Origin of the sequence: Microbacterium sp. NPDC076768, from assembly GCF_040687205.1 — a bacterium.
Taxonomy (GTDB): domain Bacteria; phylum Actinomycetota; class Actinomycetes; order Actinomycetales; family Microbacteriaceae; genus Microbacterium.
Genome location: NZ_JBFBMU010000001.1, coordinates 973,852 through 1,085,689, shown reverse-complemented (window position 1 = coordinate 1,085,689; position 111,838 = coordinate 973,852). Strand labels below are relative to the sequence as shown.

112 protein-coding genes, 6 tRNA genes and 4 pseudogenes (1 of these 122 cut by a window edge) are annotated in these 111,838 nt (G+C 62.8%); 50 read left to right on the top strand and 72 right to left on the bottom strand.

Features of this window, described 5'->3' with window-relative positions:
* On the bottom strand, positions 1–660 hold the 5' portion of the coding sequence (gene trxB / locus AB0O87_RS05395; RefSeq protein WP_363512408.1) for a thioredoxin-disulfide reductase. It extends 315 nt beyond the left edge of the window; only the first 660 of its 975 coding nucleotides appear in the window; the start codon lies at positions 658–660; the stop codon falls past the left edge of the window.
* A 125-nt stretch (positions 661–785) separates the two neighbouring features.
* Between trxB and AB0O87_RS05390 the strand changes: the two genes are divergently transcribed.
* Positions 786–1,907 (top strand): AI-2E family transporter, encoded by a 1,122-nt coding sequence (locus AB0O87_RS05390; RefSeq protein WP_363512407.1) that lies wholly within the window; start codon positions 786–788, stop codon positions 1,905–1,907.
* Here the strand turns inward: AB0O87_RS05390 and AB0O87_RS05385 are convergent.
* Positions 1,904–2,380: a hypothetical protein gene (locus tag AB0O87_RS05385; protein WP_363512405.1), complete on the bottom strand. Its 477-nt coding sequence runs from the start codon at positions 2,378–2,380 to the stop codon at positions 1,904–1,906. The two genes, AB0O87_RS05390 and AB0O87_RS05385, sit on opposite strands and share 4 nt — an antisense overlap.
* A 113-nt stretch (positions 2,381–2,493) precedes the next feature.
* Between AB0O87_RS05385 and AB0O87_RS05380 the strand changes: the two genes are divergently transcribed.
* Together AB0O87_RS05380 and AB0O87_RS05375 are read left to right on the top strand one after the other, a co-directional pair.
* Entirely contained in the window at positions 2,494–2,838 is a 345-nt protein-coding gene (locus tag AB0O87_RS05380; RefSeq protein ID WP_363512403.1) for a thioredoxin family protein, read from the top strand.
* The gene (locus tag AB0O87_RS05375) at positions 2,835–4,187 is read left to right on the top strand and encodes an NAD(P)/FAD-dependent oxidoreductase (RefSeq protein WP_363512401.1); all 1,353 of its coding nucleotides are present in this window, start codon (positions 2,835–2,837) and stop codon (positions 4,185–4,187) included. Before AB0O87_RS05380 ends, AB0O87_RS05375 begins: the two co-directional genes overlap by 4 nt.
* A 118-nt stretch (positions 4,188–4,305) precedes the next feature.
* Here the strand turns inward: AB0O87_RS05375 and AB0O87_RS05370 are convergent, their stop codons facing one another.
* Positions 4,306–4,890 (bottom strand): YdeI/OmpD-associated family protein, encoded by a 585-nt coding sequence (locus AB0O87_RS05370; RefSeq protein ID WP_363512399.1) that lies wholly within the window; start codon positions 4,888–4,890, stop codon positions 4,306–4,308.
* A gap of 433 nt (positions 4,891–5,323) precedes the next feature.
* Between AB0O87_RS05370 and AB0O87_RS05365 the strand changes: the two genes are divergently transcribed.
* Positions 5,324–5,635, top strand: a complete 312-nt coding sequence (locus AB0O87_RS05365) for a thioredoxin family protein (RefSeq protein WP_081860107.1) — start codon at positions 5,324–5,326, stop codon at positions 5,633–5,635.
* A 175-nt stretch (positions 5,636–5,810) separates the two neighbouring features.
* Here the strand turns inward: AB0O87_RS05365 and AB0O87_RS05360 are convergent.
* The 5 genes and pseudogenes from AB0O87_RS05360 to AB0O87_RS05340 all read right to left on the bottom strand — a co-directional run.
* Positions 5,811–6,020: pseudogene (locus AB0O87_RS05360) on the bottom strand (CoA-disulfide reductase); the annotation flags it as partial.
* A gap of 54 nt (positions 6,021–6,074) precedes the next feature.
* The gene (locus tag AB0O87_RS05355) at positions 6,075–6,608 is read right to left on the bottom strand and encodes a signal peptidase II (protein ID WP_231494440.1); all 534 of its coding nucleotides are present in this window, start codon (positions 6,606–6,608) and stop codon (positions 6,075–6,077) included.
* A complete protein-coding gene (locus AB0O87_RS05350) occupies positions 6,605–7,213 on the bottom strand; it encodes a cadmium resistance transporter (protein ID WP_029259147.1) in 609 nt (202 codons plus the stop codon). The genes AB0O87_RS05355 and AB0O87_RS05350 overlap by 4 nt, the downstream gene beginning before the upstream one ends.
* Positions 7,213–9,129: a cation-translocating P-type ATPase gene (locus AB0O87_RS05345; protein ID WP_363512396.1), complete on the bottom strand. Its 1,917-nt coding sequence runs from the start codon at positions 9,127–9,129 to the stop codon at positions 7,213–7,215. Before AB0O87_RS05345 ends, AB0O87_RS05350 begins: the two co-directional genes overlap by 1 nt.
* Positions 9,126–9,485, bottom strand: a complete 360-nt coding sequence (locus AB0O87_RS05340) for a metalloregulator ArsR/SmtB family transcription factor (protein ID WP_029259145.1) — start codon at positions 9,483–9,485, stop codon at positions 9,126–9,128. Before AB0O87_RS05340 ends, AB0O87_RS05345 begins: the two co-directional genes overlap by 4 nt.
* A 234-nt stretch (positions 9,486–9,719) precedes the next feature.
* On the opposite strand from AB0O87_RS05340, the gene AB0O87_RS05335 reads away from it, so the two are divergent.
* The 6 genes from AB0O87_RS05335 (at position 9,720) to AB0O87_RS05310 (ending at position 14,649) form a co-directional block, all read left to right on the top strand.
* The gene (locus AB0O87_RS05335; protein ID WP_029259144.1) at positions 9,720–10,001 is read left to right on the top strand and encodes a metal-sensitive transcriptional regulator; all 282 of its coding nucleotides are present in this window, start codon (positions 9,720–9,722) and stop codon (positions 9,999–10,001) included.
* Between the two features lie 31 nt (positions 10,002–10,032).
* Positions 10,033–10,356: a cation transporter gene (locus tag AB0O87_RS05330; protein WP_055876979.1), complete on the top strand. Its 324-nt coding sequence runs from the start codon at positions 10,033–10,035 to the stop codon at positions 10,354–10,356.
* Between the two features lie 56 nt (positions 10,357–10,412).
* A complete protein-coding gene (locus AB0O87_RS05325) occupies positions 10,413–12,524 on the top strand; it encodes a heavy metal translocating P-type ATPase (RefSeq protein WP_200935185.1) in 2,112 nt (703 codons plus the stop codon).
* A 45-nt stretch (positions 12,525–12,569) separates the two neighbouring features.
* Positions 12,570–13,037, top strand: a complete 468-nt coding sequence (locus AB0O87_RS05320) for a hypothetical protein (RefSeq protein WP_363512393.1) — start codon at positions 12,570–12,572, stop codon at positions 13,035–13,037.
* A gap of 85 nt (positions 13,038–13,122) precedes the next feature.
* Positions 13,123–13,722 (top strand): DUF305 domain-containing protein, encoded by a 600-nt coding sequence (locus AB0O87_RS05315; RefSeq protein WP_029259139.1) that lies wholly within the window; start codon positions 13,123–13,125, stop codon positions 13,720–13,722.
* Between the two features lie 60 nt (positions 13,723–13,782).
* Positions 13,783–14,649: a F510_1955 family glycosylhydrolase gene (locus AB0O87_RS05310; RefSeq protein WP_045278977.1), complete on the top strand. Its 867-nt coding sequence runs from the start codon at positions 13,783–13,785 to the stop codon at positions 14,647–14,649.
* A gap of 81 nt (positions 14,650–14,730) precedes the next feature.
* Here AB0O87_RS05310 and AB0O87_RS05305 read toward each other — a convergent pair.
* Positions 14,731–14,946 (bottom strand): annotated as a pseudogene (locus tag AB0O87_RS05305) (CoA-disulfide reductase); the annotation flags it as partial.
* 315 nt (positions 14,947–15,261) lie between these two features.
* Between AB0O87_RS05305 and AB0O87_RS05300 the strand changes: the two are divergent.
* The 13 genes from AB0O87_RS05300 (at position 15,262) to AB0O87_RS05240 (ending at position 27,092) form a co-directional block, all read left to right on the top strand.
* Positions 15,262–15,735: a hypothetical protein gene (locus tag AB0O87_RS05300; protein WP_363512390.1), complete on the top strand. Its 474-nt coding sequence runs from the start codon at positions 15,262–15,264 to the stop codon at positions 15,733–15,735.
* 71 nt (positions 15,736–15,806) lie between these two features.
* Complete coding sequence (locus AB0O87_RS05295; RefSeq protein WP_134352971.1) at positions 15,807–16,472, top strand: thioredoxin domain-containing protein; 666 nt, start codon at positions 15,807–15,809, stop codon at positions 16,470–16,472.
* Positions 16,472–17,458 carry an NAD(P)-binding domain-containing protein gene (locus tag AB0O87_RS05290; RefSeq protein ID WP_363512387.1) on the top strand — a complete coding sequence of 329 codons (987 nt, stop codon included), beginning with the start codon at positions 16,472–16,474 and terminating at the stop codon, positions 17,456–17,458. The genes AB0O87_RS05295 and AB0O87_RS05290 overlap by 1 nt, the downstream gene beginning before the upstream one ends.
* A gap of 9 nt (positions 17,459–17,467) precedes the next feature.
* Positions 17,468–18,382 carry a cation diffusion facilitator family transporter gene (locus tag AB0O87_RS05285; protein WP_029259133.1) on the top strand — a complete coding sequence of 305 codons (915 nt, stop codon included), beginning with the start codon at positions 17,468–17,470 and terminating at the stop codon, positions 18,380–18,382.
* Positions 18,375–19,043, top strand: coding sequence for a copper resistance CopC family protein (locus AB0O87_RS05280; RefSeq protein WP_051671011.1), 669 nt, complete (start codon positions 18,375–18,377; stop codon positions 19,041–19,043). The genes AB0O87_RS05285 and AB0O87_RS05280 overlap by 8 nt, the downstream gene beginning before the upstream one ends.
* Positions 19,036–19,569, top strand: coding sequence for a signal peptidase II (lspA, locus tag AB0O87_RS05275; protein ID WP_029259131.1), 534 nt, complete (start codon positions 19,036–19,038; stop codon positions 19,567–19,569). Before AB0O87_RS05280 ends, lspA begins: the two co-directional genes overlap by 8 nt.
* Entirely contained in the window at positions 19,566–19,901 is a 336-nt protein-coding gene (locus AB0O87_RS05270; RefSeq protein ID WP_029259130.1) for a DUF6804 family protein, read from the top strand. The genes lspA and AB0O87_RS05270 overlap by 4 nt, the downstream gene beginning before the upstream one ends.
* A 25-nt stretch (positions 19,902–19,926) precedes the next feature.
* The gene (locus AB0O87_RS05265) at positions 19,927–20,877 is read left to right on the top strand and encodes a cytochrome c oxidase assembly protein (protein WP_029259129.1); all 951 of its coding nucleotides are present in this window, start codon (positions 19,927–19,929) and stop codon (positions 20,875–20,877) included.
* Positions 20,861–22,465 carry an apolipoprotein N-acyltransferase gene (gene lnt, locus AB0O87_RS05260; RefSeq protein WP_363512383.1) on the top strand — a complete coding sequence of 535 codons (1,605 nt, stop codon included), beginning with the start codon at positions 20,861–20,863 and terminating at the stop codon, positions 22,463–22,465. The genes AB0O87_RS05265 and lnt overlap by 17 nt, the downstream gene beginning before the upstream one ends.
* Positions 22,450–22,965 (top strand): DUF3515 family protein, encoded by a 516-nt coding sequence (locus AB0O87_RS05255; RefSeq protein ID WP_055876958.1) that lies wholly within the window; start codon positions 22,450–22,452, stop codon positions 22,963–22,965. Before lnt ends, AB0O87_RS05255 begins: the two co-directional genes overlap by 16 nt.
* Entirely contained in the window at positions 22,962–24,860 is a 1,899-nt protein-coding gene (locus AB0O87_RS05250) for a cytochrome c oxidase assembly protein (protein WP_363512381.1), read from the top strand. The genes AB0O87_RS05255 and AB0O87_RS05250 overlap by 4 nt, the downstream gene beginning before the upstream one ends.
* Complete coding sequence (locus AB0O87_RS05245) at positions 24,857–25,540, top strand: copper resistance CopC family protein (protein ID WP_363512379.1); 684 nt, start codon at positions 24,857–24,859, stop codon at positions 25,538–25,540. The genes AB0O87_RS05250 and AB0O87_RS05245 overlap by 4 nt, the downstream gene beginning before the upstream one ends.
* 193 nt (positions 25,541–25,733) lie before the next feature.
* Positions 25,734–27,092, top strand: coding sequence for a M23 family metallopeptidase (locus tag AB0O87_RS05240; RefSeq protein ID WP_363512377.1), 1,359 nt, complete (start codon positions 25,734–25,736; stop codon positions 27,090–27,092).
* 97 nt (positions 27,093–27,189) lie between these two features.
* On the opposite strand, the gene AB0O87_RS05235 is transcribed toward AB0O87_RS05240, so the two are convergent.
* From AB0O87_RS05235 to AB0O87_RS05200, 8 genes are all read right to left on the bottom strand, one after another.
* The gene (locus AB0O87_RS05235; RefSeq protein ID WP_045278969.1) at positions 27,190–27,951 is read right to left on the bottom strand and encodes a cytochrome c biogenesis CcdA family protein; all 762 of its coding nucleotides are present in this window, start codon (positions 27,949–27,951) and stop codon (positions 27,190–27,192) included.
* A complete protein-coding gene (locus tag AB0O87_RS05230) occupies positions 27,948–28,517 on the bottom strand; it encodes a TlpA disulfide reductase family protein (protein WP_058631462.1) in 570 nt (189 codons plus the stop codon). Before AB0O87_RS05230 ends, AB0O87_RS05235 begins: the two co-directional genes overlap by 4 nt.
* 359 nt (positions 28,518–28,876) lie before the next feature.
* The gene (locus AB0O87_RS05225) at positions 28,877–30,214 is read right to left on the bottom strand and encodes an SAVED domain-containing protein (protein WP_127481842.1); all 1,338 of its coding nucleotides are present in this window, start codon (positions 30,212–30,214) and stop codon (positions 28,877–28,879) included.
* 10 nt (positions 30,215–30,224) lie between these two features.
* Entirely contained in the window at positions 30,225–30,710 is a 486-nt protein-coding gene (locus AB0O87_RS05220; RefSeq protein WP_082682572.1) for a Mov34/MPN/PAD-1 family protein, read from the bottom strand.
* Positions 30,707–32,149 (bottom strand): ThiF family adenylyltransferase, encoded by a 1,443-nt coding sequence (locus tag AB0O87_RS05215; protein WP_058631464.1) that lies wholly within the window; start codon positions 32,147–32,149, stop codon positions 30,707–30,709. The genes AB0O87_RS05220 and AB0O87_RS05215 overlap by 4 nt, the downstream gene beginning before the upstream one ends.
* Before the next feature lie 101 nt (positions 32,150–32,250).
* Complete coding sequence (locus tag AB0O87_RS05210) at positions 32,251–33,297, bottom strand: nucleotidyltransferase (RefSeq protein ID WP_058631465.1); 1,047 nt, start codon at positions 33,295–33,297, stop codon at positions 32,251–32,253.
* A gap of 361 nt (positions 33,298–33,658) precedes the next feature.
* Entirely contained in the window at positions 33,659–34,117 is a 459-nt protein-coding gene (locus AB0O87_RS05205; RefSeq protein WP_363512374.1) for a hypothetical protein, read from the bottom strand.
* Between the two features lie 117 nt (positions 34,118–34,234).
* Positions 34,235–34,537 (bottom strand): RelA/SpoT domain-containing protein, encoded by a 303-nt coding sequence (locus tag AB0O87_RS05200; RefSeq protein ID WP_363512372.1) that lies wholly within the window; start codon positions 34,535–34,537, stop codon positions 34,235–34,237.
* A gap of 514 nt (positions 34,538–35,051) precedes the next feature.
* On the opposite strand from AB0O87_RS05200, the gene AB0O87_RS05195 reads away from it, so the two are divergent.
* The gene (locus tag AB0O87_RS05195) at positions 35,052–35,564 is read left to right on the top strand and encodes an HAD domain-containing protein (RefSeq protein ID WP_127481839.1); all 513 of its coding nucleotides are present in this window, start codon (positions 35,052–35,054) and stop codon (positions 35,562–35,564) included.
* 23 nt (positions 35,565–35,587) lie between these two features.
* Here the strand turns inward: AB0O87_RS05195 and AB0O87_RS05190 are convergent, their stop codons facing one another.
* On the bottom strand, positions 35,588–35,965 hold the full coding sequence (locus tag AB0O87_RS05190; RefSeq protein WP_058631468.1) for a hypothetical protein: 378 nt from the start codon (positions 35,963–35,965) through the stop codon (positions 35,588–35,590).
* Positions 35,966–36,051: 86 nt separating this feature from the next.
* The gene (locus tag AB0O87_RS05185; protein WP_363512369.1) at positions 36,052–36,540 is read right to left on the bottom strand and encodes a hypothetical protein; all 489 of its coding nucleotides are present in this window, start codon (positions 36,538–36,540) and stop codon (positions 36,052–36,054) included.
* Positions 36,541–36,736: 196 nt separating this feature from the next.
* On the opposite strand from AB0O87_RS05185, the gene AB0O87_RS05180 reads away from it, so the two are divergent.
* Positions 36,737–37,021: a helix-turn-helix transcriptional regulator gene (locus AB0O87_RS05180; RefSeq protein ID WP_205802387.1), complete on the top strand. Its 285-nt coding sequence runs from the start codon at positions 36,737–36,739 to the stop codon at positions 37,019–37,021.
* Here the strand turns inward: AB0O87_RS05180 and AB0O87_RS05175 are convergent.
* From AB0O87_RS05175 to AB0O87_RS05155, 5 genes are all read right to left on the bottom strand, one after another.
* On the bottom strand, positions 36,902–37,564 hold the full coding sequence (locus tag AB0O87_RS05175) for a hypothetical protein (RefSeq protein ID WP_164743609.1): 663 nt from the start codon (positions 37,562–37,564) through the stop codon (positions 36,902–36,904). The genes AB0O87_RS05180 and AB0O87_RS05175 overlap by 120 nt on opposite strands.
* Positions 37,565–38,046: 482 nt before the next feature.
* The gene (locus tag AB0O87_RS05170) at positions 38,047–38,949 is read right to left on the bottom strand and encodes a TniQ family protein (RefSeq protein WP_363512367.1); all 903 of its coding nucleotides are present in this window, start codon (positions 38,947–38,949) and stop codon (positions 38,047–38,049) included.
* Positions 38,946–39,974 carry an ATP-binding protein gene (locus tag AB0O87_RS05165; protein ID WP_363512365.1) on the bottom strand — a complete coding sequence of 343 codons (1,029 nt, stop codon included), beginning with the start codon at positions 39,972–39,974 and terminating at the stop codon, positions 38,946–38,948. The genes AB0O87_RS05170 and AB0O87_RS05165 overlap by 4 nt, the downstream gene beginning before the upstream one ends.
* Positions 39,971–41,974 carry a Mu transposase C-terminal domain-containing protein gene (locus AB0O87_RS05160; protein WP_082682575.1) on the bottom strand — a complete coding sequence of 668 codons (2,004 nt, stop codon included), beginning with the start codon at positions 41,972–41,974 and terminating at the stop codon, positions 39,971–39,973. Before AB0O87_RS05160 ends, AB0O87_RS05165 begins: the two co-directional genes overlap by 4 nt.
* Positions 41,974–42,711: a TnsA-like heteromeric transposase endonuclease subunit gene (locus AB0O87_RS05155; RefSeq protein WP_058631474.1), complete on the bottom strand. Its 738-nt coding sequence runs from the start codon at positions 42,709–42,711 to the stop codon at positions 41,974–41,976. Before AB0O87_RS05155 ends, AB0O87_RS05160 begins: the two co-directional genes overlap by 1 nt.
* A 452-nt stretch (positions 42,712–43,163) precedes the next feature.
* Between AB0O87_RS05155 and AB0O87_RS05150 the strand changes: the two genes are divergently transcribed.
* Together AB0O87_RS05150 and AB0O87_RS05145 are read left to right on the top strand one after the other, a co-directional pair.
* Positions 43,164–43,592, top strand: coding sequence for a MarR family transcriptional regulator (locus tag AB0O87_RS05150; RefSeq protein WP_363512362.1), 429 nt, complete (start codon positions 43,164–43,166; stop codon positions 43,590–43,592).
* Positions 43,593–43,779: 187 nt separating this feature from the next.
* Positions 43,780–45,381 (top strand): SPFH domain-containing protein, encoded by a 1,602-nt coding sequence (locus tag AB0O87_RS05145; RefSeq protein ID WP_363512360.1) that lies wholly within the window; start codon positions 43,780–43,782, stop codon positions 45,379–45,381.
* Between the two features lie 63 nt (positions 45,382–45,444).
* Here the strand turns inward: AB0O87_RS05145 and AB0O87_RS05140 are convergent, their stop codons facing one another.
* Positions 45,445–46,191 (bottom strand): AAA family ATPase, encoded by a 747-nt coding sequence (locus AB0O87_RS05140; protein WP_363512358.1) that lies wholly within the window; start codon positions 46,189–46,191, stop codon positions 45,445–45,447.
* Between the two features lie 20 nt (positions 46,192–46,211).
* Positions 46,212–47,708, bottom strand: coding sequence for an L-serine ammonia-lyase, iron-sulfur-dependent, subunit alpha (locus AB0O87_RS05135; protein WP_363512356.1), 1,497 nt, complete (start codon positions 47,706–47,708; stop codon positions 46,212–46,214).
* A 124-nt stretch (positions 47,709–47,832) separates the two neighbouring features.
* Here AB0O87_RS05135 and AB0O87_RS05130 point away from each other — a divergent pair, with 124 nt between their 5' ends.
* Positions 47,833–48,129, top strand: a complete 297-nt coding sequence (locus tag AB0O87_RS05130) for a hypothetical protein (protein WP_363512354.1) — start codon at positions 47,833–47,835, stop codon at positions 48,127–48,129.
* Between the two features lie 185 nt (positions 48,130–48,314).
* Here the strand turns inward: AB0O87_RS05130 and AB0O87_RS05125 are convergent, their stop codons facing one another.
* Positions 48,315–50,045 carry an FAD-binding protein gene (locus AB0O87_RS05125; RefSeq protein WP_363512352.1) on the bottom strand — a complete coding sequence of 577 codons (1,731 nt, stop codon included), beginning with the start codon at positions 50,043–50,045 and terminating at the stop codon, positions 48,315–48,317.
* Positions 50,046–50,121: 76 nt separating this feature from the next.
* On the opposite strand from AB0O87_RS05125, the gene AB0O87_RS05120 reads away from it, so the two are divergent.
* The 3 genes and pseudogenes from AB0O87_RS05120 to AB0O87_RS05110 form a co-directional block, all read left to right on the top strand.
* Complete coding sequence (locus AB0O87_RS05120; protein ID WP_363512350.1) at positions 50,122–51,051, top strand: LysR family transcriptional regulator; 930 nt, start codon at positions 50,122–50,124, stop codon at positions 51,049–51,051.
* 346 nt (positions 51,052–51,397) lie between these two features.
* Positions 51,398–51,778: a hypothetical protein gene (locus AB0O87_RS05115; protein ID WP_363512348.1), complete on the top strand. Its 381-nt coding sequence runs from the start codon at positions 51,398–51,400 to the stop codon at positions 51,776–51,778.
* Positions 51,779–52,027: 249 nt separating this feature from the next.
* Positions 52,028–52,306, top strand: a pseudogene (locus tag AB0O87_RS05110) (recombinase family protein); the annotation flags it as partial.
* 73 nt (positions 52,307–52,379) lie between these two features.
* Here the strand turns inward: AB0O87_RS05110 and AB0O87_RS05105 are convergent.
* Positions 52,380–52,452: transfer RNA gene (locus AB0O87_RS05105), tRNA-Arg, on the bottom strand.
* A 64-nt stretch (positions 52,453–52,516) separates the two neighbouring features.
* A complete protein-coding gene (locus AB0O87_RS05100; protein ID WP_363512346.1) occupies positions 52,517–53,101 on the bottom strand; it encodes an asparagine synthase in 585 nt (194 codons plus the stop codon).
* 130 nt (positions 53,102–53,231) lie between these two features.
* Between AB0O87_RS05100 and AB0O87_RS05095 the strand changes: the two genes are divergently transcribed.
* Positions 53,232–54,071: an SDR family NAD(P)-dependent oxidoreductase gene (locus AB0O87_RS05095; RefSeq protein WP_363512344.1), complete on the top strand. Its 840-nt coding sequence runs from the start codon at positions 53,232–53,234 to the stop codon at positions 54,069–54,071.
* A 19-nt stretch (positions 54,072–54,090) separates the two neighbouring features.
* Here AB0O87_RS05095 and AB0O87_RS05090 read toward each other — a convergent pair whose 3' ends face one another.
* From AB0O87_RS05090 to AB0O87_RS05070, 5 genes are all read right to left on the bottom strand, one after another.
* Positions 54,091–54,954, bottom strand: coding sequence for a hypothetical protein (locus tag AB0O87_RS05090; RefSeq protein WP_363512342.1), 864 nt, complete (start codon positions 54,952–54,954; stop codon positions 54,091–54,093).
* Positions 54,951–55,196, bottom strand: coding sequence for a hypothetical protein (locus tag AB0O87_RS05085; RefSeq protein ID WP_363512340.1), 246 nt, complete (start codon positions 55,194–55,196; stop codon positions 54,951–54,953). Before AB0O87_RS05085 ends, AB0O87_RS05090 begins: the two co-directional genes overlap by 4 nt.
* Positions 55,197–55,313: 117 nt before the next feature.
* Positions 55,314–55,970 (bottom strand): GntR family transcriptional regulator, encoded by a 657-nt coding sequence (locus AB0O87_RS05080; RefSeq protein WP_363512338.1) that lies wholly within the window; start codon positions 55,968–55,970, stop codon positions 55,314–55,316.
* A 79-nt stretch (positions 55,971–56,049) separates the two neighbouring features.
* Positions 56,050–56,484: a Fe-S cluster assembly sulfur transfer protein SufU gene (sufU, locus tag AB0O87_RS05075; protein ID WP_363512336.1), complete on the bottom strand. Its 435-nt coding sequence runs from the start codon at positions 56,482–56,484 to the stop codon at positions 56,050–56,052.
* Positions 56,481–57,788 carry a SufS family cysteine desulfurase gene (locus tag AB0O87_RS05070; protein WP_363512334.1) on the bottom strand — a complete coding sequence of 436 codons (1,308 nt, stop codon included), beginning with the start codon at positions 57,786–57,788 and terminating at the stop codon, positions 56,481–56,483. Before AB0O87_RS05070 ends, sufU begins: the two co-directional genes overlap by 4 nt.
* An 80-nt stretch (positions 57,789–57,868) precedes the next feature.
* On the opposite strand from AB0O87_RS05070, the gene AB0O87_RS05065 reads away from it, so the two are divergent.
* Positions 57,869–58,516, top strand: coding sequence for a LysE family translocator (locus AB0O87_RS05065; RefSeq protein WP_363512332.1), 648 nt, complete (start codon positions 57,869–57,871; stop codon positions 58,514–58,516).
* Between the two features lie 27 nt (positions 58,517–58,543).
* On the opposite strand, the gene AB0O87_RS05060 is transcribed toward AB0O87_RS05065, so the two are convergent.
* The 10 genes from AB0O87_RS05060 to AB0O87_RS05015 all read right to left on the bottom strand — a co-directional run bounded on the left by AB0O87_RS05060 (position 58,544) and on the right by AB0O87_RS05015 (position 68,410).
* Positions 58,544–59,347: a DUF1206 domain-containing protein gene (locus tag AB0O87_RS05060; protein ID WP_363512330.1), complete on the bottom strand. Its 804-nt coding sequence runs from the start codon at positions 59,345–59,347 to the stop codon at positions 58,544–58,546.
* 74 nt (positions 59,348–59,421) lie between these two features.
* Positions 59,422–60,057 (bottom strand): GyrI-like domain-containing protein, encoded by a 636-nt coding sequence (locus AB0O87_RS05055; protein WP_363512329.1) that lies wholly within the window; start codon positions 60,055–60,057, stop codon positions 59,422–59,424.
* 4 nt (positions 60,058–60,061) lie between these two features.
* On the bottom strand, positions 60,062–60,196 hold the full coding sequence (locus AB0O87_RS05050) for a methionine/alanine import family NSS transporter small subunit (protein ID WP_363512327.1): 135 nt from the start codon (positions 60,194–60,196) through the stop codon (positions 60,062–60,064).
* Positions 60,193–61,815 (bottom strand): sodium-dependent transporter, encoded by a 1,623-nt coding sequence (locus AB0O87_RS05045; RefSeq protein ID WP_363512325.1) that lies wholly within the window; start codon positions 61,813–61,815, stop codon positions 60,193–60,195. Before AB0O87_RS05045 ends, AB0O87_RS05050 begins: the two co-directional genes overlap by 4 nt.
* Positions 61,816–61,908: 93 nt before the next feature.
* Complete coding sequence (locus AB0O87_RS05040) at positions 61,909–63,342, bottom strand: sulfatase (protein WP_363512324.1); 1,434 nt, start codon at positions 63,340–63,342, stop codon at positions 61,909–61,911.
* Between the two features lie 2 nt (positions 63,343–63,344).
* Positions 63,345–64,433 carry a Gfo/Idh/MocA family oxidoreductase gene (locus tag AB0O87_RS05035; protein WP_363512322.1) on the bottom strand — a complete coding sequence of 363 codons (1,089 nt, stop codon included), beginning with the start codon at positions 64,431–64,433 and terminating at the stop codon, positions 63,345–63,347.
* Positions 64,430–65,473 carry an ABC transporter substrate-binding protein gene (locus tag AB0O87_RS05030; protein WP_363512320.1) on the bottom strand — a complete coding sequence of 348 codons (1,044 nt, stop codon included), beginning with the start codon at positions 65,471–65,473 and terminating at the stop codon, positions 64,430–64,432. Before AB0O87_RS05030 ends, AB0O87_RS05035 begins: the two co-directional genes overlap by 4 nt.
* A gap of 35 nt (positions 65,474–65,508) precedes the next feature.
* Complete coding sequence (locus AB0O87_RS05025; RefSeq protein ID WP_363512318.1) at positions 65,509–66,282, bottom strand: ABC transporter ATP-binding protein; 774 nt, start codon at positions 66,280–66,282, stop codon at positions 65,509–65,511.
* Positions 66,279–67,130, bottom strand: coding sequence for an ABC transporter permease (locus AB0O87_RS05020; RefSeq protein WP_363512316.1), 852 nt, complete (start codon positions 67,128–67,130; stop codon positions 66,279–66,281). Before AB0O87_RS05020 ends, AB0O87_RS05025 begins: the two co-directional genes overlap by 4 nt.
* A 38-nt stretch (positions 67,131–67,168) precedes the next feature.
* A complete protein-coding gene (locus tag AB0O87_RS05015) occupies positions 67,169–68,410 on the bottom strand; it encodes an ROK family transcriptional regulator (protein ID WP_363512314.1) in 1,242 nt (413 codons plus the stop codon).
* Between the two features lie 92 nt (positions 68,411–68,502).
* Between AB0O87_RS05015 and AB0O87_RS05010 the strand changes: the two genes are divergently transcribed.
* Positions 68,503–69,423 carry an aldose 1-epimerase family protein gene (locus tag AB0O87_RS05010; RefSeq protein ID WP_363512312.1) on the top strand — a complete coding sequence of 307 codons (921 nt, stop codon included), beginning with the start codon at positions 68,503–68,505 and terminating at the stop codon, positions 69,421–69,423.
* Positions 69,424–69,453: 30 nt separating this feature from the next.
* Here AB0O87_RS05010 and AB0O87_RS05005 read toward each other — a convergent pair whose 3' ends face one another.
* Complete coding sequence (locus AB0O87_RS05005; RefSeq protein WP_363512310.1) at positions 69,454–70,455, bottom strand: LacI family DNA-binding transcriptional regulator; 1,002 nt, start codon at positions 70,453–70,455, stop codon at positions 69,454–69,456.
* Positions 70,456–70,676: 221 nt separating this feature from the next.
* Here AB0O87_RS05005 and AB0O87_RS05000 point away from each other — a divergent pair, with 221 nt between their 5' ends.
* From AB0O87_RS05000 to AB0O87_RS04985, 4 genes are all read left to right on the top strand, one after another.
* Positions 70,677–71,942, top strand: coding sequence for an extracellular solute-binding protein (locus tag AB0O87_RS05000; protein ID WP_363512308.1), 1,266 nt, complete (start codon positions 70,677–70,679; stop codon positions 71,940–71,942).
* A 71-nt stretch (positions 71,943–72,013) separates the two neighbouring features.
* On the top strand, positions 72,014–72,976 hold the full coding sequence (locus AB0O87_RS04995; protein WP_363512306.1) for a sugar ABC transporter permease: 963 nt from the start codon (positions 72,014–72,016) through the stop codon (positions 72,974–72,976).
* Between the two features lie 10 nt (positions 72,977–72,986).
* Complete coding sequence (locus AB0O87_RS04990) at positions 72,987–73,877, top strand: carbohydrate ABC transporter permease (protein ID WP_363512304.1); 891 nt, start codon at positions 72,987–72,989, stop codon at positions 73,875–73,877.
* Between the two features lie 62 nt (positions 73,878–73,939).
* Positions 73,940–76,252, top strand: coding sequence for a glycoside hydrolase family 3 N-terminal domain-containing protein (locus tag AB0O87_RS04985; RefSeq protein WP_363512302.1), 2,313 nt, complete (start codon positions 73,940–73,942; stop codon positions 76,250–76,252).
* A gap of 81 nt (positions 76,253–76,333) precedes the next feature.
* Here the strand turns inward: AB0O87_RS04985 and AB0O87_RS04980 are convergent, their stop codons facing one another.
* The gene (locus AB0O87_RS04980) at positions 76,334–77,254 is read right to left on the bottom strand and encodes a DMT family transporter (protein ID WP_363512300.1); all 921 of its coding nucleotides are present in this window, start codon (positions 77,252–77,254) and stop codon (positions 76,334–76,336) included.
* A 71-nt stretch (positions 77,255–77,325) separates the two neighbouring features.
* Between AB0O87_RS04980 and AB0O87_RS04975 the strand changes: the two genes are divergently transcribed.
* Entirely contained in the window at positions 77,326–78,234 is a 909-nt protein-coding gene (locus AB0O87_RS04975; RefSeq protein WP_363512298.1) for a LysR family transcriptional regulator, read from the top strand.
* Between the two features lie 199 nt (positions 78,235–78,433).
* Here AB0O87_RS04975 and AB0O87_RS04970 read toward each other — a convergent pair whose 3' ends face one another.
* The 3 genes from AB0O87_RS04970 to AB0O87_RS04960 form a co-directional block, all read right to left on the bottom strand.
* Positions 78,434–79,336 carry an Abi family protein gene (locus AB0O87_RS04970; RefSeq protein WP_363512938.1) on the bottom strand — a complete coding sequence of 301 codons (903 nt, stop codon included), beginning with the start codon at positions 79,334–79,336 and terminating at the stop codon, positions 78,434–78,436.
* Between the two features lie 193 nt (positions 79,337–79,529).
* Positions 79,530–80,543: a DUF6226 family protein gene (locus AB0O87_RS04965; protein ID WP_363512296.1), complete on the bottom strand. Its 1,014-nt coding sequence runs from the start codon at positions 80,541–80,543 to the stop codon at positions 79,530–79,532.
* A 153-nt stretch (positions 80,544–80,696) separates the two neighbouring features.
* Positions 80,697–80,785, bottom strand: a tRNA-Ser gene (locus tag AB0O87_RS04960).
* Positions 80,786–80,976: 191 nt separating this feature from the next.
* Between AB0O87_RS04960 and AB0O87_RS04955 the strand changes: the two genes are divergently transcribed.
* Positions 80,977–81,690 (top strand): potassium channel family protein, encoded by a 714-nt coding sequence (locus tag AB0O87_RS04955; RefSeq protein WP_363512294.1) that lies wholly within the window; start codon positions 80,977–80,979, stop codon positions 81,688–81,690.
* A gap of 101 nt (positions 81,691–81,791) precedes the next feature.
* Positions 81,792–83,603: a DUF5979 domain-containing protein gene (locus AB0O87_RS04950; RefSeq protein ID WP_363512292.1), complete on the top strand. Its 1,812-nt coding sequence runs from the start codon at positions 81,792–81,794 to the stop codon at positions 83,601–83,603.
* On the opposite strand, the gene AB0O87_RS04945 is transcribed toward AB0O87_RS04950, so the two are convergent.
* The 4 genes from AB0O87_RS04945 to serS form a co-directional block, all read right to left on the bottom strand.
* Entirely contained in the window at positions 83,604–84,860 is a 1,257-nt protein-coding gene (locus AB0O87_RS04945; RefSeq protein ID WP_363512290.1) for an LCP family protein, read from the bottom strand.
* Between the two features lie 50 nt (positions 84,861–84,910).
* Positions 84,911–84,995 (bottom strand) — tRNA-Ser (locus AB0O87_RS04940).
* Positions 84,996–85,038: 43 nt separating this feature from the next.
* Positions 85,039–85,860: an HAD hydrolase family protein gene (locus tag AB0O87_RS04935; protein WP_363512288.1), complete on the bottom strand. Its 822-nt coding sequence runs from the start codon at positions 85,858–85,860 to the stop codon at positions 85,039–85,041.
* The gene (serS, locus tag AB0O87_RS04930) at positions 85,857–87,170 is read right to left on the bottom strand and encodes a serine--tRNA ligase (RefSeq protein ID WP_363512286.1); all 1,314 of its coding nucleotides are present in this window, start codon (positions 87,168–87,170) and stop codon (positions 85,857–85,859) included. The genes AB0O87_RS04935 and serS overlap by 4 nt, the downstream gene beginning before the upstream one ends.
* 88 nt (positions 87,171–87,258) lie before the next feature.
* Between serS and AB0O87_RS04925 the strand changes: the two genes are divergently transcribed.
* A complete protein-coding gene (locus tag AB0O87_RS04925) occupies positions 87,259–88,257 on the top strand; it encodes a diacylglycerol kinase family protein (RefSeq protein ID WP_363512284.1) in 999 nt (332 codons plus the stop codon).
* Positions 88,258–88,264: 7 nt separating this feature from the next.
* Here AB0O87_RS04925 and AB0O87_RS04920 read toward each other — a convergent pair whose 3' ends face one another.
* The 3 genes from AB0O87_RS04920 to AB0O87_RS04910 all read right to left on the bottom strand — a co-directional run bounded on the left by AB0O87_RS04920 (position 88,265) and on the right by AB0O87_RS04910 (position 90,786).
* Positions 88,265–89,026: a hypothetical protein gene (locus AB0O87_RS04920; RefSeq protein WP_363512282.1), complete on the bottom strand. Its 762-nt coding sequence runs from the start codon at positions 89,024–89,026 to the stop codon at positions 88,265–88,267.
* Positions 89,027–89,065: 39 nt separating this feature from the next.
* Complete coding sequence (gene cls, locus AB0O87_RS04915; protein WP_363512280.1) at positions 89,066–90,526, bottom strand: cardiolipin synthase; 1,461 nt, start codon at positions 90,524–90,526, stop codon at positions 89,066–89,068.
* An 86-nt stretch (positions 90,527–90,612) separates the two neighbouring features.
* Positions 90,613–90,786, bottom strand: coding sequence for a hypothetical protein (locus tag AB0O87_RS04910; RefSeq protein ID WP_363512278.1), 174 nt, complete (start codon positions 90,784–90,786; stop codon positions 90,613–90,615).
* A 112-nt stretch (positions 90,787–90,898) separates the two neighbouring features.
* Between AB0O87_RS04910 and AB0O87_RS04905 the strand changes: the two genes are divergently transcribed.
* Complete coding sequence (locus AB0O87_RS04905) at positions 90,899–92,017, top strand: DUF4192 family protein (RefSeq protein ID WP_363512276.1); 1,119 nt, start codon at positions 90,899–90,901, stop codon at positions 92,015–92,017.
* Positions 92,018–92,034: 17 nt separating this feature from the next.
* Here AB0O87_RS04905 and lysS read toward each other — a convergent pair whose 3' ends face one another.
* Positions 92,035–93,567, bottom strand: coding sequence for a lysine--tRNA ligase (gene lysS / locus AB0O87_RS04900; protein WP_363512274.1), 1,533 nt, complete (start codon positions 93,565–93,567; stop codon positions 92,035–92,037).
* Positions 93,568–93,647: 80 nt separating this feature from the next.
* Here lysS and AB0O87_RS04895 point away from each other — a divergent pair, with 80 nt between their 5' ends.
* Complete coding sequence (locus tag AB0O87_RS04895) at positions 93,648–95,489, top strand: DUF2207 domain-containing protein (RefSeq protein ID WP_363512272.1); 1,842 nt, start codon at positions 93,648–93,650, stop codon at positions 95,487–95,489.
* Between the two features lie 27 nt (positions 95,490–95,516).
* Here the strand turns inward: AB0O87_RS04895 and AB0O87_RS04890 are convergent, their stop codons facing one another.
* From AB0O87_RS04890 to tilS, 11 genes and pseudogenes are all read right to left on the bottom strand, one after another.
* Entirely contained in the window at positions 95,517–96,209 is a 693-nt protein-coding gene (locus tag AB0O87_RS04890) for a DUF2520 domain-containing protein (RefSeq protein WP_363512935.1), read from the bottom strand.
* A gap of 2 nt (positions 96,210–96,211) precedes the next feature.
* Positions 96,212–98,023: a PH domain-containing protein gene (locus AB0O87_RS04885; RefSeq protein ID WP_363512270.1), complete on the bottom strand. Its 1,812-nt coding sequence runs from the start codon at positions 98,021–98,023 to the stop codon at positions 96,212–96,214.
* Positions 98,020–98,601: a PH domain-containing protein gene (locus AB0O87_RS04880; protein WP_363512268.1), complete on the bottom strand. Its 582-nt coding sequence runs from the start codon at positions 98,599–98,601 to the stop codon at positions 98,020–98,022. Before AB0O87_RS04880 ends, AB0O87_RS04885 begins: the two co-directional genes overlap by 4 nt.
* Positions 98,552–99,034, bottom strand: a complete 483-nt coding sequence (locus AB0O87_RS04875; RefSeq protein ID WP_363512266.1) for a DUF3180 domain-containing protein — start codon at positions 99,032–99,034, stop codon at positions 98,552–98,554. The genes AB0O87_RS04880 and AB0O87_RS04875 overlap by 50 nt, the downstream gene beginning before the upstream one ends.
* The gene (gene folK / locus AB0O87_RS04870) at positions 99,031–99,570 is read right to left on the bottom strand and encodes a 2-amino-4-hydroxy-6-hydroxymethyldihydropteridine diphosphokinase (RefSeq protein WP_363512264.1); all 540 of its coding nucleotides are present in this window, start codon (positions 99,568–99,570) and stop codon (positions 99,031–99,033) included. The genes AB0O87_RS04875 and folK overlap by 4 nt, the downstream gene beginning before the upstream one ends.
* Positions 99,567–99,962 (bottom strand): dihydroneopterin aldolase, encoded by a 396-nt coding sequence (gene folB, locus AB0O87_RS04865; protein ID WP_363512262.1) that lies wholly within the window; start codon positions 99,960–99,962, stop codon positions 99,567–99,569. Before folB ends, folK begins: the two co-directional genes overlap by 4 nt.
* A 44-nt stretch (positions 99,963–100,006) precedes the next feature.
* Positions 100,007–100,816: a dihydropteroate synthase gene (folP, locus tag AB0O87_RS04860; protein WP_363512260.1), complete on the bottom strand. Its 810-nt coding sequence runs from the start codon at positions 100,814–100,816 to the stop codon at positions 100,007–100,009.
* A 200-nt stretch (positions 100,817–101,016) separates the two neighbouring features.
* Positions 101,017–101,592: pseudogene (gene folE, locus AB0O87_RS04855) on the bottom strand (GTP cyclohydrolase I); the annotation flags it as partial.
* A gap of 1 nt (position 101,593) precedes the next feature.
* Positions 101,594–103,588, bottom strand: a complete 1,995-nt coding sequence (ftsH, locus tag AB0O87_RS04850; RefSeq protein ID WP_363512258.1) for an ATP-dependent zinc metalloprotease FtsH — start codon at positions 103,586–103,588, stop codon at positions 101,594–101,596.
* A gap of 165 nt (positions 103,589–103,753) precedes the next feature.
* On the bottom strand, positions 103,754–104,305 hold the full coding sequence (hpt, locus tag AB0O87_RS04845) for a hypoxanthine phosphoribosyltransferase (RefSeq protein WP_363512256.1): 552 nt from the start codon (positions 104,303–104,305) through the stop codon (positions 103,754–103,756).
* A 21-nt stretch (positions 104,306–104,326) separates the two neighbouring features.
* Positions 104,327–105,319, bottom strand: a complete 993-nt coding sequence (gene tilS / locus AB0O87_RS04840; RefSeq protein WP_363512254.1) for a tRNA lysidine(34) synthetase TilS — start codon at positions 105,317–105,319, stop codon at positions 104,327–104,329.
* Positions 105,320–105,412: 93 nt separating this feature from the next.
* Here tilS and AB0O87_RS04835 point away from each other — a divergent pair, with 93 nt between their 5' ends.
* Complete coding sequence (locus tag AB0O87_RS04835) at positions 105,413–105,904, top strand: inorganic diphosphatase (RefSeq protein ID WP_363512252.1); 492 nt, start codon at positions 105,413–105,415, stop codon at positions 105,902–105,904.
* Positions 105,905–105,996: 92 nt separating this feature from the next.
* Here AB0O87_RS04835 and AB0O87_RS04830 read toward each other — a convergent pair whose 3' ends face one another.
* On the bottom strand, positions 105,997–107,391 hold the full coding sequence (locus tag AB0O87_RS04830; protein ID WP_363512250.1) for a M23 family metallopeptidase: 1,395 nt from the start codon (positions 107,389–107,391) through the stop codon (positions 105,997–105,999).
* Between the two features lie 208 nt (positions 107,392–107,599).
* On the opposite strand from AB0O87_RS04830, the gene AB0O87_RS04825 reads away from it, so the two are divergent.
* The 4 genes from AB0O87_RS04825 (at position 107,600) to AB0O87_RS04810 (ending at position 108,684) form a co-directional block, all read left to right on the top strand.
* Positions 107,600–107,672, top strand: a tRNA-Glu gene (locus AB0O87_RS04825).
* Positions 107,673–107,702: 30 nt separating this feature from the next.
* Positions 107,703–107,776 (top strand) — tRNA-Asp (locus AB0O87_RS04820).
* Between the two features lie 69 nt (positions 107,777–107,845).
* A tRNA-Phe gene (locus AB0O87_RS04815) sits at positions 107,846–107,918 on the top strand.
* A 130-nt stretch (positions 107,919–108,048) separates the two neighbouring features.
* Entirely contained in the window at positions 108,049–108,684 is a 636-nt protein-coding gene (locus AB0O87_RS04810; protein ID WP_363512248.1) for a LysE family translocator, read from the top strand.
* Here AB0O87_RS04810 and AB0O87_RS04805 read toward each other — a convergent pair.
* From AB0O87_RS04805 to AB0O87_RS04795, 3 genes are all read right to left on the bottom strand, one after another.
* Positions 108,679–109,533 carry a transposase gene (locus AB0O87_RS04805; RefSeq protein WP_363512246.1) on the bottom strand — a complete coding sequence of 285 codons (855 nt, stop codon included), beginning with the start codon at positions 109,531–109,533 and terminating at the stop codon, positions 108,679–108,681. The two genes, AB0O87_RS04810 and AB0O87_RS04805, sit on opposite strands and share 6 nt — an antisense overlap.
* A 27-nt stretch (positions 109,534–109,560) precedes the next feature.
* Positions 109,561–110,886, bottom strand: a complete 1,326-nt coding sequence (locus AB0O87_RS04800; RefSeq protein ID WP_363512244.1) for a VCBS repeat domain-containing M23 family metallopeptidase — start codon at positions 110,884–110,886, stop codon at positions 109,561–109,563.
* A 78-nt stretch (positions 110,887–110,964) separates the two neighbouring features.
* Positions 110,965–111,228, bottom strand: a complete 264-nt coding sequence (locus AB0O87_RS04795) for a hypothetical protein (RefSeq protein ID WP_363512242.1) — start codon at positions 111,226–111,228, stop codon at positions 110,965–110,967.
* 141 nt (positions 111,229–111,369) lie between these two features.
* Here AB0O87_RS04795 and AB0O87_RS04790 point away from each other — a divergent pair, with 141 nt between their 5' ends.
* On the top strand, positions 111,370–111,675 hold the full coding sequence (locus AB0O87_RS04790) for a hypothetical protein (protein WP_363512240.1): 306 nt from the start codon (positions 111,370–111,372) through the stop codon (positions 111,673–111,675).
* Positions 111,676–111,838 lie beyond the last annotated feature (163 nt).

The window sequence follows — 111,838 nt, the reverse complement described above, 5'->3', positions numbered from 1 at the left end:
GAGCGTTACGGCTTCGAGCTTCTCTGCGCCGACCAGCGCCGCTACCTCGCTGTTCCAGGCAACTTCGATTTTGGGGTGGTCGAGCACGCGCTGCGCCATGATCTTCGAGGCACGGAACTCTTCGCGGCGGTGCACGATGGTGACCTTCGAGGCGAAGCGGGTGAGGAAGAGGGCTTCTTCCATGGCGGAGTCCCCTCCGCCGACCACCACGATTTCTTGCTCTCGGAAGAAGAAGCCATCGCAGGTTGCGCACCACGACACACCGCGACCCGTGAGCCGCTCCTCGTCGGGGAGTCCGAGTTTGCGGTAGGCGGAGCCCATGGTCAGGATGACGGCGCGGGCGAGGAAGGTCTCCCCTGCACCCGTTTTTACAGTTTTGATCGGACCGTCGAGCTCGACCGTGATCGCGTCATCGAGCAAGATCTGAGCACCGAACCGCTCCGCCTGGGCGCGCATCGACTTCATCAGCTCTGGGCCCTGGACCCCATCAACGAAGCCGGGAAAGTTCTCTACCTCAGTGGTGGTCATTAACGCGCCGCCCGCAGTGACGGAGCCAGCCAGAACGATGGGAGCGAGCCCTGCGCGCGCCGCGTAGACAGCGGCGGTGTACCCCGCAGGACCGGAACCGATGATGACCAGCTCAGCTTCTTGGATCGACATGTCTCTATATTGACAGAGATCAATATCGTAGGCAAGCTCGTGTCTCCCTCTCCACCGCTGGCTGACCAACGAACCGATTGTCAACCCAGTAGTGACTTGGACGAGCAATTCGTACAGTCGCCCCTATGAGGAAGAAGTTGCTGGTCAAGCCCGAGGTAAATGAGGAACTGTTGCGACCTGGGGTCTGGTCGGACTCGATGGGGAGAGCGGGAGCGCGTAGTGCTCAGATCGCTCTCATCTTGCTCGTCGCCACCGCCGCCGTGTTCGCGATGGTGCAGTTGAAGCTCGTCGTCATTCCGGTGCTCATCGCCCTCATCGTCGCCGCCGCGATCAGCCCGCTTCTCACCTTCCTGCAGCGCCACCACGTGCCCCGAATGGTGGGAACGTGGCTTGCCCTCATCGGCTCATTGCTCGTCCTCGGCGGCATCACGACGGGAATCGTGTTCGCAGTTCGCTCGCAATGGAGCGAACTGGCAGAAAGTGCGAGTCAGGGTCTCGAGGATCTGCAAGCGTGGTTCACGAGCCTCAACCTCCCCATCGACGAAGACCAGCTCACCGAAGCACGAGAAGGAATCATCGGATTCTTCACCACAAGTGAGTTCGGGTCCGGCGCACTTGCTGGCGTGACCGCGGTCGGCGAAGTTCTCGCCGGAACGGTGTTGATCGTGGTGATCCTGTTCTTCTTCCTCAAAGACGGCGATCGCATTTGGGCATTCTTGACCGCGCGACTCGAAGGCTCGACTCGCGAAAAGACAATGAAGGCCGGACCCCGCATCATCGAAGTACTCGGAAGCTACGTGCGCGGCACCGCAATCGTCGCCGCCGTCGATGCCGTCGTTATCGGCATCGCCCTCGTGATCCTGCAAGTTCCGCTCGCGCTGCCCCTCGCGGTACTCGTCTTTCTTGGCGCATTTATCCCGATCGTTGGCGCCACTGTCGCGGGCATTCTCGCCGCGCTCGTCGCCCTCGTCGCCAACGGCCCTGTCGTTGCCCTCATCGTCATCATCGTCGTCATCGCCGTCAATCAACTCGAGGGCGACCTGCTACAGCCAGTCGTTATGGGCAAGTCGCTGAGGCTGCACGCGCTCGTCATCCTCTTGGCTTTGACGATCGGTACGATTCTGGGCGGCATCATTGGTGCCATCATCGCCGTCCCGCTCACCGCATCCGCATGGGCCGCCATCAAGATTTGGTTCGGAGACAACGAGAAACCGTCGATGCGGATCGCTCAGACGAGGACGGATTAAGACCCCTGCAGCCGATCCACCAGCTCTTGCGGGGCATCCTCCGAACCCAGCGCAATGACCACCTGGTTGCCCTGTAAAGCGTCCATCACTCGGACGGCGGAGAGGATGTCGTCGTCAACTTTGAAGAGAAGACGAGTGTCGTCTCCTGCCTGAGCCGCCTGTCCTGAGAGGTCATTGAGCACCGCCGCGCCTTCGGACGTGAGAGTCACCTCGACCGCGTTCTGCTGCGCATCTTCGATCGCCGCAGCACTCTCGACGCCAGCGCTCTCAAAGTCCGAGGGAACAACGACATACTCTTCGCCTACAAGGACGCACTGCGGGTCGGAACCTGCTTCGCACACCTCCGCGACAGCAAGCTCGATAACCCCGCCAGCGGATGCGGAAGTGCCATCAGCGCCACCCGCGGTCGAGCACCCCGAAAGCACCAACGACGCAAGGGCCATCAGCCCCAACCAGCGCATGCGAACAGTCATCGGCTCCCCCTTAATGCGCCGCGAGCTTCCGTTGGTCGCGGCTCTCCCTCCAGGCTACTCACGGGCCGGTGCAAGTTCCGGATCAACCCGGGTCAGGGTTTAAGGTCACGACTATGGATGTAACTCTGCTCTACTTCGACGGATGCCCAAACTGGAAAGTCGCGGACGAACGCCTACAGTTGCTCGCGACCGAACGCCCCGACATCACTATCCACCACCAGTTGGTGGAGTCCGCCGAGGAGGCCGTGCAGCTGAGATTCTTCGGTTCACCGAGCATCCGCATGGACGGCGTCGACTTGTTCGTCGAGCCAGACGCATCGGTCGGCCTGACATGTCGTCGCTATCCCACACCGACCGGGTATGCCGGAGCGCCAACGCTCGAGCAACTCCGCACGGTCGTGGAACTGCGTGAGCGGGACACTGCAGCTGAACCAGTCTGCGAGGAAGACAACTCATGACGGAGACATACGATCTGCTGGTCATAGGTGCCGGAATGGCCGGGATCGCCGCCGCGAAAAAGTGCGCCTCGCAGGGGTGGCGCGTAGGCATCGTTGATGCGCGCCCCTATGGCGGGACGTGTGCACTGAGGGGTTGCGACCCGAAGAAAATACTGCGCCGAGGGGCCGAAATCATCGAAAGTGCTCGCCTTCTGCGCGGCAAGGGTATCGATGACCACGCAATGGCTATCAACTGGCCAGACCTGATGGAATATAAGCGTGGTTTTACCGGGCCTATCCCCGCGCGAATGGAAGCCGATCTTGCCCACGCTGGAGTCGAGACACTCCACGGACATGCGCGCTTCACCGGCACCCGCCAGGTCGAAATCGACGGCGCCCCCTACGAAGCCCATCGATTTCTGATCGCCACTGGTGCACGACCGCGGACACTGAGCTTCCCTGGCCACGAGCATCTCATCGACAGCACCGAATTCTTAGACCTTGAGACTCTCCCTGCGCGGGTGCTTTTTGTCGGCGGCGGCTTCATATCTTTCGAGTTCGCGCACCTCGTCGCCCGCGCAGGAAGCACAGCGACAATCATTGACCGCGGTCCTCGTCCATTGAAAGAGTTCGACCCCGACCTGGTTGAGCGCCTCATCGACCGCAGTAGCGATGTGGGCATCACGCTGATGCGAGACAGCCACGTGACATCCGTCGAAAAGCGTGGGCAGAGCTATCAGGTGACTGTTGAACACAACGGCGTCACCGAAACCGTTGACGCCGACCTTGTTGTGCACGGGGCAGGACGAGTCGCTGACATCGCCGCCCTCAACTTGGAAGCCGCAGAAGTGCAGTGGGATGCACAGGGAGTGCACGTCCATGGCCATCTGCAGAGCACAACAAATCCGGCGGTCTGGGCAGCCGGCGATGCCGCAGGCACTGTTGGTGCGCCGCTGACTCCCGTCGCCGTTTCTGAAGCGAAGGTCGCCGCATCCAACATGATCAAGGGCACCACCAAGGTTCCGGACTACGTCGGAATCCCCACCGCCGTTTTCACAATCCCCGAACTCGTGCGCGTCGGCCTGCTCGAGGATGAGGCTCGGAAGCAGGGCATCGACCTCGACATTCGATACACCGACACAGGCGACTGGTACTCGAACTATCGCGTCGGCGAAAGCACCGCCGCCGCCAAGATTCTTATCGACCGCTCGAGAGACCTCATCGTCGGCGCGCACCTGCTCGGTCCCGACTACGGCGAACTGATCAACACCTTCGCGCTTGCCATCAAACTGGGACTCACGACGCGCCAACTCAAATCTGTGACAACCGCCTATCCCACCACCGGATCGGATCTTGCCTCTCTGCTCTAGGTGTCCGGGTTTGCCGATCGGGCGCGCGGGCAAGTGGTGTCGGACAGCCTGCCTCCGATCACACCCCGCAGCTTCCGTCCACTATCGGGCTGGCTAGGCGATGTCGAAGCGCAGGCCGTCAGGCCTCCGGAGCCACCTTCGCTCTGAAGACAGGAACTCGCTGTCCCTGTAACGACGAGGAAATCAGAATGTCCAGTCTTCTCAACCTTGTTTCTTCCTTCTTCGCGCTCATCACCCACCAGACAGAGTCACGCCTGTACGACGGCGCAAAGGTCAAAAACGTGTCCCAAGCGGTCTGGTGCTCCATGAATCTCCGTTCGTAGACGGGGTTGAGATCCACGTTGCGTGTTTTCGATGAGTATCCCTGAGCGTCCTGTCGGCTGTTGAACAAATCCAGCCCTTCCGGCCTCATTCTTCCCAGCCGAGTCAACGCCTCAACCTTGTTTACGTTGACGGCGCTCCACACGCTATTTCGTTTGCGGGGTGTAAAGCGCACCCTGTAGCTGTCACTATCGACACTTTTTCTGAGTCCATCGATCCATCCAAAGCACAGCGCCACATCGACAGCTTCAGACCATGTTGGACTGACCTTGCCGGAGCCCCTCTTGTGAAACAAGACCCACACCTCAGGCGTGTGGTTGTGGTGCGTTTCTAACCACACGCTGAAAGCGTCCGCATCACTGAAAAATAACGTGTCGACCACTTCTGACTCCTAGCTGGCTGGGTTACGTGCCAACCACTCAAGGATCGCACTCACCCGCGACGAGCGATCTCCAACGAATGCCCGACCGCGTAGACGACTGAGTCGATGACACCGGACATGTCCGATCTCACGAAACTTGTCGGTTGGTGAGACGGAGCACCCCCGGAAAGACGGGTGAGTGGTGCGCTGCGGAAACTGCCGGTTGTCTCACGAAACTTGTCGGAAATCGCGGCCGCTTTCACATTGCCTAAAGGGTCGGGCGGGCCGTTTCGGCGCAACAGGTTCGGGCAGGGGTTTTCGGCAGGTGCGCGACCGGCGTGTCGCACAATCGGCCGGCGACCTCGGTACGTCGGCCGGAAACGATCGTTTTCGGTGATAGCCCTCCACCACAAATGGGTCACGACATCAGCAGAGAATCGAGGATGATTGAGTCGTGGAGATTGAGCTGCTGCATATCGCTGATTGCCCTAGCTGGGTTGAGGCCAGTCGTCGTGTTGCCGAGGCGCTTAGCGAAACAGGCCACGACGGATTGAGCCTGCGTTATCGACTCATCCGAACAGAGGAAGACGCCGCCGGGGTTCAATTTGCGGGCTCCCCGACGATCACGGTGGACGGAAACGATCTCTTCCCGGGGTCGGATCGTAGTAGTGAGTTGGCTTGCCGCATCTACAGCACACCTGCTGGGTTGGCCGGGATGCCAACGGTTGAACAGATCCGAGAGGCAATGAGGGCCTATGGAGACTGAGCTCGATGTCGCCTGCACGTGCTGCGGCCGGCATCTACCACGAAGGAAGCTGCACGCCCTCGGAGACGACGGTGCGTTCATCTGTCGACGATGCGGTTTGTGGGTCGCGCTTCGCTTACGACGTGACCGCCCGCCTACGTAGTCCCCACACTCAGAAGCCGCACGCACGGGCGAGCTACACCACGGCGATTGTCCGGACTTCGCGCTCCCATGCCTGTGTTGCGACCTGCACGGCATCCCAGGGGGAGCCGAGCGGGGGCGTGTAGGAGAGGTCGAGGTCGCTCATTGCGGCGATCGTCATGCTGTGGTGCAGCGCTGCCGCGTAGGTGTCGATGCGCTTGGAAATTTCCGCACCGCGGGTGCCGACGAGCTGCGCGCCGAGCAATAGCGCCGATGTAGAGGGCGAGTTGATGGGTTGTCCCCGCTTCTCAAAGCGGTTTCACTTTGTGGCCTCATCGCCGGCGCGGATCATGAGGAGCGCTCCGGTGACCGCTGCGGCGAAGATCACGATGTCGGCGATGTTCCCGATGAACCAATTTCCGTAGGCGAGAAAGTCCACGACGTGTCCGCGGGCGAATCCCGGATCGCGGAAAAGGCGGTCGCCTGCGTGTGAGGCGGCAGCTCCTCCGAGCGCGCCGATGACGATTGCCCATCCCAGGCGTTGTACTCGGAACGCGAACACGATTGCTGTGACGGTGGCGGCGACGGCTAGCAGCGCGAACACCCAGGTGAAGCCTTCCCCGAAGGAGAATGCCGCTCCGGGGTTGTAGGCGAGCTGCAAACCCAACAGGTCACCGATTAGGGGGACGCGCTCACGCTCAGTGAGGGCCGCTTCAGCCCACACCTTCGTTCCCTGATCAATCAACACGACAATCACGGCGATCAGGAGCGCTCCACCAGTGAGCTGCCACCGCCGCGCCGACGACCGCTCGCGCACAGCGGGCGGGTGAGCTTCTGTTTCGGAAGGGATCATGCGAGGACCTCGATCAGACGGACGATGACCCCGGATTCGATCAGGATGAACAGGCCCAGACCGATGAAAACTGCCGGTACAAGCCAGTGCTCGACGCGCTCCAACCCCTCGGTGACTGCCTTGTTAGTGCCGATGAGCCGGCCCGCCGCGCACCAGACGGCAACGAGGATGAGGAACACGACGATCATGATCGCGACGTCGCCGGGCGTGCTGGTGCGGAAGATCGGCGTGTAGAGGGAGATGTTGTCCGCCCCGTTGGCGATCGTGATACCAGCGACGCCCCACAGTCCGACCGCGGTGATCTTGGAGTCGTCGTCATCGTCATCGCCGTTGCGGCGCAGGCCGCGAATGAGCGTCCAGATGCCGATGCCGAGCGGGATCAGGCCAAGGAAGCCGACCCATTCGTCCGGGACGATGGTGAGGCCGAGCGCGGCGATCACGCTGATGACGACGAGGGTGATGAACCCGAGGTACTGGCCTGCGACGATCTGCCACGGCCGGGGTTTCCCTCGGCTGGAGGCGAGGAAAAGCACGGTGAGCACGACGATGTCGTCGATGTTGGTTGCCGCGAACAGGCCGATCGCTGATCCAATGGTGGCGAGCATCAGCGTCCCAGTCGTGGCGTGCGGGTGCGGGCGGCCCGCAGGCCGTTGAGGATCACGATGACCTCGGCGACCTCGTGGACCAGGACGACGGCCGCGAGCCCCAGGACGCCGAAGAGCGCGAGCGGGAGCAGGGCGGTGATGATCAGCAGCGACAGGATGATGTTCTGGTTGATGATCCGTCGACCGCGCCGGGCGTGATCGAACGCCCGCGGGATGAGGCGTAGATCATGGCCGGTGAAGGCCACGTCCGCGGATTCGATCGCTGCGTCGGAGCCGGTCGCGCCCATCGCGATGCCGACGTCTGCGCCCGCGAGGGCGGGGGCATCGTTGATGCCATCGCCGATCATCGCGACCGGTCCCGCCTTCGACAGTTCCCCGATCGCGGTCGCCTTGTCTTCGGGGCGCAGCTCCGCGCGCACATCGCTGATCCCGGCCTGCGCAGCCAGGGCACGAGCGGTCCGGGCGTTGTCGCCGGTGAGCATCGTCACCCCGACGCCCTGGCCGGTGAGTGTCCGGACTACCTGGGGGACTTCAGGGCGCAGCTCGTCGCGGACGCCGATCGCGGCGACCGGTGACCCGTCTCGGTGCACGATGACGACGGTCATGCCCTGCTCTTCCAGCGTTGCGACCCGCTCAACGAGGTCGCCGGCGTCCAGCCAGCGGGGGCTGCCGACGGTGATTCTCGATCCGTCGACGGTGCCGTCGATGCCGTGGCCGGCCTGCTCGGTCACATCTGCAGCTGCCGGTGTCCCCGGAGCTGCGGCGGTGATCGCTGCGGCGAGAGGATGTGTGCTGTGCTGCTCCAGCGCAGCCGCCCACGCCAACGCCTGGACCTCGGTTACACCGTTCGCGGTGAGTACGGCGGTGACCACGGGTTCGTTGCGGGTGAGGGTGCCGGTCTTGTCGACGGCGACGTGTCGGACCGTGCCGAAGCGCTCGAAGACGGCGCCGGACTTGATGATCACGCCGAACTTGCTCGCGGCGCCGATCGCAGCGACGACCGTCAGCGGGACCGAGATCGCTAGCGCACACGGAGAGGCCGCGACCAGCACGACGAGCGCGCGGGTGATCCACACCTCCGGGTCCCCCAGAAGCGAACCGATGATCGCGACGAGCGCCGCGAGGATCAGAACGCCGGGCACCAGTGGGCGGGCGATCCTGTCCGCCAGACGGGCACGCTCGCCCTTGTCGGTCTGCGCTTTCTCGACCAGCTCCACGATCGTCGTGAGCGAGTTATCGGTGCCCGCAGCCGTCGTCTCGACTTCCAGCGCGCCGGCACTGTTGATCGCACCGGCCGACACAACATCGCCAGGCTCGACCTCGACCGGGATCGACTCCCCGGTGATCGCCGATGTGTCCAGGTTGGAGCGCCCGGATCGGACGATCCCATCGGTCGCGATCCGCTCACCCGGGCGGACCACCATGACCTGGCCAACCGTCAACTCTCTCGCCGGTACCTGCGCGGAGACACCGCCCTGCAGCACCGTCGCTGTCTCCGGCACGAGCTTCAGCAGTGCCCTTAGCCCGCCGCGGGCGCGGTCCATCGCCTTGTCCTCGAGCGCCTCAGCGATCGAGTACAAGAACGCCAGAGCTGCAGCCTCCTCCACGTACCCGAGGATGACTGCGCCGATCGCGCTGATCGTCATCAGCAACCCGATGCCGAGCTTGCCCTTGAATAGTTTCCGGATCGCGCCCGGCGTGAACGTCGACGCGCCCAGCAGTAGTCCGACCCAGAACAGCACCAACGCCGGGATCTCTAAGCCGGACCACTCGAGGATCAGACCCCCCAGGAACGCGACACCCGAGAAGATCGGCACCATGATCCCGCGGTCTTTCCACCAGGGCCGCTCAGCCTCTTCGTGTTCCTCTCCCGCCGTGGCGGCAGGCTCATGCTCGCAACCACACGCCTCGCTCACGCGCCAGCCCCCGCTCCGCAGCAGCCCGCCACCGTGCACGCCGAGTCCACGCACGGGGCGTGCACGTCGACAGCCAGCGTCACGTCCACCAGTGCGACGAGGGCAGCAGCTAGGTGCGGGTCGGCGATTTCGTATCGGGTCTGACGGCCCTCCGGCTCGGCAACGACGATGCCGCAATCGCGCAGGCAGGTGAGGTGGTTCGACACGTTCGAGCGCGTCAGCTCCAGTTCGCGCGAGAGCACAGCGGGATAGCTCGGTCCGTCGAGCAACGTCATTAAGATCCGGGAACGGGTCGGATCAGCCATGGCCCGGCCGAGTCGGTTCATCACATCAAGACGGGAAGCAATGGTCAGCATGCACTGAACTATACAGTGACCGCTGACTGGTTATCAATTCGATCGAATGTTATGGCGTTCTGTTCGTCGCCGCGTCAACCAGTCGTGAGGTGCGCGATCCTGCTGTGGTGGACGACGCCGCATGCCGCCGGGCGCTCGATAGCGATCGTCCCGCGAAACTGCAGCCGGAGGCTGTCGTTCGGGAATAGGCCGGTGCCTGTTGAGTTACATACCCCCAGGGGGTATGTTGTGGGTATGAACGGTTACACCGACAACAAGGCGGATCTGCGCAAGCGATTGAGTCGGGTTGAGGGTCAGGTGCGAGGTATCTCGCGGATGGTCGATGAGGACAAGTACTGCATCGACATCCTGACGCAGGTCGCTGCGGCCACGAAGGCGCTCGAAACGGTGGCCTTGTCGCTCCTGGGTGACCATCTGAGCCATTGCGTCGCTCAGGCAAGCGCTGAGGGTGGCGAGGTTGCGGCGGAGAAGGTCCGCGAAGCTAACGACGCCATCGCTCGCCTGGTCCGTTCATAACCACACGTCTAACGATCTGGAGAAATTCACTATGACTGACCGCATCGAACTCGGACTGAAGGACGCAAACGCTGGTTGCGCATGCTGCGCAGCCCCATCGAACATCGAGGCATCCACTCCTGTGGCGGCCCCGGTCTCGGAAGAGGTACTGGTCACGGGAATGACGTGCTCGCACTGTGTGTCGAGCGTTAGTGAGGAACTGAGCGCGCTTGACGGTGTCGCGTTCGTCGCTGTCGACCTGAACGCCGGCGGCTCGTCCCGCGTGACGATCCACAGCGCAGCCCCTGTCGATCCCGCTGCCGTGAGGGCTGCGGTCGAAGAGGCCGGTTACAGCCTCGCGACCAGCCAGGCCTGATTCACTTATCCGTCCGCACCCGGCTCGACCCCGGGCGCATCGAACAAGGAGTTCTGATGAGCCAGCACGACGAGCACACCCATCACATCGCACACGAGAATCCCGGCACCGCGCCGACGGCGCAGCATGACCACGCGGCGATGAGCCACGACCACGGCGCTCCTCAAGGTCACGCGGGCCACGGCGGTCACGCGGGCCACGGCGATCACGTGGGCCAGTTCCGGCGGTTGTTCTGGATCATGCTGGTCCTTGCGGTCCCGGTTGTCGGGTTCTCGGGGATGTTCTCGATGCTGCTCGGGTACCCGTTGCCGGAAGCCGCCTGGGTTGGGTGGGTGTCCCCGGTTCTCGGGACGGTCATGTACATCTGGGGTGGGGCCCCGTTCCTCACCGGCGCGGTGAGTGAACTTCGTGCCCGCAAGCCCGGAATGATGCTCCTGATCGCCCTCGCGATCACGGTCGCGTTCCTCGCATCCTGGGGCGCGAGCCTCGGCCTCCTCCATCATGAGCTGGACTTCTGGTGGGAGCTGGCGCTGCTGATCGTGATCATGCTGCTCGGCCACTGGATCGAGATGCGCTCCCTCGCACAGACCACCTCAGCACTGGATTCCCTCGCTGCACTGCTGCCCGACGAGGCGGAAAAGATCGAAGGCGACACGACCGTGACGGTCGCCCCGTCCGATCTGCTGGTGGGTGACGTGGTGGTGGTGCGCCCAGGCGGGCGGGTGCCCGCTGACGGGCGGATCGTGCAGGGCTCGGCCAGCATGGACGAGTCGATGATCACCGGCGAGTCCCGGCCCGTGCGCCGCAGCGACGGCGACCAGGTCATCGCCGGCACCGTCGCCACCGATTCCGGGGTGCGGGTCGAGATCACCGCGATCGGCGACGACACCGCTCTCGCGGGGATCCAAAAGCTGGTGACCGAAGCGCAGAATTCATCCTCGCGCGCGCAGCGGCTCGCAGACAAGGCCGCCGGGTGGCTGTTCTGGTTCGCGCTCGGCGCCGCCGCGATCACCGCCATCGTCTGGACGATCGTCGGCATGCCCGACGCCGCCGTGATCCGCACGATCACCGTGCTGGTGATCGCCTGCCCGCACGCGCTCGGTCTGGCGATCCCGCTCGTCGTGTCGATCGCCACCGAGCGTGCCGCTCGCGGAGGCGTGCTGATCAAGGACCGTCTCGCGCTGGAGAGCATGCGCACCGTCGACACCGTCCTGTTCGACAAGACCGGCACGCTCACCAAGGGCACCCCCGCCGTGACCGCGATCGACCCCGTCTCCGGGACCGACCCTGACCAGCTGCTGGCCTGGGCCGCGGCCGCGGAAGCAGACTCCGAACACCCCCTCGCCCGCGCGATCGTCAACGCGGCGAAAGAGAAGACCCTCACGGTCCCCTCGTCAGCCGATTTCGAATCGTCCCCGGCGGTCGGGGTCCGTGCACGTGTCGATGGGCGCGTGGTGCAGGTCGGTGGCCCGTACATGCTCGAGCAGGAACACGCCTCCGAGCTACCGGTCGCCGACGAGTGGCGCCGTGAGGGTGCGATCATCCTCCACGTGCTCGTCGACGGACAGGTCGCGGGTGCCCTGCGCTTGGCGGATGAGATCCGCTCGGAGTCGCGTCACGCCGTCGAGGCCCTCCACGAGCGTGGCGTGCAGGTGGTCATGATCACCGGTGACGCCGACGCGGTCGCAGCCTCCGTCGCGGGCGAGCTCGGCATCGACCGGTACTTCGCCGGGGTCCGACCCGAAGACAAGGCCTCGAAGGTGAAAGAGCTGCAAGGCGAAGGGCGCAAGGTCGCGATGGTCGGAGACGGTGTCAACGACGCCCCCGCGCTCGCGCAGGCCGACGTCGGCATCGCCATCGGCGCCGGGACGGATGTTGCGATCGCGTCCGCGGGCGTCATCCTCGCCAGCGACGACCCCCGGTCGGTGCTCTCGGTGATCGAACTGTCGCGGGCCAGCTACCGGAAGATGAAGCAGAACCTCTGGTGGGCCGCCGGCTACAACCTGCTCTCCGTCCCCCTCGCCGCCGGAGTGCTCGCCCCGATCGGGTTCGTGCTCCCGATGTCCGTGGGCGCGCTGCTGATGTCCCTGTCAACCATCGTCGTCGCGCTCAACGCGCAGCTGCTGCGCCGACTGGATCTGCGCCCGGACGCCGTGGCCGGTAAGTAGCGAGAAACAGTTAGGTCGACGGACGTAGGCTGGGGCGAACGGGAGGTGAGTATGTCGCTGATCAAGGTCTCACAACAGGTGCGCGGACCGCGCACGCTCACCCACACCGCCCTGGCCGTCCTCGCGATCGCCGTGGGCATTATCGCCGGCCTACTGGCGATGCACTCCTTCAACTCGCATGCGACGGCCGCCGGTCACCATGACACCGTCACCGTCAGCACTCAGGCCGAAGTATCCGCCCATCACCCCGACGCCTCCGCGACCGCCCTCGTGCCAGCCGCGCCGACACAGGAGGCGGGATGCGCGACGTGTGGGGCCGGAGATTCGATGACGTGGATGGCGTGCGTCCTCGCGCTCCTGGTGGCCACCATCCTTCTCAGGCGGATCGGGCTCGGCTGGCGGCACACCCTCTTGGTTGCGACCCGCGCGCCCGCGACAACACGCGGGCCCGCCCGCGCTCACGCCCTTCCCCCGCCTCCATCTCTCACGGTTCTCTGCATCAGTCGCACGTGATCACGCGCTAGCCCGCTCTGGCGGGCAACGCACACTCGGGCACCGGCAGCCGCCGGGCCCCATCACTGACCCTTGGAGAACCCTCATGAAGATTCGACCCGCGGCGATCGCCGCACTCACCCTCACCGCACTGCTCGCCCTCGCCGGCTGCGCGGGAACCACCGGATCCGACAACGGCATGGAAGGCATGGACCACGGCGGCAGCTCGTCCGCGCCCGCAGAGACAGCAGATGCGAATGACGCCGACATCATGTTCGCCAGCATGATGAAGGAACACCACGCACAGGCCATCGAGATGTCCGACGTCCTCCTCAGCAAGGACGGCGTTGACGAGCGCGTCGTCTCTCTCGCCGAAGAAATCAAAGCCGCTCAGGAGCCCGAGATCCAGCAGATGGACCAGTGGCTCGAAGACTGGGGCGCGGAGATGGACAGCATGGAGGGCATGGATCACGGCAGCGGCATGATGTCCGAAGAGGACATGCAGGCCCTCGAAGATGCCGCCGGTCCCGATGCGGGGCGTCTGTTCCTCGAGCAGATGATCCAGCACCACGAGGGTGCCGTCGACATGGCGCAAGACGAAGTCGACAACGGTCAGAACAGCGACGCCGTCGCACTGGCCGAGACCATCATCGACACGCAAACGGAAGAGATCGCCACCATGAAGGAGATCCTCGCAACTCCGTGATCCACGGGTGGGGTGCGGGACTCCCGCACCCCACCCATAGATCTGTTTGCGGACACCATCATGCGAACCCTCAAGAACTTCACCCTGCCTACTTCCCGCCTGCGACGTCGCGGAGCACTCACGATCGCTACGACAATCGCGGCCAGCATCGTGCTCGCCGGGTGCACAGCACCTGCCGAGCCGACCACCGGACACGACCACGCCACCACCATCGAACACGTCCACGCGATCGTGCCTGACCCCTCAGGAGACGGCTACCTACTGGGCGCCCACGACGGGATCTACACGGCCACGCTTGACGGCGAAATTGGCGACCGCGTCCAGAACACCGACTTTGACGCGATGGGCCTCACCGCCATCGGGGATACCCTCATCGCGTCTGGACACCCCGGGCGAACGACTGCCCCCGAACTCGGTTCCCCCAACCTCGGAATCATCCGAAGCGACGACAGCGCCCGATCCTGGTCACCGGTCTCGCTCACCGGAGAGAAGGACTTCCACGCTCTCGCCGCCGGCCCGGACGAGAGCCTGTACGGGCTTGCGTCAGACTCCATCGAACTGCTCCGCAGCGACGACACCGGACAGACATGGTCGCCCGCCGGGGAAGTCGTCGCGGTCAACCTCGCCATCGACGCCGCAGGGCAACTGTTCGCCGCCACACCCGACGGGCTGCAAGTCAGCGCGGATGAGGGCGCCACGTTCACCACCGTGAACGATGCACCGCTGCTCTACCTCCTCGCCGCTTCACCCGATAGCAAGCGCCTCGTCGGTGTCGGCAACGGCGGACAGATCTGGGTCAGACCCGCATCAGGCGCGGAGTGGGTTCCCGCCGGCACAACCCACGGCTCCGCACAAGCGATCACCATCACGAACGGCGGCGACATCTTGGTCTTCGATCAGAGCGGACTCACTGCGCTGCCCCGCTAGGCCGCCCCGAACGGTCACAATCTTTCCCGGGTTCGGATCGCAGCAACGACTTGGGCTGAGGTAGCCGATCCCAGGGGTTACTTACACCAAAGTGCTCGTCCGAGTTTGGCGCTCCCATGCCTGCGTTGCGAGCTGCACGGCGTCCCATGGGGAGCCGAGCGGGGGCGTGCAGGAGAGGTCGAGGTCACTCATCGTTGCGACGGTCATGCCGTGGTGCAGAGCCGTGGCGTAGGTGTCGACGCGCTTGGAGATCTCCGCACCGCGGGTGCCGACGAGCTGCGCGCCGAGCAGCAGACCCCTTTTGTTCCCCTGTGCGCGTGCGGTCGGGTGGCGTTGTCCCTGTACTTGCTGCATGGCGGCCTCATCGCGCTCTGGAGTAACGCGTATGGCCGCTCTGCAGAGAACTTCTACTTGGGCTGGCTGGTGATCGTTCCGGGCATGATCGTGGTGGGTTGGCTGTGGTGGCGCTTCGCCGGAACTGGCCCAGTTGAATGGGCGATGGGCTGGCTCAGCGGACGTCCCAAGACTTCCTCGTTTCGCCGGTAGAACCAGCGCGTGGCTCACGAGTTCGCAAGGAATCTTGATTGGTGGGGCTGGTAGCATCCTGAGGTCATGGTCGTCTACGGTCGCACTCGCAACTGCGCCAGCCGCGCCGACGATTTCCTGATAACGAAGATCATTACAGCCCTCGGGCTGGCGCTTCTTCTCGTTGTCGGAGCATGGCCGGGCGGCCACCGTGACGCGACGGACGCGACTCCGTATGTGAGCACGACATCCTCGTCGTCACTAGGAACGCCTTCCGCCGGCCATGTCTCGGCGGGTTCGGGTGAAAGCGTTGCCGGCGCGACCGCCGAACAATTCGTGACCGGGGACACAGCAAACGACATCATGATCGGTGTTGCCGGGTGCCTCTTGGGTATCATCTGCTGCTTCTTGGTGCTCATCGTCACGCGGACCTTCCTCCGTCACGTCCCCTCTTCTCGCATTCGCGAACGTTTGCCGCGCGCACCATCACTGGCGGCCATGACGGGGCGCCTGTTCGCATTGCCTCCTTCTCTCACACAGCTTTCTCTGTCGCGGACCTGACCCTGGCGGCGCCATCTTTTCGATGGCGCTCCACTGGTCGTCCTCGTTCGTTGTGTGTGTTTGGAGTGTCTATGAAATCTTCCGTGAAAGCGGTACTTGTCACCGTGGCTTTTGCCGTGGTGTTGCTGGTCGTCGCGCTGGTCTTCGTCCTCATCAATCAGAATCAAGCTGCCGCACCCGAGACGGGGCCCGCTGATGGTCCACAGGTCGTCCGTGAGAACTCGCATGTCCTCGATGACGGAGGGGAAGGGGCGGTGACGGTTGTCGAGTTCCTCGATTTCGAGTGCGAGGCCTGCGGTGCTTTCTATCCCCTCGTCGAGGATCTCCGCGGCAAGTTCGATGGCGAGATCACTTACGTGATCCGCTACTTCCCGCTGCCGGGTCACCTCAACTCGAAGAACGCCGCGATCGCTGCCGAAGCCGCAGCGCAGCAGGGCCGCCTCGAAGACATGTATCACCGCCTGTTCGAGACGCAGCCTCAATGGGGTGAGGCTCAAGAGTCGCGGGCGGACCTGTTCCGGGGGTTTGCGGAGGAACTCGGATTGGACATGGCCGCGTTCGATGAGGCTGTCGCTGATCCTGCGACAGCAGAACGGGTTCAATTTGATCTAGACGAGGGTGAGCAGCTCGGTGTCAGCAGTACCCCCTCGTTCTTCATCGATGGGGAGCCTGTCGTACTGGAGACGTGGACCGATCTGGAGGACAGCATTGAAGCCGCGGTGAACGGTGCTGAATGATGGCGCATTCGCTATCGCACCGTCGCGTCATCATCGTTGGCGCCGGGCACTCCGGATTGGCGACAGCCGCCGCGCTCAGGTCCTCCGGGTTTGAGCCACAGAAAGACTTCGTGATCATCGATTCTGCACCCCCCGGTCAACGAAGCTGGGTCACACGGCGGCAGTCGATGAAACTACGCAGTGCGGCACGCCACAGTGTCGTCCGCGGGTTCCCTTTCCCGGGCGATGAAGACCGTCATCCGAGTGCGGATGAGATGTCCGACTACCTGTCTTCGGTGGAGAAAGCCATCGGTGTGAAAACCGTGTGGAGCACACGAGCTCTTGGAGTCAACCGGTTGGGCGACGGATCCACGCTGCATCTGTCGACCTCCGCCGGGGAAGTGCAAACCCGAAATGTGGTCTGCGCAACGGGAGCTGCCGCCGTGCCGCGCATACCGGGGTGGCGCCAGGAACAAGCAGTACCCGGTTTTGTGCTGCATTCCAGCCAGTACCTCTACCCCGCGCAGGTACCCCCCGGCCCCGTGTTGGTTGTTGGCGGCGGATACAGCGGAGTGGAGATTGCTGAGGAACTCGCGTCCTCCCACGACGTCACCCTCTCCACTCGAGCGGAACCCTCACGAGTATCAGAGCGGCCCATCTGGTCAAGGCTGCGGCGTAAGGGTCCGATGTCCGAGGCACGCCCCCGCGTAGCTTCGACAGACGTCACTCATGCCGCCGCCGTAACGGAGATTCGCGGAGACACCGTGATGTTCGCCGATGGGGCGTCCATGAAGCCGTATTCCGTGGTCCTTGCGACCGGATACAGGCCGGCAGACACATGGCTGCCCGATTCGGAGCCGCCCGGGCAGCCATTGCACGTCAGTGCACGCATCCCCGGACTGTTCACTGTTGGCATGCCGCGATACTCCCGCGCGGACGCTGACACCCTCGCTGGGGCGAGTCGCGATGCGGCGACCGTCGCCCGGCTCATCGTTGGACGGCCGTAAAGGAGCACCATGACAGAAACAGGGCACAGTCACGGTATTGGTGACGCCACTCCCCGCAATCGCCTGGTCATCGCGTTCGCGATCACCTCCTCGGTCTTCATCGTCGAAGTGATCGGCGCGATCATCACAGGTAGCCTCGCACTGCTCGTTGATGCTGCACACATGCTCACCGATGTCATCGGGTTGGCGATGGCCGTCACCGCTGCGCATCTGATGAACCGTCCCCCGACTCCCAAATACACCTTCGGTCTTCAACGCACGGAGGTGCTCGGTGCGCTCGCTCAAGCAGCTCTGCTGCTCGGAGTGGGCATCTTCGCGCTCGTGGAAGGCGTACGGCGGCTGTTCGAGCCCCCTGAGATCGCTTCGGGAAGTCTGCTGTTCTTCGGCATCGTCGGTCTCGTCGCCAACATCGCCTCCATGCTCGTATTGTTCAGCGGCCGCGGACGCAATCTCAACATGCGCGCCGCGTTCCTCGAGGTCGTCAATGATGCCCTCGGTTCCGTCGGCGTCATCGCCAGCGCCATCCTCATCGCCGTTTTCGGTTGGTATCAGGCGGACGCCGTCGCGGGCGTCTTGATCGCGCTGCTCATCATTCCCCGCACCCTCATCCTGTTGCGAGCATCCGGCCGGGTGTTGATGGAGTCCACACCCGCCGGCCTCGACCTCGAGGACGTCCGCCGCCACATCCTTGCCCTTCCGCACGTGGTCGCTGTGCACGACCTCCACGCGACCCAGGTCTCGACCGACCTCCCCACGCTCACCGCCCACGTCGTGGTCGATGACACCGTCACGATGGAAGCTTCCGCCGCACTGCTGACATCACTTCAGCAATGCGTCAGCGAACATTTCGCCGTGAGCATCGAACACTCCACCTTCCAGATCGAACCCGAATCCCACCCCGGAGAGCACGACACCCATGCATAAACGCCTCTCGGCACGCACCACTGCCGTCCTCACCACCCTGTTGTTGTCGGCATCCGTCGTACTTGGGACTGCATCTCCGGCCGCCGCTCATGACGACTTCGTTTCGTCGTACCCCACCGCCGACTCGACCATCAACGGCTCCCCCGACGAGATCTCTCTGATGTTCAACGGAACCCTCACCGGTGGTGACGACGCAACGGTCGTCGAGGTTATCGATGACAGCGGAGCAAACGTCGCCGTCGACCCGCCAACGGTGAGCGGTGACTCGATCACCCAACATCTCTCCCCCGACGCCGCAACCGGCATCTTCACCGTCCGCTGGAAGACCGTCTCCGCCGACGGACACCCGATCAGCGGAGAGTATGTGTACACCGTCACGCCCGCGACGGACACGGAACCCAGCACTGCGACCACAAGCCCCACCCCTGAAACCTCCCCAACCGAGGAGCCGGAACCGGCCCGACCCGCGCAAACATACGGTGGCACGGCATCCGGCGGCGGTGCTTTCGAACTGCTGCCCCTGTTCTTCCTCTCGGGTCTGGCACTGATTCTGGGGATCGGCGTCGTGGGAGTAGTTATGGCCGGGCGCCGGCGTCACCAGCGCGACCGCGCACAGGCCGCCAAGGATGCCGCAGCTACGGAGAAAGACGCCGATGCGTGATCGAGTCCGCCGGTCGGCCGTGATGCTCATCGTCGCCGCCATCGTCATCCTGATCGATCAAGGCACCAAGACTCTTGCTCTGAACACGTTGCGGCAAGATGCGCGTATACCGCTGATCGGTGACTGGCTCGGTCTTCAACTGGCCTTCAACCCCGGGGCGATCTTCTCGCTCGGGGAAGGCTCCACATGGGTCATCACCGTCATCGGGGTCGCTGTCACCGCAGTCCTCATCGGTGCCGCCACCCGAGCCCGGAACGTGTGGTCGGCGGTTGGTTTCGGTTTCATCGTGGGCGGTGCGATCGGAAACCTCATCGATCGCTTATTCTCGCCGCCCGCGTTCGGGATCGGGCACGTCACCGACTTCCTCGCCTACGGAAACCTGTTCATCGGCAACCTCGCCGATGTAGCTCTCGGCATAGGTGCCGTATTCCTCATCGTCGCGGGTCTGCGCACAAGCCGTCGCCGACCAGACCCCGATCCCGATCCCGTCGACCCTGTACCCGCCGAAGAAACGGTTCACCCATGAGTCCCAAAGAACGCGTTCCCTCCACTTACCAGCGGAACGCCCTCGCCCCCAGCCTCGTCGCGGCCGCGATCCTGTTCCTTGCCCCGGCGCTCTTTGAGGCGAACTGGGCACCGCTCGTCCTCTTCATCGCCTCAATTTTCGGGCTGATCGTCGCGTGGTTTGCGCTGCAGGCACGCCACTGGTGGTGGATCCCGGTCTTCTTTGCGATCGCCGTGCTCTGGAATCCGGTGATGCCATTCCCCTTCTCCGGAGTTGTGTGGACCACAGCACAGCCCATCGCGGCCGTGGTGTTCCTGGCAGCGGGTGCGACGATCAAGGTGATCCGGAAGTGAGCGGCGTGAGCTTCGTGTCACGACTATGCGTGTGAGCAACGAGATCCCCGACAGTTCCCCGTCTCTGCAGACATTCCTCGCACCGGCCGACATTCCGCTTCCGGTGCTACCCATCGTCGCGGGGATTCTCGCTGCGCTGTATCTCGTCGGAGCGATCCGATTGTGGACGCACGGGCGTCGTTGGCCTGTGTGGCGGACGGTCAGCTTTCTGCTCGGGTGCATTCTCCTCGCGGCGGTCACCGGTCTGGGCGTTGAAACGTATGGCCAGGCGCTGGTGTCCGTTTTCATGTTCCAGCAGCTCACTCTGATGATGATGGTGCCGCCGCTGCTGGTCCTCGGCTCACCCGGAACCCTTCTTCTGCGAGCAACACCGCATCACGGAGCGGGACGGGTAGTCCTGAAAACAGCGCACGGCGCTCTTCGAAACCCCGCCGCGAAGTGGGTGCTCAGTCCGTGGGCCACTGTCCCGCTCTACCTGTTCGCGTTCTACGGCATCTACCTTGCGGGTGCTGCCGATGTCATCCTCACCGCGCCCGGAGGTCACGTCGCGCTCGAGGTCGGATTCCTTCTCGCCGGCATGCTGTTCACCATCCCCATCCTGTCCTCCGATCCTCTGCCGGTCAGGTTGGGTCATGGTGCGCGTGCACTGGACGTGTTTGCTGAAGCCGCGCTGCACGCGTTCTTCGGGGTGTTCCTCATGATGGCCAGTACGATCCTGGTCGGCTCATTCGTCGCCCCCACAGAGGCGCTGGGCATCGATCCCCTCGCCGACCAGCAGCTAGCCGGCGCTCTGGCATGGTCCTACGGTGAAGCCCCGACCGTGCTGATGCTGATCTACGTGATGCATCGTTGGTTCCGCAGCGACACCGCTCGTGCTGCCGCGGACGACCGGTACGCCGACGTGCACGGGAACACCGACCTCGACACGTACAACGCCTACCTCAAAAAACTGAGCTCTCATGACCGTGACCGCTGACCCGTTAGTGAGAAACGCCCTCTCCGGCCGAACAAGGCGCGGTAACCCCAGAGAGCACGATGCGCGCCTGTCAGCTGCGGTGCCCTTCCCCGTAGCGATTGTCGCGTCCGCCATCGCAGGAGGAATGCTGGATCTCGGCTACCCCGCATACGGGTGGTGGCCTGCAACGTTCGTGAGCGTAACCATCGGGCTGTGGACGCTCCGCGGACGTTCTCTCCCCAGGGCGTTCCTGATCTCCCACGTCTACGGCGCGGCCTTCTACTTCACCCACTTGGTATGGGTGTCACGGTTTCTGGGCCCCATCCCGTGGGTCGCGCTGGCTGGCTTGGAATCCCTGCTGTTCGGTGCCGGCGGCGCGCTGATCGCACTCGCCTATCGTGTCGCCACCACCCGGGCGCGACACGGGTATCGCGCGATCACTCCCGTGCTCGTCGCCGGGGTGTGGGTGCTGCGAGAAACGCTGATGGGGAGTACGCCGTACACCGGTTTCCCGTGGGCGCGCGTCGGTTTCAGCCTCGCCGAGAGCCCGCTCGCGGAGGCCGCTTCATGGGTGGGGACCACCGGGCTGTCCTTCCTGACGGTTCTCGTCTGCGCGAGCATCGTGGAGGCCCTCATCCTCCGCCGATGGGAGCCAGCAGCAGCAGCGGCGGTCATCGTCGTTGCCGCGACAGCCGTCCCTCTGTTCCCCACCGAGCAAGCGGGAATGATGCGCGTCGGATGGGTGCAGGGCAACGGCCCTAGCGGCTACTTCGACACCAGGACAACAGGTGACATCATGCGCGCGCAGGAAGAAGCGACCGCTCCTCTTCTGGACCGTGAGATGGACCTTCTCGTCTGGCCAGAAGGGGCCGTTGACGCAGATCCCCTGCGCGATGTCGCCGTCGCAGGCCGCCTTGATCGACTCGTGCAGGGTGCTGGCGCTCCGGCACTGGTGAATGCGGCGACCACTCGTGGAGCCGATACGTTCAACACCTCGATGCTGTGGACCAGCGCCGGGCCGCAGCAGCTCCACGACAAGGCCAACCCCGTCCCTTTCGGCGAATACGTTCCGGACCGTTGGTTTTACGAAGCGATCGCCCCCGACCTCATCGGATTGATACAACGCGAGTACACGCCCGGCTCCAACACACCCCTCGTGAACGTTGGCGATGTGCCCATCGGTCTGGCGATCTGTTTCGACGTCATCTACGACGACGTCATCCACCAAAGCGCGGCCTCTGGCGCGCAGATGTTCGTGTTTCAAACCAACAACGCGGACTTCAGAGGCACCGACGAGAACCTCCAACAGCTGGCCATCGCCCGCATGCGCGCGATCGAAACAGGGAGAACTGCCGTGAACGTCTCCACCACCGGGACCAGTCAAGTCATCGGCCGCGATGGACAGGTGTTGGCTCAGGTTGCGGTGGACACGACCGCGGCGAAGATCACCGAGGTCCCTCTCCGCACCGGCACGACCCTCGCCGTCGTGCTGATGCCGTGGCTCGACTGGACACTCAGTATCGGAACCGTACTAGCGCTGCTCATCATGTCGATCCGACAGCGGCGGTCGCATGCTGACGCCCAAGAAGACGGATGGATGAAGTTGTGAAGCTCAAGATTCTGACCTCTGTCGCGGCACTGTGCGCACTGCTTCTACTCAGCAGCTGCGCACCCACCGTCCACCTCGAGCCCGCAGCAAACGCGAATGACCCGCTGTGCGCAGAGGTCACCGTGCGACTACCGGACTCGATTGGCGACCAGGCTCGCGTGTGGACGGACGCTCAGGCCACCGCAGCATGGGGCACCCCCAGTAGCGTGCTCCTCACCTGCGGGTTGGAACCCCCGGCCCCCACCACGCTGCAATGTGTCAGCTTGGGGGGCGTCGACTGGATCGTCGACGAGGAGGAGACCCCGAATCTGCGGCTCACAACCTACGGCCGGGAGCCGGCTGCCCAGGTGTACGTAGACACGACCACCCTGTCGGCGGACGCGGTTCTTGAATCTCTCGCCGGGGCGATCCAGCAGCTCCCCAAGACCGGTGAATGCACGGCACCTGTGACGGAAGACCCGGACGCTCCTGGCACTGGGACGGGAGATACCACTCCATGAATCCCGTCGTTCTCCGGATCGTTGGACCAACGATTCTCGTTGTCGCCGCACTCATCGCTGTGGTGGTCGGGCTCGCAATCGGTGGAGGAGCTGCACCGAGACTCACCAGTGACCCTGGAGCGCTCGTGCGATGGGGACTCCCAGCCGCGAAGCTGTTCGTCAATCTTTCCGGTGCGGCGATGCTCGGGCCCCTGGTGCTGGCGGTGTTCGCTCTCCCCTCAGGGGGGAAACCCTTCATCGTCGCGCTAAATATTGCCTCTGCCGGCGCCGCGACCCTCACCATCACCAGCGGGGTGGTGGCTTTTCTCACCTTCCTGTCGTCATTCAATCCGCAAGTGAGCTTGGGCGCCGAGTTCGGTGCGCAGCTCGGCCGCTTTCTCCTCGACACGGAGCTGGGACGATCATGGCTTATCACCGCGATCCTCGCCTCAGTCGTGACAGTCCTCGCATTCGCTGTGCGCAGCTATGGGGCGGTGCTGTTCACGACCGTGCTTGCGGTCATCAGCCTGATACCCATGGCCACCCAGGGCCATTCGGGTGAGCTCGCCAACCACGATCCCGCGGTCATGTCCCTCGTCCTGCATGTCATTTCAGCGGCAATATGGCTCGGGGGTCTCATCCTGCTCGTCGTCGTGCGACCGATTAGCTCTCCGCACGAACTCGAAAGTGTGCTCCGCCGGTACTCTACGGTGGCGCTCATCGCGTTCCTCGGCGTCGCCATCTCGGGATACGCGCGGACGCTCACTGCCCTCGGACGGTGGGAGGACCTGGCCTCACCGTACGGCCTCATCCTCTGCACAAAGATCGGCGCGCTTCTGATCATGGGCATCCTGGGTGCCGCCTACCGCCGTCGACTCATCGCGAAAGCCAGCGAGGGCCGTGGCGCCTTCTGGATGATCGTGTGTGTCGAACTTGGTTTCATGGGTATCGCGAGCGGGGCCGCCGCAGCTCTCGCCCGCACCGCCGCCCCCGCCGATACGGTCACACTCCCGCAGACCACCGCCGCGGAGATCCTCACCGACGCACCTGTCCCGATCGAAATCACCCTGCAGAGATGGTTCACGGCTTGGAGCCCCGACCTCCTCTGGGTGCTCGTCGCGGGTTTCGGAATCTTCTTCTACCTCGTCGGCGTCCAACGCGCACGGCGCCGCGGGTATCCGTGGCCAGCCAGGCGGACGATCAGCTGGATTGCGGGGATGGGGGTGCTTCTGTGGACGACCAGTGGACCGCTCGCCGCCTACGACGACGCGCTCATCAGTCTGCGATTCCTCTCCTTCGCTCTCCTCAGTCTCGCAATCCCCCTGCTCCTTGTCTTCGCGGCGCCCGTCACCCTCGCAACCTTGGTCACCCATCCACGGGACGATGGAAGCCGAGGACCGCGGGAATGGCTTCTCTGGGCCGCCCACAGCCCGCTGGCACGGTTTACTCTGCGCCCCGTCGTCGCGGCGTCTCTTTTCGCCACATCGCTGTGGTTGATCCACTACTCCGACCTGTTCCGATGGTCGCTCTACGACCAGCTCGGAGCGGAATGGATGATCAGCCAGCTCCTCGTCACCGGGTGCCTCTTCGCACGATCGATCGCCCTAGATGCGTCCACGACCCCCGAGGGGCGGTGGCGTTTCGCCTCACTCATTGCGCTCACAGGCGTGGCCGCCTTCTTCGGCATCGCCACGATCACCCGCGCCGACCTCATCGTCGCGGAGTGGTTTGGCGCCATGGGGCGGACGTGGGGACCCACCCCCCTCCAGGACCAGGCCCTCGCCGGAGGCGCCACCTTGATGATCGCGGGAACGCTCGCAATCCTCACCGGCATCTCCGTCCTCCACACGAAACGCAACAACCGACCTACCGGTAGCACCCCCGTGCCCGCCGTACGAAAGGACCCACACCTGTGACCTCCACCCACCGCACCCGCTGGCTCGCCAGCACACTTCTTGCCCTCATCACACTGGGAATCTTGGCTACACCTGCCCCCGCTGCTCTCGCGCACGACAACCTCCTGGACACCGTGCCCGGGGCAGACGAAACCGTCGCCCAACTTGACGACGTCGCTCTCACGTTCAGCGGGGAACTCATTGACTTCAGCCAGGCCAGCTTCGCCCAAGTGCAAGGACCCGACGGCCTCTTCTACGAATCCAGCTGCTCCACCATCGACCGCAATATCCTCACCACCCCGGTCGCACTCGGAGAACCGGGCGTCTACACCGTGCTGTGGAACGCCGTCTCCAGCGACGGTCACCCCATCTCCGAGAGCTTCACGTTCACGTACGCTCCCACCGGCAGCGAGCCAGGGCTGGGATGGGACAAACCAGCATGCGGGAACGAACAATCACGGATCCAACCGGCAAAGGCGTTGCCCTCCACCGCGCCAACCACCGAACCTCCAGCGGCCGACACCCCTCCCCCGGCGGCATCCGCAGGCGAGAACGAGGTGGCTTCGATCGCGATCCCGCTCATCATCGCCGTCACTGTCCTAGGTGCCGCGGTGATCACCGCCACCGCTGTCGTACGGCAAGTGAGGAAGAAGAAACACAACAGGTTGAGCGCCGACGTCCACACGGACACGAAAGAGTGAGCTTCGTGTCAGGGCAGTCGAACTCAAGTTCGCTGCGTCAGATATGGGCCACAGATCAGAGATCATGGGCGAGTCGGCTCTACTTCTTTCCCCACGAACGGACGATAGACCAGACGGCGGGCAATGCGGGCATGGCCAATCTGTGCGCCCCTGGCGGCAGAATCCACGAAGCCGAGCTCGAGGAGAGGGCACAGTGAACGGACGAAGCGTCTCCGCGGCTGCTACGGAGGCGGCTGAAGAATGCGGGTGTGCACCCACGCCCGCCGAACGCGACTCGTTCTGGAAGCTGAGTGTTACTCGACGTGGCGCTTTCGGGCTCGGCGCCCTCGGCGTCGCTGCATTCGCTGCGTTCGGTATCGGCTCCGGCGTTTCAGCTGCGTACGCTGCGTCGTACCCGAGTTGGGACGATGTGCAACGCGCCAAGAACAGCGAAGCTGCCAAGGCTGCCGAGATCACCCGGATCGAAGGGCTGATCCAGTCCTTGACGCAGAAAGTCGCCGAGACTCAGGCTGCCGCCGATACAGCCTCCGACGAATTCTATGCAGCTCAGCAGGAATACTTCGCTGCGATCACGGAAGCCGAGAGCCTGCAGGCGCAAGCGGACGAACAATCAGCGATTGCCGAAGCCTCTGCGCGCAGGGCCGGTCAAGTTGCGACACAGCTGTACCGCAACGGTGGAGACGACTCAGCACTTCAACTGTTCTTCTCCGGTTCCGCGGCCAACGCCGATGAGCTCTTGTCCCGCCTGGGCACCATGGACAAGCTGCTCGAGTACAACCGATCGGTCTACGATGACGCAATCTCCGCGCGCGATACCGCCCAATCGCTCACCGATCAGGCGAAGGTCGCCCGCGACGAACGGGACCGACTGCAGCAGGTCGCAGAGCAGAAGATGATTGCCGCACAAGAAGCGGCCGACGCCGCACAAGCCGCCCTCGACGAGCAGGCCGCGAACCTCGAGACGATGCAGGCGCAGCTCGCCGCCCTGAAAGACACCACCACGCAGACGGTCGCTGGCTATCAGGCGGGTGTGGCCGCGCGCGAGGCCGAAGAGAGAGCCCGTCGCGAACGCGAGGCCGCCGAAGCAGCAGCCAACGGTGGCGGAAACGGTGGCGGGGGAGGCTCCGCCGGAAGCGGCGGGTGGGTTCGGCCACACGGAGGCGGCCGAAGTTCAAGCTACGGTCCTCGGACCCCAATCTGCGGTTCGCAGGGCTGCTCCTCGAGCTACCACTACGGCGCGGACATGGCCAACGGCTGCGGGGCGGCGATCTACGCCGCCAACTCCGGAACCGTGGACTACGCCGGCGCCAACGGCAACTATGGCAACTACGTCCGAATCCAACACGGCGGGGGCGTCAGCACCGGTTACGCGCACATCAAACCCGGTGGCATCGCCGTCGGCCGGGGGCAGTGGGTCAATTCCGGCCAGGTCATCGCCTACGCGGGTGACACTGGACGATCCTTCGGTTGCCATCTGCATTTCGAGGTCTACATCAACGGTGGTTACACCAACCCCGTCCGATTCATGGAAGACCGCGGCGTTTATATCTAAGGCTCCGAAACAGGATCACGAAGTGGCGCCGTCGACATGAGCAGTTGGGTGGAGAGGGCTGCTCCAGTCGTCACTCCCGACATCCCTGCTAGGGATCTCAGAGCGGGAGGATGACGCTGCCCATCACCGCCGTCAGCCGCGACATGATGTCGGTCCACAGCCCGGTCACCATCAGGAGGCCGAGGACGATTAGGAGGATACCGCCGCAGACATTCAGCACCCGGATGTGACGGCGGAGGAACTCGACCGTCTTCGCCGCCCAACCGAACCCGAACGCGACCAACAGAAACGGGATGCCCAGGCCGAGCGAATACGCGAGTCCGAGGAAGCCGGCCCGGACAGGGTCGCCGGCGTTGAACGAAAGCGCGATGATCGCGGCAAGCGTCGGACCCATACACGGTGCCCAGCCGATACCGAGTGCCACTCCAAGTAGCGGCGCCCCGACGACTCCGGCCCGGGAGCCGACGTGGAAGCGGACCTCCCGCTGGGCGAAACTGAACAACCCGAGGAAGACAAGCCCCATCAGGATGATGACGGCGCCGAGGATGCGCGTGACCAGGTCACCCCAGCGCAGGAAGAACACGCCAGCCGTGCCGCCCAGCGCAGTGATGAGAACAAAGACGACACTGAAGCCGAGGATGAACAGAAGCACGCCAACCACGAGCTGACGGCGCTCAGGCGCGACTGCGTTCGTCGCGTCACCCTTCGTCCGCGGCGCGACCGCTCCACCGAGGAAGCCGAGGTAGCCGGGGACCAGTGGGAGCACGCAGGGCGACAAGAACGACACGAGGCCAGCGAGCATCGCCACGGGGACTGCGAGCCAAAGCGCACCGGACCCGATGATGGTGTCGGCGTTCACGGTGTCTCCGCTAGGGCGTCCTTGACGAGCGTCGAAAGGATCGAGGTGCCGTCGATGGGTCCGATGATGCGGGCGGCGACACGGCCCTGTCTGTCGAGCACGAGAGTCGTCGGCGTCGCCTGGATCGGCACAGCCTCGGAGAAAGCGAGTTTCGCCTCGGCCGTGGTCACGTCGATCAGGCTCGGGTAGGTGATGCCGAACTCGTCAGAGAAAGCTCGGGCAGTGTCGGCCTGGTCGCGGGTGTTGATGCCGATGAAAGCTACATCCTCGCCGCCGTATTCCTGCCAGACGCTTTCGAGATCCTTCGCCTCGATGCGGCACGGCGCGCACCCCGCGTACCAGAAGTTCACCACCGTGACCTTGCCGGCGTTGTCCGCACTGTCGAAATCATCACCAGTTTCAGTAATGCCGCTGAAGTCGACCGGTTCGCTCCGCTCGGCGATCGGGATCTCGACGATCGCGCCGTCGGCGGCCACATACCCGGTGTTCTCACCCTTGAGGAAGGAATCGCTGACGGGATCCGGCGCACACCCGCTCAGACCGATCGCGAACACCGCAGCGAGCATGACTCCGACCGCACCACGAACGGTACGAAAGCGTGGGTCTCGAGGCACATTCGCACTGTACGCAGATCCCCTATGCGTCCGCCGAACCACGCCACCGCACTGTCGAAATCGCTTGCCGCTTCCGACGCTTCTCCAGAGCTAGTTGATGTGTAGGCGACCTCGGCGTTGCTGACACAGGTGTCGGTCCCGGAAGACCGTGTGACAACATCCGCGAGAATCCGCCACCTTTCATGAGAACAGCGACAGGTTTCGTGAGAATGCGACAGGTTTCGTGAGAAACGACAATAGTGGCTGTCCGATCTCACGAAAGTTGTCGGTTGGTGGGCCGCTACTCCCCTCTGCCACGCAAGACGGCGCGCCTAGGCATCGTCAGCGCCGATTCCAGCCGTGCCCCCAACGCTGCCTCCGTCACTTGGGAGCAGAGCGGAAGTGATTGGCCCATTTGGAGCGCTGGCGTGTACATCGAGCGCGGCGACGTACCGCGGTGTGAAATCGCCATCCACGTCGCTGTCATCCCACTCGAATAGCCGTACGCGCAGCGTGTTCGAGAGTCTGCCCATCAGCACGGACAGCGGAAAGGGGCATCTCAGCAGCAGGTCGACCGCCGCGTTGCCATGCCGAGCGGAAAGCTGACGTACGAGTGCCATCGCCTCTGCGGCGATGCTGCCTGCATCGGCCGGGTCGATGAGGCCTCCATTCGCGTACGCAATCGTGGCGCTCGCGACGTACTCGCCGACGTGGTCGTCGAGGAATCGCAGCGGCGCAGCGTCGCTCCGGGTAGGTAGCAGGTCGACGTACGCGACGACTCGCGGACGGCCCCCGACCGTGGACTCAGCATCCACCGCGTCGAAGGTGAGCTGAGGCACTGCGGGCACGGCGGCCTCGGTCGTGCTCGCCCATTCGGCGTCGCGCTGGTCGATGACCGTGATGCTGCCGACGCGTGACGACGGTAGCGCGGCTCCGAGCGCGAACCCGACCGAAAAGTGTCCGCCGCCGGAGATGCGGACATTCCGCGCCCCGGTCGTGACGACTGCGTCCGGAAGAAGCGTGAGGGCTCGCCGCAGGTCGTCGAGACCCTCTGCGCAGGGGAGGCGCTCGTGGGATGAGCGTCGGACCCGCACGTCGAGCTGCGCGCCCGTACGGTCGTATACCTGCCCGATATTGCGGGTTTGAACCGTGAGCTCGAAGTACCCGTTCGCCTCCACGATTGCACGGTGCTGTGCCATGCGGTGCGCGACGGCCGCTCGGACAATCTCGAAGAGCCCGTCATCGGTTACGGGGTTTTGGTTGATCCCTTCCAGTTCGCGACGCACGCGTTCGAGGAGCCTGTCTGGTGCGCTGTAGTCGACCTTGCCCGGTGAGCGCTCAATGGCGTTCGCGACCAGCAGTTGGAATCGATTGTCGCCGCGATTTAGCCTGATGAGTGCGGGCGCCTCAATGGACTTCACAACGGGGCTGTTTGCGATGTCGGGCGTGATGACCACTACGCCGCCGGACAACCTGTCGGCCAGTGCTTGCTCCAGACGGTCCGCGGTATCGCCGGGCGGGAGGTCGTCGACGTCCCGCCACACGGGGATCCCCGCCGCGCGCAGCAACCATCCGAGCGAGGAGACGGTCTTCGTTCCGTCTGACTGTCGGTACGAAAGGAACAGGGGACCTCGGACGTCGATGTCGTCGTCATTGACAGGAATGTTCATGATGCCTCGGTTAACTGGTCGTGTCGGTTTGATGTGCAGGTAGAGGAAGGTCACCGGTTGGAATCATGCGGCAGGGCACGATGCGGGTGCCGCGCGCCATAGACATGTCCAGCGCATAGGTTGTGCCGCGGTGGCGAGCAACCAGCAGCAGTACTGAGCGACGCATCGCCAGAGACGTCGTGCGAGTAGTGAGGAGGTCTGTGCGGCTTGCCGGCACGTCGGCGGGATGGGAATGCCAGTCGCCGATATAGCCGAGACGCGCGTCGGCTCGACGTGCGTCGCGAACCGCACGCTGAGTGACGCCGCGCGGGAGGATGAACTGGGCAGGGCCTCGTCCTGGCGAATCGAACGTCCGGACTTCGGTCACCCAGGGGGAGTCGCCTGCTGTCACGCCAATCAGGATGCCGCCGGTTTCGAGAGGGTGAGAGTGGGCGGCGCTAACCCGCAGCCGTTCCAGGGCCGATTCCGACACGTACACGATCGGCTCCGCGATCATGGCGCCGCCGTAGGGAATCTGTGTTCACCGACGACATCGAACGGTGCTTCGTCGAGGGGGCGGAGTATGGTCACTGCATCTGCGGTGCGCCCAGCCCGGCCGAGCAGGAGGTCGAGGCAGGCCAGCGTTGTTTCGGACGCAGCACGCAGGACGCTTGCCGGAGCCGCATTGTGCACAAGCGCAGTGCAGCCGAGCTCGAGGAACCCGAACGCTTCTGATTCGTCGCCAGGCGGGATGGGTGGAAACTCAGGCGCGGTCCGCTGCATGAGCGGCACATCTTCATCCGTCTGGCGTTGAACGCGGAAAGCGTCGCCGCCGCGTGCGAGAGACGCGCTGATGAGCGGCACGTTCGTCTCATCGCAGGCCGAAGCGATAGCCAGTGTGGCGGCGAAGACCCCTGTGCAGTCAACGACGAGGTCGACGTCGCGCAATAAAGGAACAATGTCGTCCGGCCGAAGCGGAACGTCCTCGTGCATTGTCGGCCTGCACCAGGGCGCGACGTCCTCGATGTAGAGGCTCGTGAACCCTGCTTTCGAGTGCCCGACGGAGTGGGAAAGCAGGATGTGGCGCACCAAGTTGGTGGAGCGCATGCTGTCGTTGTCGTGGAGACGGAGACGTCCGACGCCACTAGTTGCCAACGTGCGCGCAACCTGGCTGCCGAGCGCTCCGACGCCAGCGATGAGGACACGCTTGCCGCGCAACTGAGGAGCGTCGGGTCCCGCACGACGGAGGCGGCTCTCGGTATCCGAGGGGGAGGTGGGATTGGCGAACGCCGCCAGCGTGCCCTCCGCGCCGGTGAAGGTGAGCACGAGCGCCTCGTACTGGTCATACTTTGGCCAAGCTAGGACCGCGAAGTCGTAGCCGCCGCTCGGTTGATTCTCTCTCGCGTCACGTCGCCGCTGGAGACCGTTGTCGAGGTTGCTGCGCTGCCGAGGTGTCAATGCGGCTCGGAAGTCGTCAAGCGAGCGCGGGGTCTCGAGCGCGGCGTCTCGGAAGAAGACCGGCCCTGAGAGCAGGTAGTTCTCGGCGGGCCGCCGGCTGAGTGTCAGCACCCCGTCGGCACGTCCATGGACCACATGGGTCTTTCCGTTGCGTGGCGTGTCGAACAGTGTCGGGATATCCAGTTCGGCAGCGAGGGAGGCGCGCCCGGGGAACATCACCCACGCATCGAGAGCGCGGTCTTCCGGTCGAAAGTCTTGGGCCGCGCTCGCTGCCCAAGCTCCCAGTCGCTCCAAGTACACGCCCCAGGTTTGCGCAACGACCTGCGCCGGGTCATCGTCGGCCCAAAGGCAGATGTATCCCGTGTCGGGCATGACATGGTCAGACACGAACCCGGGAACATGGCCGCGTACCGCTAGCGCCGGCCACCCGTCCGGGAAGGACAGCCGCATCTCAGTGAGGTCGGTCAGCGGGCGAAGCGCCTCCGGCAATGGGCCCACCCATCGTGCCTGATGCGTCCCAGGCACTGGGCTGAACCCGGCCATAACCAGTTCCGCACAGAAGGCCTCAAACGCGGGTTGGCTGTATACGAAGGGCGGTCTCATCGCAGCGCGAAACCGCGAGCGCGTGTCGGCCCGTTGGCGCTCACGGCGGCTACTGCCGGCACGGGCACACCACTCCCGCTGCAGCCGTCAGGAAGCGGGAACACCTGACCGCGGTCGTTCGTGCCGAGGATGTTCCGCCAGGTCTTCGCTGCCGCGCACGGAGTCGCTCGAAGTGCCTCCTCTGCATCAGCCGCGAGCGCACCGAACGTCCGGCTCGCATGCAGGCAGTCAGAAGTCTCGAGTGCAGGCTTGAGCGGCGTGCGGAGAATCGGATCTAGGAGCCCGTCGCCCGCCGCCGTCAAAAAGATGCGGGATACCTCGTAAAGCGAGGACGCGAACAGCTCGGCCCATGAATCGCCGGTCACACGTCCGTTCTGCCACGCCTCGTACACAGCTACCTCGACATAGAGTCCGCCTGGCTTGGCTTCGCCAAGATGCACATGGCGAACCTGTCGCAACAGCCTCACGATCGGCTTGTATGCGTTCCGACCGTTGACGACGGGGCTCTTGTCGCTCGTCGACAGCGCCTGCGAGGCCTCACCGAAAGCAACAGGGTTCGTTCGAACCCAGCGATCGGCTTCGTTCTGCCACGTCGAGCGGTCACGATTGGGGATAGCCCAGTCTCTGCCCCACGGAACAGCCGGTACAGCGTCCACGCTGAACGCGAGGTCAGCCTGCGCATTCGGGGAGGCGAAATCGACCTTCAGGCTGCGCGGCTGCGGGGTCACCCGACCGCCGTCGTCGACATGTCCGTACTCGGCCAGGAGGACCCTGGACACTTCGTCGTAGACGACTGCAGGGTCGAAGGCGATGCCCAGGTTGAGGAACCGAAGGAAGATGTCCACGTCCTTGCCGGGGTATCGGGCAGTCTGGCGACCATAGGACCCAATGAGAAGCGGTGTTATGTCCCAGCTCTTCAGCGTGGCGTCTGCTTCAAGAAGCTCACGCACCTCGGTGTGCGCGGCGATGGCGCGCCGTTCTTTGTCGTCACTGATAGTGACGTTGCTGACGGCAGTGGTGAACTGCGTCGGAAGGGTTTCCATTCGGGTCTCCTCGGGTCGGGAAGAGGACGTGCACGCTTCAATGTACGACCTGCATCAGACATCAGCGCCGATGCGCGTGCAATCGACTCTCCAGTCGGCGTCGTGCATCCGTCTCGCGGCGCGTGCGGCGGTCATTCTCGGCGGGGCCCGTGGATTCACCGTTGACCAGACAGTGCATGAAATGCTTCGTGAGAATCCGACAAACCACGTGAGGACGAGCAGGTGTGTCCGACCACACGACAGTGGTCACGAAACGAGACGCGAGAGCCGCGAATGACGCGGTAGCTGTGAGTTGCGGCGGGGGCGTTTGTCTAACGAAGTTGTCAGAATCTGCGCAACGCGGATTCCCCACTTCCGGACGCTAGCCGACGGCGATGGCGCGATTCACGAGATGGATGAAGACCTCGATGTTCACGAAGTAGTTCGGGTAAGCCTGTTGCAATTTGCTCGCGTCATCGACGGATACAAGCACGACGTCCCGGAACGGGTTGCTCCGAGTGCGCGTTTCCAGGTCGGCGTACGCATTGGTCGCCGCCTCGTCGTCGGAGTACCCGACCATCTCGAGCGTTCCATCATCCAAGTCAAGGTCGAGGAGGATGTACTTCCCGTCCTCGGCGGTAGATCTCTGGATGACTTGCTTGAAGCTAGCTAAACGCGCTGTCACCTCGTGCACTGCATCGATATCTTCCAAGCGTTGTCGGCGCTCTTCTCGCGCCGTAGGGGTCCCTGGCACGAGAGGCATTCCTTCGAGCTCGGCGATCTCCGAGCTCATCAACGCGAAGAACTCCCGCCACCAGTTCTCGCCGGTCCCGAACTTCAAGTTTTGGCCGGAGAACAGGTCGACGGTCTCGACTGCCGTCGCCCAAAAATGCTGCAGCCGAGTTCGCAGCTGGATCTCGATCCGGTAGGAGTCCCAGGGTGTTGGTTGACGCGTGCCCTACGCGTATGCAATGTGAACCGAACGATACCCGTCGTCCTTCGGCATCGATAAATAGTCGTCGTGCTGCTTCAAAACGTGGTTGCCCGGTCTGCTCAACAGCAGTTTCTCGACCGCACGGACCTGGTCGACGTCCGCGAGCACGGCGCGCACTCCACCGAGGTCTTGCATCGTGTCGAGTTGGCTGTTCTCGAAGCGAGCGAGCTTTCGTTCGATCGACGGGAGGCGCTTCAGCCTCTGCGCGACTAGAGCGTCTCCATCGCCTCTGGTGTAGTTCCGTACCCGCACCTGCCAAGTGTTCATCGGATACTGGTGTGCAGAGCGCCACGCTTTTGCGAGTTCTCGGGCTTCCGACTTTTGCTCGACGGACGCACTAGGTGACCGAAGAACCTCGCCCGCGCGACGCACTGATTTCTTGGAACCTGTGTATTGGGGCCACTCTCTGGTCATGGGTGAACTGTATTCCGTGAACTGCGCTCGAACGAAGCAACAGTCGTCCTACGAATGAACCCGTCGACCACGAGGTTCCTGTCTCTATAGCGAAGCAGCAGCTGCGCGCAGCCCTCGGCAACGAGCACGACCCACCCAGACAGCGGGTGAGCCAGTCCCCGCTGCTGTTGCCGATGGCGTGCAACTGCGCGTGGCGGCTATCGCCTCCTCCGCGACCGTCATACTCCATGCGAGGAGAGACTCGCGCCTGAGCCACGATGCTCCTAGGCTCGCGCTATGGCCACCTCGGAGCCCCCCATTTGTCACACCAAGACGGCCGAACACCAAGCCCGTCCGACAACGCAACCTCACGCAGAGATGTCTGATCGTGAATAGGCGCTCTCATCAGCGCACTGCACTGCTTGCGCTCGATGTCGATGGCACAATCTCCAGGATCTACCGCGAGGAAGAGCGCGCGCTGCATCAGAACGATGAAGGCTGGCGTTCCTGGATGACGGTCGACGATGACCTGGTGGACGCACTTGACGACCTCGCCCAGCGACCCGGCGTGCAGGTCGCCTGGCTGACGACGTGGCCGCGTGATCAGGTCGGCTGGTTGATCCGCGAGCCGTTGCGAGGCAAGCTCATCGGCCCGTACGTGCCTTGGCAGAACTGGCCCAAGCGTGGATGGCGGACGGCGAGCCTGATCTCGCACATTCGGCAGACGAGCCCGAACGCAGTCGTGTGGGCAGACGATCAAGCTCCCGAGGACGCTGAGCAACGGCTAACCGCAATGACGGAGGTCCCATCGCTGGTCGTCCGCCCCGACAAGTTCGTGGGCGTCACCCTTGACGATATTGGGCGAATTGATCAGTTTCTAGCCGAGCAGCTCGGACTCTGAACACCCGCCGGGCACTGCGGGCTTCATTCGGCGGCTTCCTCAGCCTTGGCACGAGCGTGAGAAGCGCAGAGTGCCCACACCCACATTCGGATCGTGTAGGTCCTCGCCGGCGCCCCGCATTCTTCGCAGGTCGTCGTGCTCTCCCACTCAGCGGCGAGGATGGCTTCGCTGAACTCGTTGTTGTAGTCGTAGACGTCTTCGGATGCCCGAGCGTAAAAGCTCAGAGAGCCGAACTTTGATTTGACCTGCTGAACGACGTAGCCCGGAGCGATCGCCGCGAGCTTTCTGTCAAGCCGGTCGAGAAGCGGGTACCAGCCGGAACTCACATCGATGAGCTGAGGCCAGCCAGGTTCGATACGAGCAATGATCCGCCGAAGCCCCGGCGGAGCGTTCTCAGTCATATCGTCCCCTCCTGATCGACGTTCTACGCTCTAGACGACTCGAACGGGCTAGTGGTGGCTCACGGGTACCTCGGCTCGATGGGAGCCTACGTACCTTCGTTCGTTTCGTCAGCCACCTCCAGCGGCTCCGCAAGCAGGACCAGTGTGGAATGCTTCGAACCGTTACGGGCAACTAGGGACGCTCGGGACTGTTGCCGCAGTCGAGAATGCTCACGGAACGCGCGCCCTACGCGCAGACTGCGCATCACGGCCCTGTCGAAGCTAATCATTCCTCGACGACGCCACTCGATAGCGGCGTGACCTCGAAATCCCGTGACCGCCCGTCGGCGCTCCATGAACTCGAGTTCTGGGAAAGGACCCGGCAATCCACCGGTGTCGGGCAGCAGGTGGGTGAAGAGTTCGGCGAACGTCGGACCGAGGCCCGTGCGGCGTCGAGTCTGCGCGATGAAGATGGCGGCAGCCAGTGCCCATTCCTCCGCGGTGTCATCGCCGGTGAACTCTTCGAACATGTACACCCATTCTGTAGGCGGCGGACTCGTGATGTCCTGCCACCAGATCGGGAACGCCTCACACATGACGCACACCATCACATTTCGCGGTCGCATGCACGGGCCGATCCCGCGGCGCGACCGCCAGTCACCGGGATGGGCAGCACACGTGCAGGGAGTAGCGGAGCAATCCGACGAAGATGATGATTGTTTCGTATGGCCTCCCAAATTATGCCATGCCGATTAGGCCAAACATGAGCGCCCGGATCTAGACGCTTGGAAGGTGCGCCAGCGGAACGACGACTTGGAAGCAGATTGGGCTGCGTTCGCGCAGCGCTTCGCCACTTCCCTTCGCACTGCTCGCCACAAAGCCAATCTGAGCCAGGAAGACGTGGCCTACCGCGCCGGGCTGACCCGGTACACGTATCAGAAGTACGAGAAGGGCGAATCACGCCCCGGCCACTCGGCTAACCCGACGTTGCGAACTCTCCTGGCTCTCACCCAGGTGCTCGGCATCACCTTGACCGATCTGGTCCCGGGGAACGCTCCCGATCTTCGAAGTCGCTGAGCGCTGTTCAGTCCCCTGCGTGACCCACGGTGCATCGTCAGCCCAGCCGGGAACGATGCGCCGGGATACGACCCGAGATGCAGGTGCCGCACGCACAGCACGCTCCACGATGTCCGCTCTTCTGCCGGAGCGCGTGACGTGGCGCAGGAGAACCGCTTTCTCACGGTAGGACGCTTCCGCGACCCCCTTCTCAAATGGCGTTTTCGATACCGTCGCCCCGCTCGATTTCGGCATTCGGATCGCGGTGTACATCGCGGCGCGGTGAACCGCTACGACCGTGGCTGCGGTCGATTCCAGTTCCGCCGTCCGGCTTCCACCTCCAATGCCTACGACGAGCCCGATAAGCCCTTCGACCTGCTGGGAGTCGCTCTCGGCGAGTGCAAACAAGCTGAGCGTGACGTCAGGGTGCGTTAGCGTCACGAGCAGGTCAACTGCCGGCGCATACGAGCACGAGGCTCGGAGCCAGCGCGCGTCAGGTCGCTCTTGCCAGCTGTCGATGATCAAGCGCAGGGCAAGGTCGTATTCGCCCGTGTGCATCGTCACCCCGCGTCTCCAAAGGATTCCTGAAATCGACTGTTCGGCGCGATGGCACGCCGACGGGGTGGACAGGAGTTCATCTTCACCGAGGAAGTGCCATCGACGGTGGCGAATGCAAAACCCACCTCCCCTACTGAACACCTCAGTCGGGTTTCCGTCGCTGCATACCAAGCACGCGGAGCGAGCGCGATCAACAACTTCGCACGTGGCGCAGCGTCGAAGCATCCACCGAACGTGGTGGCAGCGCCGATACAGACGGAAGCGTGCGCGCTCCTTGGCGAAGTATCCGGGAGGCAGCGCACCGATTGCCTCAGTCGCAGATGTGAATCGAGCGTTGGTCGAGCTCGACCTGTTGGCACCAACCGTCCGCTCCAAATAGTGGGTGAGCGCGCTGAGATCGAGCGAGTTGGCGACGGCCAACCTAGCTAGGAAACCGGTAGGCGTCTCCCCGGGCAGCGGAATCACACGACAGGGAAAAGTTCGCATGCCTACCTCGACCTCAGTTCCACACGATGGTTCAGCACATGCGCCCTGATCGCCTTGACCCTCGGAAGCATGCGCCTGGCAGCGGGCGTAAGCACGCAGCCGCCTTGCGTAGCGACCGCGGACCTGCCGATCCAGAGTTCCCGTCCCTGAATCCTCAGGCTGTCGAAGATGCCGTCCACGGCGCGATGCCCTAGAGAGTGCGCGGCGACTACGCGATCGAACAGCATTGCCAGTGCGTACCCACCGAGACCCTGCGACATCAGAACGTTCGCGAGACGAGCGTCAGTGAGCCGCGCAGTGAGCGCGATTCGCCGCGGAAATTGAGGAATCTCGTCATCCAGAAGTTCAGCTGCGCACCCACCTTCGAGATTTCGCAGTCGCAGCAACTCCGCGGCCGCATCAACTTCGGGTGACCGATACGGCACACCTCGAAGAGTGAGAGTTCCATTCAGCAGGCGTTGCGCGAGCAGGTGCTTGTGCCTCCCCGGCAGGGGAATATCTCGACCGCTTCCGTGCCACCTCCGGTGTCGCACGCAGACCGGACCGTGCATACGCGCGACTGTGACCTGATCGCCTCCGGCGCACCGTCTGCAGAGAGCCACAGCTGCCGGAATCATGCGACAACTCGGGCATTCGACTTGACGCGTGGCGCCACCATGTCCACAGGCGCGACCGCCGGCTTCGCGGAACAATGCACCATCCGGAAGCCCACCTAACGCCTCGATCTTCCAGAGGGCGCTTCTCGGTGTCACCCGAATTGGGAGGGTTCGATCCTCGCGTCGCAACGCCAACCAGAGGTCCTTTTCGCCGATTGCATTTGCGGCGCAAAGCCGCGCCCAGTAGCTCGCCGCCGTTTCCCCCGGATACAGGCGAACGGAAATCGGAAGCCCGAGACGCGAGGTCATGCCGCACTCGCAGGCGTTCGCGATCGTCGCGGCTTGCTTGTGTGGAGCGTTGCGGCCGTCTGACGGCGGGCAAGGTCGCGTTCGAATGCGGCCGCATCGAGCTTCTCGGTTCCGTCGTCCATCGCGCTCAGGGCAGCGAACTGCAAGAGGTCCTTGAGCAGTCCGATCTCCCCGCCCGTCAGCGCGTGCAGTGTCGGCGCCGCGGACAGAATCGATCCTGGCCGTTGCTCTGCTAGACACAGTGAGCTCTCCATGGCGAGAAGCAGATCACCCCAGCGAGCCTTCTCCGCGGTCGAGATCAAAGGAAATGGTAAGGCCACGTGCACTTCGAATCGCTTCCCGATCTGCCCACCACGTGAGCCGTCGAGAAGTCCGGTCCCCTCAACTGCGATTCCGGCGTAGACGAACGTGCCTCCACATCGCTCAGAAAGCTGCTTGAGCATGTCGGATGCCTCGACGTTCTGCCGGTACTTCAGATCGAGGTGATGCACGTCATCGACCAAGACGAGTTCGGTGGAGCATCTGCGCAGGGCGTTCGAGACCGCTTCCAGCAGGTCCCCGTAGGTCATCCTGCCGAGAACCGGGAGACCAAGGAATCGGGCGAACTCATGCATCAGAGCTTTGGCTGAGCACTGGGCGGGTACCGCGACATACACGACTGGGAGCATGCCCGGCCCCGCAGCCGGGTGGCCGGTGTCTCGCCGCCTGCGTTCGTGTGCTCTACCGATCTCGACTAGCGAAGTGGTCTTGCCCTGGCCTGGCTCCCCCGAGAGGATCAGGCCTAGCTTCCCGACTCGTCGGTAGGCGTTGAGTATGACGCGATCCCGAACGGCTCGCTGGAAGGCTTCGAACTGCGGTGTCCGCACGAAGGCGCCTGCCTGCGAGTATTGAGCTCGTCCCTGGTTGTATAACGCGCGGTCCCCGAAGCTCATGGCCCGAAGCTCCTCGGATGTGACCGGCGCCGGGCGCTCATACGCGGTGTCAACGTGCTCGCGCCAGCCTTCCTTGGTCGCGATCTCGATCATTCGTCGATCCTCCGCCGCACCTCGTCGAGCCTGTCTCCGATGAGAGGGAAGCCACCGCTGTTAGGCCATTCCTCGGTAGAGGTGGTCTCGATGGACGAGTTGTCACCGTCAGCAGGTCGTTTCTCGTCCTCGATGCTCTTCACACTGGTGAAGTTCATCGGATCTTCAGCGATCGCTGCCAATCGAGCGCGCTCTCGCCCGCTTCGCTTCTGACCGTTGCTTCGAGGGGCTGGATTCCCTTGACCGGCGAACGCCTTGATCGCCATCGCAAGCTCGCGACGTTCAGCATCGAGCTCAGCGACATCACCGGAGCGCGACGTGCGGGCGTACCGCCAGACATCACCCAGCATCGGGAGTTCATGGACCTGATTGGACCATCTCAGAGGGATGAACTCGCCGTCCCGCTCGAGCCAGACGACGTGCAGATTGTAGGGGTCTACGCGGATCGGCCATCGGCCGTTCCGCGCTTTGTCAGGAGACTTGCGCCTCCACAGGCCTTTGAGCCGCTCGGAGTTGTAGACGCGGTTATCGATGCGCACGCCGTAGCGGTTCAGAACTCGGTAGTCCACAGGTAGCAGCGCGATGTAGTCGTCTCGCGTCAGCGGTACGTGGAGTTCGGGCACGTAAGCACGGAACGCGCGACACATCTCGTTCGGCGACAACTTGATACGCGGATGCAACGGGTCCCGCAGTCCGTCATGCGGACGATTCTGCCACTCGACCGCGATCCAGTCCTCTAGGAGCTCCTGGGCCTGTGCGATCGTCAGTAATTCGTCGGATTCCGTGTCTGTGTCGCGACCGCGATGTTCGACGCTGCGGCCGACATATCCCTTCACGTGCTGCAGCAGCATTGAGTTGATTGCCCCGAACGCTCGCTCTACGTGCGGTTTGTCCGTTGGTGTGTGCGGCGCCGAGGTGATCAGCGAGATATTCAAGGTTTCACACGCAGCGCGGAAATGCCGCGACAAATAGTTTCGTCCGCGGTCGGTGGTGATCGTGTCGGGAAACACATACGGCTGCGCGAGACGCAATCGCTCAAATCGCTCCTGATCGATCAGTTGATCGTCAGCCCATGCCGTCGAAATCAGCTGTCGGGTCTCGCGAACCCCTTCCATACGCCGGCCATAGGGCACCAGGGCCCGTGCAAGGACAGCCACCAGGTCGACGCTCTTCGTCCCTTCGGGGCGCAGCATCGCGGCAAGAATCGAGCGAGTTGCGACGTCAAGGAGAATCGTCAGTTCGGGCCGGCCGACGGTTTCGTCATCGATCCGCAACATGACATCGATCCGCGTGGAGTCCATCTCGACCAGTTCGCCGGGACGCAGTGCGGTGCGAGTGCCGAATGTGCCGTCGGGTTGAAGCGCAAGCGACTCGCGAGTCTTGGCCGAACCGAAGGTGAATTGCCCGTGCTCGTCTGCTTCGAGAAGTCGGAAGAACGTCGCTCGGCTCGGCAGCTTCACCGCATCGCCGTGGAGACGTTCGACGCGCCTCATGATTTGTTCGATCGCTGTAGTTCGACTCACAGTCGAGGCGCGGCTCTTTCCTCCGAGTACGTGGTTGATGGCCTCGACGAGGCGTGGATCCCATGTGCTCTTGCGTGGGGAGCCTTTGCCTGCAGTGGTCGTCCCCTGCTCTCGGAACGCTTTAAGCCGACGCTCCACGGCGCGCGTGGAGACAGTTCTACTTAGGCGCACCTCCAGCCACTCGCGCTCTGCTTCAACAGCCTTCCCGACCCCGATCTCTTCTCGGGTCGCCTCGATGCGTATGCACGATTGCAGCCACGGATCCATGTCCGGCGTGATGTCCTGCACCTGCAGAGAAAGGTTCAGCAGACCTGAAGTGTCGCTAGGCACCGGTGTTGCATCATGTCGAAGCTCGTCGAGAGCGACTTCGACCTCACTTCCGTCCTCATCTCGGAGCATCGCCGAATCCTTCTCAATAAACAAGACCGAGAACTTGCGTTGACGCCACGTGAGCGACCCGCCAACTACAACGCGCATCACACGCTCCTTTGCCACACGATCGTTCTGATGTTGAGGGCTTGATCGAGATCTGCCTCGAGCGCCCCTGACCAGAGGTGCGCGTAGCAGTGTGCGAAGCCCTCGGATCCGACACCGAGCAGCGCAGCTACCTCAGCCAGGGGTAGCCCATCTTCTGGGAGCATTGGCAGTTCTTCGCTGCTCGCCCAGTCTCGGAACGGGCCCAGGAATCGGAGGTTGGCCTCGCGGACTACCGATTCCGCGTCATAGACGACATACCGCCAGCCGCGCTCAGCGGCGAACACCGCTGTCATGTCGAACTGTCTTCTGACGTCGTCCTTGATCTGAGTCGCCGGCTTGACGTCCATCAGCACGGCGTGCCCGTCGTCCAGACGCACGAAGTAGTCCGGGCAGTGCTCGCGCGGGCCGTCGGGCGTGGTCCATCGGATCCACATGGGCTGGCTGGCGATCGCAACCACGCCCGGGGTGCGGTCCAATTCGATGAGGCAGCCCCGCTCCGTCAGCGACTCGAATCCGACAGACGCGCCAAGCGCTCCCATCCAGTGGTAGCCGTCGTAATGCCGCTTGAGCCGCCAACTGGGAAAGTTCCGAACGGGATCGCCTCGTTCGAAGGGCACGCTGTCGCAGTCGACGGCGTCAAGTTCTAATTGCACGCCATCGAGACGGTACTCAACGCGAGCTCGCGTCCGGTTCGCTTCAGTGGTGGGAGGAACAGGCCACTGCTGAGTCAGGTCCATAGGGATCCAATCGACATCGACGGATACTTCCTATTCGGCAGTCAGCCTCTCTCCCGGGGAGCGGTACTGGCCTATGTCCTGAGCCCTGACAAAGATGCCCCAACTGGGGATCTGCTCACGGGCAGACTATGTCCGGCACCCAACGAGGCTGGTCGACACGCCGCTCTTCCGACACGTCTAGTGAGACTCCGACACTTTCGTGAGACTCTCCGACAGCCTTCGTGAGACTCCGACACTTTTCGTGAGATCGGACAGGACAGTTCGTGTCCGTCGCGAAAATTTCCGTGACCAAACCGTTGCATTCGTTACCTCGCCGTTATACAGTGATCACACGGTGAATGTTTGCTGTGGCATCCACCGCATGTGATTGCAGGACACTCTTGGTGCAAGGGGCAAGGGCCGGTCGGGAGCCTCTCCGACCGGCCCTTTACTGTTCCCACTATTCTGTGAGGATGACCGATCGCAAACTCGCGCTGGAGGCCTGGGAGTCTCTCTTCCGTGCGCAGCACGAGTTGTTCGCCGAGATGTCAGCCGACTTCGAAGAGAGCGAACTCTCGCAAGCGGAGTACGACGTTCTTCTCACCGTCACCCGCTCCCCCGAGATGACTTCGCGTTTGCGCGATGTCACGGGGAATATGTTGATCAGCCAGCCCAGCGTCTCGCGGTTGGTCGACCGCATGGTCACTCGCGGGCTGGTTACCAAATGTGCAGACCCCGACGATGGCCGAGGTGCGCTGATCAGTGCCACCGAGAGCGGTGCACGCATCTTCCGCTCCATCGCCACGGTGCACGGGCGCTCGATCGCTGAGCGTATGTCGCGCCTCACTGACGATGAGCTGCAGACCCTGCTCGATCTCGCAGAGAAGCTTCGCGCGCGCTAGCTCCCCCTCTCGTTCGGAGGAGTTCTCCCCTTATGGAGGAGGGCTGAGAACAAGTTCTCCTCCCGAGTCCAAAATCTCCTCCCTGAACCGACCACGAGCCGAATAAATCTGACAGGGTAGACCCACACGCCTGCGCTTTTGCAGGCACTTCAGACCGCCCCCTCGGGGGGAACCAGGGAGGTCACCCATGGAGCTTGCCGGAATCGTCGGCATCCTCGTCATCATCGGCATCGGCGTCGTCATCGCCATTGTCGTCTTGCTGATCCTGTTGCTCTTCGCACGCAGTTGGATCAAGGTCGCTCGAGCCGACGAGGCCCTCGTCATCTCAGGGCGCAAGCAGAAGGTGCAACGCGCAGTCATTTCGGCTGACGGATCGAGCACATCCGAAATGTCGGAGTCGCCCGTTACAGTCATCGTGAACGGCAAGTCGCTCGTCAACCCGATCACGCAACGCCACGAGATCATCTCGCTGCGCTCACGCCAAGTGACCCTCAACGCCGAAGCACAGTCGCTCGACAGCGTCACGCTGAACGTCGACGGAGTCGCCATCGTAAAGATCGGCTCAGACCCGATCTTGGTGCGCCGTGCCGCGGAGCGTTTCGCATCGCAAGACGCCGCCATCGAGCAGTTCACCACCGAGCAGCTTGAAGGTGCCCTGCGAGGTATCGTCGCGACGCTCTCGGTTGTCGAGCTGATGCGCGAGCGCAAGAAGTTCTCCGACCAGATTGCCGCCGAAGTTTCGCAAGAGCTGGCCGAACAGGGTCTGATCCTTGACTCGTTCCAGATCAAGGGCATCACCGATGCGGTGGGCTACATCCAGTCGCTTGGTGCTCCCGAAATCCAGGCAAAGCGTCAGTCCGCAGAGATTTCGCAGACGAACGCTGACCGTGCGATTAACCAGAAGAACATCGCCAACAAGGAAGCCAACCTGATCGAGCAGACCGCGCTCGACACCAACACGGCTAACTCGGACTCCGGAATTGGTCGGGCTCGCGCTGAAGCCGAGCAGGCCGAGGCTTTGGCCCGCGCACAGGCAGAGCAGGGCGTTCTGCATCAGCTGGCCGAGAACAAGCAGGCTCAGCTCGACGCCGACGTGAAGCGCGTTGCCGACGCGCAACGCTACGAAGCAGAGACCCGGGCGCAGGCTGAGCTGTACACGCGTGAGCGTTCAGCAGAAGCCGCCGCCATCGAGCAGGTCAAGCAGGCCGAGGCCCGCACCCGCATCGCCGAACAGCAGGCGCAGGCCGATAAGGCTCGCGCCAACGGTGAGGCAGAAGCCGCAATCGCGAAGGCGACGGGTGAGGCAAACGCTTTGCGTGCGCAGGCAGAGGCAGAGGCAGAGGCTCGTCGCCTTCGAGCCAATGCAGAGGCCGACGCGATCCGTGCCGAAGGTGACGCTCGCGCCGCCTCGCTCGAAGCAGAAGCCAAGGCCATTGCCTCCAACCAAGATGCCTTCCTGTCGCAGCGTGTGCTGGAGGTTCTGCCGTCGATCATGGCCGAGTTCTCCAAGGGGTACGCCGCGATCGGCAACGTCTCGATCATTGGCGGCTCGGGCGACGATGGCGCTTCCCAGGTCGTCGGCGCCGACAGCGCCAAGGCGCTGGCATCGGTATTCGACAGTGTGCACTCGGCCACTGGCCTCGACCTTGCGGGCATCATTCAAGGCCAGGCCGTCGGTCGCGGCTTTGGTGCAGGAGTCGCGGAAGCCTCGGCTGCCGCCGCTCCAGCTCCCGCCGCAGCCGCACCGGCTACACCGCCGCCTGCAGCTGCGGATCCGGCAGCAGAGTAGTCACCCAGATACAGCGGATGCCGCGGCCGATTCGGTCGCGGCATCCGCTGTTTTGTTGCGGTGTCAGTCGAGCAGGTGGCGCAAGTATCGATCAGGATGCCGAAGGAATGAACTCCAGTGGTTCACGATCTCCAGGTCCTGCCACTCTGCCCTACGCAGGCCCCACTCCCCCACTTCGAGGATCTTCGCGCCAGGCAGTGCGGCCAGGACCGGAGAGTGGGTGGCGCAGAGAACCTGGCCGCCCTCATCCGCGACTCTGCGCAGCACAGCGATAAGCGCGAGTGTGGAGTCGAACGAAAGTGCGGCTTCCGGCTCGTCGAGGCAGTAAAACCCCGGGTCGTCGAATCGACTCTGAAGCAATGCGAGAAAAGACTCCCCGTGACTCATCTCGTGGAACGAAACATCGCCCCCACCTGTCGACTCAAGATAGGTGTAGAACGAGTGCATCGTTTCTGCGCGCAGAAAGAAACCCCAACGGTTCGCCCCCACGCCGCGTTGCAGCTGCAACCAGTCTGACAACGGCGACTCCGTGGCACGTGTGGTGTGGCGCGCGTGACGAGAACCACCCTCAGGAGAAAGTCCATAGGCGATCGCGATGCCCTCGACCAGAGTGGATTTACCGCTTCCGTTCTCACCAACAAGGAACGTCACGCCTGGATCGAGATCGATCCCTTCCCTCAGCAGTTGGGCGACAGCGGGAATGTTCGTGGGCCACTGAGTACTCGGAGTGGGAGCGTCGATACTCGGACGCACCGCTACGACGGGCTGCTGCCGTCGTCGACGCGAACTCGGCTCCCAGATCGACTCCATCGGTCCATCCTCGCCGATGCTCAGCACTCGATGACGTTGACCGCGAGACCACCCTCGCTGGTCTCTTTGTACTTCGTCGACATATCGAGTCCCGTCTGCCGCATGGTCTCAACGACCGCGTCGAGGGAAACGTAGTGGTTGCCATCTCCGCGCAGCGCCAGGCGCGCAGCGGTGACGGCGGTCGATGCCGCGATGGCGTTTCTTTCAATGCACGGGATCTGCACGAGCCCGCCGATCGGGTCACACGTGAGCCCGAGGTGGTGTTCCATCGCGATTTCGGCGGCGTTCTCGATCTGTCGATTGGTGCCGCCCATCACCGCGGTGAGGCCCCCAGCCGCCATCGCACACGCGGATCCGACTTCGGCCTGGCATCCGCCTTCGGCGCCGGAGATTGAGGCGTTGGCTTTGAAGAGCGAACCAAGCGCCGTTGCTGTCAGCAAGAACCGGCGGATTCCGCGACGCCGATTCGCTTCCGCCGTCTGTTCTTCGTCGAGGTCGCTACCCGCTTCCAACGCCCTGGCGCCCTGCTCGAAGCCGAGAAGAGCACTACCGACCAGCTCGCCATGCGGGGTAACCGCGTTGCCGGCTCCGAGGCCAGAGTCGGCGAGAAAGCGCCACCAATACATCGCGACAGCGGGGAGAATTCCGGCTGCACCGTTTGTGGGAGCGGTGACGACTCGGCCACCCGCCGCGTTTTCTTCGTTGACTGCCAGCGCGAAAGCCCCCAGCCACTCACCGGGAAGTTCACGATGCCCCTCCGCCTCGGTTTCTTCCAGTTGCCGACGGATCACGCCAGCGCGGCGCTTCACTTTCAAAATGCCGGGGAGCGTTCCTTCCGAGTGCAGCCCCGCATTCACGCACGCGGCCATCGCATCCCAGATCGCATCGAGGCCAGCGGCGACGTCTTCTTCGCTGCGCACCGACGTTTCGTTCAGCCGTGCAATCTCGGCTATCGACAGCCCGTTCTCATCACACAGCGAGATAAGAGACGCGGCATCGGCGTATGAATAGGGGAAGTCAGAGGTCGAGAGCTTCGCGTCTTCGCCGTCTCTGCGGATGAAGCCTCCACCCACTGAGTAGTACGTGTGCTCGTCGACGACCGTGCCGTCTTCTGCCCAACCCGTGAGAGTCATCGCGTTCGGATGCCCTGGCAAACGCGTGCGCGGGGCGAAAGCGATGTCTTCCTTCGAGAACGCAACGCCGTGTTCCCCGTTGAGCTGCAGGGTGTCGCCCGCGGGGAAGTTCGTCCACGCCAACCGCACATCGGAAGGATCGCAGGTTTCAGGCGAGAGCCCGCGCAGGCCTGCGACAACAGCATCAGGCGTGCCGTGTCCGATGCCGGTCGCTCCAAGCGATCCATAAAGCGTGCATCCCACCCGTGAGACGAGGGTGAGCGAGCCGCTTGCGCTCATCCTGCGGGCGAAGTCGAGCGCCGCCCACATCGGTCCGACGGTATGAGAGCTCGAAGGCCCCACTCCAATGGAGAAAAGGTCAAAGGCAGAGACGTACGCTGTCACCTCGTCAGGCTACGCCGGATTGTCGGAATCTGTTCCTTCTGCGTGTCACCGCTCTCGTCAAGCCCCTTCATTAGAGCCATTGAAGGGGGCATTCTGAACGGAACTAATCGCGGAAGGGAATGTGATGACCAACAACACCCCAGAATCTGACCCCGCCGAAGAGCTCTCCCCCGAGGCCCAGACGCCGACCCCTACTCCTTCATCCGATGCGGAGGAGGGGGAGGTGAAGACGCCGACTGAGGCTGAGTCCGCCGAAGAAGCAGACTCAGATGAAGTGCCCAGCACCGAGGAGCTGGAGGAACCCAGCACCGAGAAAGCTCCGGGCGAGGAGCCCAAGGCGCCCAGTCGCAACGAACCAGAGCCCGACCATGAGGCCGTCGGCATCGGAGTCGTCGACGCCGAAGCCCCTCCCGCCGACTAGCCCTCTCCCTCGACTAGCTCCCGCCCTCAGCCCGCTCCGCCCTCAGCTAGCTCAGGCGCCCACCACTCAGCCCGCTCCCGTCGCACTTTCTGTCGCCCAAACGGCGTTTGGGCGACAGAAAGTGCGACGGGAGCAAGGTGGGGGTGGGGTGGGGACGGGAGCAAGGGGGTGGTGGGGGCGCGGGGCTATTCCAGGAGCTTGCCGGCGGGGTCGACCTCGCGGATGAGGTCGGCGATCTCGGGAGAGATCGGCGGGATCGACTCGCGCGTGACTCCTGTGGTGGGAGACCAGACGAGGTTCACCTGCAGGGTCGGGTCTGTGTAGGGAAAGTCGCTGCGGTTGTGGCATCCACGGCTTTCCTGCCGCTCGAGCGCCGCCTCAAGGGTGGCCCTGGCCGCCAGCGCAGATGCCTTCAGATCAAACGCGTGGGCGAGGTCCTGGAAGCCAGCAATATCGGGGTGGATCCCGACATCTTCCATCCGCCCCTCGATCATGTCGAGGTCAGCGAGACCCGCCAGTAGCCCTTCCTCTGACCGCACGACGCCCGCATACTCCGTCATAAGATTGCGGATCGCGCGTTGCAATGCCCGCACGTTCTCGCGACCATCTGCCGAGAGCAGGTCGGAGATCTCGGCTCGTGCCTGCGCCACCGCGTCGGCCGAGCGATGTTGCGCTTCTCGCCCAGCCGCATGCGCCATCGCGGCTTGACCGACGATCCGGCCGTAGACCAAAAGCTCGATCAGAGAGTTGCCACCGAGGCGGTTCGCGCCGTGCAGCCCACTGGCGGCCTCGCCAATCGCATACAGCCCTTCGACGTCGGTCTGATGGTCGTCCGGACGCACCCACACGCCGCCCATCGAATAGTGCGCTGTTGGTGCGATCTCGATCGGTTGCGCGGTGATGTCGAGCATCTGCAGCTCCATCATCGTCTGGTACACCCGGGGCAGACGACTCATAATCGTCTCGCGCGGCAGGTGGGATACATCGAGCCACACACCGCCGTTCTCGGTGCCGCGCCCCTCTTTAATCTCGGTGTAGGCGGCGAGCGCGACCCGATCGCGAGTCGACAGCTCCATGCGTTCCGGGTCGTAGTTCGCCATAAACCGCTCACCGAGAGCGTTGCGCAAGACGCCGCCTTCGCCGCGGGCGGCCTCGGAGATCAGCGTCCCTGCGGCATTTTCTGGCTCGATGATGCCGGAGGGGTGGAATTGCACCAGCTCCGGGTCGCGCAATCGTGCACCTGCGTCGACAGCAAGACGGAAGGAGTCACCGGTGTTCTCATCACGCCGCGACGACGTGCGACGCCAGATGCGGTTGTGCCCGCCGGCGGCCAGAATCACTGAGTCCGCGTGGATCAGATAGCGAGTGCCGTCAGCCTGGTCAAAACCGTAGGCCCCGAAGATCACGTTGTCGCGCACGAGCAGGCGCGTGATGTACACATGATCGAGAATGGGGACCTCGAGCTGTTCGGCTTTGCGAACCAGGGTGCGCTGAATTTCGAGTCCGGTGTAATCGCCGGAGAATGCCGTGCGACGGAACGTGTGGGCGCCGAAGAATCGCTGCGAGATGCGGCCGTCATCTTCCCGCGCAAAGTCCATCCCCCACCGCTCCAGATCACGGATGCCGCGCTCCGCCCCCTGCGTCACAATCTCGACGGTGTGTGGGTTGGCGAGCAGATAACTTTCTTTGATCGTGTCGGCCGCGTGCTGTTGCCAACTGTCTTCGGTGTCCATCGTGCCGAGGGCAGCATTGATCCCACCGGCGGCGAGGGACGTGTGCGCATCTTGGCGTGGGCGCTTTCCCACAGCCAGCACGTCAACACCGTGCTCGGCTACTTCAATAGCCGCTCTGAGTCCCGAGCCGCCGGTGCCGATGACGAGGACTGTGGTGGAGATCTGACGTTCGCGGGTAGCCATGATGCCACGCTAATTAGGCGATCCTAATTACTCCAATGCATAGTTCGACTTGAAACCATGCGGGTAGGCTATGGTCATGAACCTCGAGCAACTCCGCGGGTTCGTCGAGGTCGCGCGGTGGGAACATTTCACCCGCGCCTCCGAGCACCTGCACCTGGCGCAACCTTCACTGAGCCGGCAGATCTCGACTCTCGAACGCGAGCTTGGCGCAGAACTGTTCCACAGGGCGCGCGGCCACATCGCCCTCACCGCCGCTGGCGAAACCCTCCTCCCCCGTGCACAGCGCATGCTTGCTGAAGCCGAGGCGATCCGCGATGAGATGGGTGAACTGGCAGGACTCCGTCGCGGACGCGTGCGGCTGGGCGCTCCTCCTACCCTGTGCGTCAGCCTGGTCGCCGAGGCGATCAGCTCGTTTCACGGAGCGCACCCCGCTGTCGATCTTCATCTGACCGAGGGCGGCTCCCGTCTGCTTGTCGAACAACTCGCTGTCGGCGCCGTCGACATCGCCCTCATCACCGCGTCCGATGGCTTGCCGCCCGCGGGTGTGAGCCTGACGCAGACGCCGCTACTCGCCGAAGAACTGGTGGTGGTCTCCGCCGCTACCCAACCGCCACTGTCTGCCAACCAGCACCTCGATCTGGAACAGCTGGCGCTCCTCCCTCTCATCGGCTTCGATGAGAGTTATGAGCTGAGAGCCATAACGGATGCCGTGTTCCGCGCGGCCGATCTGACGCCTAATTTGGTCTTGGAAGGCGCCGAAATGGAGAGCGCACTCCGGTTTGTGGAGCGCGGAATGGGCGTCGCGATCGTTCCGGCGATGGTGTTGCTCGACCGCCCGACCCTGCGCTCTATTCGACTGTCGCACCAGACGATGAGGCGCACAGTCAGCCTCGCGCACCGGTCAGACGTTACGCCGGCGGTTGCCGTGGCAGCGATGCGCAAGACAATCCTCGCGACCGCAGCCGATGTCGCTCGCCGCGACCCGGCGATCACCAGCCTGATCTAGCACTCGACGGCTACGTCAAAGGCAGCTAAGAAAGCACTACATCCGCACGAGGGTTCACCCGACACGACCGGTGGGGTCGCGGTTGAGGCAAAGTTCGTCGACAAACCTGGCGCGTCGTCTATCTATGAAGGAACGGCTCCAAAGTTTCTCCTAGACAAGGCACTGGGTGATTTCGACCGAGAGATCACCCGCTAAGTAAGTGCACTCCTCAATCCATCGAACCCACTCACCCGCCTCGATATCGTCGTCGCGACCCCAGCAGCTCGCGACTTTCTTGCCACTAGGCTCTCAACATTGATCGGTAATAGCGGTGCCGAGTGGTCCACACGAGCGGGGGCGAACTAGCATGATGATTTTGACGAGAGATAAGTCGCCCATCCTCGACGCGGAGCGGGTGCAATCCATCGCAGAAAAGCTTTTTGGAACGGGAACTTCAACGCTCTATCAGCAATCTTCGGACAGCATTCAGTACACAGTCGCGATCGACCCAAAAGAGGGAACTCCATTCTCAATTCGGCAGTTAGGCGAGGGTCATATTTCGACTGACGGCACGGAGTCACAGGACAACAGATTCGCCGCAGCCCTGCGTTCAGCGCTTCCCAGCAACTTCAACCGGATCGTCGCAGTCAACATCCCGTCGAACACATACGTGGACCTCATCCCAGGGATCACACCAGAGCAGATCCGTTCCGGCTGGCGACCGGTAGACGAAGGCGGCTTCGAGTAACGGTTTCACGTCGAGGGCCGACTCTCCCACGGTCATATCGACCGGTGTCGAGCAATTACATGCGTCGTCCATAGACCCGACCATGATGTGTGCGAAATCATCTGATTCCGCACACATCTGAGACCGAGGCTCGAACACCGCGACACGCGACGCACAGCGTCTCGGAAGTCGTCTCTGAGGTGGACGTGTCTCAGAAGTCGAGCGAGCGGGATTCTGAGATGGGGAGGCTAGGGTACGCACGAGCTTCTTGAATACGCGCGCCCCGGCGACACCATCGTCGTCTACCCGATGTCGCGGCTGGGCAGGTCACTGACCGGTGTGGTCGGCACGCTCAAGGAGTTGCAGGCTCTCGGCATCGGATTCGCCCACGCCAACCTCACCATTCAACACATCCGCAGCGCCGGCGGATTGCCCGAAGCAATGGCGAAAGGGCCGCAACTCGCATCCTCGCTCGTCCAAATGGTGCACAACATCATCCGTGACGTACTCTCCCAGCTCGTCGGAGCAGCGATCTCTGTCGACGGCTAAGCCAAAGCAGCCAAGAAAGCAGAAACCCCCGACGCTTGCGCGACGGGGGTTTCTTTACTGTCTCAACACAGTGTGCGCCCGAAGGGACTCGAACCCCTAACCTTCTGATCCGTAGTCAGATGCTCTATCCATTGAGCTACGGGCGCCCAGCCCGCTCAGCGGGCCGTGGAACAGCCTACAGCAGTCATGACGTGAAAGCGAAACCGAGCGTCAGTCGCTCTTCGCCTCGGTCTTCTGCTGTTTCTTTTGCCGCTTCGCCTTGGTGCGCTGTTCCGAAGAAAGCGCCTGCAAATCTACGAGCCGCAGCGCCTGCATTCGCGCTTCACGCATCCGCCCGTAGTCGGGATCTTGGTCTGGCCGCATGCCTTCGACCCGGAGCCGGCGATCGAGGTTATGGCGCACATCGGCCCACGCGGCATCTCTGGCCTCTTCGACGATCTCTGCAAGACGCTCGCGGTCTTCCATGACTTCACGCAAGCGCGCCCCCACGCCGGTGGACTGCTTGGCGCGCCTGCGCAGGTTTCGCACATCACGGTCGCGATAGTCGTGCGTGCCCACCGGATCGGAGTGTCGCCCCCTGGCGCGTTTACGCAACGCGGTGACGGCATCGGCGGCGTTTTCTGATTCTTCGGCCATAGCACGAAGCGCCTCGCGGGCGTCGTCGATGTACTTCTCCATGTCGAAGACTCCGCCTTCAGCGATGGTGCCGATGAGGATGTGATTCTTCACGGCCAGGCGCGCTGCAGCGATCGCAATCGCGACGCCTTCAGCGATAGCATCCGCTGTCCGTCCCACCGGTACCTCCTCTCCATGAGCGTACCGGTAACACTGGGGCCCGGTGTCGGCCAGAATGGTTCCTAATTAGCATGCCCCACACCTCCGACATCCGCACCTGCGGAGCCGGAAAGCCCCCGGCGGGAGACCCATGAAACGCCTCACACTCACCAACAGCACGACCGTGATCACCGGGGCAGCCAATGGGATGGGCGCAGATATTGCCCGCCTGCTTGCCGCGCAAGGCACCCACCTCGCTCTTGTCGACCATGATGCAGAGTCGCTCGCAAAGATTGCCGCCGAGCTCAACAACGTCACCGTTTCGACCCATGTCGTGGATCTTCGCGACGACGATGCCGTGTTCGCGGCGGCCGCAGAGATCAGCGCAGCCCACCCACAGGTCAACGCCCTGATCACCTGCGCGGGTTCCTCCATGCTCGGCAATCTCGACCAGCTCACAATGGAAGAAATGCGCTGGCTGACCGACGTAAACCTGTGGGGCACCGTGTCGATCACCAAAGCACTGCTCCCCGCACTGCGGGCGGCGCCTGCCGCACACATCACCCACCTGGCGAGCGTGTACGCCCTCGCCTCTCCTGCTGGACGCATCCCCTATGCAATGAGCAAATTTGCAGTGCGCGGCTTCTCCGAGGCATTGCGGCATGAACTTGAGGGCTCCTCCGTCTCTGTTGGCACCGTCTACCCTGCGGGAGTGCGGACCGGAATCATTCTGCATGGGCGCTTTGCCGCGGCGATCGACCCCGCCGTCGCCGCACGCGCGGCTGCCGCGCAGGCGAAGATGTATCACACAGAACCTGCCGATGCCGCGGCGCGCATCGTGCGCGCCACAGAGCGTCGGGAGGCGCGCACCATGGTCGGACGAGAGGCACGCCTCATCGACGTTCTTGTGCGAGTCGCCCCCTCGTCATACTGGCGGGCGATGCGTCGAGCATTGCGGGCAGCGATCGACACGACGACCCCGGCGTCATAACGGGCGAGCAGGCGCCCTCTTAGCGAACTGCACCGACCCAGATACCGGAAGCCCACGCCTGCTGCTCTCCGTTGCAGCCAACCGAACCAGGGTAGCCACGGACGACGGCCATGCAGTTGGCAAGAGACTCTGGATCGTTGCCGAACAGGGAGCCGTACGCACCGGACGATGTGAGAGCGCCCCACACCCGAAATTGATAGATGTGGGCGAGTTCGTGGGCCATCGCCCAGTTCAACTGGCTCGTGCTCCACCCTGCAATGTCAGCGCGGTACTTGATGTATCCGTTGCTGTTGGCACAGGCGGGCGCAGTGCCGCCTGCGCACGAAGCCGATTCGTAGAGTCCGATACCGCCACCGCCGACAAGATCAAGAGCGGCGCGCACCCGCGCATAGCCAGCGGATCCCCCACTCGTCGATGCGATGCCACCAGGAGCCACACTCTGCGCGGCCTGCCAGGTGTCGACTTCGGTGTCGACTTTCTCGGCGAGCGCATGCACGGTTGCCGTCGCGGCGGTCACCGTATCCGGGTCGGACTTCTCTGCCACGACGGCACCTTGGGCGGCGAGCGCCGCTGCGCGGTGGGTGGCAGTGTCGATTCTGCCCTCTGCCTCTTCAAGGGCAGAAGCGAGTGCCCCGATCTCGTGGAGAAATGCACTCCGCAGCGCGAGCACCGCTGCACGCTCGGCAGTGTCCTGCTCGGCCATCGCCACCACGCCCTCGAGATAGTCGGTGCGCTGTGTGGTGTCGTGGTACGTGGCAGCTAAAGAGGCGAGCTCTGCGACAGCGGCGCTTCGTTGCTTGTCGAGTGCGTCGGCGCGAGAAGCTACACCCGCAGAAAGCAGAATGGTGGCAGCGACCGTGATTGCTACCGCCCGCCGAATCATTTCAAGAAACCAGTCGTATCGGCGATCTTCGCGTCTTGCTCCGCAATCAGCGACCGCAGGGCAGTGAGTTCTTTTGCCAGCTCGAGGTTGTCGCTACGAGATTCGCTCAGAGCACGCTCAAGCCGCGCAATCTCTGCATCGATCGCGGCGATCCCGTCCACACGCTCGTGATCTGCGACGACAACCATAGCCATCCCACCCAAGAGCAGGAGCCCGCCAGCCGCGACAGCAAGACCTCGCATCTCGCTCCCCTGAACAACGTAACTAGTTTCGACCCAACTTCGATGGAATAAACATACAGCCATAACATTTCCGGCTGATCTCAGAAACCGGAACGCTCCGGGGTATGTGCAGACCGCTCAGCTGCCGCGCAGGGCGAGACGCTGCTCGGCGGCAGTTTGCCCGCTGGCAAGGTGCGCGGGGACGATTCGCCGCAACGTTTCTGTGTCGCGCGCGGCCATCGCTTCGAGAATGATGCGATGTTCGTCGGCCATCGCCAGCAGATTCTCGTGTTGACCAAACAACCAGCGCAACCGGGTGAGGAAGACAGCGATCAGCTCGCCTAACATCTCGTTGCTCGCCAGCTCGACAGCAACCTCATGAAATTCCGCTGCTGCCTTCCGCGCCCCTTCGGTGTCGTCTGCGCGCGCCGCCTCCAGCTCTCGCTCGTAGGCGCGACGCATGCGGCCGATACCGATCTCGTCGTGGCGCTCCGCGGCGAATATGAAAATGAGAGTCTCGAGAGCCTCGCGCACTTCAGCAAAATCTTGGATGTCCCGGCGAGTGAATTCGCGCACGACAGCCCACGTTCGCGGCCGAGCAACGACCACCCCCTCCGACACAAGGGTGCGAATGGCCTCTCGCACGGGAAGTCGAGAGACGCTGAGCTCGGCAGCGATGTCTCGCTCCACCAGACGGGATCCGGGAGCGCGGCGACCCAGCACGATGTCGTCACGAAGGATCCTCGTAACCCTGACCGATTCGAGTTCGCTGCTTGTGCCTACAGCCGCCGCCATTTTGGCATTCTCGCACTCCGCGGACCGCGCATCAACTTTTTGGTATCCCACTGTGACCGTGGAAACCTCAGTATCGTGCTCAGCTGCGCGCGAGCGCCTCTTCTGTCGCAACCCACGCGAGCATCGCGCACTTCACACGCGCGACATACTTGGAGACGCCGCCGAGGGCGGCGGCGTCGCCGAGCAGATCCTCATCCGGCTCGATCTTTCCGCGCGATCGCATCGCCTCGCGGAACGCAGAGATCCGCACCTCAAGATCCGGTACCGAGAGCCCTTCGGCGAGCTCGGCCAACAAAGACGCCGATGCCTGGGAGATGGCACAACCGTGACCTTCCCACGCGATCGCCTCAATACCGCCGTCGGCGTCGCGGTGCACCTGCAGCGTAATCTCGTCGCCGCAAGTGGGGTTCACCTGATGCGATTGCGCTGCGATCTCGTCGCGTAACCCGTAGCCGTGCGGTGTGCGCGAGTGATCCAGAATCAGCTCTTGGTAAAGGTTCTGCAGGTCGCTCATAGCCCCCTCCGGAAAAATTTGATGGCTTCGGCGACACCGTCGATCACGGCGTCCACCTCTGCTTCGGTTGTATACAGGTAGGTGCTTGCCCTGGTCGATGCCGTCACACCGAGGCGCCGGTGCAGCGGCTGCGCGCAGTGGTGCCCCACCCGCACCGCGATACCGCGGTCGTCGAGGAACTGACCCACGTCGTGTGAGTGGATGCCGGCGACATCGAAGCTGGCAAGCCCCACCCGAGGTAAATCGATATCGGCCCCCAGCACGCGCACACCGTCTATCTGCTGCAACCCGTCGACAAGGCGTCGACCGAACACGGCTTCATGTGCGGCGATACGCGGCATCCCCACCCCTGTGAGATAACCCACGGCTGCGGCGAGCGCGATCGCCTGGGATACCCGCTGGGTGCCCGCTTCAAAGCGCTGGGGTGGCGGGAGGTACTCGGCTTCTGTTGTCGTGACAGTCGTGATCATCGAACCGCCGGTGAGGAAGGGGGGCATCGCTGCCAACACTTCGCGCCGACCGTAAAGAGCACCGATCCCGGTGGGTCCGAGCATCTTGTGTCCAGAAATCACCGCGAAGTCGACGTCGAGCGCACGCACATCGAGAGGAAGATGGGGCACCGACTGACAGGCATCAAGAAGCGTCAGCGCACCGACTTCACGGGCAAGGGAGACGAGGTGCTCTGTCGGATTGACGACCCCGAGCACGTTAGAAACATGCGTGAAAGCAACCAGCTTGGTGCGTGCCGTGATCAGCTCGGCGGCGGCATCGAGGCGGAGGGCACCGTTGTCGTCCAATGGAATGACCCGCAGGGTGGCTCCGGTGCGAGCGGCAAGCTCCTGCCAGGGGATGAGGTTGGCGTGATGCTCCATCTCGGTCGTCACGATCTCGTCGCCCTCGCGAAGCCGGAAGCGCTCTGCCGCTGCGCCGCCACGCCCGAGGGAAGCATTCGACATGGAGTACGCGACCAGGTTGATCGCTTCGGTTGCGTTCGAGGTCCAGACGATCTCATCGTCTGCCGCGCCAACGAAGCGCGCCACAGCGGCTCTCGCATCTTCGAAAAGTTCGGTCGCCTCTGCCGCCAGCGTGTGCGCGCCACGGTGCACAGCGGAGTTCAAAGAGGCCGCAAAGTCGCGTTCGGTATTCAGTACGGAGATTGGGCGTTGCGAGGTCGCCGCTGAGTCAAGGTAAATGAGCGGGTGCCCCTGCACCTGTGCTCCCAGAATCGGGAAGTCTCCGCGGATGCGGCGCACTTCTGGCTCAGTCAGAGGGGCGATCACGTCGACGCCAGAAGAAACGCTCATCGTTCCAGTTTCCCACCTGGGAGACACCGCGGGGCACCGATTGACGCGTCTGGTGGACTCTGCACCTCTAGGCTCGTTCCATGATCGCTCCAGACACGCTGCTCACATTCGTGATCGCGGCGTTCGTGATGGTGGTCATCCCCGGCCCCACCGTGCTGTTCACCATCGGTCGAGCGATGTCTCTCGGCCGACTGGGCGGATTTCTCAGCGTCTTAGGCACGGCGATCGGCTCCGTCTTGTTGGTCGTGGCCGTCGCCCTCGGCGTCGGCACCGTGATTGCGCAATCCGTCGTGCTGTTCACGATCGTCAAGGTGCTGGGTGCCGGGTACCTCATCTTTCTGGGCATCCAGGCAATCCGCCATCGTAAAGACGCGGCGCAAGCGATCGTTGCGGAAAAGACGCAGCGCTCCGGATGGCGACTTTTGGGCGAAGGCTTTGTTGTGGGGGTCACGAATCCCAAGTCGATTGCGTTCTTCGTCGCGATTTTGCCGCAGTTTGTCGACCTGCAAGCCGGGTCCGTCCCCCTGCAACTCCTCGTGCTCGGCGTGATCGTTGTGGCGATCGGCGTCAGTTGCGATGTGTTGTGGGTGCTCCTGGCGAGTGCGGCGCGCGATTGGTTCGGACGCTCGCCTCAGCGCATCGAGGCCATGGGCGCAACGGGTGGCGCATTGATGATCGGCCTTGGCGCTTTCCTGTTGGTGTGGAGCGAGAAGCCCGCAACGGCATAGCCCGACGCTGGTCAATACATGCGCGGCTCAATACATGCGCGCGTACCGAGAACGAGCGACGCAGAACACGCCGTAGACCGCGAGGCCCACCCCGACCGCTCCCAGCAGTAGTGGCCCGAACGGCAGGGCGAGCAAGCTGTGCAGCGCGGCGTCGAGTCCCGCACCCTTTTCGGGGTCTTGCGTCACCGCAGCCGCCACGAAAAGTACGCCAGTCACGGTCACGGCGATGCCCTTGCCGAAGTATCCGATGACCCCCAGCGTCACGATGCCTTTGCCAGCCGCCCCCGAAGGCAGATCAAGAAGCTTCTCGAAGCTGCGGGTGAAGCCGCCGACGATGAACCCGATGCCCACACCGGCCACCGTGAGTCCGATGATGATGAGCACGATCATCCCTCCCGGTGCTGCCAGCACGGTGGCGCTGAGGGTCTTCGACGACTCCTCCGAATCAGCGCTCCCGCCCAGGGCGTAGGTGAAGGCCATGCCTGCGATTACGAGGTAGGCGAGCGCCACACCAAACAGCCTGATCCGGCGCCCCCACTTTTTCTTCTCTTCTGGGTCGGAGGCGAGGAAGGCGCTCGCCACCTGCCACACCGCCAACGCGAACAGGCCTACAGCGATGGAGAGAAGAAGGATTCCGCCGAAAGGATTCTGTCGAATCTGCTCCATGGCACCGTCCTGATCGGCGTCTCCCGAGGCGCCAGCGGCGATAGAGATCGCAATCGACCCGATGATGATGTGGATCAGACCCAGAACGACGAACCCGACGCGGGCGACTCGTCGAAACACCGATGACTCTTTGGCGACGCGTGCGGCATGTTTGACGGTGCTCATCTGTGCAGGCTATCGGCAGAGGACAGACGACAAGGAGGGGCTTGATTTCCGTCGAGCACGTCTGATCTTCTCGTCTATGCGTCGCGCGCCACCGGCTGCCTCAGGATGGTGCGCAGTTTTGCTGGAGCAGTGCGGCGCATGTCGCTCAGGTAGATCTCGTGGTGCAGGCCCCGGAGCCGGAGCCGGTTTTCTGGGACGAACCGGTGATGCAAATCGTCGAGCACAGGACCCTCGTCGTCGAATGCACCGACATGAAGGGTCTGCACGCTGAGCCCCTCATCTAATGTCTCAAGTCGCACAGCCGACAACGCGGGCAACGGCGTCTTCTTCTTTTCGGCCTTTCGGGCAACCGCTTCCACAGCGTCCGCACACATCGCTGCGGTGACGTGATCGCCGACCATGATCATCAGTGTCCAGAGCCACGCCGACTTATCGCGTTGCGAGGTAAACGCATCCATATCCGGAGCATGCCAGAGCCCCTCCAGCGGCATCACCACAGTGTCGATGCCGAGCGACTCTCTACTGGCAAACTTCAGCGTGTATGCCACCGGAAACAACGCGGAGACAGCATCAGCAAACATCGGCGACGTGTTGGGATCCCCCGCACCATCGACCATCAGGTACTGCAATGGGGGCACGTCGATGATCTGAAACTCGCCTCGTTTTGCCCGGTAGGCCTCCAGTGACTTCTTGGGGTCTTCCGCCACCATGGCGTCAGAGTTCGACAGGAGGAGTCGGCTCCGCTTCTGCAGTTTCTGGGTGGCGCGCGAGGTTGACGATCGCGGTGATCAGCCCTCCCCACACCGTAACCATGGCAACAATCATCATGACGATGGCGAGCGGAGTCATGCGTCCTCTCCCTTCGGTGCAGTTCCCACGACCGGGATCGAGGAGGTCTCGGGGTCTGGTTGGTACTTCTCTTCGACCAAGAAGTCGTCGTACTCCGGGTCATCCCTGGCGTGGGATCGTTTGCTCCACGGCACGGCAGAAAGCAGCAGCGCGGCCACGACCAGCGCGATCACCATGCCCCAACCGAAGATCGCGACAAACCACGTCGGGTATCCGCTGTAGGGCTCGGAGATCTTTGCGATGAGCTCGGTGATGAAGAGGTAACCGATCACGAGCGGAACAAGAACCCCGACGAGCATCTTCCAGACGAAGCCCACTTTGAAGCTGGAGCGTCGGTTGAGGTGCTCTACCAACACCGGCAGCTTGTGCAACATCCAGGCCACGACGATCACGGCGACGAGCGCGACGGCCATGATGCCGAAGGAGTTGACGAATGCGTCGGCAGTATCCAGCACCGACAACGCCGTTGTGGTGGAGAACAGCGCCATTGAAACGATGGAGAGCGGCACCGCAACCGTGAGCGTGGTGCGCACGCGCCCCCAACCCAGTTTGTCTTGCAGGGCGGCGACGACCACTTCGAGCACCGAGATTAGAGAGGTGATGCCGGCAAAGACCAGAGCGCCGAAGAACAGCACTCCAATGATTGAGCCACCTGTCGCCTGCGAAACGATCGTCGGGAAGGCCACGAACGCCAAACCGATCCCGGAGGAGGCAACGCCTGCGACATCGGTGCCCTGCGCCTGCGCCATGAATCCGAGAGCTGCGAACACGCCAATGCCGGCGAGGATCTCGAAGCTGGAGTTTGCGAAAGCGACAACCAGACCAGACCCTGTGAGATCGGTCTTGCGCTTGAGGTACGAGGAGTACGTCACCATGATGCCGAAGGCGACCGAGAGCGAGAAGAAGATGTGCCCGTAAGCCGAGGCCCAGACAGCCGGATCCGCCAGCGCCTCCCAGTTCGGGGTGAAGAAGGCGTTGAGCCCATCGACCGCTCCTGGCAAGAAGAGTGACTGCACGACGAGAATCGCGAACATGACCATCAGTAGCGGCGTCAAGATCATGTTCGCCCTGCCGATACCGCGCTTCACACCGAACGACATGATCGCAATGACGATCAGCCACGCGCCAATCAGCGGAATGCCCACCTGCGGGACGAACTCGGTGGAGACGCCCACCTTGGCCACGTCGGCGGACTGCAAGAAGTCAACAAAGAAGAAGTCGTTCTCGTTGCCAGGACCCCAGGTGAGCTGCGCGGAGAACCAGGTGTACATCGCCGCCCAGGCGACGATCACGGCGTAATACACCGCGATCACGACGCAGATCAGAACCTGCCACCACCCCAGAGGCTCCGCTGCGCGGTGCATCCGACGGAAGGCCAGCGGCGCCGAGCCACGGAACCGGTGCCCGATCGCGTAGTCGAAGAGCAACAGCGGAATTCCTGCGGTGAGCAGCGCACACAGGTACGGGATCAGGAATGCACCACCGCCGCCTTCGTAGGCGACATACGGGAATCGCCAAATGTTGCCAAGGCCGACCGCTGAGCCGATCGCCGAAAGGATAAAAACGTTCCGCGACCCGAATGCTTCGCGTTTATGGGTCTGCGTCGTAGCGGTGGCCATGCCGGGAGACTACCGGAGAATCAGAACAACGCACCACGTCAATAAAAAGTGGGGCCGGTGGCGAACGCTACCGGCCCCACTTTTACCACACCACTAGGCAGAGGTAGCCAGCAACTCGGGCACTGGTTGGCTCGGGTGCGGGCGGTCGTCGAGGTCTTTCTGCAACTCCCACAGAGTGACCTTCAACTCTTCGCGCACCTGCGCATACTCCGGGCGGTGATAGACGTTGTGCAGCTCGTCTGGATCGACCTGCATGTCGTAGAGCTCCCACTCCGGAACGAACTGATGGGGGGAGGTTCCGGGGATCCCCATCCCGTCGTTGTAGAAATAGATCAGTTTGTACCGCTCGGTCCGCACTCCGTAGTGGGCCAAGGCATGGTGGTGCTGATCGTCGTTCTCGTAGTAGCGGTAGTAGATCGCGTCGCGGGTCGGGCGATCCGGCTCGTCGGTCAGCTGCGGCAGAAAACTCATTCCTTGCATCCGCGCGTGCGGCTCGACGCCGGCGGCCTCCAGAATTGTTTGCGCGAAGTCGACGTTGGTCACCATCTGCTCCATCGGTGCGCCAGGCGCAATGCGCGCAGGCCATGACACGAGCAGTGGCATCTTGATCGACTCTTCGTACATGAACCGCTTGTCGAACCACCCGTGATCCCCCAGGAAGAACCCCTGGTCAGAGGTGTACATCAGCAGAGTGTCATCGAAGTCGCCGCGCTCTTTGAGCCAGTCGACGACCCGACCGACGTTGTCGTCTACCGATGCGACACAGCGGAGGTAGTCCTCCATGTATCGCTGGTACTTCCACAGCGCCAACTCTTCCGGCGTCAACCCCTCCGGAGGGAACTCTTTGAGGTCTTCGATGGTGAGGTAGTCGGCGATACGCATCGTGGCGTGCTTCGCCGCACTGGAGCGGTCTGCGTAGTCATCGTCGAACGTGTCCGGCACGGGAATCGGATCGCGATACATGTCGGCATGCGCCGGGTCAGGTTCCCACGAACGGTGCGGTGCTTTGTGATGAATCATCAAGCACCACGGCTCATCACCGTCGAGCGACTCGACCCACTTCACCGAGAGGTCGGTGATGATGTCTGTGACGTACCCCGACTCGATGTGCACACCATCTTCGGTGAGCAGCTGCGGGTCAAAGTACTCGCCCTGATCACGCAGCACCGCCCACGAGTCGAAGTTTTGCGGGTTGTGCCCCTCCCCTTCTCCCATGTGCCACTTGCCGACGATGCCTGTGCGGTAGCCGGCCTCGCGCAGCTGAGAAATGAACGTCGGCTGGCTCGCATCGATGGGCGTTTCCAGCGTGCTCACCCCATTGATGTGGCTGTAGGTGCCCGTCAGGATCGAGGCACGACTGGGTGAACACAACGAGTTCGTCGCGTAGCAGTGGTCAACTCGCCGCCCTGCCGCTGCGATCTCATCGATGCGTGGTGTCTCGTTGACGACCGAACCATACGCGCTGATCGCGTGCGCAGCGTGGTCGTCGGTGAGAATGAGGACGATATTGGGACGTTTTTTCGTCATGCTTATCCCTTTCCAGATATGCGTTCGCCGGAGCGGGAGAACTCAGCCATCGATGCAAGATCGACAGGCTCCCACACTCCGGATTCCATCGATCGATAGCCCGCATCGATGATGCTGTTGTCGATCACCCCATCGGCGAGTGTCTGCATCGGGGCGACCCCGGCGTTGTAGCTGGCGATGAAGTGGTCGAACTGACCGTGGTAGCCATACGCCCACGGTTCATCAAGCACCGGACGGAGCCACCCGCGCGTGGCGCCTGCCTTTTCCATCACATAACCGAGGTCTTGGCCGGCGAATGCATCGAGTCCCGCTCCACCGGTCTCGTCTGCGCCCAACCACCCATTCGAGCCGTGAATCTCGCGACGAACGTCGAGCCCTGGCACATGGGTCCAGCCTGCCTCGACCTGCGCCACGCGGCCATCGTCGAAGCGCACCATCATCAAGGCGTTGTCTTCCGAGTCCACATCATCACGATCAAGGCGTGCGCCCCACGCGAAAACGTCAACAGGAGAAGCGCCCTCCAAGAAGTGACGACCGACGGCGACGCCGTGGCAGCCGAGGCCCCGAAGCGGTCCTCCGCCCATGCGTGCGGAATCAAGCGCATGCTTGTGCGGACTGCCGTGGGCCTCACGGGCGCGCACACTCAGTACGCGCCCGATCGCTCCCGCATCGACCATTGCCTTCGCTCGCACGACGGCGGGAGAGAACACGGCAGTTTCTGCATAGCCGTGCCACACCCCCGCCTCGGTGACGGCGGCGAGGCATGCTGCGGCCTCCGCGCCGCTGCGACCAAGAGGCTTCGTGCAGATCACCGCTTTGCCTGCGCTTGCCGCGGTGCTCACCACTTCGACGTGCGCATCTTGCGGCACAGCCACGACCACGATGTCGACATCTTCGCGCGCTGCGAGTTCGGCGGGTGTGCCCACCACAGCGGGCACACCGAACCTTTCGGCGAGCTTGTTGCCTTTATCTACATCGCGCGATGAAAGCACCGTTACCTCGTGACCACGCACATGCTGCAGTGCCTGCAGGAAGAAGTCAGCGACAAAACCTGCGCCGACGATGCCGAGCCTGACGTTCCCTGCTGTCACGACCGCGCTGCCATCGCCGCGGCGAACAGGTCGATGTTCACGAAGGTGGCTGGGTCATTGACCTCGTCCATCCGTCCTGTCGCTACGAAGACGTCTTCCAGGGATTCGAACTGGTCGAACGTCGTGCCGTCTTCGTTGTTCGCGAGGATCTCCTCTGACGGCGTCCACAGCGACACACTCGCCTGCTGTGCGAGCTGGTCGACCGGTGCGCCGGACTCGACAGATGCCCACTCGACGACCTGGTCGGTGTCTTCGATACGGAAGTCGTTGACCTCGGTGTACAGCTCGAGGAACCGCTGAACACCGTCGCTCTTCTCAGCCACTGCATCGTTGGAAGCGACCCACGCTCCCAGGAAAGCGGTGTCGGGGAAGTCTTCGTTCTTCGCGACGGTGATGGTCTCCGGAACGCTTTCCATGATCTGTGCGCTCAGCGGAGAGAAGATCGCAGCGACATCGATCTGCCCACCGACGTAGGCACTCACCACGTTGGGCGGGTCAAGAACCACCTTCTCGATGTCGTCCAGGGTGAGGTCGGCGGAAGCCAGCGCAAGCGCCAGGATCATCTCCGCAGAACCACCCTCAGGAACGCCCACTTTCTGTCCTTTGAGGTCTGCCGGATCTTCTACGCCGATGCCTGGCCGAGCGAGCACGACATCGCCGAGCGAGATCTCACTCGGGGCGATGACAGTGGCCTGACCTGTCGCGGGCAGCCATGCCGCCCCACCACCGATGTAGCCCACGTCAATCTGCCCTGCCTGCATGGCCTGAATCTGTGTCGGACCGTTGGTGAATGGTGTCAGCACAACATCGATGCCGTACTCCGCCCACAGGTCGAGTTCGTTGGCAGCGGCGATCACTCCCACACCGTTGATGCTGGTGTCGATGTAGCCGACGTTGAGCGATACACGCTCACGCGCGTCACCCCCAGAGTCGGTCGATGTGTCTGTGTCATCGGTGCTCGAGCATCCTGAGACGGTGAGGGCGATGGCTGCCGCTGCGGCGAGCGCTGCTACGGCCTTGGGGAATCGAAGGGAACTCATCATTGGGTCCTTACTGTGGGGGGGGGATTGCGGATTTAAACGGCGGGTTCTGGCTGGTGGTGCACGCCTCGCCACACGCGAGCGCGCAGTTCGGCGAACTCACTGGAAAGGCGCATCTCTTCGGTACGCGGGTATGGCAACGGCACATCGACGATCTCGCTGATGCGTCCAGGACGCGGACTCATTACGACGACACGATTAGCAAGGAACACGGCTTCATCCACGTCGTGGGTGATGAAGACGGCGGTACGCCGCTCTTTCTGCCATGTCTCCAGCAGGTTCTCCTGCATCTTCACTCTGGTGAGAGCGTCCAGTGCGCCAAAGGGCTCGTCCATCAGCAGGATCGACGGGTGCACCGCATACGCACGCGCAATCGCGCAGCGTTGCTTCATGCCTCCGGAGAGTTCTTTGGGCAGCGCGGCGCCGAAGTCAGCGAGCCCCACGAGTTCGAGGTAGTGCTGGGCTTGCTCGCGCCGTTCCTTCTTTTTGACCTTCTGGATCGCAAGACCGAACTCGACGTTCTGCAGGGCTGTGAGCCAGGGGAAAAGTGCGTACTGCTGAAAAATGACGCCGCGGTCAGGGCCAGGGCCTGTCACTTCGTTGCCGTTGACGAGCACTTCACCGCTGGTGGGTGGGAGGAGCCCTGCCATCAGGTTGAGCATCGTGCTCTTGCCGCAGCCACTCGGGCCAACGAGGGTGATGAACTCGCCCGTCGCTACGTCGAGATCGACGTTTTCGAGGCTCTTGACGGTGCCACGGGTGGTCTCGTAGTACTTAGAGACACCGCGTACTTCGATCATGCTGCTCATGCGCGAACCTCCTGCCATCCGGTGAGTTTGCGTTCGAGGAGCAGGAGCAGCCTGTCCATGATGAAGCCGAGGAGTCCGATCATGATGATGCCGACGACGATCCGGGGAGTGTCGAGGAACTGCGATGCGGCCTGCATCATGCGGCCGAGACCGAATGCGGCAGCGATGAGCTCGGAAGCCACCACTGTCGCCCATGCCGCGCCCAGCGCCACACGGGTACCCACGAAGATGAACGGCAGCGATGCCGGCACGACGACTTTGAGGAAGATCGTGCCGTCTTTTGCACCGAGCACGCGAGCGGCGTTGATGAGGGTGCTATCGACGTTTCGCACGCCCTGGAAGGTGGCGAGCACACACGAAAGGAAGGCGGCCAAGAAGATGACGAAGATCTTCGCTGGCTCCCCGATACCGAGGAACACGATGACCAGGGGGATGAGCGCAAGCGGCGGTACCGTGCGGAAGAACTGCACCCATGGCTCCAACAGCCCACGCCCCCAGCGGTACCAACCCATCAGGAATCCGGCAGGAATTGCGACTGCAACACCGAGCACAAATCCGGTGACGACGCGTTGCACACTGGCCGCGGTGTTCTTCCACAACGAGCCATCTGCGATCGCTTCGCCGAAGCTACGCACGACCTCTGGCGGTGTGGGAGCGAGCACGTTGTTGCTCAGCGCGGCAACGCCCCACCACAGCGCGATTCCCCCGACCAGCGTCGAGACGTAGAGCCATGTGAGGGGCTTCGGTTTGCCCTGTTCTGCGAGCGACCTGCGCCGCGCCGAGCCGGTTTTACGCACCGTCTCGTTGGCGAGAGTCACCGCCTCCATCTGCGGTTTGATGTCAGTCAACTCGATCCCTTCGTTGCGATGTGAGTTCGTGATTTTGCTCAGTGCGAGCGGGTAGTCGTGAGTAACGGCGTACCGAAGACAAACTGATCGAGAGCCACAGTGGCCGCGCCGATCATGCCTGCGTCTGCACCGAAGTGCGCCGGTTGAATGCGGATGGTGTCGCGCAAAAGCGGCAACACCTGAATAGGAATGCTGGCGCGCAGTTCGTCGATCAGCACGGGAGAGAGGTCGCTCAGCAAGCCGCCCAAGACAATGAGCTGCGGGTTCAACAGGTTGATGATGTTGAGCAGCGCGCTGGTGACGTACTCCACGATCTCGTCGCGGATCGCAATCGCCCGGCTATCGCCTTCGACGACGAGGTCAACGAGTTGCTGAGACCAGGCATGGTCATTGCGATCCGGCGACGCGCTGATCAGCCCGGCAGAGAGCATCCGCGCCTTGACGGCAACGTCGCTGACGACTGTCTCGAGGCATCCGCGGCCACCGCAATTGCAATGCACCCCATTGGGAACGACGCGCATGTGACCGATTTCTGCCGCACCGTGCGTGCCACCGCGGTATTCGCGGCCACCCAGAATCAGACCAGCTCCGACGCCTGTCCTGCTGTAGACGAAGACCAGGCTTTCGAGTCCTTGACCGGCGCCATATCGAGCTTCGCCCACGGCCATCGCGCGCACGTTGTGATCGACGACAACCTCCACCCCCAGGGCATCCTCGAAGTAGTCGGCCATGTGCACCTCGCTCCAACCGAGGTTCTGAGAGCTGAGGTTCACGCGCTGATCATCATCGACGAGGCCGGCTGCGCCGACGCCAAGCCCGCGCACCTGTGCGGTTGTGACGTGGGCTGTCTCCATCACCCTCCGGAGCATCTCGACGGCCAAAGCCATCACATCTTCCGGTTGCGCAGGCAACGAAAAATCAATCAGCTCAGAGGCCAGCACCTCTCCGGTGAGGTCGACCACGCCCACTTGCAGCACCCCTGCACCGATCTGCGCCGAGAGGACGAAGTGGCTGCGAGAGACCAATGCCACGTTCGAGCTCGGACGCCCGAGTTTCGGGAGTCCGCTCTCTGGACCGGGCGTGACGTCGACGACGAGGCCCGAATCGAGAAGCTCGGCGACCACGTTGGTGACCGCAGGGGCGCTGAGCCCTGACCGCTCTGACAGCTGACGACGGGAGAGATCCCCATAGGTGCGCAGCAGCTGCAACAGGATGCGGCGGTTGTGCTGTCGCACACTCGCCGCGTTGAGGTGCGCCGCTTGCACCCTTTTATTTTGCATGTATGAAAAGTAACCTTGCGTAGGTTCAGTGTCAACCATTTCTCGCAAACCAACCGCGCGGCAAACGTCCACACACTCCTAGGCTGGACGTCGTGACTTCTCCCCTTGGTGAACAGTTTGTGCTCGACGACGGCAACGTCCGTGTCGAGATCGGTGCCCTCGCGGCCGTGCTCCGGGAAGTGCGGGTCGGAGGCGTGCGTCTCACCGAGACGGTGGCCCCTCACACGCTTCCTTCGCACGGGTGCGGAATAGTGCTCTCCCCCTGGCCGAACCGCGTGAAAGACGCTCAATGGACCCTCGATGGCGGCGTGCAGCAGCTCGACGTCACCGACGTTGCCAGAGGGAGCGCGATCCACGGCCTCCTGCGCAACACCGCATACCAGGTGCGCGACCGATCCGATCGATCGCTGTCGCTGGGCGCCACTATCTACCCGCAGCACGGCTGGCCGTTTCTTGTCGAAACCTGGGTCACGTACCAACTCGAGCACGACGGTCTCACCGTGACTCACGGCGCCAAAAACCTGTCTGAGCACGCGGCACCCTGGGCAGTCGGCGCGCACCCCTACTTCCGCGTCGGCGAGACCCCGACCGACGACCTCACCCTTCGCGTCGGCGGAGAGTCCTACCTCGAACTCGACGACCGCCTCAACCCCGTGGCAGAACACGCCGTCGCCGACACCGCCTTCGACCTGCGCTCACCGCACTCGCTTGCTGGCGCAGATCTCAACGTCGCCATTGGCCAGTTGGCGAATACCGGCGAGCGCGCCGAAGTGGCGCGACTAGAAGCACCAGGTGGCGCAGCTACCGCCGTCTGGGCCGACTCGGCTTTTCGCTGGCTTCAGGTGTTCACCCCAGCAGACTTCCCCGGCCAAGACGGCACAGGGCGCGCCGTCGCACTCGAGCCCATGTCTGCACCACCGAATGCGCTCAACTCCGGCACCGACCTCATCTGGCTGGAATCAGGCGACAGCCACGAAATCTCGTGGGGTGTGCGCTACTCGCCAGCGAGCTAGGTTCTGTTCAGCGAGCTAATTTCTGTCGCCTCACACAGAGTCGCGCAGCACGACTTTTGTCGGGAGCGTCACCCGAAACGGACCCGCGTCTGGCTGGGTGATCAAATCGCGCAGCGTACGAACCATCAAGCTGCCGAGCTCATCGAAGGGTTGCGCGATCGTCGTCAGGCGCGGCTCGACTGCCGTTGCGATGACAGTGTCATCGAAAGAGACAAGAGAGAGGTCGTCCGGCACCACGCGTCCGCGCGACCGCAACGTCGCAAGCGCTCCGGCGGACATGAGATCGTTCATCACGAAAACGCCGTCAACAGTGGGATCCCTGTCGAGAATCTCTGCCATCGCTACCGCTCCTCCCCCTTGGAGAAAGTCAGCGTGAGCCACGAGATCATCCGCAATGCCGTGGGCCTTCAGGCATTCAGACCACCCACGCAGACGGTCTTGGGTAACGCCCAGCTCCATCGATCCCGTGATGACGGCGATTCGTCGTCGTCCCGCTTTCACCAGGAGTTCTGCGGCAGTGCGCGCTCCGCCCACGTTGTCAGAATCGACGTACGACACATCGAGATCGTCTGACTCCAACGGTCGCCCTAGATAGACAACCGGAACCGCTGCGTCGGACAGCAGGCGAGGGAGCTCCGTCGTGTGCGCCTCGAGAAAGACCATGGCGCCGTCGACATGACTCGCCGACAGGAAGCGCAAGAATTTCTCATCCGTCTCACCCGCAGCACGAATGACCATGACGAGTTGCTGCTCTGAGGCGGCGACCTCACGAATGACACCCTGCATAGCGGCAGAGAGAAACGAGTTCCCGATGTCCCAGATATCGGTTTCGGGAATGATGAGCGCGACGGAGTCGTGCCGACCTCGCGCCAGCGATCTCGCCGCCGGGTTCGGACGGAAGCCGAGCGTTTCGGCGGCATTCAGCACAGCCTGAGCGCGAATTGGCTTTACCGTCGCCACCCCGTTCATGGCACGCGACGCGGTTGTCCGCGATACGCCAGCAAGCCTTGCGACGTCGTCGAGAGTTACCACTACGCCTCCCCCGTTCTGCAACCTCGAGCTGATTCGCCATCAAAGGAAGCGCTACCTTTTGTTGCCGGATCGCAACATTCCGAGCAGGGAAGAGCGCTTGCGCATCCGTTCATTTGCACTTACGGTACCAGTATCGCAAGAAAGGAAGCGCTTCCTTTTTGACGCAGCGCCTAACTCATGCGAGCCAACGATGGCTAAATCGACTCAATGTGGAGGAACGAATGAAGGCAAGACGGACTCTCACCGCGATGGTCGCTGGTGGTGCCGCCCTGGCACTCCTGGTCGGCTGCTCAGGCGGCTCTTCCGGCGCTGATGGCGGGAAGATCGAACTGAACGTGTGGACGTTTGGCGGCATGGGCTTAGACGAAGCCTTCGCCAAGTACCAGGAAGAAAACCCGAACGTCACGCTGAAGATCACCAATGCGGGTGGCGCCGACGAGCAAGCACAAGCGCTCACCACGGCACTCGCCGGCGGCAAGGGCCCTGACGTGGCAGCCATCGAGATTGGCTACATGTCGCAGTTCAAGGCACAGCCGCAGAACTTCATCGACCTGCGCACCCTTGGTGCAGATGACATCGAAGATACCTTTCTTGACTGGCGCTGGGAACAGGGCGTTGCCGCCGACGGTGAGGTCGTAGGAATCCCCACCGACGTGGGCGGATTGGCCATGGCCTACCGCACCGACCTCTTTGAGGCCGCCGGGCTCCCGACCGACCGCGACGAAGTCAGCGCTCTCTGGCCCACGTGGGAAGACTTCATCAAGGTGGGCGACGAGTACCGTGCTGCTACAGGCAAGGGCATGGTCGACAACGTCACCAACTCGGTCTACAACGCAGCCGTCCGCCAGGGCAACGAGATGTACTACGGCGACGGACCAGACGACCTGGTCTACGACAGCAACCCGCAGGTGCAAAAGGCCTTCGACCTAGCAGTGGATTCGGTCAACCTGTCATCGAAGACAGGTTCATTCAGTGAAGAGTGGAACGCCGGCATGAACAACGGTGATTTCGCCGTGCTGGCCGCACCCGCGTGGATGACGACGTACATCTCGCAGCAGGCACCAGACACGGCCGGCAAGTGGGACATCGCCGCCGTTCCCGAAGATGCAGGCAACTGGGGCGGAAGCCAGCTCACCATTCCGAAGAACTCGAAGAACGCACAGGCGGCTTTCGACTTCATCTCGTGGTTGATGGCCCCAGAGCAGCAGCTCGACATCTTCCAGGCGAACGGCAACTTCCCCTCGACGCCGGAGCTCTACGACACCCCTGACATCCAGGAGTTCACGAGCACGTTCTTCAATGACGCACCCGTCGGACCGATCTACTCGCAGAGCGTCGAGGCGATCCAGCCCATCTACGAAGGCCCGCAGCAGCGCATCATCGACAACGCGATTCAGAACACCATCGGTCAGGTGGAAAACGGCGAAGAGTCGGCATCCGGAGCGTGGGACCGCGCTATGGACAACGTCAAGACGGCTCTTAAGTAGCCCATCCCTCTGACGGGGTCGAGCGAGATGTTCGCTCGACCCCGTCCCCGCACAAGCGAAAGAAGTTCACTGTGGAACTCACGACCTCCCCACCGGCGGAGAAGTCGAAGAGAGCGTCAGCTCGCGTCACGTCGCGCAAGATCCGCTCGGCCAGCCGAATGGATACGGCGTCACCGTACCTATACGTCGCGCCTTTCTTCATCATCTTCGGCATCTTCGGACTGTTTCCGACACTGTTCACCTTCTACGTCGCCCTGTTCGAGTGGAACCCCATCGGAGAGCAAACGTTCATCGGTTTCGAGAACTTTGCGACGCTCTATGGCGACCCGCGCTTCTGGAATGCGCTACGCAACACGTTCAGCATCTGGATCCTGTCCACTGTGCCGCAACTGCTGTTCGCGCTCTTCCTGGCACAGCTGCTGAACAACGCGCGGCTCAAGTTCGCAAACTTCTTCCGCATGGCAATGCTGGTGCCGTACATCACCTCAGTGGTGGCCACCACGATCGTCTTCGCATCGCTGTTCGGACGTGACTACGGCCTTATCAACTTCTTTCTCGGTCTGTTCGGCATCGAGAACATCGACTTCGAGGCGAACACCCTCGGCAGCCACATCCTGATCGCCACGATGGTGATGTGGCGTTGGTTTGGCTACAACACCCTCATCTACCTCGCTGCACTGCAGGCCATTCCCAAAGACATCTACGAGGCGGCAGCCATCGACGGAGCTGGCGGAGTCAAGCAGTTCTTCTTTGTGACCATTCCCTCGTTGCGTCCGGTGATTATCTTTACGGTCATCGTGTCCACAATCGGCGGCCTCCAGATCTTCACAGAGCCTCTACTGCTCTCCTCCCCCGGGCTCACCGGTGGGTCAGGCCGGCAGTACCAAACGCTCACACTCTTCCTCTACGAGCAAGGCTTCGGAAACTTCGAGTTCGGTTACGGCTCAGCGATCGGCGTGGTGCTGTTCCTGCTGATCGTCGCCTTCTCGATCATCAACTTCTTCCTGTCCCGGCGAATCTCGTCGGACGATTGAGAGCGACATCATGACTGAAACCATGTCTTCACTCGCTGCGGAAGTGGCCGTCCCCATGAAAAAGGCACGCAGGCGCGCGTTCTCCGGTCGCGTGCGCTGGTGGACCTACCTCTTCCTGATTCTTGCGGCCATTGTCTGCATCTTCCCGCTCTACTGGATGTTCATCGTCTCGACGAACGACTCCGCCGCGGTGTCACAGATGCCGCCGACCGTTGTGCCAGGCGGCAACTTCTTCACCCTGGCTGAGCAGGTGTTCACCACCGTTCCGTTCATTCAGAGCATCATCAACTCGTTCTTCGTCGCTGGCAGTATCGCCGTAGCTCAGATCGTGCTGTGCACACTCGGCGGTTTCGCCTTTGCGAAGCTCCAATTCCGCGGACGCAATGTGCTCTTCGTCTTCGTCATCGGCACGCTGATGGTCCCGACGCAGCTCTCGATCATTCCCCTCTACATGGTGATGTCGCAGTTGGAATGGATCGACAGTTTGCAGGCGCTGATCGTGCCAGGCATGGCGAGCGCATTCGGAATTTTCTGGATGCGGCAGCACATCTCCTCCGTCCTCAGCGATGAGCTCGTGCAGGCAGCACGCCTAGACGGTTGCAGCACCTGGCAGATCTACTGGCGCATGGCCTTTCCTCTTGTCAGCTCTGCGGCCTTTGTCTTGGGTCTGCTCGCGTTCGTCACGGCCTGGAATGACTTCCTGTGGCCGCTCATCGTGATCCAGTCGCCCGAGAACTACACAGTGCAACTCGCGATCAAGGCGCTACAGAGCCAGTACTTCGTCGACTACGGCCTGGCAATGTCCGGCTCGTTCCTCGCGACGATCCCGCTCCTTGTTCTCTTCTTCTTTGTCGGCCGTCGCATGGTCGCCGGAGTAATGGACGGCGCGTTCAAAGGCTGACTCACCGTCACCCTTATGCTCTGCGCTCGCTCCTCTCGTTTTACGAACTGAAAGACCTCACAATGACCACTGCTACACCGCATTCTGTCCCCACGGAGCACGGCCTCTCCCGCGTCGAAGACTTGTTGACTCAGATGACACTCGACGAGAAGCTCGCGCAACTTGTCGGGATCTGGGCAGGTGCCGCCGACACGGGCGAAAGCGTTGCCCCGATGCAGGACGAACAAGGGGGCGAGCCCGTCGTGTTCGAATCGTTCGCTCAGAATGGCCTCGGGCACCTCACCCGGGTATTCGGCACTGTCCCGGTCACTCCCGCGCATGGGCGTTCGTCCCTGCGCTCGGTGCAGCGTTGGCTCCGCGACAACACGCGTCTGGGCATCCCTGCGATCGCGCACGAAGAATGTCTCACCGGCCTCGCGGCCTGGCAGGCAACGACCTTTCCTACCCCGCTTGCGTGGGGTGCCACGTTTGATCCACACCTGATCGAGCGGATGGGGGCGATGATCGGCACGAGCATGGCGCAGCTCGGAGTGCACCAGGGCCTCTCTCCCGTGCTGGACGTGATTCGCGATGTGCGCTGGGGTCGCGTAGAAGAGTGCATCGCCGAAGATCCCTTCGTTGTCGGCGAGCTGGGGTCCGCCTATGTACGGGGTCTGCAGAGCGCCGGGGTCATCGCGACGCTCAAACACTTTGTCGGCTACTCGAACTCACGAGCAGGCCGCAACCTCGCCCCGGTTCATGCCGGCCCGCGCGAAGTGGCCGACGTGTTGCTTGTACCGTTCGAGATGGCGATCCGCGATGCGGGCGCTCAGTCGGTGATGCACTCATATGCAGAGATCGACGGCATCCCTGTGGCTTCTGATCCGGCACTTCTCACCGACCTACTGCGTGACACGTGGGGCTTTGACGGCACGGTCGTCGCCGACTATTTCGGAGTCGCCTTCCTTCACCAGCTGCACGGCATTGCCGCTGATCTGGGCGAGGCAGCGGAGCTTGCGCTCCGCGCTGGCGTCGACATCGAGCTGCCGACAGGGAAGGCATACCTCGCCCCGTTGGCGGAACGAATTCGTAGCGGCGAATTCGACGTCGAGTTCGTTGATCGCGCCGTGCGTCGCGTCCTCCTGCAGAAAGAACAGCTCGGGTTGCTCGATCCGCAGACAACGCTTTTCGACGACGACGGCCAGGATGAGCGCATCAACTTGGACTCTCCAGAGCACAGGGCGCTGGCGGGCGAGATCGCCGAGAAATCGGTCACGCTGATCGAGGCGGCGGATATTCTTCCGCTCGCGCCGCAGACCCGGATCGCCGTCATCGGGCCCAACGCAGGCCGCACCGCTGCACTCTTCGGCTGCTACGCCTTCATCAACCACGTTTTGCCTCAGCACCCCCAGGTCGCAGACGGCATCGAGGTGGCGACAGTTCTCGATGCCCTCTCCTCGGAGTTCGATTCGATCGCAGGTTTCGAAGAAGGATGCGGCGTTGATTCGCCAGATGACGGCGGGATTGCCGGTGCGGTAGCGCTGGCGGAGCAGGCAGAGACTGCCGTTGTGGTTGTCGGCGATCGTGCTGGCTTGTTCGGGCGCGGCACCGTCGGAGAGGGATGCGATACCGACAGCCTGGAACTGCCCGGCGTTCAGCGGCAGCTCGTCGAAGCCGTCCTCGACACGGGCACCCCTGTGGTGGTGGTCGTCGTCTCTGGTCGCCCGTACTCGGTGGAGTGGGCGGCCGAGCGCGGTGCGGCGATTGTCCAGGCATTCTTTCCTGGTGAAGAAGGAGCGTCGGCGATCAGTGGTGTGCTGAGCGGTCGCGTGAATCCATCTGGTCGACTTGCCGTGTCGATGTCTCGTTCAGCCGGACGCCAGCCGTACTCCTACCTGCATCCAACGCTCGGCGGAGCGTCTGACGTATCGAACGTCGCCACCAAACCGGCGTATCCCTTCGGCTTTGGCCGCAGCTACACCACGTTCGAATACAGCGATGCTCAGCTCATCCACACGGAGATCCGCGCGGGCGAAGACATCGTTGTAGAGGTGACGGTGTCGAACAGCGGCGAGCGCGCCGGTGACGAGATTGTGCAGGTGTACGCACGCGATGTGGTCGCCTCTGTCACCCGGCCGACCAGACAGTTGGTTGCGTTCACTCGGGTATCCCTAGACGCAGGCGAATCGCGCACCGTCACGATGCGCATCCCCGCCACGCGCCTTGCCTTCACCGATCGATCCATGAAGCGCGTCGTCGAGCCTGGTGACATCAAGCTCTGGGTCGGACGCGACTGCGAAACTGAGGCAGCTCCGCTGGGCACCCTCACGATGCACGGACCGGTTCACATCGTCAGCGGCGACGACTCTCGCACCGTGCAGATCGCCCAGCGGTAGACAGCCCACTACGAGCGAAGGCTCAGGATGATCGAGGTGCGATCATCCTGAGCCTTTACTCGTTCCGCTGTGGATCGCCCGCTACGCGGGATCGATCGCGATCGGCACATTCGTCAGTCGATGCCGACGCTCGATCGCCTGACCGATGTAACTCGCGACGATGATCAGCACCGCCCCGAACAATCCGGGAGCACCGATCACCTCACCACCGATGTAGACGCCGACCGCGATCGCCCACACAGGTTCGGTCCCCATCAGAATGCTGGCCCTGGTGGCGGAGGTCCGCCGCACCGCCCACAGCTGCACGATGAAAGCGAACACCGAGCACAGGAGTCCGAGGAACAGCACGTTGCCCCACCCAGAAGGATCGAGTTGAGCGATCGCGAGCGGAAGAGCCTCGCCCGCCGCCAGTATGAAGGCGACTGCACAGACGACCATCTGCAGGAAGATGACCCCCAGCGAGCTGTCCGAACGCCCTACCAGGAGCCGTGCACTCGCAGTGACATGGATCGCCCGCACGGTCGCTGCGGCGATTACAAGAGCGTCACCCAGAGTCGGCATCCGGAATCCCCCCTCGGAAACCAGCAGCGCCACCCCCACGACCGCTGCAACGGCTGCGACAAAATACGATCGAGGCAACCACGATCTGGAAGCAGCACTTTCAAGCACCGGTGTCATTATCAGCGCGAGGCTGATCAAAAGACCCGCATTGGTTGCCGAGGTGAGGCTCACACCCCAGGTCTCGAGGCCGATGATTGCGGCTTGTGTAAGCCCGAGTGACGCTGCTATTACGAGGCCGCTCCCTCTCGGGAGCCGCTCTCGCCGAACGACACAGATGATCCCCGTCGCGAGCGCAGCAACGGTGAAGCGCAGCGCGACCGCTGATGTCACGCTCACGTCCGCCACCAGATCCTTCGACGACAGAAAGCTCGCGCCCCACACCGCCGCGACCCCGAGCAGAAGCAGGTCGACGGTCAGCTCCGACTTTCGATGCGTAGTCACTGCCTCACTCTGTCGTGGACAATCATTAAGAACATCCGGCAATCTCTTGATCGTCCTGTTAGAAATTACTTATGGATCCTGTACGTCTACGTTTGCTTCGCGAGCTCGGTGATCGCGGCAGTGTCGTCGCTGTCGCGGCTGCATTGCACGTGAGCGCGTCAGCTGTTTCGCAACAACTCGCGGCCCTGCAATCCACCACTCCCGTTCCTCTGACGATCAAACGGGGGCGCACACTCGTGCTTACCGACGCGGGCGAAGCGCTCGCGCGGGCGAGCATCCGGGTAGATGAGGCTCTCGCCATCGCGAAAGACTCCATCGATTCATTCCTTGCCGCGCCGGAGCGGGTCGTGACGGTATCGGCTTATCACAGCGCAGCTTTGACCTTCTTTGGCCCTCTTTTGAAGACATTGAATGGGAAACAAAGCTTGTCCCTGGCGGACGCCGACGTGGCACGCACCGAGTTCCCGAGCCTCACCGCAGACTTCGACCTTGTGATCGCGCACCGCCTCAGCCACAACCCGGAGTGGCCCATGGAACGGGTCGTCTCAGTTCCGCTCCTCAAAGAACCCCTCGATATCGCTCTCCCCGCACGTCATGCGCTGGCACAGCAGGACGAAATCCATCTCGAGCTGCTGCGCGATGAAGTCTGGATTTCCACTCACGAAGGTTTCCCCCTGAGCGGAGTGCTAGACCATATCGGGGCCCTCATCGGTGGGCCGCCACGCATTGCGCACCGCATCAATGAATTCACCGTCGCAGCCGAGGTCGTACGAGCCGGAGCAGCAATCGCCGTCATGCCGCGGTTTACCGCGCGCTCGCTCGCGGTGAACGGAATGGTACTCCGGCCAGTGGTCGGAGCACACCTCGAACGACACGTCGACGTACTCGCTCGCCGAGACTCACTCGCCCACGCCCGCGTGCGGGAGGTGCTCGGGGTGTTGCGCAAGCTCGCCGTAGACACGCGCTCAGAGAATATCTAACTGTCGCGACTGAGACCGGATGGCCACCGTCTCGCAAGAAACTGAACACCACCTTAGCAGCGTGAAATTGCGCCCTGACCGGATCAATCAGCGACGTTCAAGGACGTTGATTTGTTCGCAAACTCTTCGCACGCGCGTAGCGCTGAAACCGCGTGCCTGGGACGCTTCGCACATTCGTTTGACGGACCCCTCGTGCGCATCATGGTGTGCGCCATAGCTCTAACTGCGCCCACTCTGCGGGTGCCCCGGTAGCGGAAGTCTCGAGGCCGCTCGTGGCCGGAAAGCTACTCATTACAGCTGGCAAGATTCTCATGTTCACGCCGTCAGTGTGTGATGCGAGATGTTGAAGGAGCGTGAGCATAGCGAAGGTGCTGTCCTTGACTTCGTTGATGGCGTCGAGTGAAGGATGCTGGCCGAGTCGTGGAAGCTTTGGGGTCAAGGAGTAGTGCCGGTTGAAAAGGCGGGAGTGATGAGCACAAACATTTCGGACAACGTTCAGGGCTCGCATCCACGACTTCAGCTGCGCTGCACTCAGCTCAAACGTGGCCGCAATGTCGTCTCGAACCTTGAGGGGAGCGAAGGTGTATAGGTAAGACAGCCCACCCCAGTCGAGAACGTCCACTGCGACCCATACTGGAACAACCGATTCACGCTTTTCTCTGTGGTGAACGATGAATTCTTCGCGAGAGTCTCTGAGCTGCCCGTCTAGCTTTTGGATCCACTTGGGGTAATCGGACGGACGATCCAGTGATAGGAGCTCGCGCTTGCGGTGGACCATCGGATCGACTTCACCAAGCTTGTAACCCAGCAGAGCACGAAGGTATGTTTCGACGTGCTGCAGTGGCCCAAGTGTGGCAAGCCGCAGACGATTATCGAAGGCCCAGAGTGCTTCCACCTGCGGCAACGAAGTTCCTGGGTAAAAGCGACCGGTGCGCACGCCCACTGCATCCCTAAACCGAAACGGATACGAATAGCCACTGAGTGTGTAATATCCGACACGTCGAAGCAACGCCAGCGCGGCAGCTTCGTCATCGACAAGCATGCCGCTGTCCCGGAGGAGTTCAATCTGCTCCGAGTATGTGCTGTGCGGCTTCGGCTCCACCAAGTCAGCATCTCATACAAAGAAAGACCGGCCCTGGACCCCCGAAGGAGCGGAACCGGTCGTGTTACACAAACAATATCACGCTCGAGTGTGCCCCCTCCAGTGCCGTCCCCTCTCGGGACGCTGGCTCAGTTGAGAGCAGACTACGCGGATGCTCTAGTCGGCTGGCCAGCATGCGCGGCCGAGCTACACTTCAAACTGACTGCGCAAGGTCGGTACGGAATGTCCAGGCTGGCCACCAACCGTCATCAAGCTCCCGAAGCATTTTGGTGGCTTGCTCGAGTTCGTCCGCGGTGAGGTTGGGGTCGGGTTCACCGTTACTCGAGTGTCGTTCGCCGCCGAGGTGACAAAGTTGCGCGTGTTGCCATCGCCTATGCCCGACGGGGCACACTTCCCGAAGGCCGCCGGCCGCGATGGCCAGCAAGGTGTCTTCGACCTCATCGGCGACGGACTCAGCTGATTCGTCGCACGCGTCACAGGAACACTGCGGAACTACAGTCCGGAATAGTGCACCACCCTGGATCTGCACCGAATCAACGGCCGCCGCAATGGTCACGGTCGCTCCAGTAGAAGGACGAAGCACCGTCCGCGTCTCCTGATCAACCGTCCGCCGCTCAACATCTACGACATACCAAGCCTGCAAGTACTCGATTACGGCATCAAGGTAGTCCTGCTGAGGGAGCGCGGGCCGTTCGAAGCGGACAGGCGGTACCCGCAAGAGCGGTTGCGACCCGACCTCCATCAGCGCGCTCATCTCGAACGCGTCTTGATCGGCCTGGGACCACGATGACAGCATGTCCATAAACTCGTCCACCAGTTCGGACTGCTCGACCATGATCCGCACCAGCTCTGCCACGGGGATAGATCGAGTTGACGTTCCCACCTCAAGCTCAGGCGTCCTACGCCACGACGCAGCTGGATGCACCACCGCGATCACATTGCCCACGAAGCGGGCCGCCGAATCCGCCAGCTCCACCGACTCCAAAACCGCCTTGCGACGGTCGAGAAACCCCCACAGCGCCGATATGTCCTGCACGAAGTTGGCAGGATCCCCACCCTGCTCGCACACGTAGGACGCGAACTCTTCGAACCCCTCCACGAACCGGATCGGGGCTGGAGATTCAGAGCCTGGCAAGACCAGGATCGCCGCAGAAGACAGCGGCTCAGGCAACGGACGCACCGGTGCGGGGAAGATGCTTTCTGCCACTTACACGACCACCTTCGAACCACTCAGTAAATAAGGGCCGAGACTCGCCGCCAGTATTTCATGAGGACACCTCCAAAAAACGCCCTCAGATCGGACCCCGTCCCGACGAACAGTCAAACGCAAAAACCCCCGCATAAGCGGGGGTTTTATCTGCGGAGACGAGGGGATTTGAACCCCTGGACCCCTTGCGAGGTCTCCACCTTAGCAGGGTGGTGCACTAGGCCGGACTATGCGACGTCTCCAGGCATCCGACCCGAAAGCACGGATGCACCTAGCCATCATAACTGTTCATGAGAGCCGTGACGAACCAGCACAAAAGCGTGTGCTGTCTGACCCGACGCGCACCGGCGCTGACCAGCGTCGCGCGCTGACGCTGGGATACTGGCCGCACAGGGTGGACTCCGCCTGTCCACCGCACGGAAGAGGTCGCAGCATGCCCCAAGACGATTCGACGGCACAGGAGCGCACGCTCGCCGCGGCGCTCACCCCCGAGCGGGGCAGCCAGAGCCTCGGCTACGCGGTCGTCCTGGGGCTGATCGCCGTGTCGTACTGGCTGTGTGTCGCGCAACCGAGCACAGAGCCGAGCCCGTGGGCGTTCCTTGCCATGCTCGCAACCGTGGCAATGGTGGCCCACGTGACCAGGGTGAGGCGGGCGATTCAGCAGATCTCTTGGGTGGTTCTTTCCGTAGCCGGAGTTGCTGCAATCGGCGCAACCGCTTTTGGCATCGATGGCCCTGTGCTCGCGGTGCCACTTTCGATCGCCTCGATGATCGCGCTGTTGATCGCGCCAGGAGCGATCATCGTTCATCAGGTCAACCGCCGCGGCTTGAACTTAGAGGCGCTGTTGGCGGCACTCACCGCATACATCTTGGTCGGAATGTTCTTTGCCTTCGTCTACAACCTAATGTCGCAGCTCTCCTCCACCCCGATGTTCGGGGCGGCAGACCTCGATTCCCTCGGCAACCAGCTGTTCTATTCTTTTACCGCGCTGACGACCACCGGCTACGGAAACCTCGTGCCTGTGAACGCCACAGGGCAAGCGATCGCCATTGCGGAGGGGATCACTGGTCAGTTCTTCCTGATCACCGCCGTCGCCCGCATCATGCGCGGCGCGGGGAGCAAAACCAACACCCCCGAGACGGCCTGAACGGGGAGAGCACACGAAGCCGCGCCTTGCGGCCCCGCAACTCGCCGGACAGACTAGCTTCAGAGCAGACCGATATTCTGCACGCGATCTGAGGGACGGCAATGCACAAGAGAACTTCTCGGTGGGGGCTACCCGCCGCCATCATCTCGATCCTCGTGGCGACCCTGCTCCCTCTCGGCGCCGCACAGGCGGCGGAGATCGACGGAATCACCTCAGCCACAATCGTGGAGCCGACCGACGCCATCACGGCCTACGAGAGCTTCCGACTCGAAGCAACCTGGGCCGTGCCGAACACTGCCCTTCCAGGCGACACGTTCGGCCTCACTTTCCCGACGAGCCCGCTCATCGTGGGCGTTACCAGTTCGTTTGTTCTCGAATCTCCCGGCGGCGACGAGGTGGGCACTTGCGCGGTCTCCGATGCGGGGATCACGTGCACCCTCGGCGACTATGTGCTCACCCATGACAACGTCAGCGGCAATCTCTTCTTCTGGGCCCAGGCCCGAGAATCAAGCGCCAGCGGAACCCTCACCTTCACCACCAGCGGCGGAGACCCCATCGACGTCGCGGTGCCAGGAGGCGCAATCCTCGATCAAGGGGCATGGGGGCCGCCCACTGAGGCCGAGAAAGATGGCGTCATCACCACAGACGGCGACCGCCTGGAGTGGGATGTCTACATTCCGAGCAACCAGATGACAGCGGGTGAAGTCATCACCGATACATTCACCCCTGGACTGACCTATCTCCCGGCATCCATGCAGATCGGCTACGTTCTTCTCTCAAACTGGAACGGCGGATCGTTCACCGACGCAGACTTCAATGAGCTCTCCGAGCCCGCCGACTACGCCATCGTGGACTCCCCTGCATCGTCATCCTTCACTCTGACCCTCAACGGTCCACTGCCGGCAGATGCGATTTATCGGCTTCGCTATCAGATGGAGGTGCCAGCGGGCACCGAAGACGGCGACATCTTCACCAACACTGTCTCCGGAGTCGGCTTCACGGCAGCAGCTGGTTCGGTTACCTATGTGGGCGCTGGCGGTGGAGGAGAAGGCGATGAGCCAGGAACCTTCACCGTGAGCAAGGCGCTGTCAGGGACCGGTGCAGATCTGGTTCCCTCCACCACCAGCTACTCGTTCACCTACTCCTACAACGTCGATGGCGCCACACTGGCAGGCACAGTCGAGGTGCTCGCAGGAGAAACGAGCGACCCGATTGGACCAATACCCGTAGATACCGTCGTCACGATCCAAGAGCCTGCACCTGCAGCTGTCGAAGGGGCCACGTGGTCAGCACCAGTCTTTTCCGGCGCCGGTGTGACGGCAATAACGGAGGGCGCTCAGTTCACCATCGTCTCCGCGTCAAACGTCGAAGTGGCAGTGCAGAACACTCTCGCACTGATACCGCCGCCAGAGCCAGGCACCTTTACCGTCAGCAAGTCGCTTTCTGGCTCGGGAACAGCGCTTGTGCCAGACGACACAGTGCACTCCTTCGACTACTCCTACACGACCGATGAAGGCACGACCTCTGGTGTGGTGACGATCCTCGCTGGCGAAACGAGCGCCACGATCGGGCCGATCCCTGCGGACACCGTTGTCACCATCAGCGAGGAGGAGCCCACCTCGGTCGAAGGGGTGACCTGGGCTTCCCCCACCTTCAGCGGAACGGGAGTAACAACGACGGCCGAGGGAGCAGAGTTCGCCATCGTCTCCGCATCGAACATCGCGGTAGGCGTTCAGAACACCGTCGAGGCGGTTGCCTCGCCCGAGACGCCTGAGACTCCCGAGACGCCTGAAACACCCGTCCAGGGCCTGGCAACGACAGGCGGCACGATTATCGGGTTCCCCCTCGCGATCGCGCTTGTCGTCGGCGGAGCTATCCTCGTCGGGCTTCGTCGTCACGCAACGCGCAGCTGACTAACGGACGTTGCCGTTAGAGCAGGTCACCTGCGCTGCGGAGTTGCCCTTGATGGCGTCGGGGAGAGCAACCACGTTCTCTGGACTCGCAGAGGGCGCCGGTGTCGCCTCTTCGGCCGGTGCGGCCTCTTCGACGGGGGCGGTTGGCTCCTGCACGACGACACCCTCGTTGCTGTTGTTCTCGTGCGTAATTTCGAGCTGAGCGTTCTCTTCGATCGCCGCCCATAGGGCGTCTGCTGCCTCGACATCAGGAACGACCTTGTTCGGGTCGTCATAGTCAGCACCGGTGGGGTACTGCACAAAGACGATGTCTTCGAACGGCACCGACTTCACCGCGAGCGCGATCTGTACGAGCAACATCGGGTTGTTCGACAGCGACGTGCTTGTTTCGAGGTTGTTGAGTGCGGTGTTCGCCAAGCGCAGCATGACGGGCACGTTGCCGAGCACTTCGCCACTGATCATCTTTCGAGCGAGGCTCGACATGTACTGCTGCTGGTTGCCGATGCGACCGAGGTCGCTCCCGTCGCCGACGCCGTGACGTGTGCGCAAGAACTGCAAGGCTTGCAGCCCTTCGACAGTGTGGTTACCGGCGGCCATATCCAGGCCCGTGTAGCTGTCTTTGATCGGGGTAGCAAGGCACACATCAACGCCACCGATCGCGTCGGTGATCTCGATGACGCCACCAAACGTCACGGAAGCCGCAAACTGCACGTCTTGACCTGTGAGTTCAGAGATCGTCTCGACCACGCAGTTCAGCCCACCATCGGTGTAGGTGGTGTTGAGGGGCTGCTTGCTCATCGCTGACTGCAGGTTGCCTTCTGCATCGGTGCACTCCGGGATCGGGAGCATCAGGTCACGAGGAAAGCTCACGACCGTGATGCGCCGTGGTTCCTGAGAAACGTGCACCAAGAGGTTCACGTCGTTCAATGTGCCCTCGGAGTCTCCACCGGTGCACCGATCACCGAAAAGCTCGGCGTAATCTTCTTCGCACGTGTCGACGCCGGCGAGGACGAGGTTGAATCCGCTCTCGTATTCGCCGATGTCTGGCGGGATCGACTCTTGACCATCGAGCTCCACCGCGTTTGCGGAGACCGTGCTGGAAAGGTCGTAGAGCACGTACATGCCGACCCCGAAACCACTCACGAGCACCACAGCCAGACCGATCGCGATAAACCGCATCAGCTGACCCACCGTGCTCGGCGTTTTCAGTTGACCGTGTCTCGCGATAGTGCGGCGGCGTCGGGTGTTCTCGCTCACTCGGGGCCTTTCGGATTCAGCACAAGTGCGGGAACACTGTGCTCAACATGCGGAGGGTGTGGGATTCGAACCCACGAGACATCTCTGCCCACTGGTTTTCAAGACCAGCTCCATCGGCCGCTCGGACAACCCTCCTCGACAAACGAATCTGTCGACAAAGCGTGAGTCTAGCCGAGAACTATTGTCCCGTGCTGACCTGGGCAGGGGCTGGAAGCGTGTCGAGCGCCTTTGCGAGGCCCCCATCCATCACATCGGCGGTGACTTCACTCGCCGAATCTTTTACCTCGGCAGGGGCTTGCCCCATCGCCACAGCCCGTCCGCCAAGCGACCGAGCCCAACCGAACATGCCAATGTCGTTACGCCCATCGCCCGCAACCAGGACTCGTTCTTTATCGAACCCCAGCTCCGCCCGGACCTGCTCCAACGCCGTGCCCTTATCTACGCCCTGCGGGGCGATGTCGAGCCATGCCGTCCAGCCGATCGCATACGAGACCTCATTCAGGCCCGCATCAGCGACGAGGCGGTGGAAGTCGTCTTCATCGTGGCCTGGGGAGACAACGACAATGCGTGATACCGGCAGCGCGGCGAGTTCGTCGAACCCGACTTGGCGGCCGCCGTCGAGTGTCCAATCGTCAAGCTGCTCCGTAAACAGCCTCTTACCGGAAGCGAGCTCGACCATGTAGTTGGCATCGGGCAGCCTGTCACGCAGCAGTTTCAGAACCGGTGTGGGGTCGAAGGTCTCGACGTTCCACCGCTCCCAGCCGTCGACCACGCGCCGCATGGTGACGGCGCCGTTGGAGCAAATCACGTAATCCGCAATGAGGCCGAGCTGCTCGACGTACTGTTGGGTCGCCATCCAGCTGCGCCCCGTCGCAATGGTGACAAAGTGTCCGGCATCGCGCACACGGGCGATCGCCTCAGGTACCCCAGGACTCATCGTCTCGTCCTGCAGGATGATTGTTCCGTCGACGTCGAGGCCGACCATCCAGGCACCGCTCACAGCGCAGCCTTCGTGCTCGCCAACGGCTCGATGACTTCGATGCCACCCAAATAGGGCCGAAGCACCTCAGGCACCCGCACAGAGCCATCTGCTTGCTGGTGAGTCTCCAACAGCGCAACAATCCAACGCGTGGTGGCGAGTGTGCCGTTAAGCGTCGCCACGTGCTGAGTCTTCGCCGTCTGCGTCACGCCGTCGGCCGCATCGACCACTGGCCGGTGTCGCACATCGAGGCGTCGCGCCTGGAACGTTGTGCAGTTCGAGGTCGACGTGAGCTCGCGGAAAGCACCCTGGGTGGGCACCCATGCTTCGATGTCGTACTTGCGCGCGGCGCTGGAACCGAGGTCTCCGGCCGCCACGTCGATGACGCGGTAGGAAAGCCCCAGTGAGGTCAGCATCTCTTCCTGGAGAGCTACCAGACGCAGGTGCTCTGCCTCGGCATCCTCTGGCTGGGTGTAGACGAACATCTCCAGCTTGTTGAACTGGTGCACCCGGATGATGCCGCGTGTGTCTTTGCCGTGAGAGCCCGCCTCGCGCCGGTAACAGGTCGACCAGCCGGCGTAACGGAGGGCACCATCTGACAGATCAACAATCTCGTCCTTGTGGTATCCGGCGAGCGCTACCTCGCTTGTGCCCACAAGGTAGAGGTCGTCATCTTTGTCGAGGTGGTAGACCTCGTCGGCGTGCTCACCGAGAAAACCCGTGCCCTGCATGATCTCCGGACGCACGAGTGTGGGGGTGATCAGCGGCACGAAGCCGTGCTGCAGCGCCTTGTCGAGTGCGAGGTTCATCAGCGCAATCTCGAGGCGTGCTCCGATACCGCGCAGGAAGTAGAAACGCGCACCAGAGACTTTGGCACCACGTTCCATATCGATGGCACCGAGAAGCTCACCGAGTTCCAGGTGATCTTTCGGCTCAAAGTCAAAGCTCGGCACTTCGCCGTTGCGGCGAAGCTCGACGAAGTTTGCTTCTCCGCCAGCGGGGACGCCGTCGATCACGACGTTCTCGATGCGGGCGAGCGCTGCAGCGACCGCGTCGGCTGCTTCGTTCGCCGCGTGCTGAGCCTGCTTCACGCGCTCAGCCAGATCCTTGGCCTGCGCAACGAGCGCCGCTTTCTCGTCTTTGGGTGCCTTCGCGACCTGCTTGCCGAAGGCATTCTGTTCCGCTCGCAGCTCTTCGAAAGTAGAAAGGGCTGCCCTGCGCGATCGATCGGCCTCGAGTGCAACGTCTACGGTGCTCTGGTCGTTTCCACGAGCAGTCTGCGAACGGCGGACGATCTCCGGATTATCGCGGAGGAGTGCGAGGTCGATCATCAGCCAAGTCTACGGTGAACGCCCTCCTGCTAACGCTGTCTGGCGCCAGCGACGGGCAGGGGCGTATGACCGGGCTAGAGTAGGCGCCATGACCACGAGCACCATCGCCCCGCGTCAGGCGGCGCTCGTTTATAACCCGATCAAGGTTGACGGAAAGCGCCTCCGCGCGACGGTCAGGGATATGTCGCGGGAAGCGGGGTGGGAGCACCCCGCCTTTTACCCCACGACGATTGAGGATGCAGGCCAGGGTGCGACAGCACAGGCGCTTGCACGAAACGTTGATGTGGTGCTGGTTGCCGGTGGCGATGGAACGGTCAGAGCGGTGTCAGAGGCAATCGCAAACACCGGCGTGCCATTGGCCATTCTGCCCAGCGGGACGGGCAACCTCCTCGCGCGGAACATCGGCCTGCCGCTCGGCGACCCGGCTGAGATGATCCGCGCAGCACTCGGCGACTTCCGGTACCCGATTGATGTGGGTTGGGCGCGTATCGCCCGCGAAAACCAAGAAGAGGAAACCCACGCGTTCGTGGTCCTCGCTGGCATCGGGCTTGATGCCGACATGATCGCGAATACCCGTTCTGATCTCAAGAAGTCAGTGGGGTGGATCGCCTACGTTGAGGGCGCCGTGCGGTCGTTGCCGCGCGCGAAGCCTTTTCGGGCGGTCTACCAAGTCGATGACGGCCGCTTGCACTCGCACCGCTCGTACAGCCTTCTGTTCGCGAACTGCGGCACACTGCCCGCGGGTATCGCCCTGATTCCCGGGGCCTCAGTAACCGACGGCGCTCTGGATATCGCTGCCATCCAACCCACCGGCATGTTCGGATGGCTGGAGGTCGGGCGAAAGATCTGGTGGGACAACTCCGTACTGCGCCGCTTCAGGGCTGGTCGGCGAGTGCTGGAGCATCGCCGCACCAACGCCTCAGTGCACTACTTCCACGGGGTCGTCACCGAGGCCGCTGCTCCCCGTCCTGTCCCTGTCGAGCTCGACGGCGATGAATTCGGCGAAGCAGTGCGGATCACGTGCTGGGCAGATCCGGGGGCGCTGCTCCTAGCCCTACCGCAAGGACACCCGGTTCAAGCACTCTGACCTCGCGTCAGCGAACCTCGACCATGCCATCAAGTTCGCCACCGACCAACGTCAAAGCGAACGGCTCGCCCTTTTCGACCGCACCGTCGTCGACAGTGCCTTCTTCAAACACGAGGATGGTCGCGCGCGGCACCATGTCCATTGTGCAGACTCGGTCTGTTTGCTCGGCAAAAACAACCGTTCCCGCGGTGCCTGCCCCCTCCAGCGACTCGACAATGGGCGCGCAAGTCGACGACCCCCAGGTGAGCAGCACAAGCCCGCCGTCTTCGAACCATCCGGCCGAGTTCTGATAATCAGTCGGCTCACCCGGCGTGCCATTCAGGGCGGGGTCGCCAGCAAGAACAACGTCTTCGACGATCTCGCCGTATGTCACTTTCAGCGTGATGTCGCGCGTCGGGTCCACGCCTGTGGGCACGGCGCCGATACTCGCCCGTGGTCGCAGATCAGCAGTACAGGCCTGTTCGACACCCTCATCTTCAGGCTCGACGAGTGTCACGCTGACGCTCTGTCCGTTTGCTGCGGCCTCGTCCACCACGACTTCATCCACCACGGGGACACAGGACGATGACCCCCAGCTCACCACGGCAAACAACCGGCCCTCGTCAAGCAAGGCGCCGCGAAGGTCGCTCTGCACTTCACCGTCACCCGCAGCCGGGTCGGGTGAACTGGTTGGCACTTCTCCTGCGGGGCCTGCAGCGCATCCCACGATGAGAAATGCGGCCGCAGCGGCCCCAAAAACAGCGGCGAGAAGACGCAACACGGGGGTCATATTCCCAGCGTAGCTCGCACTCGCAGCGGCGAGAAGTCGCTACTGCAACGAGGAGGTCAGACGCGCAAGGTTGTCGAGCACCGTGGATCGCAACGGCTGCTGGTTCCACTCTTCGAGGGTGAGCTCGCGGCTCAGCGAGCGGTACTTGTCTTCAACTTCGCGCATCTCTGCCACGAACTCTTCGCCTCGTACCAACATCGAGACCTCAAGATTCAAGCCGAATGAGCGCATGTCCATGTTGCTTGACCCGATGACGGCGGCCTCATCGTCGATCGTCAACGTCTTGGTGTGCAGAATGTACGGCTTGCGATACATCCAAATACGCACGCCAGCCTTCAGCAGCACCTCGTAATAGCTGCGCTGCGCGTGGTAGACCATCGCCTGGTCGCCCTCTTCCGAGACGAAGAGTTCGACATGCACACCACGGTCAACCGCCGCAGTGACGGCGAGCAACAGTGCTTCGTCTGGGACGAAGTATGGGCTGACGATCATGATCTTCTTCTTCGCTGCGTAAAGCAGGCTGAGGAAGAGACGAAGGTTGTTCTCCACATCGAAGCCGGGGCCGGATGGCACAACCTGGCAGTCGAGGTCGCCGGAGCCGATCTCTGCGTGCGCAATATCGATGCCTTCGAGCACGGTGTCGGTTTCGCTGTACCAGTCCGCGACGAAGATCGCGTTCACGCTCAAGACCACTGGGCCATCGAGTCGCACCATGAGGTCGACCCAGTGCAAACCACGCTTGATGTTCTTGGGCAGGTTGTAGCTCGAGTCGGTGACGTTCTGCGATCCCAGGAAGGCCGTAACCCCATCGACCACCAAGAGCTTGCGGTGGTTGCGCAGATCGGGGCGCTGCATTTTTCCCTTGAACGGCTGCACCGGCAACATTAGGTGCCAGTCAGCGCCCATCGCATCGAGTCGAGCGATCGTCTGTTTGAATCGAGGCTTGCCACGGTTGGCCCAGTGGTCAAGCAAGACACGCACTTCGAGGCCGCGCGCTGCGACTTCTTCGAGCGCTCGGAAGAAGTTGTCTGTGGCTGTGTCGGACTGGAGGATGTAGAACTCGACATGCACGTACTTTTGCGCACCGCGAATGGCATCAGCCATCGCATCGAGCGACTCCTGGTAGTCGGAGATGAGGTGAGCGCCATTGTCGCCAGAAAGAGGCAGAGCGCCGAGCTTCTGGTTCATCTGCACAATGGGTTCGAACCACTCCGGAGCGTTCGGACGCAGAGTTCCGAAGTGCAGATGTTCGCTCGTGTGCGCGATGTACTCGTTGATCTGGGCTTGCTTTTGACGCCGCACCTTCGGCAGGCGCGGGTTCCCAATCACCAAGAATAGGAACACTCCCACATAGGGGATGAAGAAGACGGCAAGCAGCCATGCCATTGCTGCGGTAGGGCGGCGGTTGCGCGGGATGATGATGATCGCGGCGATTCGAATGATCAGGTCGAGAGCCACGAGAAATACTGCGACCCACCACCCCCAGGTCTCGCCAGTCATCGTGCTCCTTCGCCACCGCAGTGACCGCTACATCTGTCGCGCGCCAGGTTAGGCGTGCTCGCTTCAGAGTAGCCGATGGGTCGGACTCAGCCGCGCGGCGGGAGGCCGCGGGCAGCGCGCTCTTCCGCCTCGATCTGCGCGTGGACCTTTCGCTCCGTCCGGTCGAAGCGGAGGATCCCCCGAACGACCATGAAGAAGACGACGCTCACCCCAACGGTCGGCAGGAGCGACCATGCAACGGCGAGCCAGAAGTTGTCCATTCCTCCATGGTACGCGAGCCACTCTTCGTACACATTCAGCGCTCTCACGGAACTGTGTCCACAACAGCCCCGATCACGGTCGAGGGGCCGTTGATTCGAGCACACTCTCGGAATGACCACAGTTCTTCGAGCCACTGATTCCGTCGCATTTCTGGGCATCGTCCCCGCTCTTGCGGGGTTCACCCCACGCAACAGCATCGTCCTTCTTCCCTTCCATGGCACCCGCACCGATGGGGCGATGCGCCTTGACCTGCCCCATGAGCAGAGCGACCTCGACGCATACGTCGACGCAGCGGTCGGTCTCGTCGCCCGCGTCAGCGGAACAGATGCCGTTGCCGTCGTCGTTTACACCGACGAAGAGGCCAACGCCACCAGAGATGGATGGGTGCTCCCCCACGCTGTCGCCGTTGACTGTGTGCTCGGCCGCGCCGAAGAAGCAGGGCTCCGCGCCGTCGATGCGCTGTGCGTGACTCCCTCCGGCTGGTCGAGCTACCTCGACGAAGACCCAGAGATTCGCCCGCTCACCCAGATCGTTCACCCCCGCGACCTCCCTCAGATGGAAGACCTCGATGGCGATCAAGCCAGCGGCACGGAGCTGCCTGTCATTGCGCTGGTCGAACAGGAACGAGTGCGGGCGGCATCGGTTGAACTCTCCGCTTTGCTGGATGGGGCAGCACGTGGCCGCCTCTCTGGCCACGAGAGCCCGCATCTGATCTCGGCAGTCGTCATGTTAGAAGACGTTCCGGCCTTCTTCGAGTCAGTACTGGCCGCTCCAGACGAGCTCTCACCATTTGCAACGGCGGCACTGCTGTGGTGCCTGGATCGCCCTCTTCTGCGCGACGTTGCAATCGCGCAATGGGCCACCGATCTCGCTTGCGGGGTGCGCACTCTCGACGCTCAAACTGCGTTCGCCGAGTCAGGGGTGATGGTTCCAGACGATGTCGGTCAGGTTTTCCTCGGCCGTGGGCCGACTCCAGACGCGGATCGCCTGCGGCGAGCGCTGTGCGTCGTGCGGGAGGCGGCCGCTCGCGCACCTCACGCCGATCGACCGGCCCCACTGACCGCTGCTGCATGGCTGTCCTGGGCATTGGGCAAAGCAACCCACGCCGGACGATACCTCGAGATGGTGCGAGAGATCGACCCTCGCTATTCGCTCGCTGCGCTTTTGCAGACGATGATCAGCGGAGCGATGTTGCCGGAGTGGGCCTTCCGGCGAGGAGCATCTGAGTGAGTACCGAGTCGCTCGCGCTACTTCACCAGCGGGAAGAGAATGGTCTCGCGAATACCCAGACCGGTAATCGCCATGAGCAACCTGTCGATCCCCATTCCCATTCCGCCGGAGGGCGGCATGCCGTGTTCCAGCGCGCGCAAGAACTCCTCATCGACCGGCATGGCTTCAACATCGCCTCGAGCAGCGAGTTTCGCCTGCTCGACGAAGCGCTCACGCTGGATAACAGGGTCGACGAGTTCGGAGTAGCCGGTGGCTAGCTCAAAGCCACGAATGTACAGATCCCATTTCTCGACGACTCCGGAGACCGAACGGTGCTCACGCACCAGGGGCGACGTGTCAACGGGGAAGTCCATCACGAACGTCGGACGCACGAGATCACCCTTGACGAAGTGCTCCCAGAGCTCTTCAACAAGCTTTCCGTGGGTGGCCTGCGGAGGAAGGTCGACGTCGTTCGCCTCAGCGAAGGCGATGAGATCTTCAACCGAGTCTTGGGGCGTGACTGTGCGACCAGACGCCGCCGACAGCGACTCGTACATCGAGATGCGATCCCACTCGCCGCCGAGGTCGTACTCGGTGCCGTCAGCCCAGGTCACGGTTGTCGATCCAGAAACGGCGATCGCCGCGTTCTGCACCAGCTCCTGCGTGAGCGCAGCCATCTGGTGGTAGTCGCCGTACGCCTGGTATGCCTCGAGCATCGCAAACTCGGGGCTGTGCGTGGAGTCGGCACCTTCGTTACGGAAGTTGCGGTTGATCTCATACACACGCTCGATGCCGCCGACAACAGCACGCTTCAGGTAGAGCTCCGGAGCGATGCGCAGGTACAACTCGGTGTCGAACGCATTCGAGTGTGTGATGAACGGGCGTGCGGAGGCACCACCGTGCTGCACCTGCAGCATGGGGGTCTCTACCTCGAGGTACTCGTGGTTCGTGAATGTCGAACGCAGGCTGGCATTTACGGCAGCTCGAGCGCGCACTGTGGTGCGTGCCTGCTCGCGCACGATCAGGTCGAGGTAGCGGCTACGTACCCGTCCTTCTTCGCTGAGCTCCGAGTAAGCGTTCGGAAGCGGCAGAATGGCCTTCGCCGCGATCATCCAGTTATCGGCCATGACCGAGAGTTCGCCACGGCGGCTGGAGATAACCTCTCCGTGCACGAAAACGTGATCGCCAAGGTCGACGTACTCTTTCCAGCCAGCGAGCGACTCTTCGCCGACGTTGGCGAGCGAGATCATCGCCTGGATCCGTGTACCGTCGCCGGCCTGCAGGGTGGCAAAGCAGAGCTTGCCCGTGTTGCGGCTGAACACCACGCGACCAGCGATGCCCACGACGACACCGGTTTCGTCGCCCGCCTCGAGCGTGTCGTATTCGGCGCGCAGGGCAGGAATCGAGTGAGTAACGGGCACAGCGACGGGGAATGCCCCACCCGCGGCGTCTGTGCGCTTCTCGATCAAGCGCTCGCGTTTGGCGAGACGCACGGTCTTCTGCTCGTGGGTGTCTTCTTCGAGAGAAGGGGTGGCCGAGGCCGATTCGGGCGCGGCGGACGCGTCAGTCATGTGCGGGGCTCCTTGAAAGTCGTTCCCAGTTTACCGAGGTGGCACCCCTCCCCTGGGCGCATGCTCTGTAGCCTCAAAGAATGGCCGTTCCTCGGGTACTTCGCGCGTTCGCTGTCGTTCTCCTCGCGTGCATCGCCATCGTCTTCCCCACAGCTATCGCTGCCGCATCCGATGACGGTACTCGCGGTGACGTCGACGATTTCTCTTACGCTTCGTGGGATGCCGTATACGAGGTTGGTCTCGACGATGAGGGCCGAGCGCGGATGAAGGTCGTGGAGACTCTTGTCGCCCGTTTTCCCGACTTCGATCAGAATCGCGGCATTGTTCGCGGCCTCCCGACGTCTTATGAAGGGGCCAGCACAGAGACGCTGATCATCTCGGTGAGTGATGAGAATGGTGCGCCAGTGCCATACGAGACGGAAGACGAAGATGGGCTTATCTACATACTCACCGGCACAGACGAGTACGTGCAGGGCCTCACGACATATGTGATCGAGTACGAGATGCGCGATGTTGTTCTGGCAACCGTGCCGGCACCAGAATCGACGCGCTCGTCCGTCGACGAGTTCTACTGGAATCTGCTGCCCCTGAGCAACACTCAACCTATCGAGCGCTTTCGCGCTGATATCCGGTTCGACAGTGCGATGAGTGCGGCACTCACCGGATCCAACCGCTGTTATGCCGGCAAGGCAGAGTCCAGAGACGAGTGCGAGCTGAAAGGACCAGTCGCCGATGGCGATGTGGCGACGTTCCAGGTGGAATCGGGCGCGCGCGCTGCCGGAAACGGCGTGACCGTTGCGATCGGGTTCGAGCCGGGTACCGTGACGCAGCCGCCTGCCCGCACCCCCGACCCCGTCGGCGACATAGTTCCGATCGTGGCGGCTGTCGCAGGTCTGGCCCTCTCCGTCGGTAGCTGGGTGGCGGTATCCGCGTTCGCACGCAGAAAACGCACGGCCACCGGAATCGTGATCGCGCAATACGATGTACCGACCTCGCTGCCGCCGCTCCTCGCCGCCACTCTCGTTCCCGGTACCACGGCAGCGATCCCCGCCGAGATCGTTCACCTTGCTGTTCGTCAGCAGCTTCGGATCGAAGAGGGCACAGATCTTGCAGAACCGAGACTGACCCGACTTCCCGAGCCGCCGACTCCCGACGAACTCGACGATCTCGACCGGGCAGCGCTCGACGCGATCTTTGTCGGGGCCAGTGAGGCAGGAGAGCTCGATCTCCCGACCGCCGATGAAGATTTCGCCACTCGCATGGTGGGTCTCCAGACCCGAGGGAACGAAGAGGCAGAGAGTCGGGGCTTCACAGAGAAATCGCGGAGCCAGACCGCCGTCGTTCTGCAATGGTGCGCAATCGGCGTTGTCGGCGTGAGCCTGGCGCTCGCGATTTGGGGAGCGACAACCGGGCGACTCTCCGTGATCCCCGCGGTTTTCATTGCTTCTCTCTGTGTCTTCCTGGTTCTGCTGTCCAGCCTGTATGCGTTCTCACGCCACACAGTGCTCTCCCGCGAGGGCGCACTCGCCTTTGAGTACCTCGAGGGAGTGAAAGAGTTCATCCGGGTAGCGGAAGCGGACCGCCTGCGCATGTTGCAGTCGTATAGCGGTGCCGAACGCCGAGCTGACGGCACGGCCGACGTGATCCATCTCTATGAACGACTCCTCCCCTACGCCATCCTGTTCGGCATGGAGAGTGAATGGGCAGACGTGCTGGAGCAGGCATATACACGCGAAGAGCGTGGCGCTGCGTGGATGGGTAGCTCGACGTCATTCATGCTCCACGCACAGCTCGCCACTTTCGTTGCCTCCTCGCAGTCAGCCGCGAGCTACACGCCCGCCGCGTCTTCGAGCGCAGGCGGGTCATACGGAGGCGGGTTCTCCGGCGGCGGAGGTGGCGGAGGGTTCTCCGGCGGACGCTAGTCGAGCACGTTTCCGACGAAGCGAAAGCTAGAGCAGCGGCGGGGTGTCTGTCGCGTCTCTTAGCGCCCGCTCAACAGTGGACTGCACCAGTGCCGACAAGTAACCACCAGGGTTTTCGACGCCGATTTCGCGCAACCGCGCGGTGGACTGGCCAATAATCGATCGGGAAAACTCGGTGGCTGTTGCGATCGCATCGGCGTAGGCTGGCCTGTCTTCTTCTGAAATCACGACGGGCTCGCAGCCCATTTCTACGGCGAGCGCCTGAGCGATGGGCAACACCGCGGCGGGGGCAGTCACGGCAGCAAAGCTCGCCTGCAACTGCCGGAGATCAATCGACGTGCCAGTGAACGTGATCGCGGGATGCACAGCGAGGGGAATCGCCCCCCGTTCGGCAGCTGGGCGGAGCACCTCAGTGCCGAAGGCGGGGTCGGTGTGCAGCACGAGCTGTCCGATCTGCCATCCGCCCAGTTCTGCAATGCCCGCAACCAGCGAGGCCAGTTCCCGCGTCGGAACCGCGATGATCACTAGTTCGGCGCGTCGCACAACTTCCAGCGCCTCCAGCACCGGCACGTCGGGGAGCACAGCGGATGCTCGCTCGTCGTCAGAACCGCTCGTCATCCCGACGACCGCATGACCCGCACCACCCAGCGCTGCGCCCAGCACAGGTCCGACTCGGCCTGCACCGATGATGCCGACGCCGAGTCGTCCATCGCGTACCACCGTCACTCCCCCGTCACTGCAGGAGGAGCGGGCGGAGCGGGAGGAGCAGCGGGAGGAGGCGGCGGAGCAAACTGCTCATTCTCGCGGAAGACCGGCGGCGGGCCGGTGTAGGGAGGAGGCGCGACTGGCGGTGCCATCGGCGTCGCGTGCTCGCCCCAGCGGTGACTCCCGTCACGTAAGGCGGCCTCCGCTGCTCGTGCGCTGGCGTCTTCGAGCAACGCCATTGCATCTGCCCGCTCAAGACCGGAGAGGTTGCCAGTAATCGGGCCGATCACGGAGTGGATTTGCGCGCCAGACACCCGCTGCTGGCGATCGATGGGCCCCTGGTTGAGAGACACTCCCTGCAGACGCGCAAGCGGGAACACTGCGAGTTTGCGCCATATGTTGCCTCGACGCAGCAAGACTCCAAAATCGGTCACCAGGTAACCATGACGTTTCCATGAGAACGGGCGACGCCAGCCGGCCCGCCGCGGCATGTGACTGTACGGATCACCGTCGGCCGGACCCACGACCCCGTGGTCCCAGAGAAAAGGAATGCTCGAGGCGGGGACGTCTGGCAGAACGAGCGCAAGCACACGCTCCACATCTGCGCGCTTTCCCACTGGCAGCACAACGTTAAACTGCTGTCCGCTGCCGGACGACTGTTGCGTGACGCTCTTGCCGCTCATCCGGTTGATCTTGATCGTCCACCATCCGAACGGACGCCAGAGCAGGGACTGAGATACCTCGACGGCGAAGATACGGCCGGGGGGAAGCGTCTCGGTCACCGTGGTGAGAAGCCCGTAGGTGATGCGGACGCCGTCTGGAGTCGGAGCGATCGAATACCGCAAAGACTTCGAGATCTGCGCCCAGGTGATACCGACTACGGCGATGACGAACGGTACTCCCACTCCGAAGCCGAGGCCGAGAAGCACAGCGCCACCACCGGCATCGCCGTCGAGGAACATCCCGATCATCGCGGCGCCCAGCGTGAACGCAAAGATCACGCCAAAGAAAACAAACCACAGCGCGCCAGAAATCAGTTGCGCTCCGACCAGACGGCCTGTCGGAATCTTCACCACGCTCTCCGGCACCACATCGGCAAGATCGACCCCGGCGATCAGGTCGTTGACGCCGGCGTTCATTGATCCGACCAGTTGAGCTCTCGCAGAGGCTTGAGCGCCAGAGACGGCGGCATCGGCTGCTCCGGGGTTGAGCGCGGCATGGCGTGCCGCGCGAGCGCCGGATGCCAATCGGAGGATGTCGGCTCGCACCGCCTCCGCGCGACCTGTCGCGAGATATTCAAGCTCGACGTTCGAGTCGTTGCCTGCGCCCACGACCTCCAGCTTGGCGAGCCCAATAATGCGTGCAGGGAAGGGACGAGTGAGGTTCACACCCTGAACGCGGTCGAGGGGAGCACGCCGATGAGAGCGGAAGATGATTCCTTTTCGCACCTCGACGTGATCGCCGGTGATCCGGAACTGATGGAACCGCCAGATAAAGGCGAAGACCAGCACCAGCACCACGACAACCCCGAGCACGGCGAGGAGCGCGACCAGAATCAGGTTGTTCGACAGCACCCAATCAACGGGATCGGTGCCGCTGTAGTCGTCGTACTGTGCTTCTTCCGGGGCAAAAAGCGCGATTGCCCACGCGATGAGACGATCGCGCATATTCGCGATCACGATTCCGGCGACGATGATCAGCGCCAACCCGCCCTTAAACAGGGGGGTGAGCGGATGCATCCGGTGCCACTCGCCATTCGCGAGGCCGGTGTGTGGGGTAGCGTCAGCGACGCCCTCCGGCGGGGAGACAGGCTGCTGCGGGTCGCTCACAGTCCGGTCCGGCGGGTTTCTGCGACGTGGATCAGCGTGTCACGCAGCAGCTCAGCGGCCGCGTGCGTGAGGCCGGGGATCTGCACACCGGTCGTCGCGGCGGCTGTCACCATCTTCAGCTGAGCGATCCCGAAAGCGCGGTCGAGCGGCCCTTGGGTGATATCCACCAGTTGCATGCGCCCGTACGGAACCGCAACCATGCGCTGCCACAGGATTCCTTTGCGGAACACGATGTCGTCGTCGCGGAGCATGTAGCCGATCGCCTTCGACTGCCGCGGCAAGATGATCATCGGAATAACGGTGAAGACCAGCAACGCCGCCGCAGGAATCCAGACCCAGCGTTGGTCCAGCGCAAAGTAGAGCACGGCAGCCGCCACAGCCACGATAACGATGAAGATCACGCTCTGCAGTAACTGCGAAACGACGTAGCGCGGCGAGATCTGGTGCCATGCGCCATCCAGCTCTAGCCTTGCTTCATTTCGCGCTGTGCGCAGCGCAGAATATGTACCAGCGTCTAGAGGGTCGAGGTCAGTACCCGCCGCCGGGTTCAGTGGCGCGTTCTCGGGGTTCTGAGTCATCAGGGTCCTTCGGCAGAGTGCAGAATTGCTCGGCGATGAGTGCGGCGACGGTGAGGACGATCGCACTCCCGATCAGGGCCAGCATGGCCACAGTAGACCCTACCTGTGGATCGACAGGCCGCGACAGGAGAAACATCAACAGCCCGGCGCCGAAGCCAGCCATGATCGCCCCCAGCAGGCTGGAGGCACGGGCAAGCGTTGCCGCCCTCAGTGCGCGGAACGGATCGATGCGAATACCGGAGCGCAGACTGCGGCGCACTGGCCAGGCAACACCGAGCGACGCAGCGGCGATGAGCACGAGCAACACCGGCAGCATCAAAGACGGAGTGAAGGTGATCCGTCCGCTGGCGGTGAGAACTTGATCAAGCAGAAATCCGCCGCCGGCGCCGAGGACCGCAAGAAGGCTGAGCAACCCTGCCGAGGTACGTTTCATTCTGCATCCCTGACATGCAGCTCGCGCGCGAGGTTGGCGACGCTACCGTGCCCGGGAAGCTGCGCTTCTGGATCGACATCGAGCCAAGGATCGAGCACGAAGAGGCGTTCTGCTGCTCGGGGATGTGGCAGTTGCAGGCGCGGCACGTCAGATACGACATCCCCGTAAGTGATGAGGTCGAGGTCGAGCGTGCGGTCACCCCACCGCTCCCGCCGCTCACGCCCGTTCTCATCTTCGATGGCGTGCAGCATTCCCAACAAGATCTCGGGGGCTAAGCGCGTGGTCACCAAGGCGACCGCGTTAACGTAGCCAGGCGCGTCAGGATCTGGGCCATCCAAGCGGAGCGCCACGGTCTCAAAAAGCTGAGAGAGCCGCACATCGCTCACGAGCGGCAGTCGGGAGATCCGTTCGGCGGCCGCGCGAATGGCATCGTGGCGCTCTCCGAGATTGGCGCCCAGCGCCACCACGGCGACTGTTTCCGGTCGCTCAGGACCGGGAGCGGGAGGCTTCGGCGGGTTCGCGAGATTGCGGCTCATATGGTGATGTCTTCAAGCGCCTCTGATGCGCGACTGCGGTGCACGGTGACGGCCACATCGGCAAACTTGAGCGAGATGGGGGCGTTGGGCTTATGCACGGTCACTGTCACGTTCTGCACCCGTGAGTACTGCAGCGCCACATCCGCGATTCGCTCAGCGAGCGTCTCGATCAAGTTCACCGGCTCGCCGGAGACGACTGCGCCCACCTTCTCGGCGAGTTCGCCGTAGTGCACGGTATCGCTGACGTCGTCAGATGCCGCAGCCTGCTCGAGCGATAGCCGCAGACGCAGGTCGATCGTGAACTCCTGGCCCTCCTCGCGTTCGTGCGCGTATACGCCGTGACGACCAAAAACGGCAAGGCCAGTGAGGACGATCTCGTCAAGGAAATCCATGCCTTTAGCGTACGTGGCAAACGCGCGATCAGCCGAGCGAGTATTCAGGCTGTCCAGGCGTGTGCGACCGCAAGAGCATCACGAGTCGCGGCCACGTTGTGCACCCGCACGGCCCACACACCAGCGCGGGCAGCAAATGCGCTGGTGATTGCGGTCGCGAGGTCACGTCGCGCCTCCGACACCTCAGCGTTCGTTGCGCTGTCGTGACGCAGAACGTCGGCGAGGAATCGCTTTCGAGAAGTGCCGATCAACACGCGAGGACCGAGGGCCATGATCTCGTCGAGCCCCCGAAGGAGATCCCAATTTTGCTCGCCGGCCTTGGCAAAACCGATGCCTGGGTCGACGATCAGCCGTGATGGCGCAATCCCTGCCGAAGCGGCTTCACTCATGCGTTCGTGCAACTCGCTGGCTACATCGCGAGCGACCCTGCCGTATTGCGCATTGGCATACATATCGACAGAGAAGCCGCGCCAATGCCCGATGGCATAGTCAGCGCCCGATTCAGCCACAACCGCTCGCATCTCGGGGTCGGCGAGACCTCCGGAGACATCGTTGACGATTCTGGCGCCTGCCCGCACCGCAGCGGCCGCGGTTGCGGCGCTGAGCGTGTCGATACTGACGGGGATACCTGCCGCGACAAGCTGTTCGATCACAGGGATCACCCGTTGCTGTTCAACACGGTCACCGACCCTGTCGGCACCCGGCCTCGTGGATTCTCCGCCGACGTCGAGCACCCCGGCGCCGTCGGCGCGGAGGGCTAGTCCGTGGGCAACCGCTCGATCAACATCCAGGTATCGTCCCCCGTCGCTGAACGAGTCCGGTGTGACGTTGACGATTCCCCAGATCCCCGTCATCGGCTTCCCTGGCCCCCTGCGTCCGCCCCCTGGCCCCCTGAGCCCACCCACTGGGTCCCTGAGCCTGTCGAAGGGCCCCCCGAGCCCGCCCCCTGGGTCCCTGAGCCTGTCGAAGGGGTCCCTGAGCCTGTCGAAGGGGTCCCTGAGCCTGTCGAAGGGGTCCCTGAGCCTGTCGAAGGGGTCCCTGAGCCTGTCGAAGGGCCAATCAGCGAAATCAATTCACCGCGCGCTGCCGCTTCCGTGTATTCGCCGCGAGCAGCGATAGTCAGCGTCGATGCCTCCGGCTGCCGACCGCCGCGCATGGTGACGCACCCGTGGCTCGCATCGAGCACGACGAGCACTCCCCTGGTGTCGAGATGATCAGCGATCGTGTCGGCGATCTGCTCTCCGAGTCGTTCCTGTACCTGCGGGCGCGCGGCCAGAATTTCGACCACACGCACAAGAGCGCCGAGGCCCACGACCTGCTCCCCAGGGAGGTAGGCGATGTGGGCATGGCCAGCGAAGGGCAGCAGGTGGTGTTCGCACACTGAACGGAATCGAATGTCGCGCAGCAGCACAGCCCCTGAGGGCAACGTGTCTGGTGCGGGTCCGCGCGAAACGCTGATCGTGCGCTCCAGCGGCGCGCCCGCATCTTCTCCGACGCCAGAGAAGAACTCCGAGTACAGCTCGGCCATGCGCGAAGGTGTCTGCTTCAGCCCCGGACGATCAGGATCCTCTCCAATCGCCTCGAGCAGTTCGCGAGTGAGCCGTTCGACTCGTTGCACGTCGACGGTCACGTCATGCCGTCGCCGGTCGCGGGTTACCGGCTCCTGCTGGTCCCTGCTGCGTGTTCTGCGCGCTGGCTTCGACGGATGCTGCGAGCGAGACGTCTTTCTTTGGCACCTCGATCGGCGGTTGCTCTGACACCGGACGCGCTTCGCTGGAGAGCCATAGCGGGCGCTCAGGAAGCTTCTTCACCTCGGTGAAGATCTCGGCGATCTGGATGTGGTCGAGGGTTTCCTCTTCCAGCAATGACAATGCGAGCTTGTCGAGAATGTCGCGGTTTGCGCTGATCACCTCGTAGGCCTCGTTGTGCGCCTGCTCGATGAGGGCACGCACCTCAGCGTCAACGCGCTCGGCGACCTTCTCGGAGTATTCGCGTCCGCGGCCCATGTCGCGCGCGACGAACACGTCGCCGCCTTCGCTGCCGAGCTTCACGGGGCCAACCTGAGTGGTCATGCCGTACTCGATGACCATCTTGCGAGCGATCGATGTCGCCTTCTCAATGTCGTTCGATGCACCGGTGGTCGGGTCGTGGAAGATGATCTCTTCCGCCACGCGGCCGCCCATCGCGTAGGTCAGCTGATCTTGTAGCTCATTGCGAGTGATCGAGTACTTATCATCCAGCGGCAACACCATGGTGTAACCGAGCGCCTTGCCACGAGGAAGGATCGTGATCTTGGTCACGGGATCGGTGTAGTTCATTGCCGCCGCGGCGAGCGCGTGGCCACCCTCGTGATACGCAGTGATGAGACGTTCCTTATCGCGCATGACGCGGGTGCGGCGCTGAGGACCGGCGATCACGCGATCGATAGCCTCATCGAGCGCACGGTCATCGACCAGCTGCGCGTTGGAGCGTGCGGTAAGCAGAGCCGCTTCGTTCAACACGTTGGCAAGATCTGCACCGGTGAAGCCAGGAGTCTTTCGCGCGACGACCTCAAGGTCGACGTTCTTCGACAGTGGCTTGCCCTTACTGTGCACTTCCAGGATCTTCTGGCGACCCTTGAGATCAGGTGCGTCGACACCGATCTGACGGTCGAAACGTCCGGGGCGCAACAGTGCAGGGTCAAGGATGTCTGGGCGGTTGGTTGCCGCGATCACGATGACGTTTGCGTTCGGGTCGAACCCGTCCATCTCGACCAGCATCTGGTTGAGGGTCTGCTCGCGCTCGTCGTTGCCACCGCCCATGCCTGCACCACGGTGACGGCCGACGGCGTCGATCTCGTCGATGAAGATGATGGCTGGCGCGTTCTCTTTCGCCTGGCCGAACAGGTCGCGCACCCGAGAGGCGCCGACACCGACGAACATCTCCACGAAGTCCGATCCGGAGATCGAGTAGAACGGTGCGCCTGCTTCGCCGGCGACAGCCCTGGCGAGAAGCGTCTTGCCTGTTCCTGGAGGGCCGTACAGCAGCACGCCCTTCGGAATGCGGGCACCAATGGCCTGGAATTTCGCTGGATCCTGCAAGAACTCTTTAATCTCGTCGAGTTCTTCGATCGCTTCGTCTGCACCAGCGACGTCGGCGAATGTGACGGTGGGGGTCTCTTTGCTGACCAGCTTCGCCTTGGACTTGCCGAACTGCATGACCTTGCCGCCACCGCCCTGCATGGAAGACAGCAGCCACCAGAACAGCAGCCCGAGCAGCACGAGCGGCAGGAGAAGGGAGAGGAAGCCGTCGAACCAGGTGGCGCGTGGAACCGCGTCGTCAAAGCCGTCCTTTGGTTCGGCGTTGTTGACGGCGGTGACGACCTCGTCTGCCCGCGCTTCGACGTAGTAGAACTGCACGTTCTCGGCGCCTTCATACGGCTCCGAAAGCGTCATGTCGACACGCTGATCGCCGTCTGTGTTCACGACCTCGGTGACGGTATCGCCAGAAAGGAGCTTGAGTCCTTCTTGGGTCGTGATCTGCGCTGGCGCGCCCAGGTTTGAGATCAACAAAAATCCGCCGAAGAGCAGCAGGCCGATCAGGGCGACATAGATCAGCGGATTGCGCGTGAGCTTCTTCACATTCATGGTCGGATTAGCGTATCGCGCCCGGCTGAGGGGGTCGCTGTGCGTTCACCCACGGCGTACCCTTCGACAGGCTCAGGGACCGCCCTTCGACACAGGGTCGCTGAGCTTGTCGAAGCGTCGGTCGCTGAGCTTGTCGAAGCGTGGGTCGCTGAGCTTGTCGAAGCGTCAGGAATATACGTGCGGAGCAAGCACCGCAACGTCACGCAGGTTGCGGTAGCGCTCGGCGTAGTCCAGACCGTACCCGACGACGAAGTCGGTGGGGATGTCGAAGCCCACGTACTTGCAGTCGATGACGACCTTCGCGGCTTCCGGCTTGCGTAGAAGCGCGAGCACCTCAATGGACTCAGCCCCGCGGGATCCGAAGTTCTCCAAGAGCCAACTCAGTGTCAGGCCGGAGTCGATGATGTCTTCCACGATCAACACGTGCTTGCCGTTGAGGTCAGTGTCGAGGTCTTTGCGAATCTGAACCACACCGCTTGATTTGGTGCTGGCACCGTAGCTGGAGACAGCCATCCAGTCCATCGGAGCGTGGAAGGGGAGAGCGCGCGCAAAGTCGGCCATCACCATGACCGCGCCCTTCAGTACTCCAACGAGGACGAGGTCTTTACCTTCGTAGTCCTGGGCGACCTGCGCCGCGAGCTCATCAAGCTTGGCGAGGATCTCCTCCTCTGTGACGAGGATCTGTGCAAGGTCGTCCTGGATCTCCGCGGCGCGCATGGATTGATTTTAGACGACAAATCAGCGGCGGAAGGCAGTGAAGACGATGCGCGCTCCGTGACGAGTGGCGGAGCACCCTGGCAAGTCGATCGGACCTTGGCCGCTCCAGTGGGTCACGAGGCGAGCAACTTCGAGGGTTTGTGTTCGTGTCAGGCTGACCCCGAACTCACTGTCGACAACGAGCCGGATGATGCGGTTGCGCAGTGCAGCGGGGTTCGCGGCGAGCGCTGGCACGCTCACCGAAATCCCCGCTTCTGCGTGTTCGACGATGTCTTCGATCGTCTCGTTGATCATTTCGTCGAATGCTTCTGCATCTTCGCGCAACTGCTCGGCTGTGCGAACCAGCGCCGCGGCAATGCCCGGTCCGAGCTCCGTTTCCAGCGCCGGCAGCACCCGCTCGCGCACCCGCACCCTGGCGTAGCGGTCGTCGAGGTTGTGTGGGTCGTTCCAGGGATCGAGCTCGGCGGCGACGCAGAAGGCGCGCGTTGTTTCGCGTCGTGTCCCCAACAGCGGTCGCATCCACCGCACACCGTTGTTGTCTGCTCGCATGGGCGCCATCCCTTGCAGGCTGGTCGCTCCCGACCCTCGCGCTAGTCCGAGAAGAACCGTTTCGGCCTGGTCGTCGAACGTGTGACCGAGGAGCACTGCGGATGCGCCGATAGTCGTTGCGGCTTCACGCAAGGCGTCATAGCGCGCTTCGCGTGCTGCCGCCTCTGGGCCGCCCTCCCCTGCGACGTCGACCTGCATCACGCGAGCCTCTAGCCCCAATTCCTGCGCGGCCCGTGAGGCAGCTGCTGCCACCTCGGCGGAATCCTCTTGAAGGCCGTGGTCCACTGTGACGGCTGTCACGCGAAGGCCGCGCTTGGCAGCTTCGAAGGCAGCAGCCGCCGCCAACGCAAGCGAGTCGGCGCCGCCAGAGAGTGCAACGACGACGGCCGCTCCTTCCGGCAGGTTGGCGAGTGCGGTGCGCACGGCCAGGCGGATCTCAGCAATGGCGGGAGAAAGAGACGGCACCCTCCCACGCTAAAGCACTGCCATGTTCGGCGCAGGCACCGCGGGTAGGCTAGTCCGCGGTATCCAACCGAACTTTTCTTGAGGAGCACACGCATGGGCGCACACGACGCCGTTATCGAGATTCCGCGCGGCAGCCGCGTGAAGTACGAGGTCGACCACGAAACCGGACGAGTGCACCTCGACCGCGTGCTCTACACGACCTTCGGCTACCCGGCCGATTATGGCTACTTCGAGAACACGCTCGGCGAAGACGGCGACCCGCTCGACGTACTCGTGTTGCTTGACCACGCGATCTACCCCGGCGTTGTCGTCGAGGTGCGTCCCGTCGCTGTGCTCAAGATGAGCGATGAGGCCGGCGGAGACGACAAGCTCGTCGCTGTTCTGTCGAAGGACCCCCGGTGGGCCCACATCCAAGACATCGAAGACATCGCCGATTACACGAAGAAAGAGATCGCGCACTTCTTCGAGCACTACAAAGACCTCGAGCCCAACAAGTGGGTCAAGGTTGACGAGTGGGCTGGCGCCGCAGAGGCACAGCGCATCCTCGACGAGTCGATTGTGCGCTTCGGCGAGCAGGGGCACTGATCAGTTGACCCTGTCGGCCGAATACGTCTGACGCGAAAACCCCCGGCGCCAACTGGCGGCCGGGGGTTTTTCGTCTGTCGATAGATTCTGGCTTATGCAGAAACGCCACGTGCGGCAAGGAACGCGACAGGGTTCACTGCGCCGCCGTTGACGTACACCTCGAAGTGCAGGTGGCAACCGAATGAGCGACCTGTGTTGCCTGCGTAGGCGATGACTTGGCCAGCGCTGACCGACTGCCCCCAGCGCACAAGGATGCCGCCGTCGCGAATGTGCGCGTAGCCGGTTCCGACGCCACCGCCGTGCTGAATGCGAATGTAGTTGCCGTATCCGCCGTTGTACGCGGCGTAGTCGACTGTGCCGGAGTTTGCGGCGTAGATTGCAGCACCACAGCCGTTGGCGAAGTCAGTTCCATAGTGGAAGCTCGAGGAGCATCCCTGGGCACCACACTGCTGAGAGCGGGGCCCGTAGCCCGAGCTGTTGCCGCCACCGTGCGGACGTCGCCAGCCGCCGGTCCCTTGCGAGCTACCGCCACTGCTACCGCCGCCTCCGCCTGCTGCGGCGGCGGCTGCTGCGGCCGCGGCGGCTTTGGCTGCGGCGGCGGCTGCGGCCGCTTCTGCCTCTCGGCGGGCTTTCTCCCGCGCGGCGACTCCTGCCTGGTATCCGGCCACCGTTTTGGTGGTTGTGTCTTTGAGCGCTGCGAGCTGCGCCTGCATCGTTTCGAGGTTGGCTGCTTGCTCATCGAGCGCGGCCTGCGCAGCCTGTGCGGCTTCTTGCGCAACGACCATCTTCTCCTCGGCGACCTTCTGCAAACGGTCACGCTCGTCGCGCGCCACAACGGCCTGGTCGCTGAGGGACTGCGCTGAGTTGCGTGCCGAGACAGCGTCGTCGTACACCGACTGGTTGTACTCGAGGAGTTTGTCCATGGTGCCGAGGCGCGCAAGCAACTCATCGGCATTTTCTGCTGAACCGGCGAAGAACAGCTCCATCGAGGTGTCATCGCCACCGTTGCGGTAAATCTGTGCGGCGACCTGGCTGGCCTTGCGCGCGGATTCATCCGCTACCGCCGCCTGCTCATCAGCCTTTGTCTGCAACAGATCAGCTTCGGTCACTGCAGCGAAGTAGGTCTGTTGAGCTTCGTAGAACTCGTCAGAGGCGACTTTCGCTGCCGCCTCCGTGTCCGCGACTTTTTGCGTCAGGGACTGGATGAGTCCTTCGATACGCGAGACTTCGGCGGCCTTCGATGCTTCGTTGTTTTTCGCGCGCTGCACGTCGTCCCAGCTGGGGTACGTCGCAGCGTTGGCGGCAGAAACGCCGTTGGAGATCCCGAAGGCGCTGAGCGCGACGACGCTCAGCACGCCGAGGCCGATGGCCCCGCGGCGACTCACGCCCATCTTCTCGAACGCGCGACTTTCGGCAGGAGTGGGCGCGCAGCCGCAGTCCTCAGACGCTGCTGCAGCGGCAGCGTCTACCGTGATCTTGCTGTTCACTCGGCCCCTTCCGCCGGTTTCACACTTGTCACACTAACAACAACTTTCACATCTGCACCAGCTTCTGCTGGTGTCAGCGTGAGACGCGCAACTCCCCCATAGTGCGTCCGAAAGTGGTCGCGACAAGGTTGCCGCGCCCTCGATTCGCAATTTGGTCAGATCATCCCTTATGCTCGAGTGTCGGCAAGGAAGTCCTCCGGGACAGAACGGCCCCATCGTTTAGCGGCCTAGGACGCCGCCCTTTCACGGCGGTAGCACGGGTTCGAATCCCGTTGGGGTCACAACTTTCCGATATAATTGAAAACAAGTATGGCCCTGTAGCGCAGTTGGTTAGCGTGCCGCCCTGTCACGGCGGAGGTCGCGGGTTCAAGTCCCGTCAGGGTCGCTCCGTGCGATGGGCTCTCTCTTCGGAGAGGGCTCTTCGTCTAGGACGCGACAGGTTCGCCAGTCGCGCGGCTCTGTAGCTCAGTTGGTAGAGCGTTCGACTGAAAATCGAAAGGTCACCGGATCGATGCCGGTCGGAGCCACAGGGTGATCGTTACAATCACCTCAGAAACCCCCACCTAGCTTCTAACATGGTGGGGGTTTTGCTTTGCCCTGAACGTCGAGGCTGATTCCGGCCAGCGTTCATCACGCTGAGCGTAGATCGTTGCTCAGATGAGTATCGAAGCCGTCGTGGCGCTGGTGATTTTTCTCCTCCCCCTCGCCTACAGCCCTGGTCCGGGCAACGCTTTCTTTGCAGCGATTGGCGCGAAGAAGGGGCTTTCCGCGGCAGTGCCGGCGCTGGCGGGCTATCACGTAGCGACTTTCGTCGTTACGGCCGCGATCGGAATGGGCATGGGGGTCACAATCCTCACGAACCCCGCGGTTTCTCGAACCCTTGCGGCGGCGGGAGGAATCTATATCCTGTGGCTGGCGTTTCGGTTCATTCGCTCTGCGCGCGCTCGATCAGACACGCACGCTGACGAGTTCGACACGTCTCACACGCGGATGGGGTTTTGGACGGGCGCCGGCGTGCTGTTGCTGAATCCGAAGGCGTATTACATCATCGCCGTGATGTTCACTCAGTTCCTCCGACCCCCGCTGAATGACGACGTCGTGACGGTGCTGACGATCACCACTGTTTTCACGCTGAACAACCTCCTCGCGTTTGTGGTGTGGACATCGGCAGGCTCCGCACTCGCGCTGCTGTTTCGAAGCGAGAGGTCGAGACGTCGGATGGACTACTTCTTTGCGGCGACGTTGATAGGCGTCGCAATCTGGATGGCAGTTCCGCTGTTCGTGCCTCTATGAGGAAGCCAAGCTCTCCAGCGATTCCCGCGCACGGTCTGCATCCCTCGCCGCGGCGGCGACTCTCTTGTTCGCTTCTTTCCGCTCAGCTTCTGCCGCCGGAAGATCTTCGTTCACGCTGTCTGCTTCCGCCCGCGCCTTGGTCAGCTGAGCTTCTAGTTCCGCCGCGCGCTCAGATAGTTCTTCCTTCTTCGCGCGCAACCTCTCCAGAGCCGCTTCCTTCTTCTCGACGTCTCGCTGGGCAGCAGCATGTTCTTTCTCCGTCTCTGCGAGGAGTCGCTCAGCTTCGCGGCGCGCTCGTCGCGCCTGAAGCTCGTCTGGTCGCTGCGGAGGCTCGTCTTTCAGTTCTGGCAGATCCCCCACAACGGCGTCACGAATATCCGTCGCTGTTACCGACGGATCAAGCGCACGCACCAGCCGCCCAGACGCGACCGCCGCTGCCGCCGCTGGATCGTAAAACGCCGCAGAGATGCTCTGCTCTACGGCTTCGCGCGTCGCCGGCGTGATCTTTTCACCACGGGAGGCAGCTACTTCCGCGGCGACGCCTGCAAGCCGCGTCGTGAGCGCGCGTCGATCTCTGTTTAGCTTCGCCAGGGCAGCGGCATCCAAATCCTTTTGCGCTTCTCGGAGCTCCCGCGCCAATCGCAGCGCCTCCCCCAATTGGCTCGCCCGCTCCTGCGCAAAAACGTTCACCACCCACGCAGCGATCGATGGCTTACGAAGCGCGCGAATTTGGGCGTCGAGTTCAGCATCGTCGACTTCACTGGCGCGCGCTTTACGCGATCCAACGAACTCTGCCAGAGGCGCGGAGTAGAGCGCTACCGCGATCTCTTCGAATGTGCGACCAGGCATGCGCTAACGATACGCCGCACTCTGCGGCTATTCGATGGCGAGGTGATCGGCCCAATCGGAGCTGACAAGCCTTCGCGCCCCGAACTCACCGGTGCCTCGTCCCGGATAGAGGTAGAGCTGAGCCGAGGGAGTGCGCACCAACACGTCGGCCCGTCCATCGCCGTCGTAATCGACGCCTCCCGTAGCCGCCGTGAACTCCACCCAACCGGAGCCGACGACGCGCCTCGTCTCAAACCCATTTGGTTTGCCAGGGTAAAAGTAGAGGGTGCCGGTGTCACTCATAGCAATGATGTCGCCGCGGCCATCGTTGTTGAAGTCGCCACCGATCAAGAAATGGAACCCTTGCCAGCCTCCGCCAACGGTGACGTGAGGACTGCCAAAAGCACCGGTTCCGTTGCCCCGATAGATCGTCAGCACTCCCGCAGAAGAGACGCCGAGGACGTCCTGTTTTCCGTCACCGGTGTAGTCGGCACCGGATGCCGTGTGCAACATGTTGTACCAACCGTTGCCCACGCTCGTGGCGCTCGCAAACGCGCCAGCGCCCCTGCCTGCATAGAACTCGAGGATGCCATCAGACCTGGCCGCGAGAAAGTCGCCCCTGCCATCGCCGTTGAAGTCTGTATGGGTGACATGCCTTCGAGAGTCAGCCCAGCTGCCGAAGAGGTTCGTTATGCCCTGGAATCCCCCAGAGCCTGTCCCCGCTCGCAGGCTGAGATCCCCGTCGCCCGCAACGACCAGGAGATCCGCTTTGTTATCGCCGGTGTAATCCGCCGAGACGACAGCAGGTGCTGGCCCCGAGCCGAGCCCGGGGAAGAACATCGGGATTGCTGCGCCGCGGGTCACGTTCGAAAGGCAGGTATAGCCCTGGTTCACGGCCGTATAGACAGTCCCGTTCAAACGCACTTCGAAATGCAGGTGATAGGCCGCGGAGTTTCCCGTGTTGCCGATCACCCCGATCTGCTGGCCCCGAACCACACGCGTGCCAGGGGCGTACGTGCCAGGCGAAGCCATGTGCGCGTAGCGCGTGACGTAACCGCCGGGGTGCTCCACATCGGTGTAGTTGCCATAGCCGCTGTTGACGGTACGCGACTTGATCACCCCGTCGTAGGCGGCGAGGATCGGCGTTCCCCTGGTCGCTGAGATGTCGATGCCCTCATGTGCGCGGTAGTTGTTGCGGCAGCCGTCCCCGACCTTCGATTGAATGTTGCCGGAAGCAGGATGGACCATCTGCCCATTTACCGCCGCCACAGCCGGAGTCGACGACGTCAAAGAAGGAGCGAGCGCCCCGATGCAGACGGCGAGAACAGCGACGATTCCGATCCGGCCTAGACGCGCGCGCGGTGGTCGCATCATCTCGATGTTCTCTCTTGCTCGTCGGCCCCAGGGGCATGATGCCCACCGACGTCACCGTACCAGGGCGCACGGCATGCGTCAGAGCATGTCGTACTCGCTTCCGTAAGAGGCGACATCCTCGTCGCCGTTTCCCACGTCGAAGTCGACGGATTCCCGGGAGATCACCACTCGTGTCGACGTCGACACGAGCACGCTGACCTCCCCGCTGCCGGCTACCGCGAGGTCGATGAATCTTCCCCCGGACTGTGCCGCTGCTTCGATCCGCCGCTTCACATCGACGGTGTCTTCTTCTTCGGCCAGCAGAAAACCAGCTCCATCGACCACGATCCGTGTGCGCGTCATCATCTGCCTCTCACCCTCTGCTTGTCTCGACTCATTTGCACTGTCGTTACTGCGCGACGCTAACCGCGAGCCTCTTTTCACAGAAGGGGATTGCATCATCCCGCAATAAGAGGCAGGGGCCTCACGGGTGTACCGTGCAGTATGGGCAGATTGCGCTACGACGGAACCTCAGATCCGATCATTATCGAGGACGCTACGCTGGCGCACCTGAAGATCGTCATTGCGACGAAACTCCGCCGTCAAGAAAGTTTCATGATGACCTGGCGACCGGTCGAAAGCAGCGTGGATCAGCGCGCTACCGTCTGGATCCACCCCGCCATCCCGCTGCAGTTTGGGTTCGACAGAGCGGAACTTCCGCCCGTTGACGCGCGATTGATCGCCGAGATGATGAAGGCACTGAACGCGTCAGGCGAACTCACCCTGGACCGTCTCACCAGTTCTTCTTGACGAGATGCGCCTCGGTAGGCGCAGGTAAGGCGTCCGTGAGGGCGAAGTCTGCACATTCGAGCGGACAACACATGGCCGACGCAACTATGCTGGGGGCGCGCCTTGCCCGTCGGCTTGCCGACTCACGCTGCGAGGCGCGCATTGACGATCTCCTCATCCGGTC

Bases quoted from the DNA above. Each gene is read 5' to 3' on its own strand.
- AB0O87_RS05270 (WP_029259130.1), top strand. From the start codon at position 19,566: ATGAGTCCCAAAGAACGCGTTCCCTCCACTTACCAGCGGAACGCCCTC.
- cls (WP_363512280.1), bottom strand. From the start codon at position 90,526: ATGACTGGCGAGACCTGGGGGTGGTGGGTCGCAGTATTTCTCGTGGCT.
- AB0O87_RS05070 (WP_363512334.1), bottom strand. From the start codon at position 57,788: ATGAGCGTTTCTTCTGGCGTCGACGTGATCGCCCCTCTGACTGAGCCA.
- AB0O87_RS04790 (WP_363512240.1), top strand. From the start codon at position 111,370: ATGGGCAGATTGCGCTACGACGGAACCTCAGATCCGATCATTATCGAG.
- AB0O87_RS05080 (WP_363512338.1), bottom strand. From the start codon at position 55,970: ATGGCGGCGGCTGTAGGCACAAGCAGCGAACTCGAATCGGTCAGGGTT.
- AB0O87_RS04805 (WP_363512246.1), bottom strand. From the start codon at position 109,533: ATGCCTGGTCGCACATTCGAAGAGATCGCGGTAGCGCTCTACTCCGCG.
- AB0O87_RS05045 (WP_363512325.1), bottom strand. From the start codon at position 61,815: ATGGCCACCGCTACGACGCAGACCCATAAACGCGAAGCATTCGGGTCG.
- AB0O87_RS05050 (WP_363512327.1), bottom strand. From the start codon at position 60,196: ATGACTCCGCTCGCCATCGTCATGATGATTGTTGCCATGGTTACGGTG.
- AB0O87_RS04795 (WP_363512242.1), bottom strand. From the start codon at position 111,228: ATGACGCGCACACGGATCGTGGTCGATGGAGCTGGTTTTCTGCTGGCC.
- AB0O87_RS04975 (WP_363512298.1), top strand. From the start codon at position 77,326: ATGGATCCTGTACGTCTACGTTTGCTTCGCGAGCTCGGTGATCGCGGC.
- AB0O87_RS05325 (WP_200935185.1), top strand. From the start codon at position 10,413: ATGAGCCAGCACGACGAGCACACCCATCACATCGCACACGAGAATCCC.
- lnt (WP_363512383.1), top strand. From the start codon at position 20,861: ATGACCGTGACCGCTGACCCGTTAGTGAGAAACGCCCTCTCCGGCCGA.
- lspA (WP_029259131.1), top strand. From the start codon at position 19,036: ATGCGTGATCGAGTCCGCCGGTCGGCCGTGATGCTCATCGTCGCCGCC.
- AB0O87_RS05090 (WP_363512342.1), bottom strand. From the start codon at position 54,954: ATGATTCGGCGGGCGGTAGCAATCACGGTCGCTGCCACCATTCTGCTT.
- AB0O87_RS05185 (WP_363512369.1), bottom strand. From the start codon at position 36,540: ATGTGTGAGGCGTTCCCGATCTGGTGGCAGGACATCACGAGTCCGCCG.
- AB0O87_RS04925 (WP_363512284.1), top strand. From the start codon at position 87,259: ATGACCACGAGCACCATCGCCCCGCGTCAGGCGGCGCTCGTTTATAAC.
- AB0O87_RS05265 (WP_029259129.1), top strand. From the start codon at position 19,927: ATGCGTGTGAGCAACGAGATCCCCGACAGTTCCCCGTCTCTGCAGACA.
- AB0O87_RS05085 (WP_363512340.1), bottom strand. From the start codon at position 55,196: ATGCGAGGTCTTGCTGTCGCGGCTGGCGGGCTCCTGCTCTTGGGTGGG.
- AB0O87_RS05095 (WP_363512344.1), top strand. From the start codon at position 53,232: ATGAAACGCCTCACACTCACCAACAGCACGACCGTGATCACCGGGGCA.
- AB0O87_RS05375 (WP_363512401.1), top strand. From the start codon at position 2,835: ATGACGGAGACATACGATCTGCTGGTCATAGGTGCCGGAATGGCCGGG.
- AB0O87_RS05115 (WP_363512348.1), top strand. From the start codon at position 51,398: ATGATGATTTTGACGAGAGATAAGTCGCCCATCCTCGACGCGGAGCGG.
- AB0O87_RS05340 (WP_029259145.1), bottom strand. From the start codon at position 9,485: ATGCTGACCATTGCTTCCCGTCTTGATGTGATGAACCGACTCGGCCGG.
- AB0O87_RS04895 (WP_363512272.1), top strand. From the start codon at position 93,648: ATGGCCGTTCCTCGGGTACTTCGCGCGTTCGCTGTCGTTCTCCTCGCG.
- AB0O87_RS05285 (WP_029259133.1), top strand. From the start codon at position 17,468: ATGACAGAAACAGGGCACAGTCACGGTATTGGTGACGCCACTCCCCGC.
- AB0O87_RS05055 (WP_363512329.1), bottom strand. From the start codon at position 60,057: ATGGTGGCGGAAGACCCCAAGAAGTCACTGGAGGCCTACCGGGCAAAA.
- AB0O87_RS05250 (WP_363512381.1), top strand. From the start codon at position 22,962: ATGAATCCCGTCGTTCTCCGGATCGTTGGACCAACGATTCTCGTTGTC.
- AB0O87_RS05295 (WP_134352971.1), top strand. From the start codon at position 15,807: ATGAAATCTTCCGTGAAAGCGGTACTTGTCACCGTGGCTTTTGCCGTG.
- AB0O87_RS05385 (WP_363512405.1), bottom strand. From the start codon at position 2,380: ATGACTGTTCGCATGCGCTGGTTGGGGCTGATGGCCCTTGCGTCGTTG.
- AB0O87_RS05280 (WP_051671011.1), top strand. From the start codon at position 18,375: ATGCATAAACGCCTCTCGGCACGCACCACTGCCGTCCTCACCACCCTG.
- sufU (WP_363512336.1), bottom strand. From the start codon at position 56,484: ATGAGCGACCTGCAGAACCTTTACCAAGAGCTGATTCTGGATCACTCG.
- AB0O87_RS05145 (WP_363512360.1), top strand. From the start codon at position 43,780: ATGGAGCTTGCCGGAATCGTCGGCATCCTCGTCATCATCGGCATCGGC.
- AB0O87_RS04920 (WP_363512282.1), bottom strand. From the start codon at position 89,026: ATGACCCCCGTGTTGCGTCTTCTCGCCGCTGTTTTTGGGGCCGCTGCG.
- AB0O87_RS05230 (WP_058631462.1), bottom strand. From the start codon at position 28,517: ATGCTCGCTGCGGTGTTCGCGATCGGTCTGAGCGGGTGTGCGCCGGAT.
- AB0O87_RS05025 (WP_363512318.1), bottom strand. From the start codon at position 66,282: ATGAGCAGCATGATCGAAGTACGCGGTGTCTCTAAGTACTACGAGACC.
- AB0O87_RS05300 (WP_363512390.1), top strand. From the start codon at position 15,262: ATGGTCGTCTACGGTCGCACTCGCAACTGCGCCAGCCGCGCCGACGAT.
- folK (WP_363512264.1), bottom strand. From the start codon at position 99,570: ATGAGCCGCAATCTCGCGAACCCGCCGAAGCCTCCCGCTCCCGGTCCT.
- ftsH (WP_363512258.1), bottom strand. From the start codon at position 103,588: ATGAATGTGAAGAAGCTCACGCGCAATCCGCTGATCTATGTCGCCCTG.
- AB0O87_RS05380 (WP_363512403.1), top strand. From the start codon at position 2,494: ATGGATGTAACTCTGCTCTACTTCGACGGATGCCCAAACTGGAAAGTC.
- folB (WP_363512262.1), bottom strand. From the start codon at position 99,962: ATGGATTTCCTTGACGAGATCGTCCTCACTGGCCTTGCCGTTTTTGGT.
- AB0O87_RS04955 (WP_363512294.1), top strand. From the start codon at position 80,977: ATGCCCCAAGACGATTCGACGGCACAGGAGCGCACGCTCGCCGCGGCG.
- AB0O87_RS05120 (WP_363512350.1), top strand. From the start codon at position 50,122: ATGAACCTCGAGCAACTCCGCGGGTTCGTCGAGGTCGCGCGGTGGGAA.
- AB0O87_RS04800 (WP_363512244.1), bottom strand. From the start codon at position 110,886: ATGATGCGACCACCGCGCGCGCGTCTAGGCCGGATCGGAATCGTCGCT.
- AB0O87_RS05170 (WP_363512367.1), bottom strand. From the start codon at position 38,949: ATGACCTCGCGTCTCGGGCTTCCGATTTCCGTTCGCCTGTATCCGGGG.
- AB0O87_RS05065 (WP_363512332.1), top strand. From the start codon at position 57,869: ATGATCGCTCCAGACACGCTGCTCACATTCGTGATCGCGGCGTTCGTG.
- AB0O87_RS05165 (WP_363512365.1), bottom strand. From the start codon at position 39,974: ATGATCGAGATCGCGACCAAGGAAGGCTGGCGCGAGCACGTTGACACC.
- AB0O87_RS04985 (WP_363512302.1), top strand. From the start codon at position 73,940: ATGACCACTGCTACACCGCATTCTGTCCCCACGGAGCACGGCCTCTCC.
- AB0O87_RS05130 (WP_363512354.1), top strand. From the start codon at position 47,833: ATGACCAACAACACCCCAGAATCTGACCCCGCCGAAGAGCTCTCCCCC.
- folP (WP_363512260.1), bottom strand. From the start codon at position 100,816: ATGACGGGGATCTGGGGAATCGTCAACGTCACACCGGACTCGTTCAGC.
- AB0O87_RS05040 (WP_363512324.1), bottom strand. From the start codon at position 63,342: ATGACGAAAAAACGTCCCAATATCGTCCTCATTCTCACCGACGACCAC.
- AB0O87_RS04905 (WP_363512276.1), top strand. From the start codon at position 90,899: ATGACCACAGTTCTTCGAGCCACTGATTCCGTCGCATTTCTGGGCATC.
- AB0O87_RS05160 (WP_082682575.1), bottom strand. From the start codon at position 41,974: ATGCGCGTTGTAGTTGGCGGGTCGCTCACGTGGCGTCAACGCAAGTTC.
- AB0O87_RS05060 (WP_363512330.1), bottom strand. From the start codon at position 59,347: ATGAGCACCGTCAAACATGCCGCACGCGTCGCCAAAGAGTCATCGGTG.
- AB0O87_RS05190 (WP_058631468.1), bottom strand. From the start codon at position 35,965: ATGACTGAGAACGCTCCGCCGGGGCTTCGGCGGATCATTGCTCGTATC.
- AB0O87_RS05125 (WP_363512352.1), bottom strand. From the start codon at position 50,045: ATGGCTACCCGCGAACGTCAGATCTCCACCACAGTCCTCGTCATCGGC.
- hpt (WP_363512256.1), bottom strand. From the start codon at position 104,305: ATGCGCGCCGCGGAGATCCAGGACGACCTTGCACAGATCCTCGTCACA.
- AB0O87_RS05355 (WP_231494440.1), bottom strand. From the start codon at position 6,608: ATGATCCCTTCCGAAACAGAAGCTCACCCGCCCGCTGTGCGCGAGCGG.
- AB0O87_RS04835 (WP_363512252.1), top strand. From the start codon at position 105,413: ATGGGCGCACACGACGCCGTTATCGAGATTCCGCGCGGCAGCCGCGTG.
- AB0O87_RS05335 (WP_029259144.1), top strand. From the start codon at position 9,720: ATGAACGGTTACACCGACAACAAGGCGGATCTGCGCAAGCGATTGAGT.
- lysS (WP_363512274.1), bottom strand. From the start codon at position 93,567: ATGACTGACGCGTCCGCCGCGCCCGAATCGGCCTCGGCCACCCCTTCT.
- AB0O87_RS05315 (WP_029259139.1), top strand. From the start codon at position 13,123: ATGAAGATTCGACCCGCGGCGATCGCCGCACTCACCCTCACCGCACTG.
- AB0O87_RS04990 (WP_363512304.1), top strand. From the start codon at position 72,987: ATGACTGAAACCATGTCTTCACTCGCTGCGGAAGTGGCCGTCCCCATG.
- AB0O87_RS05140 (WP_363512358.1), bottom strand. From the start codon at position 46,191: ATGGAGTCGATCTGGGAGCCGAGTTCGCGTCGACGACGGCAGCAGCCC.
- serS (WP_363512286.1), bottom strand. From the start codon at position 87,170: ATGATCGACCTCGCACTCCTCCGCGATAATCCGGAGATCGTCCGCCGT.
- AB0O87_RS05330 (WP_055876979.1), top strand. From the start codon at position 10,033: ATGACTGACCGCATCGAACTCGGACTGAAGGACGCAAACGCTGGTTGC.
- AB0O87_RS04880 (WP_363512268.1), bottom strand. From the start codon at position 98,601: ATGACTCAGAACCCCGAGAACGCGCCACTGAACCCGGCGGCGGGTACT.
- AB0O87_RS05015 (WP_363512314.1), bottom strand. From the start codon at position 68,410: ATGCAAAATAAAAGGGTGCAAGCGGCGCACCTCAACGCGGCGAGTGTG.
- AB0O87_RS05290 (WP_363512387.1), top strand. From the start codon at position 16,472: ATGGCGCATTCGCTATCGCACCGTCGCGTCATCATCGTTGGCGCCGGG.
- AB0O87_RS05220 (WP_082682572.1), bottom strand. From the start codon at position 30,710: ATGATCGCGGAGCCGATCGTGTACGTGTCGGAATCGGCCCTGGAACGG.
- AB0O87_RS05255 (WP_055876958.1), top strand. From the start codon at position 22,450: ATGGATGAAGTTGTGAAGCTCAAGATTCTGACCTCTGTCGCGGCACTG.
- AB0O87_RS04950 (WP_363512292.1), top strand. From the start codon at position 81,792: ATGCACAAGAGAACTTCTCGGTGGGGGCTACCCGCCGCCATCATCTCG.
- AB0O87_RS04875 (WP_363512266.1), bottom strand. From the start codon at position 99,034: ATGAAACGTACCTCGGCAGGGTTGCTCAGCCTTCTTGCGGTCCTCGGC.
- AB0O87_RS05390 (WP_363512407.1), top strand. From the start codon at position 786: ATGAGGAAGAAGTTGCTGGTCAAGCCCGAGGTAAATGAGGAACTGTTG.
- AB0O87_RS05200 (WP_363512372.1), bottom strand. From the start codon at position 34,537: ATGAACACTTGGCAGGTGCGGGTACGGAACTACACCAGAGGCGATGGA.
- AB0O87_RS05350 (WP_029259147.1), bottom strand. From the start codon at position 7,213: ATGCTCGCCACCATTGGATCAGCGATCGGCCTGTTCGCGGCAACCAAC.
- AB0O87_RS04910 (WP_363512278.1), bottom strand. From the start codon at position 90,786: ATGGACAACTTCTGGCTCGCCGTTGCATGGTCGCTCCTGCCGACCGTT.
- AB0O87_RS04810 (WP_363512248.1), top strand. From the start codon at position 108,049: ATGAGTATCGAAGCCGTCGTGGCGCTGGTGATTTTTCTCCTCCCCCTC.
- AB0O87_RS05150 (WP_363512362.1), top strand. From the start codon at position 43,164: ATGACCGATCGCAAACTCGCGCTGGAGGCCTGGGAGTCTCTCTTCCGT.
- AB0O87_RS05210 (WP_058631465.1), bottom strand. From the start codon at position 33,297: ATGGAAACCCTTCCGACGCAGTTCACCACTGCCGTCAGCAACGTCACT.
- AB0O87_RS05225 (WP_127481842.1), bottom strand. From the start codon at position 30,214: ATGAACATTCCTGTCAATGACGACGACATCGACGTCCGAGGTCCCCTG.
- AB0O87_RS05155 (WP_058631474.1), bottom strand. From the start codon at position 42,711: ATGGACCTGACTCAGCAGTGGCCTGTTCCTCCCACCACTGAAGCGAAC.
- AB0O87_RS05000 (WP_363512308.1), top strand. From the start codon at position 70,677: ATGAAGGCAAGACGGACTCTCACCGCGATGGTCGCTGGTGGTGCCGCC.
- AB0O87_RS05030 (WP_363512320.1), bottom strand. From the start codon at position 65,473: ATGAGTTCCCTTCGATTCCCCAAGGCCGTAGCAGCGCTCGCCGCAGCG.
- AB0O87_RS05310 (WP_045278977.1), top strand. From the start codon at position 13,783: ATGCGAACCCTCAAGAACTTCACCCTGCCTACTTCCCGCCTGCGACGT.